Below are 111,182 nucleotides of genomic sequence, written 5' to 3'. Positions count from 1 at the left end.
GGACGGCACCGCGGACGGCAAGCCGATCACCCGTGACGCCGGCGACAAGCCCGCGTTGACCGGTGTCTCCGGCGCGTACAAGAAGCTGGTCTTCCCGCTCGACGCCTACGCGGGCAAGAAGATCGACATCCGCTTCCGCTACTCCACGGACGGCGGCGCGGGCGGCAAGGGCTTCGCGGCCGACGCGCTCGCGATCACCGCGGACGGCGCCAAGCTGTTCGAGGACGGCGCCGAGGGCGACGACAACGGCTGGACGGCGAAGGGCTTCTCGCGCATCGGCGAGTCCTTCACCAAGAAGTACGACCAGTACTACCTCGCCGAGAACCGCCAGTACGTCTCGTACGACCAGACCCTGAAGGTCGGCCCGTACAACTTCGGCTTCTCGCGGACGCGGCCCGACTGGGTCGAGCACTACGCGTACCAGACCGGCCTCATGGTCTGGCAGTGGGACACCTCGCAGAAGGACAACAACACCAGCGCCCACCCGGGCGAGGGCCTGATCCTTCCGGTGGACGCGCACGCGAAGCCGCTGAAGTGGAAGGACGGCACGGTTCTGCGGAACAAGATCCAGCCGTTCGACGCGCCGTTCAGCAAGTTCGCGACGGACAAGTTCACGCTCCACAACGCGGACGTCGCACTGAAGATCAAGTCCCAGAAGGGCGTCCCGGTCTTCGACGACCACAAGGGCACCTACTGGTACAAGGAGAACCCCACCGGAAGTGTGAAGGTCACTGACACGAACACTCAGATCAAGATCATCAAGCAGCCGAAGGACGGCTCGACGATCACGGTCCAGGTGGGTCCCTCGAAGAAGTAACTAGCATTTTCGCAGGTCAAACCATGATCGGCCGTCGCCCCCTAGCGGGCGGCGGCCGATCGTGTTTAGGTGCGTTCTGAGGATTTCTTATTGACGCGGGGTCCGGACAGACCGGTCCAGGGCTCCGTGCGATGTCTCACGGGGGTGTGACGAAGCATGTCCGCAGGAGGTTTCTGCAAGCTGCCGAACGGCAGCGTGGTGGTGGCGCTGACCCTGCCGAGCCCGCAGCCGGCCGGCGGCACGGTCAGGATGATCGTGCACGCCGTGAACCGGGCGCGGGCCCTGACGCGGCTGCGGAATCTGGGCATGCGGGCGGTGTACCTGCGGGGCAACGCGGAACCGCCGACGCCGGACGAGGTGACGGCGGTGCTGCACCATCCGGACGGCCTCATATGGCGTACGGCGCGGGACGATGCGTCCGAGCTGTGGCACCCGATCCGAGCCCTGCGAAGACTCCCGCTCTGAGACTCTGCTGGTTGTCGTGCGTCTGCGGGCCCGCTGTGGCCGGTCGCGCAGTTCCCCGCGCCCCTGAACGGCACCTTCGGTCGGGCGGCACGCAGGACCACCCAGGGGCGCGGGGAACTGCGCGACAAGCCCCCACCGGGCCCGCAGGTCACACGACGGGCTTGCCCGTGAGCTCCACTCCGGCCGAGCGGAGCTCGGCCATCGCCGTCTCGGTGGTCGCCGCCGAGACCGCGGCCGTGAGGTCGAGAAGCACCGTCGTCCGGAACCCCTCCCGCGCCGCATCCACAGCGGTAGCGCGAACGCAGTGGTCCGTGGCGATGCCCACCACGTCGACCTCGGTGATCTCCCGCTCCCGCAGCCACGCCGCCAGGGAGAGCCCGTTCTCGTCGACGCCCTCGAAACCGCTGTACGCCGCCGAGTGCGCGCCCTTGGAGAAGACCGCGTCGATCGCGCCGGAGGCGACCGCGGGGGCGAAGTTCGGGTGGAAGCCGATGCCCTCGGTGCCGGCCACGCAGTGCGGCGGCCAGGAGTCGGCGTAGTCGGGGTGGTCGGAGAAGTGGCCGCCCGGGTCGATGTGGTGGTCGCGGGTGGCGACGACGTGCCGGTAGCCCGGCTGTCCCTGGCCGATCAGCTCGGTGATGGCGGCGGCCACGTCCGCCCCACCGGCGACCGCGAGGCTGCCGCCTTCGCAGAAGTCGTTCTGCACGTCTACGACGATCAGTGCGCGGCGCATGGCGGGTGTCCTTCGTTTCGGCAGGGCGGGAATCGGTGGGGGACTCGGCCGGATGAACCGAGCGTAGAGACTTCACACACGTTCCGGGAGGGGGCCGGCCCACCATCCGGCGAGGGGCCGCGTGGGCCCCCTCAGACGTACTCCGTGGGAATGACCGCCTCGCCCCGCGAGAGCTGGGTCGCCGAGAGGGGCAGGTGGGCGCGGGCCGCCGCGTGGCGGTCGCGGACCGTGTCCAGGGGCTCGCGGGCGACGACCTCGCCGCCCTTGACCAGCTCGACCAGGAGCTGACGGTCGGCGAGGTCGGTGGGGACCGGGCCGGTGCCGACCACCTCCGCCTCGGCGACCCCGTACGCGTCGCTGCGGCGCGCCGCCCACTTGCGGCCGCCGAGGGAGGACTTGGCGCCGAGCGACTTCTTCGCCACCGGCTCCAGCGGCGCCTTCGGGTCCGCCGAGTGCGCGCGGGCCACCAGTTTGTAGACCATCGAGCAGGTGGGGTGCCCGGATCCGGTGACGAGCTGCGTGCCCACCCCGTACGCGTCCACGGGCGCCGCCGCGAGCGAGGCGATGGCGTACTCGTCGAGGTCGGAGGTGACGACGATCTTCGTCCTGGTCGCGCCGAGCTCGTCCAGCTGCTGCCGCACCCGGTGCGCGACGAGCAGCAGGTCGCCGGAGTCGATGCGGACGGCGCCGAGCTCGGGCCCGGCGACCTCGACGGCGGTACGGACCGCCTCGGTCACGTCGTACGTGTCCACCAGCAGGGTCGTGCCGGGGCCGAGGGAGTCCACCTGGGCCTGGAAGGCGTCGCGTTCGTTGTCGTGCAGCAGGGTGAACGCGTGGGCGCTGGTGCCGACGGTCGGGATGTCGTAGCGGAACCCGGCCGCCAGGTCCGACGTGGTCGCGAAGCCGCCGACGTACGCCGCGCGGGACGCCGCCACGGCGGCCAGCTCGTGGGTGCGGCGGGCGCCCATCTCGATCAGCGGCCGGTCGCCCGCGGCCGAGGACATCCGGGAGGCGGCGGCCGCGATGGCCGAGTCGTGGTTGAGGATGGAGAGGATCACCGTCTCCAGGAGCACGCACTCCGCGAAGGAGCCCTCCACCCGCAGGATCGGCGAGCCGGGGAAGTAGACCTCGCCCTCGGGGTAGCCCCAGATGTCGCCGCCGAAGCGGTAACCGGCCAGCCACTCCAGGGTCGCCTCGTCGACGATGCCGCGCTCGCGCAGGAAGCCGAGGACGTCGGCGTCGAAGCGGAAGTTCTCCACGGCGTCCAGGACCCGCCCCGTTCCGGCCACCACGCCGTAGCGCCGGCCCTCGGGAAGTCTGCGGGTGAAGACCTCGAAGACCGAACGCCGGTCGCCGGTCCCCGCCTTCAGCGCGGCCTGCAGCATCGTCAGCTCGTACTGGTCCGTGAAGAGCGCTGTCGACGGAACATCCACCGGCAGGCCAAGGTCCGCTGTGTTCATACGAAGGATGCTACCCCCAATCTCGTCACTCTGACGATTTCAAAGGGCGCGCGGGAGGCCATTTGTGCGAGGCGCTCCGCAGGGTGGCAGCATGGGGCAGGTGAGTACGGCTCCCGCAGAAATCACGCGCCCGGATTCGGCCGAAGAGGCGCTCGTCGTCCCCGAACCGGACGTCCCCTGGATCACGCTCGTGCACAACGACCCGGTCAACCTGATGAGTTACGTGACGTACGTGTTCCAGACGTACTTCGGTTACTCGAAGGAGAAGGCCACGAAGCTGATGATGGACGTGCACCAGAAGGGCCGCGCGGTCGTCTCCAGCGGCACCCGCGAGGAGATGGAGCGCGACGTGCAGGCCATGCACGGCTACGGCCTCTGGGCCACCCTTCAGCAGGACCGCAAGTAGGGACCGCAAGGAGCGGGCCGCGAGGAGCGGACCGCCCGCCGCGTACGGACCGGAAGCAGCGACGCATCTGATGCCAGGACAATTCGAACCGATGCCGGGGGGCGGCGCAGCCGTCGCGCTCGACGAGGTCGAGATCTCGATCATCCGTTCCCTCGCCGTGCAGCTCCTGGAGCTGATCGGTCCGGGGCCGGGCGGCGAGGTCTCCGACGACCCCCTCGCCGAGCTCTTCGCCGAGGGGCCGAGCGAGCCGCCCGCCGACCCGGTGATGCGGCGGCTGCTGCCCGACGCGTACGGCGGCCCCGGGGGCGAGGACGGTTCGGCGGGCGACCCCGACGAAACGCGCGCGTACTCCGCGGAGTTCCGCCGTTTCACCGAGAACGATCTGCGGGCCAAGAAGCGCGACGACGCCCTCGTGGTGATCCGCTGCCTGGACGCGACGACCGCCTCCGGCGACGGCGGAGCTGTCCTGAAACTGTCGGTCGAGGAGTCGCGGCACTGGCTCGGCGCCCTCAACGACCTCCGGCTCGCGATCGGCACGCGCCTGGAGGTCACCGACGAGGAGGACGCCGATCTGCTCTACCGGCTCCCCGACACCGACCCCCGCAAGCCCATGGTGATGGCCTACCTCTGGCTGGGCGGACTGCAGGAAACGCTGGTCGGGACGTTGCTGGACTGATCCGCGGGGCCCGCGCGCGGCCCGCGCCGAAATCGGTGCAGAGGGCAGCGAAATTTGTTGTAGTAGACAGGTTCTGTTCATCGGGCGGGCCGTTCGCTCAGCGGATCCTCAAATCCGGATAACGATCGCGTCACGGCATTGCCCTGCTTTGTCATGTCAAGTGCACTTTGTCCGCTTCTCCCTGTGTTCTGCGCCACAGGTGGCTCATTTCCTCGCCTCGTTCACCGTGATACATCTTCACGACCGCTCGGCGACGCCACCCATGTCGCCGGGGGCGCTCGAGCCGGCAGACCGCCGGTAGCACTCCATCCATATCCGGGGGGATCAGGACCTGATCCGCAGCCACAACGCAGATGTGCGGGCGCGGATCAGCATGGAGAAAGGCGTCACCATGACCTCAGTGCAGGTCGAAGAGCACCACGGCGAGCCTGGCGGCAATGGTGTCGTGCAGGGCGGCCCGTCCGGCGAGGGCGAGGGCTACCAGCGCGGGCTCGGGGCCCGGCAGATCCAGATGATCGCGATCGGCGGTGCCATCGGCACCGGCCTGTTCCTCGGCGCGGGCAAAGCCATCCACAAGGCAGGGCCCAGCCTCATCCTGGCGTACGCCATCGCGGGCCTCGTCATCTTCTTCATCATGCGGGCGCTCGGCGAGCTCCTCATGTACCGGCCCGTGTCCGGCTCCTTCTCGGAGTACGCACGCGAGTTCATGGGCCCGTTCTTCGGATTCGTGACCGGCTGGACGTACTGGCTCTTCTGGGTCGTCACCGGCATCACCGAAGTCACCGCGGCCGCCCAGTACATGCAGTACTGGACCCATGACTCATTCCCGCAATGGGCCTACGCGCTGGTCTTCACCGTCATCCTGTACGGCGCGAACCTCATCTCCGTGAAGCTCTTCGGTGAGCTGGAGTTCTGGTTCTCGATGGTCAAGGTCACCGCCATCATCGGCATGATCCTGATCTGCGTCGGCATCCTCACCATCGGCTTCTCCGACGCCGGGGACACCGCCTCCGTGACCCACCTCTGGGACGACGGCGGCTTCTTCCCCAACGGCATCGGCTCCACGCTGATGACCCTGCAGATCGTGATGTTCGCCTTCCTCGCCGTCGAGCTGGTCGGCGTCACCGCGGGCGAGTCCAAGGACCCCAAGACCGTCCTGCCCAAGGCCATCAACACCGTGCCGTGGCGCATCGCCGTCTTCTACGTCGGCGCGCTCATCATGATCCTGTCGGTTGTCCCGTGGACCTCGTTCAAGCCGGGCGTCTCGCCGTTCGTGAAGGCCTTCGAGGAGATGGGTCTCGGCGTCGGCGCCGCGATCGTGAACTTCGTGGTCCTCACCGCCGCGCTCTCCTCCTGCAACTCCGGCATGTACTCCACCGGCCGCATGCTGCGCGACCTCGCGCTCAACGGCCAGGGCCCGAAGTTCTTCACCAAGCTCACGAAGAACGGCCTGCCGCTGACCGGCACCACGGTCTCCGCCGCCTTCATGCTCGTCGGCGTCTGGATCAACTACCAGTGGCCGGGCGAGGCGTTCAACTACGTCGTCTCCTTCGCGACCATCTCCGGCATGTGGGCCTGGATCATGATCCTCGCCTGCCAGATCCGCTACCGCCGCAAGGCCGACCGCGGCGAGCTGCCGCAATCCACGTTCCGCGCCCCGGGCGCGCCGTACACCAGCTGGTTCGCGCTCGCCTTCATCGGCATGGTCATCGTGATGATGGGCGTCGACAAGGACGCGCGCATCTCGCTGTACGCCGCGCCGGTGTGGGCCCTGATCCTGACGGTCTCCTACCTCGTGCTCAAGAGCCGCAACCCGCAGGCTGCCGCCTTCACCAAGCAGAAGGTCGGCGCCCAGGGCGGCACGGACGGCCCGTCCGACGGCGACCCGCTCAGCAAGGACTGACCGGCCCCCCAAGGCCGATGTCCAGCATTCGGGCCCGCCCGTACCACACTTCGGTACGGTGCGGGCCCTCTGCTTATCCTGGCTCCCATGCTGACCATCACCCAGGCCCTCCACGACCAGATCGTCGCGCACGCGCGCAAGGACCACCCCGACGAGGCCTGCGGCGTGGTCGCGGGGCCGGAGGGCACCGACCGGCCCGAGCGGTTCATCCCGATGCTGAACGCCGCGCGCTCGCCCACGTTCTACGAGTTCGACTCGGGTGACCTGCTCAAGCTCTACCGCGACCTCGACGACCGCGACGAGGAGCCGGTGATCGTCTACCACTCGCACACGGCGACCGAGGCCTACCCCTCGCGCACCGACATCACGTACGCCAACGAGCCCGGCGCGCACTACGTCCTGGTCTCCACCGCCGACACCGACGGCGCGGGCCCCTTCCAGTTCCGCTCGTACCGGATCGTGGACGGCGAGGTCACCGAGGAAGAGGTAAAGGTCGTCGAGGCATACTGAGCTTCACTCATGAGGGCGGCAGGACCCAGGAAGCCGGTGCGAACCCGGCACGGTCCCGCCACTGTGACCCCGGCCCCGCGCAGGGCCGGGGGAGTCAGGAACTGACCTGCCGCCTTTCTCCACGCAACGCAGGGGACGCGGAAATCCCCTGGAGGAGGCAGCTCAGCCATGTCCCGCCGCCACACCGGCATACGCGCGCTCGCCGCGGCCACCCTGCTCGTCCCGCTCGCCGCGTGCTCGTCGGCGGACACCGACGGCGACACGAAGCCCGCCGCGCGGGCGGCCGGATTCCCGTACACCGTCACCAACTGCGGCGTGCGGACGACGTACGACGCGCCCCCGAAGCGCGCCGTCACCATGAACCAGCACACCACCGAAGTGATGCTGGAACTCGGCCTGCAGGACCACATCGCCGGCACCGCCTATCTCGACGACAAGGTGCTGCCGAAGTACGAGAAGGCGTACAGGTCGCGCCCCGTGCTCGCCGAGGAATACCCCTCGTACGAGAAGCTGCTCGCCGCCAATCCCGACTTCGTGTACGGCGGTTACCCGAGCGCCTTCCTCGCGGGCGACGGCCGCAGCCGCTCCGCGCTCGCGAAGTCGGGCATCAAGACCCGCCTGAACGTCGAGGGCTGCGCGAACAAGCCCGTCTCCATGGACGACGTCTACCGCGAGGTCCGCGAGGTCGGCGCCACCTTCGGGGTGCGCGACCGTGCCGAGAAGTGGGTCGCGGGCGCCCGCCGCGAACTCACCGCCACCGCGAAGAAGTCCCGGGGCGAGAAGGCGCGGTCCGTCTTCGTCTACGACAGCGGCGACAAGACCGCGTTCACCGCCGGCGGCCGCGGCATCGGCAACGACATCATCGAGCGGGCCGGCGGCCGCAACGTCTTCGCCGACGTCGACAAGTCCTTCACCGACGCCTCCTGGGAGAAGGTCGTCGAGCGCGGGCCCGAGACCATCCTGATCCTCGACTACGGCGCCACGACCGTCGCCCAGAAGAAGAAGCGCCTCCTGGAGGATCCGGTCCTGCGGGACGTCCCGGCCGTCAGGAACAAGCGCTTCGCGGTGCTGCGACTGTCGGACGTGGTCACCGGCGTACGAGCACCGGAGGCGGTGAGGAAGCTGGCGGCGCAGCTGTGAGGCGCACCCGGGCATTCCAGCCCGTCCGGCGTTCGAGGACGAGCCCGAAGGGCGATCGACGGGACGCACGGGGTCGGCGCCTGGTCGTTCTGACGGTACTCACAGTCACCCTCGCGGCAGCGATACTCGCCGGGCTGGCCCTGGGCTCGGTCCGGATCCCGCCGGGCCAGGTCCTGGACATCCTCACGGGGCGGGCCGGACCCTCCCCCTTCCGCACCATCGTGCTGGACGTCCGCCTCCCCAGGGTCCTGCTCGGCGCAGCCGTCGGCGCGGGCCTCGCCGTCATCGGCACCGTCCTGCAGGCCCTCGTCCGCAACCCGCTCGCCGACCCGTTCCTGCTCGGTGTCTCCTCCGGCGCCTCCGTCGGCGCGGTCTCCGCCATCGTGCTCGGCGGCGTCTTCGGCCTCGGCACCGCCCTGTCGACCACCGTCACCATCCCGGCCGCGTCCTTCGCGGGCGCGCTGGTCTCCCTGGTCCTCGTCCACGGCCTGGCCCGAAGCGGGGGCGGCGGCCTCGCCACCGGCCGGCTGATCCTCGCGGGCGTCGCCGTCTCCTACATCCTCACCGCGCTCACCAGCCTCATCCTGGTCACCGCCGACAGCGCGGACCACCTCAAGGAGGTCCTGTACTGGACGCTCGGCGGCCTCGGCAGCGCCCGCTGGGACATGCTCGCCCTGCCCTGCACCGTCCTGCTCCTCGGCACGGCCCTCCTGACGGCCCTGGCCCGCCCCCTCGACCTGCTCCTCGCCGGTGAGGAGGGCGCCACCGTCCTCGGCCTGGACGCGACCCGCTTCCGCGTCACCGTCTTCGTCCTCGCCTCCCTGCTCACCGGCGTCCTGGTCGCCTACAGCGGGGCCATCGGCTTCATCGGCCTGATGGTGCCGCACGCCGCCCGCATGCTGGTCGGCGCCGCGCACCGCGCGCTGCTCCCCGTCGTGGCGCTGATGGGCGCGGTCTTCCTGGTCGCCGCCGACCTCGCCGCGCGCACCGTCGCCGCCCCGCAGGACATCCCCGTCGGCGTGCTCACCGCGCTGACCGGCGGCCCGTTCTTCCTGTACCTGCTGCGGCGGCGCACCGAAGGAGTACCGGCATGACGCCGAACCCGTTGCCCGGCGAGTTGCGCACCGAAGGACTCTCCTACGAGGTCGACGGCCGGCTCCTCGTCGACTCCGTCGACCTCACCGCCGCCCCCGGCGAGACCGTCGGCGTCGTCGGCCCCAACGGCAGCGGCAAGACCACGCTGCTGCGCTGCGTGTACGGCACGCTGCGCCCCACCGCGGGCCGCGCCCTCCTCGACGGCGACGACCTGCACGCGCTGTCCGCGAAGGCGCGCGCCCGGCGCCTGGCCACCGTCCCGCAGGACGGGCAGGCCGCCTTCGAGCTGACCGTACGGCAGGTCGTCGCGATGGGCCGCTCCCCGCACAAGCGGTTCTGGGAGGCCGACACGGCGGCCGACGACGCGCTCGTCGCGGCGGCGCTGGCCCGGGTCGGCGTCGCGGAGCTCGCCGACCGTACCTTCCCCTCGCTCTCCGGCGGCGAGCGGCAGCGCGCGCTGGTGGCCCGCGCCCTGGTCCAGGAGCCGACCCTGGTCGTCCTCGACGAACCCACCAACCACCTGGACATCCGCTACCAGCTGGAGATCCTCTCCTTCGTCCGCGGCCTGGGCACCACCAACCTGCTCGCCCTGCACGACCTGAACCTCGCCGCGTACTACTGCGACCGCCTGCACGTCCTCGACGGCGGCCGCCTCGTCGCCTCCGGGGCGCCGAAGGAGGTCCTCACCACCGAGCTGCTCGCCACCGTGTACGGGGTGACCGCCGAGGTCAGCACCCATCCGCTGACCGGCGCCCCGACGGTCGTCTATCTGCCGCCGCCCGCATCCTGAACGGATTCCGTCCACGAGCTGAGATCACATTCCGGGATCCGGACCGGGAATCGATACGATGACCGCATGGTTCCCCACGACGTGAGCGAAAAGACGCCGGGCGCACTGCTCGTTGCGCGGCTGCACGTCGACCTGTGCCGCCTCGCCAGCGCGATCTGTTCCCGCTGAACCGCGCCGCCGCACGGCCGTGGGCCGCGGCAACGGCGCCTCCGTACGCGCGCCACCAGCAGCGCGGCACCGCCGCGCGCCCACACCCCGCACTTCCACGACGCACTTCCACGACGCACTTCTCGACTCCCGACAGGAGCCCAGCATGGCCATCGAGGTCCGCATCCCGACCATCCTCCGCACCTACACCGACGGCGAGAAGGCCGTGCAGGGCAGCGGGAACACCCTCGCCGAGCTCTTCACCGACCTCGACTCGCGCCACAACGGCATCGCCGAGCGCATCGTGGACGGCGACAAGCTGCGCCGCTTCGTGAACGTGTACCTGAACGACGAGGACGTCCGCTTCCTCGACGGCATCTCCACGAAGCTCGCCGACGGCGACAGCGTCACGATCCTGCCGGCCGTCGCCGGCGGCATGGTCTAGGCCCGATCCCGGATGCCTCGCTACGACTCCCCGCTCGCCGCGGTCGGCAACACGCCGCTCGTCCGCCTGCCGCGGCTCTCGCCCTCGGACGAGGTCCGCATCTGGGCCAAGCTGGAGGACCGCAACCCGACCGGCTCCATCAAGGACCGGCCCGCCCTCCACATGGTCGAACAGGCCGAGAAGGACGGCCGGTTGACGCCCGGCTGCACGATCCTGGAGCCGACCTCCGGCAACACCGGCATCTCGCTCGCCATGGCGGCCAAGCTCAAGGGCTACCGCATCGTGTGCGTGATGCCGGAGAACACCTCCCAGGAGCGGCGCGACCTGCTCGCCATGTGGGGCGCCGAGATCATCTCCTCGCCGGCCGCGGGCGGCTCCAACACCGCGGTCCGCGTCGCCAAGGAGCTCGCCGCCGAGCACCCGGACTGGGTGATGCTCTACCAGTACGGCAACCCGGACAACGCGGGCGCCCACTACGCCACGACGGGCCCGGAGATCCTCACCGACCTCCCCTCCATCACCCACTTCGTGGCGGGCCTCGGCACCACGGGCACGCTCATGGGCGTCGGCCGCTACCTGCGCGAACAGAAGCCGGACATCAAGATCGTCGCGGCCGAGCCCCGCTACGACGACCTCGTGTACGGCCTGCGCAACCTCGACGAGGGGTTCGTCCCCGAGCTGTACGACGCGTCGGTCCTGACCACCCGCTTCTCGGTCGGCTCGGCCGACGCGGTCACCCGTACCCGCGAACTCCTCCAGCAGGAGGGGATCTTCGCGGGCGTCTCCACGGGGGCGGCGCTGCACGCGGCGATCGGGGTGGGCAGGAAGGCGGTCAAGGCCGGCGAGCCGGCCGACATCGTCTTCGTCGTGGCCGACGGCGGCTGGAAGTACCTGTCGACGGGCGTCTACACCGCGGCGACGACGGAGGCGGCGATCGAAACGCTGCAGGGCCAACTCTGGGCGTAGGGCTTGCCGCCGCCCCGGGTGACGGTCCATCGCCGGCTGCGCCTGGCTCGTCCTCATACGCCGGACGGGCTTGAGGTGACGGGGCTCGGTCGATCGCCGGCTGCCGCCGAGCTCGTCCTCAAACGCCGGACAGGCTGATACTCCGCCGCGCCGGACGGCTGGAAGTCCGTCGCGGAGAACGGGCTGCAACTCTGCCACGTCCCGGACACCGCAGCCCTGCCCGAGAAGTCGTCCCCGGCGGCGGGATCTTCAGCCTGTCCGGCGTTTGAGGACGAGCCCGGCGGAGCCGGTGATTGACGGTGCTGGGGTTCCGGTCCGGGCGTCGGTGGTTTCAGCCTGTCCGGCGTTTGAGGACGAACTCGGCGGAGCCGGTGATTGACGGTGCTGGGGTTCCGGTTCAGGCGTCGGGGATTCCAGCCTGTCCGGCGTTTGAGGACGAGCCAGGCGCAGCCGGCGACAGAACCCGCTCAGCCCGCCAGGAACCGCACCTGATCCCACACCACCGGATCCACCACCCCCGCCCGCCGCCGGAAGTCGCCCAGCGGGACCTCCCGCAGCTCGTCCGTCTCCAGGAAGCTGGGGCGGCCCTGCGCGTCGCCCACCGCGCCCGGCGGCAGCGTGATCACGCCCGACCGCTCGTCGTGGTACTTGCTCGTGATCTTCGCGACCCGGGCGCTCCGCCCGTGCACCGAGAGGACCAGACACGGCCGGTCCTTGCCGCCCGGGCCGTCCTCGTACGGCACCCGCGCCCACCAGATCTCCGCGGGCCGCGGCGCGGGCAGCCGCCGCCGCGGCCCGCGCGGCGGCCGGGTCCGGCCCGGCGGCCGTGAGCTGGGCACACGCGGGCCGCGCCCCCAGCCGTCCACCAGCGTGACGACGAGCGCGAGCACCACCACGGCGGCCAGCGCGAGCCACCAGGACGTGTCCATGAGGACGACGGTACCGGCGCACGCCCCGTGCCGCCCACCGCGCCCCGGGCGCCCCAAGAGACCCCCGAACCGGTGACAGCGCAGGTGAGTTCCCCCACAACGGCCCGCGACGGAGGAGCGACCAGGCCTTTTGCGCCTTACGCTCGACGGACCGCACACCACCCCTCAGCTCTCCTGTCAGCGCGGAGGTTCCAGCTACATGAAGCTCACCGTCGTCGGCTGCTCGGGGTCGTTTCCGTCCGCGGACTCGGCCTGCTCGAGCTACCTCGTCGAGGCCGACGGCTTCCGGTTGCTGCTCGACATGGGCAACGGCGCCCTCGGCGAGCTGCAGCGCCACATCGGCCTGTACGACCTGGACGCGGTCTTCCTCAGCCATCTGCACGCCGATCACTGCATCGACATGTGCGCGTACTTCGTCGCCCGCTACTACCGGCACGAGGGCGGCCGCTGCGCCCCCATCCCGGTCTACGGTCCCGAGGGCACCGAGCAGCGGCTCACCACCGCGTACGCCGACACGCCCTCCGCCTCCTCGATGAGCGAGGTCTTCGACTTCCACACGGTCAAGCCCGCCTCGTTCGACATCGGCCCGTTCGCCGTGCGCACCGAGAAGATGTGCCACCCGGTCGAGGCGTACGCCATCCGCGTCGAGCACGGCGGGAAGTCCCTCACGTACTCCGGGGACACCGGGCCCACCGCGGCCCTGGACGAACTCGCCGGGGGCACCGACCTCTTCCTCTGCGAGGCGGCCTTCACGCACGGCAAGGAGAACATCCCCGACCTGCACCTGAACGGCCGCGAGGCGGGCGAATCCGCCCGGCGCGCCGGTGCGGGAAGGATGCTGCTCACCCACATCCCGCCGTGGACCGACCCCCAGGTGAACCTCGCCGACGCCCGCGCCGTGTACGACGGCCCGACCGAGCTCGCCGCGTCCGGCGCCACGTACGAGGTCTGACCGGCCGGACGGTCCCGGCGCCGCCGGCAGCGGTCTCAGTCCCGCCGGAAGCCGCGGCCGCCCAGCGCCATCCGGTTCCACGTGTGGCGGCGGCCGCGGATCGCCACCGAGTAGTCGTACATCACCTCCGGGTCGCACATCCCCGGCAGGAACGAGTCCCCGAAGTGGTGGGCGTCGACGCCCACCTCCTTGGCGGTCAGGGCGAGTTGGGGCACCACGTCGCCGTGGCTGCCCTCCTGGCTGGTGCCGATCGCGCCCATCACCACCGCGCCCGCGTCCTGCACCGCCGCCACCGCCTCGGCCGCCAGCTCCCGGGTGACGCCCGGCAGCGTGCCGGGCAGGGGGAGGACCACCCCGTCCGCGCCCGCGTCCACCAGTGACGTCAGCCGCTCCACCGTGACCCGCTCCGGGTGCCCCGCGTGGTGCATCTTGCCGCTCCACAGCGCCACGTCGTCGCCGAGCCCGGCGCGCAGCTCCTCGGTGACCCGCGCGAGCCCCTCGTACGACCCGCCCGTGCCGGGGTTGGCGGTGAGGCAGAGCATCGCCGCGCCCATGTCGATCAGGCGTTTGGCGTACTCCGGCCTGGCCCGGCGGATCTCGGGGACGTCGCCGGGCTCCAGGTTGATGCCCACCGGGCGGCCGATGTACGCGGCGAGGTCGGCGATGGAGGCGAAGGTGCCGAGGCCCGGCAGGTGGAGCCGCTCGCCGTCCCAGGCGCGCTCGATGAGGTTCAGTACGACGATGTCGGCGCCGAAGGCCGCGACGAGCTCGGCGTTGTGCACACCCGGCATGCCCGGCATCGGGATGAGGGCGGCGCGGTCGGCGAAGACCTCGGCGACCATGGTGCGGCCCTCGGCGGCGGCCACCGAGGCGGTCAGGGCGCGGCCGCGCAGGGCGGCGAGGCGCTCGCGGTCGAGGTCGAGGATGCGGGGGGTGGCCCTGTGGCCGTGCGGGTCGCTCATGTCTCGACCGTATGCGGCCGGGCACGACGAAGCCCCTCGCCGTTGGTACCGATGGCGAGGGGCTTACGTCACTCAGCTGCGGGCGGAGGCTACTTGGCCTCGGCCTTCTGGAGCTCGGCGAGCTCCTCGTCGGACTCGCGGCCCGGCGTCGGCAGGTTGAACTTGGTGATCGCGAAGCGGAAGACCACGTAGTAGACCGCCGCGAAGCAGAGGCCGACCAGGGCCAGGCCCAGCGGGTTCTTCGCGATGCCGAAGTTGATGGCGTAGTCGACGAAGCCGGCCGAGAAGCCGAAGCCGTCCTTCATGCCGAGCGCCCAGGTCAGCGCCATGGAGACACCGGTGAGCACCGCGTGGATCGCGTACAGGACCGGCGCGATGAACATGAAGGTGAACTCGATCGGCTCGGTCACACCGGTCACGAACGCGGTGGCGGCGAGCGAGAACATCATGCCGCCGACGACCTTGCGGCGCTCGGGACGGGCGCAGTGCGTGATCGCGAGGCAGGCGGCGGGCAGCGCGAACATCATGATCGGGAAGAAGCCGGTCATGAACTGGCCCGCGGTCGGGTCGCCCTCGAGGAAGCGGGCGATGTCGCCGTGCTTGCCCTCGTAGTCACCGGCCTGGAACCAGGGGAAGGAGTTCAGCAGGTGGTGCATGCCGACCGGGATCAGCGCGCGGTTGGCGACACCGAAGATGCCGGCGCCCACGGCGCCCGAACCGACCAGCCACTCACCGAAGTTGTGCAGGCCGGTGCCGAGGACGGGCCAGATGTAGCCGAAGACGATGCCGATGAACAGGCCCGCGAAGGCCGACAGGATCGGGACCAGGCGGCGGCCGCCGAAGAAGCCGGCCCAGTCGGGCAGCTTCGTGCGGTAGAAGCGCTGGTAGATCAGGGCGACGACGATGCCCATGACGACACCGCCGAGCACGCCCGCGTCGACGGCCTTCTCGGCCATGACTATCTTGCCGTCGACGACCGTCTCGACCTTCGGCAAGTTCTTGTCCGTGAAGGTGCCGAGGACGTTCTTGAAGACCAGGTAGCCGGTGACGGCCGCGAGGGCAGTCGAGCCGTCCGACTTCTTGGCGAAGCCGATCGCGATGCCGACGGCGAACAGCAGCGCCATGTTGTCCATGATCGCGCCACCACCGGCGGCCATGAACTCGGCGATCTTGTTGATGAAGCCCGGCATGGACGGCTTGCCGAGCATGTCGTCGTGGCCCAGGCGGACCAGGAGCGCTCCGGCGGGCAGCACGGCGACCGGCAGCATGAGGCTGCGGCCGATGCGCTGCATGACAGCCATCACGCCGGCGCCCTTTTTCTTCTCGGCCGCGGGGGCGGCATTGGCCGTGGGCACAACTTCCTCCAGTGGGCAAGGCGCCGCCTGGGGACAGGGAAGTGGAAGACGGCGGCGTCTTTGGGGGACGCGGCGAGAAGGCCGCGTGGTCTACACCAATAAGTGGTGTAGACCTGTTGTAGCACGGTGAAGGTGACGTAAGGAACCCGCGATTCCTGTGGGGTCTGCCATATCCCGACATGACAGACCAAAGACCCCCGGACAAAGGTCCGAGGGCCTGGAAGCGGACGGCGCGGAACCCGCCGCGAGCGGAAGTTACGCCTTCGTCTGCTCCCTGTCCAACGCCTCCGATTCTTCCTCCGGTTCACGTCCCGGCGTATGCAGATCGAACTTCGTGATGACGAAGCGGAACAGCGCGTAGTACACGACGCCGAAGCACAGCCCGATCGGGATGATCAGCCATGGCTTGGTCGCCAGGCTCCAGTTGATGACGTAGTCGATCAGCCCCGCGGAGAAGCTGAACCCGTCCTTCACGCCCAGCGCCCACGTCACCGCCATCGACACACCGGTCAGCACCGCGTGGATCGCGTACAGCGCCGGGGCGATGAAGAGGAACGAGTACTCGATCGGCTCGGTGATGCCCGTGACGAACGACGTCAGACCGACCGAGAGCATCAGGCCGCCGACCACCTTGCGCCGCTCCGGGCGCGCGCAGTGCGTGATCGCCAGCGCCGCCGCGGGCAGCGCGAACATCATGATCGGGAAGAAGCCGGAGGTGAACTGGCCCGCCGTCGGGTCGCCCGCCAGGAACCGGTTGATGTCACCGTGCACCATCGTGCCGTCGGGCTTGGTGTAGTCGCCGAACTGGAACCACACGAAGGTGTTCAGGAACTGGTGCAGGCCGACCGTGAGCAGCGCGCGGTTGGCGACGCCGAAGATGCCCGAGCCCAGCCAGCCGAGGTCGACCAGCCACTTGGAGAAGCTGGTCAGCGCGTCGCCGATGGGCGGCCAGATCCACACGCAGAGCCCCGCGAAGACCAGACCCACGAAGGCCATGATGATCGGCACGAGCCGGCGCCCGTTGAAGAAGCCGAGCCAGTCGACCAGCTTCACGCGGTGGTAGCGCTGCCAGAACCAGGCCGCGAGCAGCCCCATCACGATGCCGCCGAACACCCCCGGATTCTGGTACGGCGCCTGCGCGACCGTCCCGTCCTCCGCCACGCAGACGCCGCCCCACATCCCCGCGCCGCCGAACGTGGTGTCCTGCGGGCAGCCGTCGGGAAAGGCGCGCAGCACCGCGTAGTAGACGAGGAACCCCGCGACCGCCGCCAGCGCCGTGGAGCCGTCCGACTTCTTCGCCATGCCGATCGCGACGCCGATGCAGAACAGCAGCGGCAGGCCGAGCGTGGAGTCGAGCAGCGAACCGCCCGCGGCCGCGAAGACCTTCGCCACGTTCGTCCACCCGAGACCGTCGTCGCCGAACACGTCGGGCTGTCCGAGACGGTTCAGGATGCCCGCCGCGGGAAGCACGGCGATGGGCAGCTGCAGGCTGCGTCCCATCTTCTGCAGGCCCTGGAAAAGACCGTTCCACCACTTCTTCTGCGGCACCGCGGCGGCTGCGGAACTCATCGGCGTCCCTCCCGGAACAAGCCAGGTTTGGCGGTCGTTGAAAACTGGTGTAGACCAGTTGCGGTACGTGTGGGAGCGGCGCCCGGCCGGGGCCGGCACCTTGACCGTCATCATTGGGCACGACTGCCGTAACCGCCCGCGAAGATGGTCCAACCGTGCGTTACCGTGGCAAAGCGGTCCCCCGGCCGCGAGAAACACAGGGAGAAACACATGGCCAGCAAGGCTGAGAAGATCGTTGCCGGGCTCGGCGGCATCGACAACATCGAAGAGGTCGAGGGCTGCATCACCCGCCTCCGTACCGAGGTCAAGGACCCCGCCCTGGTCGACGACGCCGCGCTGAAGGCCGCCGGCGCGCACGGCGTCGTCAAGATGGGCACGGCCGTCCAGGTCGTCATCGGCACGGACGCCGACCCGATCGCGGCGGACATCGAAGACATGATGTGAGACCGGTTCCCCGGACTCACCCCTGAGGGGCCCTCCCGCACGCCGGGGCGGCCCCTTCGGCCGTGCGGGCCCCCCTTCTGACGCGCGGGCCTCCCGAAGCGCGGGCCTCGCCGGCCTCTGCCGCCGCACGCGACCGCGGGACGCGCCCACCCCGCCTCCCGCTAGGCTCGACGCATGTCCTCAACTCCCGGCATCGACACCCCCCGCATCGACGGCCGCACCCCCGAACAGCTCCGCCCGGTCACCATCGAACGCGGCTGGAGCAAGCACGCGGAGGGCTCCGTCCTCATCTCCTTCGGCGACACCAAGGTCTTCTGCACCGCCTCCGTCACCGAGGGCGTGCCGCGCTGGCGCAAGGGCAGCGGCGAAGGCTGGGTCACCGCCGAGTACTCGATGCTGCCCCGCTCCACCAACACCCGCGGCGACCGCGAATCCGTACGCGGCAAGATCGGCGGCCGCACCCACGAGATCTCCCGCCTCATCGGCCGCTCCCTGCGCGCCGTCATCGACTACAAGGCGCTCGGCGAGAACACCGTCGTCCTCGACTGCGACGTCCTCCAGGCCGACGGCGGCACCCGCACCGCCGCCATCACCGGCGCCTACGTCGCCCTCGCCGACGCCGTCGCCTGGGCCCAGGGCAAGAAGCTCGTCAAGCACGGCCGCAAGCCCCTCACCGGCACCGTCAGCGCCGTCTCCGTCGGCATCGTCGACGGCGTCCCGCTCCTCGACCTCTGCTACGAGGAGGACGTACGCGCCGACACCGACATGAACGTCGTCTGCACCGGCGACGGCCGCTTCGTCGAGGTCCAGGGCACCGCCGAGGCCGAGCCGTTCGCCCGCAAGGAGCTCAACGCGCTCCTCGACCTCGCGGTCGGCGGCTGCGAGGAGCTCGCCGCGTTCCAGCGCGCGGCGCTCGAAGCGACGCGCTGACACCCTCCGCGCGCCCCTCGCGCGCGACGGCGGCCCCCGGCGACGTACGTCACGCCGCACCGGAGGCAACCACCCACCCCCCACCGGACGTTATTACGAGTACGGGCGCACGGGCAGAACCGCGCGTCCGTACGTACCCGGGGAGGGACCGAACCATGGCCGCGCGACACCGTCGTATCGCCACCGCCGTCGCCACGGCACTGATCGTCATTCCGGCCGGCGTGGGCCTCGTCGGCTGCGACGCCGTCTCCAAGGCCCTGGACTGCGTCCAGACCGCGGACACCATCGCCGACAGCGTCACCGACCTCCAGCAGGCCGTGGAGAACGCCGGCGACAACCCCGCCGCGGCGGACCGGGCGCTCGACGACATCGGCAAGAACCTCGACAAGATCGACGCGAAGACCGACGACACGGACGTGAGCAAGGCCGTCGACCACCTCGACCAGGCCGTCGACAACGTCCGCACCGCCATCAGGAACGGCGACAGCACGCCGGACGTCGGCCCCGTCACGGACGCGGCGGGCGAACTGACGAAGGTCTGCACGCCGTAAGGGGGCCCGCCGGGACGGCGATACTGGGGGCATGACCCGCCTCATCCTCGCCACCCGTAACGCCGGCAAGATCACGGAACTCCGGGCGATCCTCGCCGACGCAGGCCTCGACCACGACCTCGTCGGCGCGGACGCCTTCCCCGACGTACCCGACGTCAGGGAAACGGGCGTCACCTTCGCCGAGAACGCCCTCCTCAAGGCCCACGCCCTCGCCCGGGCCACCGGCCTGCCCGCCGTCGCCGACGACTCCGGCCTCTGCGTCGACGTCCTCGGCGGCGCGCCCGGCATCTTCTCCGCCCGCTGGGCCGGCCGCCACGGCGACGACCGGGCCAACCTGGACCTGCTCCTGGCTCAGCTCGGCGACATCGACGCACCGGAACACCGCGGCGCCCACTTCGCCTGCGCGGCGGCGCTGGCCCTGCCGGACGGCACGGAACGGGTGGTGGAGGGCCGCCTGCGCGGAGTCCTGCGGCACGCCCCCGCGGGCACGGGTGGCTTCGGCTACGACCCGATCCTCCAGCCGCAGGGCGAGTCCCGCACGTGCGCGGAGCTGACGGCGGCGGAAAAGAACGCGATCAGCCACCGCGGGGAGGCGTTCCGGGGGCTGGTGCCGGTGGTGCGGGAGCTGCTGGGCTGAGAGGAGCATGCAAATGGCCTGCGCTCACATCTTGGATTCGCAGGCCATTTTTGTGCGGCGGAAGGGATTCGAACCCTCAAGCCCGGTCAAGGGCCACAGATCCTAAGTCTGCTGCGTCGCCACTGCGCCACCGCCGCCAGCCGCCAGCCATCGTACCGGGCGGACGGCCGGGGACGGCCGGGGGATGCCGCGCGATGTCCGGATGCGGCAGCGGCCCGTCCCACGTGGGGAACGGGCCGCTGCGACAGGGGACGGTGAAGGTCAGAACCGCGGCGACGGGGCCTGGGCCTCGACCAGTTCTGCCGCTTCCTCCTTCGTCTCCACCGACGGCGGGGAGCCCGTCAGCGGCTGCTGTGCCGTCTCCTTCATGCACGCCACCGCGATGACACCGACGACCGCCGCCGCCATCGAGTAGTACGCGGGGATCATGTCCGTCCCCGTCACGCTGATCAGCGACGTGATGACCAGCGGAGCGGTGCCGCCGAAGAGGGAGGCGGAGATGTTGTAGCCGACGGAGAGGGAGCCGTAGCGGACCGACGTGGGGAACAGGGCCGGGAGCGTCGCCGACATCGTGCCGAGCAGGCAGACCAGCGAGAGGCCGAGCAGCAGCATGCCGGCCGAGACCCCGAGCAGGCTGCCCTGCTTGATGAGCAGGAACGCCGGGATGGAGAGGACGAGGAAGCTCACCATGCCCGTCATCAGGAGCGGCTTGCGGCCGAAGCGGTCGGAGAGCTTGCCGACCTGGGTGATGATCAGCATCAGGACGATCATCGTGCCGATGAGGATGAGCAGGCCGTGCGAGTCGTCGTAGCCGAGCTCGTCGGAGAGGTACGTCGGCATGTACGACAGGAGCATGTAGTCGGTGATGTTGTACGCGCCGACCAGCGCGATGCACAGGACCAGCGTCGGCCAGTGGTCGCGGAAGATCTTCGCGAGGTCGCCCTTGGCGGTGGTCTCCACGGCGGAGGCGCCCTCGCTCGCCGAGTGGTAGGTCGCGTCCTCCATCTTCTGGAACGCGGGGGTCTCGTCGAGCTTGAGCCGCAGGTAGAGGCCGACCAGGCCGAGCGGGCCCGCCACGAGGAACGGGATGCGCCAGCCCCAGGAGTCCATGGAGTCGGAGCCGAGGGCGGAGTTGAGGATGAGGACCAGGCCCGCCGCGCCGGTGTAGCCGGCGAGGGTGCCCATCTCCAGGAAGCTGCCGAAGAAGCCGCGGCGCTTGTCGGGGGCGTACTCGGCGATGAAGGTCGAGGCGCCGCCGTACTCGCCGCCGGTGGAGAAGCCCTGCACCAGGCGGAAGAAGATCAGCAGGACCGGCGCCCAGAAACCGATGGTGGCGTAGGACGGGATCAGACCGATGGCGAGCGTGCCGATCGCCATCATGATCATCGTCAGCGCGAGGACCTTCTTGCGGCCGATCTTGTCGCCCATCGGGCCGAAGACCATGCCGCCGATGGGGCGCACGAGGAACGACACCGCGAAGGTGGCGAAGGACGAGATCAGCTGGACCGTGTCGTTCCCGGACGGGAAGAAGACGTGGCCGATGGTGACGGCCAGGTAGCTGTAGATGCCGAAGTCGAACCATTCCATGGCGTTGCCGAGCGAGGCGGCTTTGACCGCCCGCTTGACGGCGGCCTCGTCGGTGACCGTGATGTCGGTCCGGCGCAGGGGCGGGTTCTTGCGGCGTCTGACGGCCCGGAAGAGGTTCCGGTGCCGCTTCACCGCCTCGGCGTCGGCCGCGATCTCTTCGTTGGCCGCCATGGAGTGGTTCCTTTCATTCTTCGTACAAGTTCCCCGGGGGATCACTTGCTCGAAGATGGCCGATGCAAACGAGAGCCCCCCGGGAGGGGGGCTTCGTCACAGTGCGGCGGGAAGGGGCGAGCCGGTTCTCAGACGCCGAGGTCCCTGATGATCTTCGCTACGTGGCCCGTCGCCTTCACGTTGTAGAACGCGTGCTCGACCTTGCCCTGCTCGTCGACCACGACGGTCGAGCGGATCACGCCGGTCACCGTCTTGCCGTAGAGCTTCTTCTCGCCGAAGGCGCCGTACGCCGCGAGGGTCTCCTTGGAGGGGTCGCCGACCAGCGTGACCTTGAGGTTCTCCTGCTCGCGGAACTTCGCGAGCTTCTCCGGCTTGTCCGGCGAGACGCCGATGACGTCGTAGCCGGCGGCGGCCAGCGCGTCGAGGTTGTCGGTGAAGTCGCAGGCCTGCTTGGTGCAGCCGGGGGTGAGGGCGGCCGGGTAGAAGTAGACGATGACCTTGCGGCCCTTGTGGTCGGCCAGCGAGACGTCCTTGCCGTCGGCGTCGGGCAGGGTGAAGGCGGGGGCGGTGTCGCCGGGCTGCAGTCGCTCGCTCATGCGCGGTCTCCTCGTACGGGGCTTGCATCGGGGGTGTGATGACGGAGTCGAGCGTAATAGGGGTGCCGTGGGGTGCGGTGCGCGCGAAGCTGACAGACTGTGGGGTAAGGATTCACGGATTGACCGGTTCAGATTCTCAGCTACGACGACGGAGGCAGCGCGGTGTCGGATGCCAGGACCCCTGCGCAGATCGAGGCGGACATCAAGCGCCGGCGCGACCAGTTGGCCGAGACCCTCGACGAGATCGGGGTGCGTGTCCACCCCAAGACGATCGTCGGCGACGCGAAGGCGAAGGTCGCCTCCAGCGTGGACCACACACTCGGGCGGGCGTACGTCGGGGCGAACCGCTTCGTCTCGGACCTGCGGGGACAGCTGGTCAGGGAGGACGGCGCGCCGCGCATCGAGCGGATCGTGCCGGTCGCCCTGGTGGCGGTGGGCCTCGTAGGGCTCCTCGTGGTGAGCTCGCGGCGGCGCGCCGACTGAAGGCCGGCGGATGAGCGCCGACCCGGGAGACCACGGCGGCGGCCGGGACAGGTAGGTTCTGGGGCGTGAGCGAGAAGAACCCCCACGACGACAAGCTGCCCATCCGCATGCTGCACGACCGCGTGCTCGTGCGGCAGGACACCAGCGAGGGCGAGCGGCGCTCCGGCGGCGGCATCCTGATCCCCGCGACCGCGGCGGTGGGCCGCAGGCTCGCCTGGGCCGAGGTGGTCGCGGTCGGGCAGAACGTCCGCACGGTCGAGCCCGGTGACCGGGTCCTGTACGACCCGGAGGACCGCGCCGAGGTCGAGGTGCGGGGCGTGGCCTACGTGCTGATGCGCGAGCGCGATCTGCACGCGGTGGCCGCCGACCGCTTCGAGGGCTCGGAGGACTCGACGGGGCTCTACCTGTAGACCTGTGGCGGTGCGCCCGTGAGCTGGGTGGAGGGGCCGGTGACCAGCGTCACCGGCCCCTCACGCATGGGTTTTGCTACGGTGGAACGACCCCGACGAGACGCGCCGTACCGGGTTTTCCGCAAAGACGACGCACCCCATCAGGTAACGCGTTCACGCGTATCACTCGTCGGAGGTGCCGTCATGGCCTGGGTTCTGCTGATCGTCGCCGGTCTGCTCGAAGTGGGCTGGTCGATCGGGATGAAGTACACGGACGGTTTCACGCGGCTGTGGCCCAGCGTGCTCACCGGCATGGGCATCGTCGCCAGCATGATGCTGCTGTCGCAGGCCGCCAAGACGCTGCCCATCGGTACGGCCTACGGGGTGTGGGTCGGCATCGGCGCGGCCGGCGCCGCGGTGCTGGGCATGGTGATCCTGGGTGAGCCGGTCACCGCCGCGCGGATCTTCTTCGTCTGTCTGCTGCTGGTCGCCGTGGTCGGCCTGAAGGCGACGTCCGGCCACTAGGGCCGAGGGCCGCGGGCGCGGGGAGGAGCGGGGGCCCGGCCGCGACCGGGGCCCCCGGCCCACCTATCCGTCCGTGATGCCGCCCAGCGCGCCCCCGTCGTCCGTGCCGCCGTCGGGTGACCCCCCGGTGTCGGTGCCGCCGTCCGTGGGGCCGCCCTGGACGCCGCCGTCGGTCGGCCCGCCGTCGACGGTGCCGCCGTCCGTGGTGGGGCCGCCGTCGTTCGTGCCGCCGTCGGGGCCACCCGTCTGGCCGCCCGTCCTGCCGCCGTTCTGGCCGCCGTTCCGCTGGCCGCCGTCGGTGGTGCCGCCGGTGTCCGGGCCGCCGGTCGTGGTGGTGCCGCCGGTGTCCTGCTCGCCGCCGGTGTCGGTGCCGCCGTCCGTGGTCCCGCCGGTCTCCGGGTCGCCGGTGTCACCCGTGCCCGGGTCGGTCGGCGGCAGCGGCTCGTCGGAGCCCTGCTCCAGCTCCAGGTCGAAGTCCTTGACCGGCTTGCCCTCCAGGGCGGCCTTGGTGAACTGCGCCCAGACGCGTGCCGGGTAGGCGCCGCCGTTGATGCGCTGCTCGCCGAGCGCCCCGTACAGCGGGGTGTGGGCGCCGGTCTCCGGGTTCTGGCCCATCACCGAGACCACCGTCGCGAGCTCGGGGGTGTAGCCGGCGAACCAGGCCGCCGTGTCGTTCTCGGCGGTGCCGGTCTTGCCCGCGGCGGGGCGGCCCGCGCCCTGCGCGGCCGTTCCGGTGCCGCCCTGGACGACGCTCTGCAGGATCGAGGTGGTGGTGTCCGCGGCCTCGCGGGTCACCGCCTGCTCGGTCTTCTGCTCCGGCAGCTCGATCTCCCTGCCGTCCCGGGTGATCTTCTCCACGAGGGTGTACGTGCCGTGCTTGCCGTGGTTGGCCAGCGTCGCGTACGCCTCGGTCATGTCGAGGACGCTCGCGGTGGACGGGCCGAGCGCGATCGAGGGGGAGGCGTTGAGGTCGGGGGTGCTCTCCGGGACGCCGAGGTCGATCGCGGTGTCCTTGACCTTGTCGGAGCCGACATCGACGGCCATCTGCGCGTACACCGAGTTCACGGACTTGTCGGTGGCGGTGCGGACGCTGATGTCGCCGTAGTCGACGTTGTCCTCGTTCTCGGGGGCGTACGAGCCGCCGCTCCAGCCCTGCACGGGGCGCTTGTTGGTGCCGTCGTAAATGGTGTTCGGGGTGATCGGGCGGCCGTCCTGGGTGACCGAGCCGTTCTGCACGGCGGAGGTGAAGACGAACGGCTTGAAGGTGGAGCCGACCTGGTAGTCGCGGCGCGTGGCGTTGTTGACGTACTGCTTGGTGTAGTCGATGCCGCCGTACATCGCGACGACCTTGCCGGTCGCCGGGACGATGGAGGCGCCGCCCGCGCGGACGTTGCGGTCGGCCTTGCGGGCGTCCTTGTCGACCTTGTCCATCACCTGCTCGTCGACGGCCTTCTTGAAGGCGTCCTGGCGGTCCTTCTGCAGGGTCGTGGTGATGCGGTAGCCGCCCTTGGCGAGGGTGTCCTCGTCGATGATGTCGTTGCCGGTGAGGTAGTCCTCGACGGCCTTGACGACATAGCCGCGCTGGCCGGAGAGGCCCGCCGCGCCCTTGGCCGCTTCGGGCTTGGGGAACTTCGCCTTCGCCCGCTCGCCCCGGGAGAGCCAGCCCTCCTTGACCATGCCGTCCAGGACGTAGTTCCAGCGGCCCGCCGCACGCGGCTTGTTCTCCGGGTGGGTGGCGACGTCGTAGGCGTTGGGGGAGTTGAGGAGGGTCGCGAGGTAGGCGCCCTGGGCGGTGGAGAGCTCCTGGACGTTCTTGCCGAAGTAGGCCTGCGCGGCGGCCTGGATGCCGTAGGCGTTGCGGCCGAAGTAACTGGTGTTGAGGTAGCCCTCCAGGATGTCGTCCTTGCTCACCTCGCGGTCCAGCTTGATGGAGATGAAGAACTCCTTCACCTTGCGGCTGACCGTCTGCTCCTGGCCCAGGTAGTAGTTCTTCACGTACTGCTGGGTGATGGTGGAGCCGGACTGCTTGCCCTTGCCGGTGACGGTGTTCCAGGCCGCGCGGATCATCGCCTTCGGGTCGACCGCGGACTCGCCGTAGAAGTCGCGGTCCTCGGCGGCCAGCACGGCGTGCTGCACGGTGAGCGGGACCTGCTTGAGCGGCACCTTCTCGCGGTTGACCTCGCCGTCGCGGGCGATCTGGGTGCCGTCGGAGTAGAGGTAGACGTTGCTCTGCTTCGTGGCCGCCTTGTTGGCCGGCGGGATGTCGACCAGCATGTAGCCCGCCATGAAGGCGCCCACGACCAGCAGGATCAGCAGGATGAAGCCGCCGAGCACCATGCGCCAGGTGGGGAAGATCCGCCGCCAGCCCTTGCGCTTGGGCCGCTTCGGCTTCTTGCCCTTGCCCTTGCCGGGCTCGGCGCCCTCGGCGCCCTGACCGGACCCGCCGTCACCGCCGTCGCCCGCGCCCCCGTCACCGGCCTTGCCGCCCCTGCCGCCGGCACCGCCGTCCGCGGCCGCCGTGCCCCCGGGTGCGTCCGGCGGCGCCCCGGCGGGCGTGTCCTGCGGCTCCCTGGGCGCCCAGCCCTGGCGCCCGGCAGGACTCTGCTGCTGCGGCTCGTCGCTCATGTCTTGCGGAACTCCCGGTCTGCTTCGTACGTCCAGTACGCCTCGTCCACCCCATGGCGCCCCATGGCCCCCCCCGTGCCCACCCATTGCACACCCAGTCACAGACGTTCGTGACCAGGCACGCGCCCCCGTGCCGAAAATGCGTGGCACGGGCGCCCCCGATCGCACTAGGCTCCAGCGCTTTGGCCCGGTTCGGGACGAAGCCCACGGTGAAAGGGATGCACGTGCGCGCAGGACGGTTCCGTTTGTACGCGGCCGTCGCCGGGGGCAGCTTCCGTCGCTACTCCACGTATCGGGTCGCGACGGCCGCCGGGGTGTTCACCAACTCCGTCTTCGGACTCATTCTCGCCTACACCTATGTGGCCCTGTGGGACGAGCGTCCGGGCCTCGGCGGCTACGACCAGTCGCAGGCGCTCACCTACGTCTGGCTGGGCCAGGGCCTGCTCACGGCGATGGCGCTGATGGGCGGCGGCTTCGAGGGCGAGCTGATCGAGCGGATCCGCACCGGCGACGTCGCCGTCGACCTGTACCGGCCCGCCGACCTCCAGCTGTGGTGGCTGGCGGCGGACCTGGGCCGCGGCGGCTTCCAGCTGCTCGGGCGCGGCGCGGTGCCGATGGTCTTCGGCGCCCTCGTCTTCGACCTGACCGTGCCGTCGGACGTGCTGCGCTGGCCGGCGTTCCTGCTGGCCGTCCTGCTCGGCGGCCTGGTCTCCTTCGCGCTCCGCTATCTGGTGGCGCTCTCCGCGTTCTGGCTCATGGACGGGGCGGGCACCCTTCAGGTGTCGATGCTCGCGGGCACCTTCTTCTCCGGAATGCTGCTCCCGCTGAACGTCTTCCCCGGCGTGCTCGGCGAGTTCGCCCGCGCGCTGCCGTGGTCGGCGCTGCTGCAGCGGCCGGCCGACGTCTTCCTCGGCAGCACCACCGGCACGGGGCTGCTGCGCACCTACGCCTTCCAGCTCGGCTGGGCCGCGGCGCTGCTCGCGGCCGGTCGTCTGGTGCAGGCCGCGGCCACCCGCCGGGTGGTGGTGCAGGGTGGCTGACCTGCGACAGCTGCGCGAGGGGCTGCGGGCCTACCGGCTGATCTCGGCCATGTGGATCCGCTCCCTCATGGCCTACCGGGTCTCCTTCGCGCTGACCGCGTTCGGCAACTTCGCGGTGACCGCGTTCGACTTCGTGGCGATCCTGCTGATGTTCTCCCGGGTCGACCGGCTCGGCGGCTACGGGCTCCCCGAGATCGCCTTCCTGTACGGCGTCTCGTGCACCGCGTTCGGGCTCGCCGACCTCTCCATGGGGTCGATGGACCGGCTGGGCCGACGGGTGCGCGACGGCACCCTCGACACGCTCCTGGTGCGCCCCGCCCCGGTCATCGCCCAGGTCGCCGCCGACCGGTTCGGACTGCACCGGATCGGCCGCCTCACCCAGGGCGCGGCGGTCCTCACGTACGCGCTGGTGGTCCTGGACGTCGACTGGACCGTGCTGAAGGTCCTGATGGTGCCGATGATGCTGCTGTGCGGCACCGCGATCTTCGCCGCCGTGTTCGTGATGGGCGGCGCCTTCCAGTTCCTGGCGCAGGACGCGGCGGAGGTGCAGAACGCCTTCACGTACGGCGGCACCACCCTGTTGCAGTATCCGCCGACCGTCTTCGCCAAGGACCTGGTGCGCGGCGTCACCTTCGTGCTGCCGCTCGCCTTCGTCAACTGGCTGCCCGCGCTGTACGTGCTGGGCCGGCCCTACCCGCTCGACCTGCCGGTCTGGGTGGCGTTCGCGCCGCCGCCGGTGGCCGCCGGATGTCTCGCCCTCGCCGGACTCGCCTGGCGCGCCGGTCTCCGCTCGTACCGCAGCACCGGGAGCTGAACTGCCGTGGACACCCCCCACATCGACGCCCCTCTCATCGAACTCGACGGCGTGGAGAAGGTTTTCGACGTACGCAGGAAGACCGGCTTCCTGCGGCGCGAACGGCACCAGGTCCGGGCCGTCGACGGGATCTCCTTCACCGTCCCGCGCGGGGAGATGGTCGGCTACATCGGACCCAACGGCGCGGGCAAGTCGACGACGATCAAGATGCTGACGGGCATCCTCACCCCGAGCGGCGGCCGGCTGCGGGTCGCCGGCATCGACCCCTCCCGCGAGCGCGGCCGCCTCGCCCGGCGCATCGGCGTCGTCTTCGGCCAGCGCACCACGCTCTGGTGGGACCTGCCGCTGATCGACTCGTACCGCCTGATGCACCGGATGTACCGGATCCCCGACGCCCGGTACGCCGAGAACCTCGACCGGTGTGTCGAACTCCTCGAACTCGGCGCCCTGTTGGACGTGCCGGTGCGCCAGCTCTCGCTCGGCCAGCGGATGCGCGGCGACATCGCGGCGGCGCTCCTGCACGACCCCGAGGTGCTCTACCTGGACGAGCCGACGATCGGCCTCGACGTGATCAGCAAGGCGAAGGTGCGCGGTTTCCTGCGCGACCTGAACGCGGAGTCCGGCACGACGGTCCTGCTCACCACGCACGACCTGACCGACATCGAGCAGCTCTGCGAGCGGGTGATGGTCATCGACCACGGGCGGCTGATGTACGACGGTCCACTGGCGGGCCTGCACGAGGTGGGCGAGAGCGAGCGCACCCTCGTCGTCGACCTGGAACGTGAACTCCCGCCGATCGAGATCGAGTCGGCGCGGGTGGTGAAGGTGGAGGGGCCGCGCCAGTGGCTCGCCTTCCCCGCCGCGGACTCGGCGGCTCCGCTCGTCGCGCGGGTCGCGGCCCGCTATCCCCTGGCCGACCTCTCGGTCAGGGAGCCCGACATCGAGGCGGTCATCGCGAAGATGTACGCGGAGAAGCCGACCTCGTAGGCTGCCGGTATGAGTGACGAACTCCCCGACCTGCGGGCCTCGGACGCCGACCGCGAGCGGGTCGCCGAACAACTGCGTGACGCGCTGGCCGAGGGCCGCCTCGACATGACGGAGTTCGAGGAGCGCCTCGACGCGACGTACAAGGCCCGCACCTACGGGGAGCTGGCCCCGCTCACCCGTGACCTGCCCGGTCACGGCGCCAGGATCTCGATGGTGAAGGGGCCGGTCGATCACGACGACCCGGCCGCGATCGACTGGAGCGAGCGGATGGTGGCCGGCGAGGCGACCTCCACCCTCGGCTTCGCCTTCTGGAGCGGGTTCAGCCGCAAGGGCGGCTGGGTGGTGGGCCGGCAGTTCAACGGCTTCGCCATGTGGGGCGGCGGCGAGATCGACCTGCGCGAGGCGCGGTTCACGGAGCGGGACGTCGAGATCCGCTGCTTCACGATCATGGGCGGGATGCAGGTCGTCGTGCCGCCGGACATGACCGTGGTGGTCAGGGGCTTCGGCATCATGGGCGGCTTCGACGACAAGGCCACGGGCGAGGGCACCCCCGGCTCCCCCCGGGTGGTGGTCAAGGGCTTCGCCCTGATGGGCGGCGTAGGCGTGGACCGCAAGATCCGCAGAACGGAACGCCTCCGCCAGAAGGAGGCCCGCCGCCAGGACCGCCTGAACCGCCGCAAGGAACTGGACTGACCCGAAGCGAATGTATTCGGGGGGTGGGGAAGGTCTTGGAGGGGCGCGGGGAACGCTTTTAGGGGCGCGGGGAACGGCGCAGGACCGAGCCACGGGGTGGCGGCGCGGCGAACGGGGGGGGGCGGGCCGGAGTCCGACCTGAAAGGGGCGCGGGGAACGGCGCGACCAGCCCCCACCCACCCCGCAGACGAACGAACGAACCCGGCCCCGCAAGGCCCCCCCCAGCCCCCCGAAGGGTCAAAGCTCGGCCGCAGCCGACCCCTTGAGCTGAGAAAGATTGAACGCCTCAGCCATCCGCCGGAACCCCGCATCGGACGGATGCAGATGATCCCCCGAGTCGAACTGCCCCCGAAGCCGGCGCAGATCGTACGGATCCCGCAACGCCCGGTCGAAGTCCACGAACTCGTCGAAGACCTGCCCGGAGCGGATCCGCTCGTTCACGGCCTGCCGCACGCCCTCCAGGACGGGCTCGTACCCCCGGTGCCCGCCGAACGGCATGAGCGTCGCCCCGACGACCCGCAGCCCGCGCGTGTGCGCCTGCCGCGTCAGCTCCCGCAGACCCTCGACGATGCGGTCGGGATCATTCTGGTGCGGGTTGCGCAGGATGTCGTTGACGCCGAGCGCGATCACGACGGCCTTGACGCCCGAGCGGTTCAGCACGTCACGGTCGAAGCGGGAGAGCCCGCTGGGGTTGACCGCGGGCTGCCCGCGCCCGTCGGAGAGGATGCGGTTGCCGCTGATGCCCTGGTTCACGACGCCGTAGCGCGGCGCGCCCGGCTCGTCGCGCAGCCGGTCGGCGAGGACGTCGGTCCAGCGGCGGTTGGCGCCCATCGTCGAGGAGATGCCGTCGGTGATGGAGTCGCCGAAGACGACGACCGTGCCGTTGGTCTCGTTGCTGAGCACGTCCACCGCGGACAGGTAGCGCCAGTACGGGCTCTGCTCGGTGTACGCGTCACCCAGCTGGTCCTCGGTGCGGTCACCGTCGGCGACGTAGCTGATCTGGCGCGCGTGCGGGTGGTAGGTGACCGGGCCCGACGGGGTCGGCGAGTACGTCGTGACGAGCAGGTCCTGGTCGTGCGGGACGTGCAGCCGGGCCGCGTCGCTCAGCACCTGCTGCCCCGGCGGGATCACCACCGAGGTGTTGCCGTCGAAGGTCAGCCGGCGCAGCGTGCCCGCCGCGGCGGCCGGGTTGTTCGACGCGGAGGCGAGCGCGATCGAGGCGTGCGTGATGCTGAGCGGCGTCCTGCCGTACAGGTTCGACAGGGTGATGCGGGCGCTGGTGCCGCCGACGCTGGTGTGCACGACGTTGCGGATCGAGCGGCCGGCGAACCCCTTCTGCTCCGTGCCCGGTTCGGACCCGGCGGGGGACGCGGACCAGGAGCCGACCCAGGTGCCGGACGAGGCGGGTGCGGCGGAGTTGCGGGGGGAGCGCCCACCGGCGCTGATGGAGTCCTGCGAGCCGTCGTCGGTACCGGCCACGCCGACGTATATGGCGGCGGAAATCACCACTATGACCGCGATGACCGCGGCGAGAAGGGCATAACCGTGTCGCTTGGTCATGCGGGCTCTTTCTCCTCGGGCAGGGGGAGCCCCGAGGCTCCGGTGTGATCACCCCATGATGCGGCATGGGCCGTGAGGCGGCCGACACTGCCCCCCTCCGTCCTGTGAGACGCCGGGAACTCGTCGTTCGTTCCAGGAGTCGGTCAGGAAGGGGCGTAGAACACATGGCGTGGGGACAATCGGGACACGAGAGGTGGCACGGCGAGGAAACCACGCGGACGAGTACGACGCGAACGGGCCAGGTGGAGTGAGTGAGACGTACAGACGCGGAGCAGCCTGCTGAACCGGACGGGGAGGAATCGGGCGTACCAGGTCGGAGGGCGGCGGGGGCCGCCGGGAGGGGTCGGGCGGCGGGGCCCGGGGGAGAGCATGCCCGCGCGCCCGGCCGCCCAAGCGATGACCCGTTCGGAGCAACGGGAGCCACAGTCGGCGGCCCGGCCGCGCCGGCCCCCGCTTCCGCCCCCGCACCCGCCCCCGGTGGCCTCACCTACAGCCCCGCCGACGAGGAGAAGCGCCGCGGCGTCCGCCGTATGAAGGCCACGGCGACGGGACTGCTCGTTCTGGTCGCCGTCGTCTACGTCCTGGCGAAATGGGCGCAGCACTCCGGCGCGGGTGCCTGGGCGGGGTACGTGGCGGCGGCCGCCGAGGCGGGCATGGTCGGCGCGCTCGCCGACTGGTTCGCGGTGACGGCGCTCTTCCGCCACCCGCTCGGCCTGCCCATCCCGCACACCGCGATCATCCCGCACAAGAAGGACCAACTGGGTGCGTCGCTCGGTGACTTCGTGGGGGAGAACTTCCTCTCCGCCGACGTCGTACGGGGCCGCCTGCACGCCGTCGGCATCGGCGGGCGCCTCGGCACCTGGCTTGCCGACCCCGCGCACGCCGACCGCGTCACCGCCGAGCTCGCCACGGCACTGCGCGGCGCCCTCACCGTGCTGCGCGACTCCGACGTGCAGGCCGTCGTCGGCGAGGCCATCACGCGCCGCGCCGACGCCCAGGAGATCGCCCCCGGCATGGGCAAGATGCTGGAGAAGGTCGTCGCGGACGGCGGCCACAAGCGGGTCGTCGACCTGGTCTGCGTCCGCGCCCACGACTGGCTGGTCGAGCACGCCGACTCGGTGATGGACGCGGTGCAGGGCGGCGCACCCGGCTGGACCCCGCGGTTCGTCGACAAGCGGGTCGGCGAGCGCGTCTACAAGGAACTGCTCCGCTTCGTCACCGAGATGCGGGACATGCCGGGCCACCCGGCGCGCGGCGCCGTCGACCGCTTCCTCGCGGACTTCGCCGCCGACCTGCAGTCCGACTCGGACACCCGTGCGCGCGTGGAGCGCCTCAAGCGGGACATCCTGGCGCGCGGCGAGGTGCAGGACCTGATCGCCTCCGCGTGGTCGTCGGTGCGCGCGATGATCGTGGCCGCCGCCGAGGACGAGCGCAGCGAACTGCGGCTGCGCGTGCGGGCCTCGCTCCTGTCGCTGGGCGCGCGGATGGCGACGAACGGCCGGCTCCAGCGCAAGGTCGACGGCTGGGTGGAAGGCGCGGCGGTGTACGTGGTCACGACGTACCGCGCCGAGATCACCTCGCTCATCACGGACACGGTGGCGGGCTGGGACGCGGAGCACACCTCGAAGAAGATCGAGGCGCACATCGGCCGTGACCTGCAGTTCATCCGCATCAACGGCACGGTGGTCGGCTCCCTGGCGGGGCTCGCGATCTATACGGTGTCGCGGCTGCTGGGGGCGTAGGGGGCCGGACGGCGGCTACGGGGGGCGCGCGACCCCCGTACGACCGCTGTACGGCCCTCCCGGCGCGCGTGAGACCGCGATTGCCGGGCACTCTGGAGGAGCCCCTGGGAAGCGCCACGGGGCTCCCGGGAGGTGTGATGACCGCAGCCCACGACACGTCGACCGTCACCACGGCCGTGCCCGCCCGCCTCGACCGGCTGCCGTGGTCCCGCTGGCACTGGATGATCGTGATCGGCCTCGGCACCGTCTGGATCCTGGACGGCCTGGAGGTCACCACCGTCGGCAACATCGCGAGCCGCCTCTCCGAGGACGGCAGCGGCCTGGCGATCAGCTCCGCCCAGGTCACCGGCGTCGCGGCGGCCCTCTATGTGACGGGGGCCTGCGCCGGCGCGCTGTTCTTCGGCTGGCTCACCGACAAGTTCGGCCGCAAGAAGCTCTTCATGGTCACCCTCGCGGTCTACCTGTGCGCGACCGCCATGACCGCGCTCTCCTTCGACGCGTGGTGGTTCTTCCTCTTCCGGTTCCTGACCGGCTTCGGCATCGGCGGCGAGTACGCGGCCATCAACTCGGCCATCGACGAGCTCATCCCGTCCACGTACCGTGGCCGCGTCGACCTGATCATCAACGGCAGCTACTGGCTGGGCGCGATCGGCGGCTCGCTGCTCTCCGTCCTCATGCTCAACACGGACATCTTCCCCAAGGACCTCGGCTGGCGGCTCACCTTCGCCCTGGGCGTCGTCCTCGGCCTGGTGATCCTGCTCGTACGCCGGCACGTGCCGGAGAGCCCGCGGTGGCAGTTCATCCACGGGCGGGGCGAGGAGGCGGAGGGCCTGGTCTCGTCGGTGGAACGGGAGATCGAGGAGGAGAAGGGCGAGCGGCTGCCGCCGCCGGAGCACGAGATCACCATCCACCAGCGCAAGAGCATCGGCTTCGGCCTGATCGCCAGGACCGTCTTCCGGGACTACCCCAAGCGGGCGGTCCTCGGCCTCTCGCTCTTCATCGGCCAGGCGTTCCTCTACAACGCGATCACGTTCGGCTTCGGCGCGATCCTCACCAAGTTCTTCGACGTCCCGTCGGGCAGGACGGGGTACTACTTCGCGGTGATCGCGGCCGGCAACTTCCTGGGCCCGCTCTTCCTCGGCAAGCTCTTCGACACGGTGGGCCGCCGGATCATGATCTCCTCGACGTACCTCCTCTCCGGCATCCTGCTCTTCGGCACGGCCTGGCTCTTCGACCGCGGTTCGCTGACCGCGACGACGATGACGGCCTGCTGGTGCGTGGTGCTGTTCTTCGCGTCGGCGGGCGCGAGCAGCGCGTATCTGACCGTCTCCGAGATCTTCCCGATGGAGACCCGCGCCATGGCCATCGCCTTCTTCTACGCGATCGGCACGGCGGCGGGCGGCATCAGCGGCCCGCTGATCTTCGCCGACCTGACCGAGTCGGGCGTGGTCGGGGACACGGTCCTCGCCTTCCAGACCGGCGCGGGCCTGATGTGCGCGGCGGGGCTGGTGGCGGCGGTGTTCGCGGTGAAGGCGGAGCGCCGGTCGCTGGAGGACATCGCGGCGCCGCTGTCGACGGCGGCGCAGCCGTCGTCGCGTACGACGTGAGACATCGGTGAGCCGTACGACGAGCGGGGACCGCGGTGTCCGCGGTGGCCATGGCGGTCATGGTGGCCACCGGGTGGCGGTCCTGGTGCGGGACGGCGTGCTGCCGATGGAACTGGGCCTGGTGCACCAGCTGTTCGGCGGGGCGCGCGGCCCGTCGGGGGAGCGGCTGTACGAGGTGCGGACGTGCGCGGTGGACGGTCCGCGCGAGATCCGTACGGACGCGGACTTCCCGATCGGCGCCCCGCACGGGTCGGAGGCGCTGCGGTGGGCGCGGACGGTGATCGTCCCGGCGTCGCACGAGGAGGACGAGTTCCTGGCCCCGGGCACCCTGCCGGCACCGCTGGCGCGGGCGCTGGACGCCGCGGCCGGCGGCGGGGCGCGGCTGGCGTCGATCTGCACGGGCGCGTTCGTGCTGGCGGCCGCGGGCCTGCTCGACGGCCGCAGGGCGACGACGCACTGGCTGTCGACGGACCGGTTCGCCCGCGCGTTCCCCGCGGTGACGGTGGACCCCGACGTCCTGTACGTGGACGAGGGCCGGATCCTCACCTCGGCCGGGGAGGCGGCGGGCGTGGACCTCTGTCTGCACATGATCCGCGAGGACCACGGCGCGGCGGTGGCGGCGGACGTGGCACGCCGCACGGTGGTACCGCCGCACCGGGAGGGCGGCCAGGCGCAGTACATCCGACGCCCGGTGACGGAGGAGAAGTCGACGTCGACGGCCGACGCCCGTACGTGGGCCGCGGAGCACCTGCACGAGCCGCTGACGCTGGGGGAGCTGGCGGCCCGCGCCGCGATGAGCGTACGGACGTTCAACCGCCGCTTCCGCGAGGAGACGGGCCTGACGCCGATGCGCTGGCTGACGCAGCGCCGGGTGGACCGGGCCCGCGAACTCCTGGAAACGACGGACCACACGGTGGACCGGGTGGCGACGGAGACGGGCTTCGGCACGGCGGCGTCGCTGCGACAGCACTTCGTGGCGGGGGTGGGGGTACCGCCGGCGACGTATCGGGCGACGTTCAGGGGCGGGGGCAAGGGCGGGGGCAAGGGCGGGGCCTGACGGAGCCGGGCCACTCCGGGGACGGCCCCCGTCGACGGCTCCGCTCGCCGGGGGCCCGCCCCCTCCCCTCAGGCCCCCTCAGGTCCCCTCAGGTCCGGTCAGGCGCGGCGGTCGGCCAGCGCCCAGGAGGCGGCGGCGACACCGGCGGCGACCCCGAAGACGGCGGGCCAGGCGCCGACCTTCTTGGCGAGCGGGTGGGACCCGGCGAACCCGGCGACGTAGGCGGCGGAGAGCGCGGCGGCGGTCTTCGGGCCGGCGGCCTCGCGCCACTGCCGGGCGGCCACGGTCCCGGCCGCGGCGAGCACGGCCCCGCCGAGGGGCCGCTTCTTGGTGATACGGGCGGTGGTGTACCCCCCGATGAGCCCGCCCGCGGCCACCGCTGCCGCCGGAATCTTCGCCATGATTAGTCCGCCTCTCGGTGATACGTCCATGTTGTCTACTTGCCTATGGGGTGAGGTTAACGCGCAGCGAGGAGCCGCCGGCAGGCGGGCTCAGAGCTTCGGCTCGCTCGCCCCGGGCCGGGCGTCGGCCCACGCGGCGAGCACGTCGACGGCGTCCGAGCGGGGCGCCCCCTGGACGGCCACCTCGCCCAACAGCCGCCGCTCCCCGTTGGGCAGGGCGAGCTCCCGGTAGAACCGCAGGTCGGGGTGGCCGTTGCGGGCGGCGTCGTGCCGGTCGGCGGCATAGACGAGCCGGGAGATCCCCGCCCAGTAGCAGGCGGTGAGACACATGGGGCAGGGCTCACAGCTGGAGTAGAGCGTGGCCCCCTCCATGACGTACGCCCCGAGCCGCCGCCCCGCGTCCCGCAGCGCCACGACTTCGGCGTGCGCGGTGGGATCACAGTCCTCGACGACGGAGTTGCTCCCGAACCCGACGACCTCCCCACCGAGGACTACGAGGGCGCCGAAGGGTTTCTTGGTGCTTCCGTCTTCGAGGGAGTGCCGAGAGGCGGCGATGGCTTGGGCGAGGAACGGGCGGTCCTGGGCGGATTCGGGGGCGTACGGCATGGTGTCTCCCTGTCCATCGACCACATTTGAGCGAGAGCACCGTAACCGTGTCAGGAGGGGGATATCTCGGTACTTCGCTGTGGAGTCGAGCGACACAGGGTCATCAGCGGCGCCGTGAGTCAGATGTGGCCCCGGTCCAGCAGATCGGGCGGCACCTTGGCGACGATATCGGGCTCCCGATGGTTGTGGTGGACGAAGTACAGCGACTTGCGCGCACGCGTGCACAGGACGTGGAAGCGCCTGCGTGCGGAGGCACCTGTCGGGTCTTCCGAGTAGGCATCCAGATCGGGGACGAAGACTGTGTCGAACTCCATGCCCTTCATGCTCGCTGCGTGGATGATGTGCACGCGGCGCGAGGAGAAGTCGACCACGGAACGATTGATGTCGGACGAGACATAGGACTCCACCGAGGCGGCGTGATCGCCTACTGCCAGTCGGCGATGGATCTCGCGTTGCAGCTCCGTGTTTCTGCAGATGATTCCGATGCTGTGGTCGGGGTGAGCCGCTATGAACTGCGAAAGCTGTGCCAGAAAGGCATCAGGGTGCCCGCAACGGAGGAGCACCGGCTTGTCGCCGGTGCGCTGCGGAAGAGGTTCGGGCATCACCGGAGGGCGTACGCGGAAACTATCGGCGAGGTGGACGATCTCTCGAGTGGAGCGCAGGTTCCCCGACAGCGGAGGTGGGCCGTCCGCGGCCTTGAGAGTGCGACGGATGACTTCCAGGCTTGTCTGGTCCTCGCCGATACCCAGGTCTTCGTCCGCGAAGACCGTGATCCGGCCGGCGAGGAAGCGCCAGAGCCGATAGAAGCCGAGTGGAAGCTCCTGGCCTTCGTCGACGACCAGGCCGTCCACTCTGCTCGGAAGCCTGTCGATGCAGCTGTCGAGCATCGCAGCCCAGTCGTAGTTCCACTCCCCGGTGTCGTCACTCGGCGGGGCGCAGGCGAAGTTGTCGTTCCAGAAGGTTCGCAGCCAGCGGTGGAAGGTGGTGACGCGGATACCTTCGCTGACGCGCGCCGAAATGTGAGCCGTGCGTTGGCTCAGCAGGTTGCTGTGCGTGATGAGGGCAGTGGGTCTACCCACGGTCGCCAACGCCCAGGCGCGATAGACGGCGGTGACCGTCTTGCCGGACCCGGGGTGCCCGGTCACAAGGTGGCGGCCGTCGAAAGGCAGGGTGACCACCGCTTCCTGGTCGGGGGTCAGGTCGAGGAGCGATGGCAGGGTCACGGCGCCTCGACCGCGGCCGCCGACTCCTCGAAGGCGGCTTCGATCACCGGCCGGAAGAATCCCTCCACTTGGCCGTCGCCGATCAGCAGGGTTCGATCCAGCAAGACGTTCCCGACCTCGCACGATGTCTCGGGCAGCAGGGTGCAGGCATGACAGGCGGCTCTGTTGAGGTTGGCCAAGGAGCGGCCGGTGGAGTCGGAGCAGAGCGGGTCCTGCGAGCACCACTGCGCCGATTCCAGCAGGCGCACCAGGGTGTCGGTCAGGTACGGGGGCTGCCCTTGTCGGACCAAGCCGCCGAGGGTCCCCTCGGAGTCCCCGGCCGCCGTATAGACGAATACTCCCGACTGGGCCGGGTGCCGGCTGCCCGGTGTGTGACTCCGCGCGTACACACGCTCTCTGAGCGACGCGGCGTTGTACCCGCTGTCGTAGGACAACTGCCGGATGAGTTGGTGGGCCAAGGTGTGCAGCATGACGTACCTGGGCAGGAGCCGCGGGCCGGTCCGCTCGCGGCAGCGATCCTGCTGGAAGGACGAGCCGAGATTGGTCTCCAACTGGCCGACCCACTCCCGCACGCCCGGGGAGTCCTCCCAGGTGCTCAGTGCGTCGTCGTCGAGAGCGATGAAGATGCCCTCACCGTACGATTCCACGGCAGGGAGCCACTTCGCCCTGGCCACAGGATTGACCGAGACCAGCCGATCACGATCGTCCGCCTCGATGCGGGTGAACCCTTCGAGCGCCCTCACCTCTCGGATGCGAGTGGCCGCGACCACCCGATCGAGTCGCTGGTGGAGCCGGGAGACCGACGGCGGATCGTCCTGCCTCGAGCCAAGACCCACCTGTGCGATGCGGAACTCGCGCGAGGACACGCCCTTCGGGTCGGGACTGGTGAAAGCCGCCCATTCGCCGATGCTCAGATCGTCCGCGGTGTCGTTGCCCGCGGGGGCGGCCGACCTGTCGGCAGCATCCCTCTGCAGAAGCTCCCGGACGAACTCTTCGCCTACTTCGCATTCCTCCGCGATGATTTCGATGAGCGTGCCCGCAGCGGGCCCGTCGGGTGCGCCTGCGACTCTCCACCAGTGAGCGTGTGTCGTCACCTCCAGTGCCTTGGTGTCGTCACTGTCGCCGTCGGGCAGCGGGATCTCGATGGCGGAGTGAACGACGGGGAAGTAGACGTTGGAGGCGCCGCGTTGGATGACGCGGGGCGTCTCCTCGCAGTCCACCCGCTCGTCGCCCTCGTCCTGCCATGGGTGGGTCCCCGAGCAGAACACCCCGCGTCGCTGCAGGGCGTTCTTGTCCGTGACACCTTCGAGAGATCGACTGGCACCGCAAACACCACAATTGACGCGGAGCGCGTCGAGGCCGGAGGAATCCGGAGAGGTCACGAAGGTGAGCTGATTCACCCGGCACTGCCGACGGTCGTGGCCTTCGGCCTGCCAGTGCGCCCAGCGGCGCCAGTCGATGTCGGCCATATGCCCGTCGCGGCACACCTGGACGAAACGCATGGGCGCGAGTTGGGGGGAGTCGGAGCAGCGTCCGCACCTCGGTGCCTTGTCCTTCTCCTCGCGCTCCGCGACCCAGTAGGTCATTCTCCGACACTTGGGGCAGAACAACCACCGGGGGAAGCGTACATACCCCGGGCCCACCCGAGAGACGTACTGCGCTTTGCCCGCTGGGACCGCAGGGGCCGCGCGGAAGCCCGTGACGTCGAGTTTGCGGGCCAGCCGCGGAGACTCGACGGCGTCCCCCCGGCTCCAACTACGGGTGTCCGCAGCGACGAACGACTCTCCTCGAAGGTCGATGATGCCGCCGACCCCGAAGGGTGACACCGTCTGGGTCCGCCGGATCTTCCGCCTGTTGTCCTTCGTGTTGTCCTTCACGGCGCTAGGCCCCTCTCACGGCGACCAGGCAGTCCCGGTCGACGTTACGCATGGATTGAGCCGTCTCCCACAGGCCCTCGGCAGGCTTCCCGAAGTCGGTCAGCAGAGCGTCGTCGCCCCGCCCGTGCGGCTTGTAGTAGAGGCGTCCGCCGTTTCCTCGTGCCGACTCGGCTGCCTGGAGCCATTCGTCGATCCGCTCGTTGAGGTCGATCTCGGCTGCGTCGGCCTCATCGGGATCGGAGCTGCGAATGTGGCGCAGGATGCGATCCCGGATCATTTCCAGGTCGTCGCGACGGCCCGACACATCCCCCGCAGTGTCCTCGGCAGTGAGACCGAGACCGTGGCGCACGAGGATGGTGAGCACGGCGTGCAGTGCGCGCTGCCTGGACGGTGGTGACCAAGGAGTGACGCTTGTCGGCTCGACATGTCGGTAGAGAGAAGCGTGGTAGGGCCCGAAGGACTCGTAGTGGGACCGGTCGCGAGGTTTGGAGGACCGGAAGAGCGTCACGATCAGGCCGGGAACCAATCGTCGCCCCACGCGGCTGGTCGCCTGGATGTACTCGGACGTCGTCTTGGGTTGCCCATTCATGATCATGAGTCCGAGCCGAGGTACGTCGACACCCACGGACAGCATGTTGGTGGTGGCGAGGAAGGAGATGCTCTCCTTGTCGGTGAGTGGTCTACCGAGTCGGTCGAGCAGCTTGGGCTGGTTGGTTCGAGAGATATTGCTGGTCAGCTCGACGACCGCGTTGTCGGGAAGCTCGCGACGGGCCGCCTCGTGACGCGTCAGGTGCGCGAGCCGCGCCGGGATGTCGTCACGGGCGATCGTGATCGTACGGCCCAGCTCACGAAGGCTGTTGTGGTAGGCGACCACGGTCCAGTACGCGTCGCGCAGGTCGTCCCGGTCGGTGACGGATTTCGGGGCCTGGAGCGTGGCGGCCCCGGTGTGGACTGTCGCCGTCGCCGGTGTGTGTCCCTGGGCCATCACGCCGACGTACAGCCGGCCCGGCCGAGTGTCGTCGGTGGACGCGAAGAAGGAATTGCGTGCGTCGAGACCGGCCGGCGGGAAGAGCTGGGTCCGGCGTCCGTAGAGGTTCTGGATCTGTTCCTGCGACCTCCGGATGGTGGCCGTCGACGCGATGACCTTCGGTTTGTCTCCCTCCCAACCGCACAGTTCGAGGACGGCTGACTCGTACAGTCCGACGGTGGTCCCCAGCGGGCCCGCAAGGAGATGCAGCTCGTCCTGGATGACGAGTGAGGGCCTCATCCGGCCGCGACCGCCGAAGATCCTTCCTGCCTTCGGCTCCCAGGCCAGCCGGGCGAACTTGTCCACCGTGCCGAGCAGGAAGGTCGGCGGGGACTCGTAGATGTGCTGGTCCACGACCGCGACCGGGAGTTCGTCGTGGAAGACACAGGTCTCGCGCGGGCAGTTGAAGGAGAAGGAGGAGTGGTCCGCGGAGACGCCGTAGTCGCTGTCCCGCGTGTTGCGCCTCGGAACGATCTCGGTGCCGCACCAGGGGCAACGCTCCAGCAGGAAACGGTCGTCGGGCTCGGTGAGCTGCTTCAGCTCGCCGAGTTCGACCGCGGCTCGGGCGTAGGAGTTCGGTGTGGTCTCCTGCCCCACCCAGAGGCCGACCGTGATCGGTTCGCTCCCCAGCCGCCGGCCTTCGTCCCCGTCATGGCCACGCCTCATGTACTCGAGGGCGCAGATCGCGGTGGCCGTCCGTTGGAACTGTTGAGTGGTGAGAAGACTGAGTGTGTAGCGGCTGATGACCGCGGTGCCGCCCCCGATGGTTCCGTGGTGCAGCCTTCGCCAGGCGATCTCGAAGCAGGCCGTCAGTAGGTACGCCTCGGTCTTGCCGCCGCCGGTGGGGAACCAGATCAAGTCGACGGTGTCACGGTCCGCGCTGTTCGGATGCATCAACCCGTCGACCACGAGCAGGAAGAACGCGAGTTGGAACGGGTGCCATGCCGCGCTGCCGTCGGGCTCGGTGACTTGGACGACGTCTTCGTTCCGACGACGACGAGTGCCGGCCAGGTCACGGTGCGAATGGAGCATCTGCAGGGCCATGGCGCGGTTTGCCAGCCGGAATGCCTCGCGCGCGTCCTCTCCGGCAGAGGTGTCCGAGGTGAGCGCTCGTACCCCGGATTCCATCCGGTCGACCGCGGTACGGATTCGCTCCAGGATGCGTGCCGCCGGGGGCTTCGCCCAGTTCTGAAGCTCGGACCGCTCGGTCTCCAGGCTCTCGTACCAGGCACGGTAATCAGCCACGAATGAGGCCAGCCCGTCGCGCAATTGCTCGACCGACAGGCCGGGGTCCGACAACGCGGTGAGCTTCAGGATGGGCAGGTCGGCCGGACCGTCCGGCCGGATGTGCGGGACGGCCTTCTGCGGCAGGACATCGACGCTCAGCGAGGTGATGGGCTTGCGGGTGTCGTCCCATTCGACGGCGCACCCATGGCCGATGGCCCGGGTCACGACGTGTCGGTACTGGATCCGCAGCTCCTGCTCTTCGGGGTCGCGGCTGTTGAGTCTGGTGCTCGGGTATTCGAGGATCTCGCCGCCAATGGTCCTCGCCGTCAATTCGGCTTGGAAGAGCATGAGGCTCCAGGAATCCCGCGGGTCTTCCTCCTCGCGGTGCGAGTTGGCCAGGACGCAGGTCACCAAGTGCCCGTTCCGGTGACGACGCCATCGGGTGTACAACATCGCGTGGCCGTCCAGCACGGAGGTGCCACTGGTGGATCCAGGGGTGACCGAGACGGACTCAGTCTGACGGGGGAGACGTTTCCATACCCTGCGCCGGCCCTCACGGGAGGTCTCGTAACGAGCGGCGGAGCACACCAGGTCGATCCTCGGGGCGTCGGTGAAGAAGGAGAACCCCATCGACGACGGCAGCCAGGCGTTGGCCTCGGCCACCGGGTCGTCCGCGAATCCGTCCTCCTCGCCGAGACCGATCGCTCCCTCCGGGTCCTCCTGCTCGCCGGCAGCCGAGGAGTGGACATGCAGGTCGGTGCCGCGTGGATAGAGCGTGCCCATGAGATAGCGGCGATCCGGCGGGTCGACCAACGTCTCGTCCTCGCCGTCCGCGGGGCCGACCAACTGCTGTCGCAGGTATGCGACGAAGGCCTCGCGGTGCTCCGCCAGTTCGATTTCGGTAGCGGTCACTTCGCGGCACCGGTCCTTTTCAGCGAGGAGAGGCCCATGTCTTTGAGCAGAGGCTTGACGTCCGGACGGATCGCGATCCACAACTGGGCGCGAGCCCGTGTCCAAGCGACATAGACCGGATCCAGCCGTCCCGCCAGGACCTCGGCGTCCATGTCGACGACACAAACGGCTTGGTTCTCGAGCCCCTTGAAGTCGGTCACCGATGACCACGTGATTCTCTTGCGCGGTACGCCGGTGCCCACTGTGTCGGAGTAGCGCTCGATCCTTCCGGAGCGGCGCGACAAACGAGCCGACGACCTCTCCCAGTCGCCTGTCGACGACAGGATGGTGATGTCTCCGGGGGAGAGCCCTTCGGCGGCCAACCGGTCCAGATAGGAGTCCAGGGCCTCGGCTTCGTCCTCACGGGAACGGACATCGGCGAACACGACGTGCTCGCCCTGGCCTGCCTTGGCGACGCCGATGTCAGCACCTGTATACATCTGTACCTGAGTCACGATCTGTTCGGTGTTCCGACAGTTCCGACCGAGCGCGAGACTCGTGACTCCCAGGCCTCGGAGGTATTCCCACGCCTCGTTGTCGTAGTGCTCCGGTGACAGCACCTGGTTGTTCTGGTCGAGCATGAAGATCCAATGCCCTTGGTCCAGGCCACCGTCGACCAATCCGTCGAGCTCTCCCAGCGACTCGAAGTTCATCAGGTCCTGCGCCTCGTCCACGATCAGATGGTCGAAGGTTCGTCCGCGCACCTCGTGGAGACGTTCGTAGGGAAGGACTGTGACTGCTTCATCGGCCAGGACGTGAGACACATGTCGAGCCAGCGGGTTGCTGACGCAGGTGAACAGGACGCTGCCGCGGACCGACTTGCGCCGCGCGGCCTCCGCGGCCAGGAATGTCTTGCCCGTACCCGCGCCACCCCTCCAGACATGACGGGGGTTTTCGGCCAATGCGTCAATCTTCTCGTACTGTTCGGCCGTCAGGCGTTCGAACTCGGCCTCGAGATCCGTGATGCGTGAACGGAGGTTGGGAACGAGGTCGAAATTCGGCCGCATCGCTCGCACGATGTCCTTGCGCAGAGCGGAGGGGAGCGGCGAGATGGCCGATCGGTTTTTTCCCTTGTTCCGCCAGTACTTGCCTGCTCGCTCGATTGCGGCTTCGAGCCCTCGACCCCCGTCATAGGCCCGCTGGCCCAGATACTGCTCCGGGTCGTACGTCGTCATGGGCGGGAGGTCGACGTTCGGCGTGACGACCAGATAACCTCCCACGGCATCCCGTGCCCGGAGCCCGTCGACCGCCTGCCGCAGCTCGCGCTCCATCTCGTGCATACCGGAACTGGCCTGCTCGAAGGGGCCTTCCCGGCGCGCTTCCGTCCTGCCGCCCCGCTCGAACCACCACTCCCCGTCGTGATGGGAGACCCGACCACCCTTCACCTCGACGAACAGGATGAGTTGTGGAGTGACCACGACGAAGTCGATCTCGCCAACGCGCTTGTAGTGATGCGCCGGCAGGTGGACCGAGTGCAGCGCCACGCTCTCACTGTCGGGAATGGCTTGGAGCGCGGCGAACACGTCGCGCTCGGCGCGGCTTCGCGTCCTCGGCGAGATCTCACTCGGAATGGTCTTCATCAACTCTCCACGTAGCGGCGGCAACAAGGTCACGATAGCGATATGAATTGAGTACGGACACGGAGGTTGGCGCGGAGGAGCGGGATGGGCGCGATAGGTCGGCCCCTGGACAACAGCGAGGGCCGGGCCGCCGGGTGGGGGCAGCTCCTGCGACTGTTGCGGCGTTTTCGGGCGGAGGGTGTGGAACTGGACATTGCCCTCTCGAGGGTGTCTGTCGCGGCCGGGCTCGACCAGGGCGCCGCGCGTGCACTCGCGGCCGCGATGGGGGCCGAAGGTTGGGTGCCGAGTCGACCGCAGCGACCCGGTCCGGGAGCGGGGAGCGACAGTGGGCCAACCTGTCAACCGTTGTGGTCAGCACACGAAGGTGATCCGGAGCCCGATTCGGACGCGCCGATTGCCGATGCCTCGGGGCCCGGCCATGTCCGGGCGCCGCGTGTGGTGGTCGATCACGACAGCGCACGCGCTGCCGCTCGACGGATACTGGACGAAGATCGTTGGAACAGAAGCCCGGACGGGCGGATCCTCACCGCTGAGGAAGAGGTGGGGCTCTTCCTGCTGATTCGTGGAGAGTTGCCGTGCGCGGAGGACATTCCCCGGGGCTATCTGCGTGATCTGCCGAGGGGCGGTGAAGCGCGCCGTGCCTACGAGGCGTTGGTGGCCCACAACATGCGGCTCGTCTACTCGGTAGTGCGAGGCATGGCCCACGGCAACGACCTCGATATCGACGACTTGGCGCAGTACGGGGTCATCGGTCTGACTCGTGCAGTGGAGAAGTTCGATATTGCGCTCGGGTACAAGTTCTCGACCTATGCGACGAGTTGGATCAGGCAGTCGGCGGACAGGGCGGTCGCTGACTTCGGGGCCGTCATCAGGTTGCCCGTGCATGTGCGTGATGCGGTGAGGAAGACGGTTCGGGTCCAGCGGGAGTTGCGAGCCGTTGGGATCGAGCCCGATGTGGTCGACCTTCAGAAGGCGACGGGCTTCTCCCTCGAGAAGGTCACCTCGTACTTGCAGTTGGCGCGACGCGCGAGCTCTCTCGATGCTCTCGTCGAAATCGGCTTCCCCGAGTCCGCGATCTCCGACCACCGAAAGGCGTTTGATGCCCCGTACCGTTCGCTGCGTCGGTATCTCGCCCTGGATGAACTGCAGCCCCTGCTGGGGGTTTTGAACAAGCGCACACTGTCTGTGATCATGTATCGCTACGGGTTGGTGGACGGGGAGAAGTGGACGCTGGAGGAGGTCGGCCGCCTTTTCGGTGTCACGCGTGAGCGGGCGCGGCAATTGGAGGTTCGGGGCCTGTCGGACATGCGGATCTCCCTGGGCCTCGAACCGGACCAGGCGCGGGCCGCCGGGCGGAGGGAGAGGGCCCAGCGGGAGTGGGAAGCGGTGGGTAACGCGCTCGCATCGCGTGTGCGGAGAGCCCACCGCAGGGCTCGTGCGGGAGCGGAGCGCAGGGTTTCCGCGCGAGCCGGGGACGCGAAGAGAGCGGACAACGGAATGGCTGTGGAAGAAGGATCGTTCGCCCATTGGCTCACGGAGCGCATGGGCGGCCACGGGACGGGGGAGGCAGAGCTTGCGCAACGGCTCGATGTGCCTCAATTCCTCATTTCCTCATGGCGGGAGGGCCGGTCGGTACCGAACGATGACATGCGGGCGGCGATCGAAGCGTTCTTCGATGCTCCCGAGGAGGTTGAGGAGGAAGCGGTAGGGCCGCCGGAGACGGACGACCTCGGGAGTGTGGGTTGGTACCACAGGCCGGCGCATCTGGACGGAGGCCGAGAATTCGGAAACGCCGCGGCTTTCGCTTTCGATGCCGACGTCGAGGTGTTGGCACGAGAGGCCACCCAGAACAGCCTCGACGAACGCCTTCCCAACTCCCGCCCGGTCCGAGTCCACTACACATTGCATGAACTGACCGGGGAGTGGCTGACGCGCTTTTGCGAGGCGCTCCATTGGGAAGACCTCCTGCCGCACTACCGGGTGGCGGCCGCGCAGGACCAGAAGGTCGGACGCGCGATCGCCGCAGGACTGCGCGAGGTGGAGCAGCGGGGCCGGCTCGTGTTGTTGAGGGTCGACGACTACAACGCTTCCGGCCTGACCGGCGACGACTACGAGACCGGGCGTTTCGCAGCCGTCGTGCGTCGCCAACTGGACAGTCACAAGTCCACGGACGGTGCGGGGGGTTCGTACGGTCTCGGAAAGGCGACGCTCTGGGCAACCAGTCAACTCGGTCTCGTACTCATGAACTCCACCTTGTCCGAACCGCATGAAGGGCGCACGGAGCGACGGCTCGTCGGGCGCCTCGACCTGCCGTGGCGTGAGGTCGGTGGTATGCCCTGCGCCGGGCCTGCTTGGTTCGGGCAGCTCGATCCCGACCGGGGTGATGCGGACGTGGCACGTTCGTGGTGGGCCGATCAGGAGACGGTCGAGCGGCTGCATCTCACACGGGAGAACGAGGAGCCGGGCACATCGTTCCTGATCGTCGGTGCACACGACGTGGCGAGCCTGGCCGAGGCCGGTCCGCCTGCCGAGGAGGAAGCGAGCGAGGACGCGGACAGCGTGCACCTGATGCACAAGAGGCTCGTCCAGGCCCTCGGACGCAACTTCTGGGCCGCTATGACTTGTGGAGACGGCGGAGAACCACAACTGGAGGCATTCGTCCGAACGCTGCGCAACGGTGAAGAGATCATCGGGGAGGAGCGAGTCGATCCGAGTGTTGCCCAACCCTCGCGTACTCGTGCGCTCCAGGCTTTTCTGGACGGGACGACCGTGGGTCGTCTGACCGAGGCAGGGCAGGTGGCGATGACGACCGTGCCACTGAAGGTGCCCGACCTGGTGGAGGGGCAGAGCGGGGGTGAGCACCGGGCGGTGCTTCTGGTGACAGACGCCGCCGACGCCGACGGCAGGCCGAATACGGTGGTGGCCATGCGCGGCAACCGTATGACGGTCAAGACCAGCAGGGTCCCTGATCTGCCCTTGGGGACCAACCCGTTTCAAGCGGTTCTGCTCGTGGGGCAGGCCGCGGGTGACGTCCGCCTCGCCGACGAGGCCGAGGCTTTCCTGCGCGCCTCCGAGCCTCCCGAACACAACAAGTGGGGGCAGACGGAAGAGCTACGGATGCGGTACTCGCCTTCCGCCTACCGTCGCATCGCGGCCTTGACCCGTGACACGAACAAGGCCGTGCGTGAGCTCGTCGCTCTTCCCAAGGAGAAGCGGCGCAGCGGTAGCGACCGGTTGCGCAAGCGCCTCACCGTGGGCGGCACGAAGACGGTCCGCGCCAATGACGCGGCGGGTCTGCCGACGCTGGACGACTTGGACGCCCGGATCGACGAGACCGGTGCGTGGTGCGTCATGGCCGAGGTGAAGGTTCCGGCCGGAGGCGACTCGTGGCAGGTCGCACCCGTGGCCAAGTTGGAGGTGCGATCGGGTTCGAGGCCCGTCGTGTCGTGGGCCGAGCTCACCGCCGTGAGCAGTTGCGAAGTCGTCGAGGGGATGCTGCGTTTCTCGCCCGGCGCGCGAAGGGCCACCTTCCGAGGGGTGACGGACGTCTCGACTCACCCGGTACGGGCATCCCTCACCGGGCTCGTGGTCGAACTCAACACCGGGAAGGGGAACAAGGCATGAGGGCTTATCCGTACAAGCGGCTCTCCGGTGTGGTGTCTCTACGCGTGACCGCGGTCAGTCTCAGGGGGCCGAGTGAGCACCGGGAGGAACTCGACACCAAGGCGTTCTCGGTTGTCGAGCAAGTAGTGGCCCTGGGGCAGGCCGAACGGAGCAACTGGGAGAAGGCCCGTCTGAAGCTGTCGGCCACTGTTCCGGCCAAGGCGACGGAGTCCAACGGCTATTGGTCGGATGTGTCGGTCATCGCTGTGCTGACGGACAAGGCGACCAATACGCGGGTGTCAGCCCGACTGGACTCCAGAACCGAGGGTGGTCGGGAATGGGTCGGCGCCCTGGAACTGTGCCGCCTCGACCATGTGGACCGAGTCGCCCTGTCCGTCCACGTGGTGGCAACCGCCGATGGTGTGCCGGGGCGGGTCATCGCCTCGTCGGAACCGGACAAGGAGTGGGTCGTCGACCTGAAGGCCGAGGCGCCTCAGCGAGAGCGTGAACTCGACGTCGTCGAGGTCGGATTCCGAGAGGGACCCGAGTGGTTGCGTCCCTTCAGGGACGTCCCTTGGATCGTCGATACATCCGGTGAGCTGCCCGCGGTCCACGTCAATACCGACTTCGAAGGCATTACCGATCTCGTCGGCGGCGAAGGCTCACAGGTCGAGGGGCTCGTGCGTGACCTGCTCCTCGCGCAGATGTGCACGGATGTGTGGACCGCGGTGTTCCACACCGCGATCGGGGACCTGGAGACCGAGGGCGACGGCACGCCCCTCTTTCCGCACGACTGGCGGGGCGAGGTGCTCCGGGAGATGCTTCCGGACGTCGTCCCGGGCCGCTCGGGCGAGGAGGCGCTGCGCGAGGTGCACCGGCACCGCACCGGAACCTCGGGATGGATTGACCTTCAGCCTCGTATCCATTTCGCCGCCACCCGTAGAGCCGACGTGCCGAAGGCTCTGTCCACCACCATTCGTGGCCTGGACCGACTCCAGCAGGGAAGCGACTCATGACCGACCGGCCGGCTTACCTGCCGGAACGCCTGGCGATGCTCTCGGATCTCAACGCCGCCCAGTATCTGACCGAAGGAGTGCTCACGGGCAAGGAGAATGTCCCCGCCCTGGCACTCAACAAGAGGGCCGAGCCGCTGCGGAGTGCCGATGCCCGGTCGCAGTTGGCCCCGGTGCGTGACCTCTTCGACGAGGCCATGCGCATGTGGGGCGACGGCAGACCGACGAGAGCGGACGCATGGCTTGCTCCACGCCTCCATGCGACGCTCCGGCTTGCCCGTGGCGAAGCCGCTGACCGAAGGTTCTGGAATTTCCTGGCCCTGGGCGTCGCCCCCGACTACGTCGTCTGGCGCCACATGTCGGAGCCCAAGGAGGTAGGCAAGTTGCCGAGTGTCGCGGCCAGCCGCTTTCGCGGCCCTCACCACACCCAGGCGTTCGCTCGGTTGTGGTGGGCCGCGGAACTGTTCCGCAACGGCCCCGACTACGTTCCGGCAGTGACTGCCTGTACCCATCAGGACATGCTCAACACCGCGTTGCGGCTCGATGTGATCGACCATCGGCCCACTGCTCAAGCGATGGTGCGCCTCATGGACCGCGGCATTGTGCGCAACGGCCGTGAGATCAACGCTCTGGCCGGCGCAGTCAACACATCGGCCGCCACTCTGATGTACGACGTCGTCTCCCCGGACGTGGAGCGGGACGGAGAGCCGTTGCAGCGGTGGATCGAAGCCGCGGAATGGGCAGGCCCGGTACCTCACAAGGCACTTCCCGAGGGGCCGGACGAAGAACGGGCCCCGGACTCCTCGGTGGAGACGCTGGCCGACTACTTCGCGGAACTCTTCGAGGACGTACCGGTACGAGGGCGGGAGCCTGGCGGCGACGAGGAGTGACGCAATCGGGTGGGCCGATCTCAGGCACTGTCGGCGGGGGCTGCGGCCCCTGCGGGCTGCCACTTCTCCAGCCGGGTGAGCAGTTCCTCGTCCGGCCCCTCGAAGCCGAGGGCACAGCACAGGATGTGGAGGGAGAGCCGCGGCGGAATGGCGTTGCCGATCTGTTGAGCGACATCGGTCGACCGCCACGGATAGGCAGCCGGGAATGATTGCAGAAGGCCCGCCTCCCTGAGGGACAGCCGCTCCAGTTCCTCGCCGATCTGCTTGGTACCGGCGCTTGTCCTCTTCAGACTGAAGACGCGGTTACGTCGAATCTTGCCGGTGACTGTCGCCGCTGGTTCCTCGGACGTACGGCGACCCCGCTTCTTGGGATCGCCGCCCGAGCCGTAGTTCGAGACCACTTCGAAGTCGGCAGGTCTGTCGCGGAGGACATCCTGCATAGCTGTCCACCGCACGATGGGCCTGTCCGTGGAAGCGCTGGTGAACAGAGCCTCCTGGCGAGCCTCCTCAGGCTGGTCCTCCGCGGGCTTCTGTACTTTGGGGAGCCTTTCGACTCCGGGCCGATATCGCTGATGGGTCCGCAGAGGGAAGGCGACCGTCTTTTCCTCGTCCTCCGGGGCATAACGGGCGATCAGTACCGCTCGACGACGTGTCTGGGGGACACCGAACTCCTCGGCGTTCAGGACGTGGGCGTCGGCGGCGTAGCCCGTGGCTCTGAGAATGTCGACGTAGTGCTTCCACACCGGCAGCACGGTCGGTACTTGTTCCAGCACGACAACGTCGTAGGGTTTCTCACGCTTGAGCTTGGCTTCCATGATCCAACGCAGCGGTTGGAGCACGAGCCCGGTGCGGTCGTCCGACATGGCGTCGGTCTCCGCCTTGACCTCTTTCCAGGCGGCCTCGAACGCGGCTGCGTCCTCGTGTCCGGCCAAACGTGTGGCCAGACGCTTCACATCCTCCAGCGCTTGGTGCCCCTCACGGTTACCGGCGACGGAGAACGACTGGCACGGTGGTCCGCCGGTGAGCACGTTGGCGTCCGCGACCTCAGGATCGCAGGGTCCCAGTTCGGCGACGTCCTTCTCATGGGTGGTCCGCAGACCGGCCGCCGCGCGTGTGGCGCGCGTCGGGTCGTCCCACTCGACCCCGATGCTCTCCACTCCCATGATCGAGGCGGCGATATCGAGGCCACCTGGCCCGGCGAACAGGTCCACGATGTGGAAATTCGCAGGCTGAAGTGGTCGACGTGGTGCGGGGGTCATGGGATTGAAGTGTAGCCGGCGGTGGGTGGTGGTTGTGGCCGTCCTGCTGAGCCGCGTGAGATAGGTGCGGGTGTGGGCATCAGGTCCGCAGGGCTCGGGCGACAGCCAGCCCCAGCGCCCTGCCGACGGGCGGTGGCGAGGCGTGGCCGATCTGGCGGTATCTGGCTGTTTTTCCCCCCGCGAAAATCCAGTCGGCGGGAAACGCCTGGAGCACTGCCGCTTGGTCCACCGTGAGCTTCTTGAGCGGGGAACCGGATGTGTCCGACTCCTGAATACCGTCCGGATCGGGCACCTCGTCGGCAAGTGCGCCACCATTGATCCCCATGCGCGCCCACGCCTTCTTGGTGCCGGTCAGACCGAGATCGGCGCCTCCGCGATTTTCCGACCCTCCCACCAGCGTCGGTGCGACCTGGTTCGCCTGGGTTGCCCACGCATCGGCGCCTGCCCAACCTCGTGCCGACATGGATGCGTGTAGCGCTCGACCTGCCGATATGTGCTGGGTCACGGTGGGAGCGGGCTGCCGGAAGCTGTCGAAGAACTCCTGCTTCAAAGCGATGAGCACACCTTGCTTGCGGTCCTGCGGTACGCCGAAATCCGCGGCGTTGAGGATGAACCAGTGAAATCCGTAGCCGAGGTGCTCGAGCTCCCGCTGAATGAAGGTACGTACTTCCTCGAACGCGACGTCGTCGACGAGCCCCGGCACATTCTCGATGAGCAAGGAACGTGGTTGTATGGCATGAGCCAGGTAGACCGCCGCTTTGAGGAGTCGCAATTCGATTCCGGTCTCCACGCGCTTCGCGGTCGCCGAGGACTTCACTCGAGGGAGGCCGGCGGACAGCAAGTCCACGTCGTAGGTCTCTCGAGCCTCAGTGGGGTCGAAGTCGTGGAGATCCGTCTGCAGAACATTCCATGCAGGCCTGTTCATCCGGAGTGTTTCGCACGCGGCCGGCTTGTTGTCCAGGAGGAGGACCGGTTCAAAACCGGCCTGCTCCAACCCGAGGGCCAGCCCTCCACCACCGGAACAGACATCCACGAATCTCAAGCCGCTCACTGCGTTCCCCCGTCGTTGCGCTCTTGGCTCTCCCGGCGCTGTCGCGCGACGGCCGCTGCCACCCGTGTCGCCACCCGGTCAGGCTTCTCATGCTCCCAGAACCGTAGAACGATCCATCCGGATTCGGTCAGATGTCTGTTCGTTTCCAGGTCCCGGGCGATGTTGCGGTCGAGCTTTTCCCGCCACCACTCCGCATTCGCCTTGGGCTGGGTCGCGTGCTCCGGGCACCCGTGCCAGAAGCAACCATCGAGGAAGACGGCCACTTTGGCTCGGGTGAAGGCAATGTCGATGGTCCGCCTGGGCATGTCAGGGACACGAACGTTGAGACGGTAGCGATGGCCGGAGGCGTGGAGCAGGCGCCGTACCGCAACTTCAGGTGCGGTGTCCCGACTCAGTTGCCGGCGCATCCTCGCAGAGACGCCCGGCGAGGACGGTTTCGCTGTACTCAAGGAATTCTCGTCTCCTACGGCGGGAAATCCTGTCGATCGGAAATCGAGAGCTGATCCCTGCCTGATCCCGGCCGAAAATGTTGTGAGTTCCGTTTCGTGCTCGCCACCGGCGCGCCCTCAGATGCCATCGCCGCCGTGGCACTCCCCATACCCCCGCCCCGACCCGCACCAGCACACCCCGCCCCCCTCCGGCGGCCACGGCACCGCCCGCCCCCGGGCCGCCAGGGTCGTCGCGTACTGGGGGAGCAGGGACGGGTCCTCCGGGGACGTGCCCTCCGAGGCCGCGAAGGCCTCGTAGGAGGGGACCGTGCCGGTCACGATGCCGAGGTTCGGGGTGCCGGACGCCGCGAGTTCGTGGAGTGAGGACTCTATGGTCGACAGGTGCTCCTCGTGGGAGGGGTACTCCGACGTCAAGGCCGGGTACGCCGTCAGGAGTTCCGTCAGTTCCGGCGCCGGCCAGTGCAGGACCGCCACCGGGAAGGGGCGGGACAGCGCCTCCCGGTACGAGCCCAACTCCGCCTGGATGCGGGCGATTTCCGCGCGCAGTTCCGCCGGGTTCTCCGAGCCAAGGGACCACACCCGCTTGGGATCGTGCAGCTCGTCCAGGGAGACCGGCGCCGTCGAGACGCGGTCGGCCAGCGTGTCCCACTCGTCGTGCTCGGCGCCGAGCAGGCGGCGTACGCGGTGGCGGCCGAAGAGGAGCGGGTGCGTGGCGTAGGGAGGTTCCGCGGCGGCGGACGGGACGACGCGCGCCACCGCCTCCGTGAACGTCTCGTGCGCCTGTTCCAGCTCGTCGTGCGATTCGAGGGACTCCGCCACGATGACCCACGGTGCGGGGTCCCGCGGGGCCGCCGCGCGGACGCCGTCGATGATCGCCCGGGCCTCCGCCTCGTGGTCGTACTCCCAGAGGTTCGAGGCCTTCAGCGCGCGGATGAGGAGCGGGGAGCCCGCGGGGTGCGGTGCGTCCGCGGACAGCAGGCGGTCGTAGAGCGTCGTCGCGCGATCGCGCGCGCCGGCCAGTTCGAGGTGGGCCGCGGCCTGGAGGAGGAGCTGTTCGGCGTCCTCCGGGTACAGGCCGGCCGTGCGTTCCAGGCGCGCGGCTTCGGCGATGTGGTCGACGTCGACGTGGTCGGCAGCAGCAGGCTTCTCGGGGCGCATACGGGACACGGTACTGCCGGGACGGGTCCCAGCAGGAGGGTGAGGGTTGGTTCGGCTGACGGGCCGGGCCGTCATGAGCTTCGCCGCTTGCCGCTTGCCGCTTGCCGCTTGCCGCTCGCCGCTTGCCGCTCGCCGCTCGTCGCCCGGTGCTCGCCGCTCGTCGCCCGGTGCTCGCCGCTCGTCGCACCATGGATTGTTCTGGGCGCAGCGCCTATTCTCCCGGCGGCCGGACCGGTTCCCGGCCCGAGGAGGCCCCGTGCGCGAGCGCGTTCCCGTCGTTCCGGTGGTGGTGCAAGGGCGCCGGCCTGCCCACCGGGCCCCCCGGCGCCCGCCCGCCGTCCGCGTCCTCTGGAGCGCCGCCGAGGTCGCCGTCACCCTCGGCCTCGTCCTCCTCCTGCTCGTCGCGCACCAGCTCTGGTGGACCAACCGGCAGGCCCGTGCCGCCGCCGAGCGGAAGGTCCACGCCCTGGAGGAGGAGTGGGGCAGGGACGGCGGCGGGGGAGGGAGCCCGGGCGCGGGGAGCCCGGCCCGCCCGGAGGCGGACCCACGGCACGGCTCCCGGACCGAGGCGGGCGGCGGGGAGGCGCGAGGCGGTGGGTCCTCCGCCCGGTCCGGGGCCTCCCGTGCAGCCGGTTCAGGTTCCAGCCCCCGCTGGGACCAGGCGTACGCCATCCTCCGCATCCCCCGCATCGGCATCCGCGTCCCCGTCGCCGAGGGAGTCGACAAGGCCGCCGTGCTCAATCGCGGGTACGCCGGGCACTACCCCGGCACCGCCCAGCCCGGCCGGGCCGGGAACTTCGCCCTCGCCGGGCACCGCAACACCCACGGCGAGCCGTTCCGTCACATCGACCGGCTGCGGCGCGGGGACGAGGTCACCGTCGAGACCGCGCGGGCCACCTACACGTACGTCGTCGACAAGACCCTCGCGCAGACCTCCGCCCGCGACGGGGGTGTCATCCGTACCGTGCCGCGCAGTGACGTCCGCGCGGGGTACGGGTACCGGCAGCCCGGCTACTACCTGACCCTCACCACCTGCACCCCGGAATACACCTCCACGTACCGCCTCGTGGTGTGGGGCAAGCTGCGCGCCATGCGACCCCGCTAGCCCCTCCCACGCGGCCGCGGGCCGCCCCGGCCGGTCACCGGCCCGCCCCCGGATGAGGTGGCCCGCCCCCGGATAAGGTCAGGCCTCGTGATCGCTCGCCGTCCCCATCTCCTCTGGCTGCTCGGCCCCTTCGTGCTGTACCTCGGGGTCCTGCCGTTCGCCGACCGTGTGCGGCCCGTCGTCCTCGGGCTGCCGTTCCTCTTCTTCTGGCTGCTCTGCGCGACCCTCCTCACACCGGTCTGCGTATGGCTCACCCACCGGGGCGACCGCAAGCGCGGTGACCGGAAGCGGAAGGAGCGCCGCGCATGAGCGACGGAGCCGTCGCCACCGCCGTCTTCGGCGTCTTCATGGCCGCCACCGTCGTCCTCGGCCTCGCCGCCGTCCGCGGGCGCGGCCGGCAGGGCGGGATCGCCGAGTGGTCCGTGGGCGGGCGCAGCCTCGGCGCCGTGTTCATCTGGGTGCTGATGGCGGGCGAGGGCTACACCAGCTTCAGCTATCTGGGCGCCGCGGGCTGGGGCTACAACTACGGCGCCCCCGTGCTGTACGTCGTCGCCTACATGTCCTGCGGGTACGCCGTCGGTTACGTGGTCGGTCCCATGCTCTGGGCCTACGCGCGGCGCCACGGGCTCGTCGGCATCTCGGACATGGTCGCCCACCGGTTCGGCCGGCCCTGGCTCGGCGCGGGCGTCGCCGTTCTCGCCACCGTCTTCCTGCTGCCCTACATCCAGTTGCAGATCACCGGCATGGGCGTCGTCGTCTCGACCATCTCGTACGGCGCCATCAGCCTCAACTGGGCCTACTTCATCGGCTTCGCCGTCACCACCGGGTTCGTGGTGGTGAGCGGGCTGCGCGGCAGCGCCTGGGTCTCGGTCCTGAAGGACGTCCTCGTCATCGGGACGCTCGCCTTCCTCGCCGTCTACGTACCCCTGCACTATTTCGACGGATACGGGGACTTCCTCCACCGGATCGTGCGCGAGAAGAGCGACTGGCTCACACTGCCGGGCAGCGGCGGCAGCGTGTACGGGCAGGCGTGGTTCGCCACGACCTCGCTCCTCAACGCGCTGACCGTCGTCATCTTCCCGACCACCGTCGCCGGCTACCTCGGCGCCCGCAGCGCGGACGCGCTGCGCCGCAACGCCATCTGGCTGCCCGCCTACAACGTCCTCCTCTTCGTGCCCATGCTCCTCGGCATGGCCGCGCTCTTCGTGGTGCCGGGGCTCGTCGGCGCCGAGTCCAACCTCGCGCTGTTCGAGCTGGTGGTGGATTCGCTGCCCGCGTGGGCCGTCGGCGTCATCGGGGTGGCCGCCGCGCTCTCCTCGATCGTCCCGATGGCCGTGTTCATGCTGGTCATCGGGACGATGTGGGGCAGCAGCGTGCTGTCCCTGCTGCCCCGGTGGCGGACTCCGCAGCGGCAGAAGCTCGCCTCGCAGGGCGTGGTCGTCATCGCGGGCGCCCTCGCGCTCGCCCTCACCTACGGGGCGCCCAACACCCTCGTACGGCTCTCCCTCATCTCGTACGAGGGGATGGCGCAGCTCGTACCGATGCTGCTGCTGGGGCTCGTGTGGCGGAAGCTGACGCTCGCCGGGGCGCTGAGCGGGCTGGTCGTGGGCGTCGCGGCCGTGTGCGCGCTCGTCTTCAGCGACCACGATCCCGTCCTCGGGGTCAACGCCGGGATCCTCGCGCTCGCGCTCAACCTCGTCGTCGCGCTCGCCGTGACGTACGCGGGTCCCGCCGACCGCGCGGACGGGCGGCCGGACGACGAGGTCCTCGCCAGCGATCCCCTCGACGACGAGCACGACGAGCACGACGAGCGTGACGAGCACGACGAGCACGGGCCGGACGGCGCCGGCGTCGGCTCCGCGGCCGATCCTGTATAACGGCAGGTACGAGTACGGCCGTATGTACGAGTGCGGCCGTCCGGACGCGTACCGCCGATACACGAGCCGTCGGACCGGGGAGAGGAGGCAGCCGTGCACGACATGATCCGTGCGACGAGGGCTGCCGCGCGCCCCGCCCTGCTGCTCCTGTTCCTGCTCGTCGAGGTCGTCCTCGTCGACACCGGCAGCCTCACCGCCGCCGTCGCGCTCGCCGCGACCGCCGCGGCGTCCTCCGCGCTCGCCGTCTGCTCCCTGCTCGCCGCGCGCTGCGCGCCCGCCGTGCCCCGCACCCGCGTGCGCACCGCCATCCGCGACCGCGAGCGGCGCACCGCCTTCCTGCCGCAACGCGACCCCGACGCCAGGGGCCGCACCCGGCCCCGAGCACCCGGCCGTCTCCTCCTGACGGCCGCGTAGGGACCCGGGCGCGCAGCCCGCACCCGTCTCACCGATCCCTCCCCGCGCCCCGTCACGCCGCCGCGACCTCACCCGTCGCTTCCTCTCCCGGCACGACGAGACCCTCGGAGGGCTCCTCCATGTCCGCATTCATGTCCGTGTTCGCCAGCCTGGTCGAGCACCTCGCCGATCTGCTCGACCCGCTCTTCCACGCCTCGGCGACCGCCGCCGCGATCGTGCTGTTCACCGCCTGCGTACGGCTCCTCGTCCACCCCCTGTCGCGGGCGTCGGCCCGGGGCCAGCGGGCCCGCGCCAAGCTGTCGCCGCGGATCGCGGAGCTGCGCCGGAAGCACGCCAAGAACCCGGAGAAGCTGCAGAAGGCCGTCCTGGAGCTGCACCGCGAGGAGCAGGTGTCGCCGCTCTCCGGCTGCCTGCCCAGCCTCTTCCAGCTGCCGGCTTTCTTCCTGCTCTACCACCTCTTCTCCAACTCCAGCATCGGCGGCGAGGCCAACGCGCTGCTCGGCCACACGCTCTTCGCCGCGCCGCTCGGCGGCAGGTGGGCGGACGCGCTGGGCCACGGCGGGGTCTTCGGCGCGCAGGGCCTCGTCTATCTGGCGCTGTTCGCCCTCGTCGCCGTGGTCGCCACCTTCAACTACCGGCGCACCAAGCGGCAGATGGCGGCCAACCCGCTGCCGCAGGCCGGTGCCGGCGACCAGCAGGTGCCCGGGATGGGGGCGATCACGAAGTTCATGCCGCTGATGTCGTTCATGACGCTGTTCACCGTGGCCGTGGTGCCGCTGGCCGCCGCGCTGTACGTGGTGACCAGCACGACGTGGAGCGCGGTCGAGCGCGCGGTGCTGTACCGGGACATGCCGGGCAGCGCGGGGGCCCTGGCCGCCGCCGCGTGAGGACGGCGGCGGTGGACCGGTGACGGCGGCTACCGCCCGGTAAGGGTCCAGTACGTGAACGGGGTATTGCGGACCGGACGGGGACCTTGGACGATCGACCAAACCTCCGATGGCCGCAACCCATCGGCCGGGCCCCCGAAGGAATGGAGTCTGACCATGAAGCTGCTGCGAGTCGGTACCGCAGGATCGGAGCGCCCCGCGCTCCTCGACGCCGAAGGCACCCTCCGTGACCTGTCGGGCATCGTCGCCGACATCGACGGCGAGGTCCTCGCCGACGCCGCCGCGATCGGCCGGATCAGGGCCGCCGCCGACGCCGGTGACCTGCCCGTTCTCGCGGCCGACGGGCTGCGCGTCGGGCCACCGCTCGCACGGATCGGCAAGGTCGTCTGCATCGGGCTGAACTACTTCGACCACGCCCGCGAGACGGGCGCCGAGCCGCCCGCCGAGCCCGTCGTCTTCTTCAAGGCGGCGGACACGGTGGTCGGTCCCGATGACACCGTCCTGGTGCCGCGCCGCTCGGTGAAGACCGACTGGGAGGTCGAGCTCGCCGTGGTCATCGGACGTACGGCGCGCTACCTGGAGTCCCCCGAGGAGGCCCTGGCGCACGTCGCCGGGTACGCGGTTTCCCACGACGTCTCGGAGCGCGAGTTCCAGATAGAGCGGGGCGGCACCTGGGACAAGGGCAAGAACTGCGAGACGTTCAACCCGCTGGGCCCGTGGCTGGTCACCGCCGACGAGGTCGCCGACCCGCAGGCGCTCTCCCTGAAGCTCTGGGTCAACGGCGAGCTGAAGCAGGACGGCACGACCGCCGAGCAGATCTTCCCGGTCGCCGAAGTGGTGCGCTACGTCAGCCAGTTCATGACGCTCTACCCCGGTGACGTGATCAACACGGGGACGCCGGCGGGCGTGGCGATGGGCCGGCCGGAGCCGAAGCCGTATCTGCGGGCGGGCGACGTGGTGGAGCTGGAGGTCGAGGGGCTCGGCCGGCAGCGGCAGGAGCTCAAGGACGCATAGCGCCCGCCCCCCCCCCCGCAGAGGTGCCCCCAGCGTTCCCGGTCCGCCGGGGGCGCCGGCGCGTCATGATGGCGTTCATGGGACTGAATCCGGCCGTGGCCGCCCTCGGCGGCACGGCGCTGGGCGCTCTCGCCACGTTCTCCAGCGCCTGGCTGATCCAGCGGGCCACGACCCGGCGCGAGCGGGAGAACCGGGTCTGGGACCGGCGGATGGCCGTCTACGACGAGGTGATGATCGTCGTCCGGCGGATGGCGGACCTCCGGGAGACCGTGCTGCGGACCGGCGGCTTTCCCGAGCGCCGGGCGGGTGAGACGGGCCCCGCCGACGACATGTCCCCCCTCCTCGCCCGCCTGGAGATCTACGGCAGCGACGCGCTGCTCGCCGCCTGCAAACGTGCCTTCGCCGCGTGGCGGCGGTGGAACCTGGCCTGGGCGAAATGGCACACACAGCTGGAGAACAATCCCCGGATCAGCGACAACGACGCATTCTGGGTCGAGTTCCGGGAAACCGTGCGGAAATCACGGAAGGCCGACCGCCGGGTCCTGGCGCTGCTGCGGCGCGAGGTCCATCCCGAAAAGGTGTCATGGGGGCGGAAGTTGCTCGCGGGAGTCAAGCGGCTGAAGGGGTACGGACGGTCCGGAAACGACACCTGAGTACGCACGGGAGAAAAAGACAAAAGCGTGTCGACGCATTCCGGCCTTCCTTCCGGCATATTCCACGAGAAGGCGCACGGGGCGCTTTCCCGGCAACCATTTCTGGCTACCATGGCGTCTCCCCTGCGAAAGCCGGGGTTCGCTCAGGGTCCGGACGGGGGGCTGGCCCGTGGTGTACGACGAGCATTTCATCGAGATCTTCCGCGGCGGCTGCCGGATGGGCGCCGAGTGCCGCCGGGGCGACGACTGCCGCCGGGCCGAGGGGCTCGGGGACGGTGAGAGCTGCCGGCGCGGTGCGGGCGTCCGGCTCACCCGGGAGTTCGCCCTCGCCGCCGCGCACAGTCTGCGGGCCCGTGAGCTCAAGGGCCTGGACACGGTCACGCTCCGGCTGTCCGACGGCAGGCAGGTCATGGCCGCGGTCCTGGACCACGACCGCCGCTCCGACCTGGCGCTGCTGAACCTCACGTTCCCCGACGGGGAGGACGTCCGGCTCCCGGGCGTGTGCTTCGACGACGCCCGGCAGGGCGAGCCGTGGAAGGCGACCCATCAGCCGCCGGACACCGACGACGTGCTGACCGGCTGCGTGGCCGAGGTCGCGTACGGGTACGGGGAGCCGCAGAAGGGCGTGCGGGTCTGCGCCCTCCGGCTCAACTGCCGTGTCACTCTCGATGATTACTCGGTCTACGCGGGCAGCCCGGTGGAGCGGGGCGACCCCAACGGGCCGACGGCGGTCCTGGGCCTCATCGTCCAGCGGCGCGCCGAGGCGCGCACGCCGGGGGACACCGTCTTCGCCGGCACGATCCGTGAGGCGGTGCGGCAGTTCGACCGTTTCCGGTTCCGCATCGAGGACCTGTCCCGGGACCAACTGCCCCTGGCCGTACGGCCGTACGCGGTGGACGCGGCCGAGACCGAACAGAAGCTCCGGATCGATGCCGCGGTCGAGGAGGCCCTGAAGCGGGCGGGCCACGACTCCGTGGTGGCCGTGCACTGGATACGCCGCTGACCCAGCACACCGGCGCATGGGCCGGCGACATCCCGGGAGGGACCATGACCACCACGCGGTACCTGGACGAGGCCATCGCGGTGGCGGAGGAGATGCTCCTCGCGCCCGACACCCCGCACCCGCGGGACAGGAACCGGCTGGCGGCCTGCGTGAAGCACGTCCGCGGGCCCGACCGCGCCGACCGCTCCCAGCAGTTGCGCGCCGGGCAGCTCACCCACTTGGCCAAGCTCCTGTCCGCCCTCGGCATGAAGACGCTCTCCCTGTCGGTGGCCGACATGACCCTGCGGCACATGGAGACCGTGGAGGCGGACCACGAGGTCTACGCGGCGTCCGTCTGGAATGAACTCGGCGCGCTGTTCGCCGAGCACGGCGACCTGGAACGGTCGAGGCTGGTCCTGTGCCGGGCGCTCACCCGGGCCCAGGTGGGCGACGGCGTCCCCGAACGGGGCCGGATCCTCGCCAACCTGAGCGCCGTGAGCCTGCGCAGGAAGGATCTGGCGGACGCGGGGTTCTGGGCGGACAAGGCGCTGGAGGAGATGGACGCGCGCCCCGGGGACGACCCGGACGCGCGGCTGACGGCGGACTGGGTGCGCTGGGAGGTCGCCAGGGCGGATGCGGACGGCGGGGCGACCGCCGGGACCTCCGACACGCTCCAGAAGTTCGACCGCTCGGCGGAGCACTCCATCGCCCTCAAGGGCGGCGACCACCCCGCCGCGATCGCCGCGCGGCGGGCGCTCGCCGTGGCCAAGTTCGAGGCGGCGTGGGACGGCCCCGATCCGGAGGCGGTCGAACGGCAGTTGAGCGAGCTGGAGATCGTCCGGCTGAACGCGGCGGCGTTTCTCGGGGCGACCCACCGCGAGACCATCGTCGCCCAAGCGGCGCTGGCGGTCGCCGAGTTCGAGGCGGCGGGCGCCCCGGGCAGTGTGCTGCGCCGGCAGCGGGCGGTCTCGCTCCTGGAGGACGCCGAGGACATGGCGGTGGAGGCGCTCGGCCGCGAACACGACCAGACCCTCGCGATCCGCGAGGCGCTCGCGCACTTACGGGCGGCCACGGTGCAGGCGGACGACCTGCCGTACCGGATCGACCGCACGTACACGCCGCAGGAGAACGACCTCCGCAACGCCGAGAAGCGGCGGGCCATCGACGCGGAGCGCAACGTCATCCGGCTCACCGCGCACGCGGGCGCCTCGTACTTCCTCCCCGAACTGGACATCTTCTACTGGCAGATCCACCGTGCCCTGGAGCGCGGCACCTACTTCCACATCATCCTGAGCAGCCCCTGGAACAATCTGGCGATCTTCATGCAGCACGGTGCGGAGGACATCGTGGACCGGGTGTGGGGGAGCACGTACTACCAGCAGACGTTCCGGCCGGTCATCGACTCCTATCTGGCGCTGCGCGACCGGTTCCCCGGCCGCATCGAACTGAAGCTGACCCCGACCGACATCTCGGGGTCGACGCTGCTCACCTCGGACGCGGGTTTCTTCGAGCCGTACATCACGATGAATCCGCTGCAGCGCACGCGCAGGGGCCTCAGCGTCTTCGAGCACCGGTTCCTCAGGGACAGCAAGTACTACGAGGACAGCCTGGCCGCGTTCCGTACGCAGTGGGAACTCACCAGCACCTGGGAGCAGTTCGGCAGGCACGAGGAGAAGCACAAGGCGCGGCTGCGGGCGCTGATGCTGACGCAGTCGGACGACCGGTGGAGCAAGACCGAGGGGCGCACCGCTAGGGGCAGTGCACCGCGCCGTCCCTGACGCTCCGCAGCACGCCCGCCGAGCCGACGAAGAGGGCGTCGGGGAGTGCGTCCAGGGGCCAGAACTGCCAGCGCTCGCAGCGGTCGGGTTCGCGCAGCCGGACGTCCCCGGTGTAGTCGACGACCTCGACGCCGACCTGCATGTGGTGGTTGGCCGCCGGGTCCGGATCGGTCACGCAGGCGACGCGCAGGTCCAGGGCCAGGATGCCGGTCTCCTCCGCCAACTCCCGTCGCGCGGCGGCCTGGAGGGACTCGCCCAGCTCCAGGTGGCCGCCGGGCAGACCCCAGGTGCCGGCGCCGAAACAGTTGGCCCGCAGGCCGAGCAGGACATCGCCGCCGTCGCGCACGATCGCCTGGACTCCCACGCGTACGTGTGCCGTCATCAAGAGCTCCTCACGGGGCCGGTCGGCCCGGGTCCGGGTAGGTGCCGGCGAAGTTCTCGACGTTCCTGGCAGGGGTGATCAGTTCGGCGGGCCGGAGCGTTTCGTCCGCCAGCTTTTCGAAGAGGTTCCCGATTCTTCTCTCCTCACCCGCGTCGACGACGACGATCTCGCAGTCCGGGTCGATGAAGAAGTAACTGCCGGTGCGGGTGCGGTTGCGGTAGACCCGCAAGGTCACCTCGTGCTCGCGCGCGGCCCGTTCGCACTCCTTCACCACCGCCTCGAACTCCTCGTCGCCCAGGGAGAGCCAATCCCGGTTGTCCGCGCCGTAGTTGGTCTCCGACATCTGGTAGACCTTCCACACATGGGGCCTGGCCCCCTCCTCGACCAGGTCGAGGACGCGCGGGGCGCCCTTGGCGTTGAGCCGGGTGACGACGGTGCCGAGCTTCACGCGGACGTGCCGGTGGTTCTTGCGCACCTCCTTGAGCAGGCCGAGCACGCGGTCGCGGTGCGGTGCCTTGCTGCCGGTGCGCATGAGGTCGTGTTCCGCCGCGTCCCGGGACTCCAGCGGCAGGGCGATCCAGGAGAGGTGCGGGAGGATGCGGTGCATCGTCTTCAGCGGGGCGAGGCCGTTGGTGCTGAGGACGACGCGCGGCGGGGGGCGGCCGTCGTCGAAGGGTTTGCCCAACTCCCCGACCAGGTCGGCGAGATAGGGGAGAAGAGTCGGTTCTCCGCCCGAGATCACCACCCCCTGCACGCCCCCGTCCCGCAGGGCGGCGACCACCTTCTGGGCGGTTTCCCAGGTCATGGACGGCATGTCGTGGCGCGGACCGAAACAAAAGGGGCATTCAAGATTGCACCGCCCGAGAAGGCGCAAATCTACGAAGGCGGGCAGTTGCATGGCTGGACCCTATGAGCCCCCGAGACGCGATACGCCACTTCTGCGATATCCGCAGGGGATGGTTCACCCAAAGCGGTGAAAATGGTCCGATTACCCGGCGAGGAATCCTTCCAGCGCTTCCACGACCAGTGCGTGATCCTCGACCTGGGGCAGCCCCGACACCACCACCGTGCCGACCACCCCCGCCCCCTCGACCGCGAGCGGGAACGCGCCGCCGTGGGTCGCGTACACGTCGGGGTCGAGGCGCGAGGAGTCCTCGAAGGTCGTGCCCTTGGCGCGGAAGCGGGTGCCGACCTGGAGGGACGAGCACTGGTAGCGCTCCACGACGCGGCGCTTGCGGTCGATCCAGGCGTCGTTGTCGGGCGTCGAGCCGGGCAGCGCCGCGTGGAAGAGCTGCTGGCCGCCGCGCCGGATGTCGACGGCCACCGGGGCGCCGCGGTCGCGGGCCAGCTCCACCAGGAGCGTGCCGAGCGCCCACGCGTCGTCGTAGGTGAAGTGGGGGAGGACCAGCCGGCGCTCCTGGTCCCGCAGTTCGTCGAGGGAGGGCGCGTCGCTCACAGCGTCACCGCCACACCGTCGCGGGCCGAGCGGCGGGCCGCCTCGAGGACGTCCAGGGCCGCGGCGGCCTGGTGCGCGGTGACGGGGTTCTCGCCGGTGCCGCGCAGCGCGTCGGCCACCGCCGCGTAGTACGCGGGATAGTCGCCCGGCAGGGTGGGCAACGGGCGGCCGCCGCCCGTCAGCGGGGACTCGCCGGAGCCGACCCGGCCCCACATCGACTCGGGCTCCACGCCCCACGGCTCCCGCGCCGTCGGGCGCCTGCCGTCGCGCAGCGCCGCCTCCTGCGGGTCGAGGCCGTACTTCACGTAGCCCGCCTGCGAACCGAGCACGCGCAAGCGCGGGCCGAGCTGGGCGGTGGTGGCCGATACGTAGAGGTGCGAGCGGACGCCGCTCGCGTGCGTGATCGCGATGAACGTGTCGTCGTCCGCCTCCGCGCCCGGCCGCCGCACGTCCGACTCCGCGTACACGCGGACCGCCGGGCCGAACAGCACCAGGGCCTGGTCGACGACGTGGCTGCCCAAGTCGTACAGGAGGCCGCCGATCTCCTCGGGGTCGCCGGACTCGCGCCAGCCGCCCTTCGGCTGCGGACGCCACCGTTCGAAGCGTGACTCGAAGCGCCATACGTCGCCGAGCTCGCCGTCGGCCAGGAGCTGTCGCAGCGTGCGGAAGTCGTTGTCCCAGCGGCGGTTCTGGAAGACGGACAGCAGGAGCCCGCGGTCGTCGGCGAGGGCGGCGAGCTCGCGCGCCTCGGCCGCGGTGCCCGCGATCGGCTTGTCCACGACGACCGGCAGGCCCGCCTCGAGGGCGGCGGTGGCGAGCGCGACGTGCGTCTTGTTCGGGGACGCGACGACGATCAGGTCGAGCTCGTCGGCCCGCTCCCACAGCTCGTCGGCGGAGGCCGCGCACCGCAGGTCGTCGCCGAACTCGGCGCGGGCCTGCGCCTGCCGCTCGGGGTTCGACGTGACGACCGTGTCGAGGACGAGGCCCTCGGTGGCGGCGATCAGCGGGGCGTGGAAGACGGAGCCCGCGAGGCCGTACCCGACGAGGCCGACGCGGAGCGCGGAGCGTGAGGTGCCGGTGCCGGTGCCCGTGTCCGTGCCGAAGTCAGTGCCAGTACCTGTGCCAGTCATGCACTCCACTTAAGCAACGGTGTTGCCAAAGTGCAAGCGGGCGGGACAATGGCGGGGTGATGTCGTACGTGAACAGGGTGAATCCCGGAGTGAACCTGTCGGCGCTGCGCGGGCACAACGCCGCGCTCGTGCTCGACCTGCTGCGCGCGGCGGGTGAGGCGGGCATCAGCCGGCTGGAGCTCGCCGAGCGCACGGGGCTCACCCCGCAGGCGGTCAGCAAGATCACCGCGAGGCTGCGGGCGGAGGGATTCGCGGCGGAGGCGGGCCGCCGCGCCTCGACGGGCGGCAAGCCGCGGACGGTGCTGCGGCTCGTGCCCGGCGCGGGGCACGCGGTGGGACTCCACCTCGACCGCGACGAGCTGACGGCGGTCCTGGTCGACCTCACCGGGGCGGTGGTCGCCGAACGCCGCGCGCCGCTGGCCTTCGGCGCGGGCGCGGAGGCGGTGGTCGAGGCGGCCGCGGGCGAGGTGGAGCGGCTGCTGGCCGCCGGTGGAGGGGAGAGGGCCGCTGAGGGGGGTGGTCCGGGGACCGGGTGGCGGGTGTCCGGGGTCGGGGTCGCGCTGCCCGGACCCCTCGACCACGCCGAGGGGGTGCTGCGCCGGGTCACGGGCTTCCCCGAGCTGGACGGGTTCGGGCTGCGGGACGCGCTCGGGGCGCGGCTCGGGCTGCCCGTCGTCGTGGACAAGGACACGAATGCCGCGGCGCTCGGCCTGGCGCTCGCGGGGGACGCGGACACCTTCGCGTATCTGCACCTCGGGACCGGGCTCGGGGCGGGGCTGGTGCTGGACGGGACGCTGTATCGCGGTGCGCGTACCGGGGCGGGCGAATTCGGCCACCAGGTCCTGCAGTTGGACGGGCCGCGATGCGAGTGCGGGGACCGGGGGTGCGTGGAGGCGCTCTGCCTGGCGGCGGTCGCGCGGGGCGACGTGGAGGAGGCGGCGCGGGTACTGGGCACGGCGGCCGGCAACCTGATCGGACTCCTCGACGTCGACCGCGTGCTGCTCGGGGGGCGGACGGTTTTCGCGGACGGGGACGTGTTCGTACGGGGGGTGGGGGCGGTCGTCGCCGAGCGGGCCCGGCGCGGGGGCCGGGGCCGGGGCCCGGGGGCGGGTGAGGGTGCGGGCCCGGGTGCGGGCGAGGGTGCGGGTCCGGGTGCGGGCCCGGGCCCGGGCTCGGGGGCGCGGGTGACGGTTGGGCTGGCGCCCGGTGGGGAGCGGGGGGTCGCGGAGGGGGCGGCTCAGCTGGTCTTGGCGCCGGTGTTCGGGCGGGCGGTTGTGGGGGTGGTCGGCGGGTGAGGGGGGTGGGGGTGTGTGTTGTTTTTATGGGGGTGCGGGTGGGTGGGGGTTGCTCGCGCAGTTCCCCGCGCCCCTGATGTGCTTGAGCTCGGTTGTGTGGTGCGAGGGGTGGGGGTTTGTCGCGCAGTTCCCCGCGCCCCTGAGGGGGGTTGGGCTTGTTCGTGGTGGTGCGGGTCGGGGGTGGTTGCTCGCGCAGTTCCCCGCGCCCCTCATGTGCTTGAGCTCGGTTGTGTGGTGCGGGTGGGTGGGGGTTTGTTGCGCAGTTCCTCGCGTCCCTGAGGGGGTTGGGCTCGGTTGTGTGGTGCGCGTGGGTGGGCCGGGCTTGCCCCTCGCGTCGCTGATGTCTCTGAGCCGGGTGGGGCGGTGCTTACTGGGTGAGGGCCGGGGGTCCTCCTCAGGGGCGCGGGGAACTGCGCGACAAGCCACCGGCGTCCCGCAGGCGACATGCGGCAGGAGGCCCCCCAGGGGCGCGAGGAACTGCGCGCTCAGCCGACGCCGGCCCGCACGGCGACACGCGACCTGAGGACCCCTGGGGGCGCGGGGAACTGCGCGACAAACCCTCACCCACCCGCACCGCACCGCGCCACGCCGCACGCGGCACCAGGCCCCCAGGGGCGCGGGGAACTGCGCAAGTACCCCCACCCCACCTACAACTAGGCCCCCGTGGGCCGCAGCAAGCCGTCCACCAGCGCGTCCACCATCCCGCGAGGAACCCCCGCCCCCGTAAGGGCGCGGTAGACCAGCGGCCCCGTCAGCGCGTCGACCGTCGCGTCGGGGGAGAGGCGGGGCGCGATCTCCCCCGCCTCCGTCGCCCGCGCGAGCATCTCGCTCTCCCGCGCCCGCCGCGGCCCGAGATACCGCTCGTTGAAGCTCTTGGCCGTCTCCGGATGATGCTGCGCCTCGGCGACGAGCGCGAGCAGCACCTTGCCGGCGGGGTCGCGCGTGAGGAACCGCGCGAACCGGCGCAGGTAGCCGCGGATGCTCTCCGCCGTGGGCCGCTCCGTCGGGACCGGCAGCCGCTTGGCGCTGTCCTCGATCAGCGTGTCGAGGAGGATCTCCACCTTCGAGGGCCACCAGCGGTAGATCGTCTGCTTCGCGACGCCCGCGCGGCGCGCGATCGCCTCGATGGTCAGGGCGCCGAAACCGTGCTCGACGAGCAGGTCGTCCGCGGCGTGCAGGACGGCCAGACGCGCGGCCTCGTCGCGCCGGCTGCCGGAGTGGGGCCGGCGGGGGCCGGAGGTCGGGGCGGGCATGCGGACACGATACCCGGCGGCCGATGCGAGGCCATTGTATGGACGCGACGTTGCGTCTAGCCTGGACGTCGCGTCCAGGCAAGGCGCATTCCGGCGCGCCCGACGCCCCCGCCCACACCAAGGAGTACCCGTGTCCACCGCCCCTGTTCCTGTTCCTGTTACCGCTACCGCTACCGCTGCCCCAGTCACAGTCCCAGTCACAGCCCCAGCCACAACCTCCGCTCCCGCCCCCGCCGAGGCCGGCTCGTCCGGGCGGCGGGCCCTCGTCGTCGGGGCCTCCCGGGGGTTAGGGCTCGTCCTCGTCGACGAGCTCACCCGGCGCGGCTGGCACGTCGTGGCCACGGCCCGCGAGACCCGCGGCGAGCTGCGCGAACTCGCCGAGACCCGGGAGGGGCGGCTCACCCTGGAGACCCTGGAGATGACCAGCCCCGACGAACTCGCCGCGCTGCGCGAGCGGTTGGCCGGCACCCGGCTCGACCTGCTCTTCGTCAACGCCGCGATCGACCGGGGTGACCTGCCGATCAGCGAGGTGCCGACGGAGATGTTCACCGAGGTGATGGTGACCAACGCGCTGAGCCCGCTGCGCACCCTGGAGGCCCTGCGCGAGATGGTCGTCCCCGGCGGGACCGTCGCGGTCATGTCCTCCGACCAGGGCAGCATCTCCCGCAACACGGAAGGCGGTTACGAGCTGTACAAGGCCAGCAAGGCCGCGCTCAACCAGCTGATGCGCAGTTACGCGACCCGTTACGCCGACGACGGGCTGACCAAGCTGCTCGTCGACCCCGGGCACAACCGCACCCGGCTCGGCGGGCCCGGCGCGCCGCTCGACCCGCGGGAGAGCGTGCCGGCGGTCGTCGACGTACTGGAGAAGGCGGCGGAGGCGGGGTCGGAGGCGGGCGCGGCCGGGCTGCGGTTCCTGGACCGGCACGGCGAGCCCGTGCCGTGGTAGCGCTCCGCGCGGGGTGACCCGGTGAACCCGTCGGCGCGGAATCTCCCCTGAACGGGGGGACCGGGACGGGCCGATCGGGCCTATCGGGTGGTGGCGGGGAGGCGGGACGGCGCGTGCGTGGAAGGCTCTCGGGGGTCCCGGCGTTCCGTCGGCGTCCGGCTCAGCAAAGGTTCTGGTCCTCCATGCGCTTCCGCAGCTCGCTCGTCCTCGGTGTCGCCGCCGCGGCCGTCGCCCTCGTACCCGTGGCGGCCGGGGTGTCCGGCGCGGCCGAGGGGGGTGGCGTACGGGGCGGTCACGTCTGCGCGGTCGCGCGTACGGCGGGCTCGGCGGCCGTGAAGGGCTCGCCCTGCGGCGCCGGGGGCCTTGGCGTCGCGGCCCCGCGGGAAGCCGATCCCGCCGCCCGGGAGGACTCCGCCGTCCGGCCCGGTGCCGTCCGGCCCGGTGGCGTTCGGTCCGGTGCCGTCCGCCGTGACTCCGCCGTCCGCCGTGACTCCGCCGTCCGGCCCGACGCCGCGAACCGGCCCACCTGCTCGTCCGCCGACGGCACCGACTTCCCCATCGACACCCGCATCCACCGGGGGCCCGGCACGTACCGGCCGGGGGAGGGGTACCGGGACTGGACGATCGACCTCACCAACACCACCGACGAGTCCTGCGGCAACATCCACCCGATCCTCGTCCTCGTCGACCGGGCGCGGACGCTGGAGCCGGAGCAGGTGCAGCTGGAGTTCCACGACGGGACGCGCAGGCGACCCGTGCGCTTCGAGAAGACCGGACCGGGCGAGAACATCGGCGTCTTCGACGACGGCTTCCCCGGGTTCACGGTCGCACCGGGCCGGACCGTCGGCGTCAAGGTACGGCTCTCCTTCACCTCCGACACGGAGGCCGACCACGTCGCGGCCACGGCGGCGCTGGTGCAGCGCAGGGAGGACGACGGCGACTGGGTCGGCGAGTCCAACGAGTACGCGTTCGACGTCGAGCCCGACGGCCCCGCGACCCCGACCGCCGAACAGCTCGCGCAGACGGGCCCGGGCACACCGCTCGCCCTGGGCATCGCCGCGGGCGCGGTCCTGCTGGGCGTGGGCGCGATCGTCATGACGACCCGCCGCATGCGCACGAAACGCAACTGACCCTCCCCGGCGCCCCCCCCGGCCCCCGAGTTCAGCCCCCTGGGCTCCGGTCCCCCGCCACCCCGCATTCACCCCCACGTTCACGTACGTCTGCGAACATCCCGGGGTGGACAACCCGAACCCTGCCCCCACGCCCGCCCCGCGGGCGCCGCGTGTTCCCGCCCATCTGCTCGACCAGGCGCCGGGTGCGCCCATTCGGTCCGGGATTCCCGAGCACGGGCGGATCCCCAAGTACTACGCCGTGAAGGCGCGGATCGCCGCGCTCGTCGAGGAGTTGGGCGACGGGCAGACCCTGCCCACCGAGCGGGATCTCGCCGAGCGGTACGAGGTGGCGCGGGAGACCGTGCGGCAGGCGTTGCGGGAGCTCCTTCTCGAAGGGCGGCTGCGCCGGCAGGGGCGCGGCACCGTCGTCGCCGGGCCCAAGCTGGAGCAGCCGCTGTCGCTGGCGAGTTACACGGAAGGCGTGCGGCGCCAGGGCCGTACCCCCGGCCGCAACCTCATCTCCCTGGACCGCTTCCCGTGCCCCGCCGCGCTCGCCGCCGAGATCGGGGCCGTCGTGGGCGAGGACGTCTGGCACATGGAGCGCGTCCTGCTCGCCGACGACGAGCGGGTCGGCCTGGAGAGCACGTACGTCCGCGTCGGCCGTGTGCCGCGGCTCGACACCGACTTCGAGCCCGACTCCTCCTTCTACTCCTACCTCCGCGACCGTCTCGGCATCGCCTTCGGGGACGCCGACGAGCGGATCGAGACGGTCCTCGCCACCCCGCGCGAGGCCCTGCTCGTCGGGACGCCGCCCGCACTGCCCATGCTGCTCATCCACCGGCTCTCGCGGGACACCGCCGGACGGCCGCTGGAGCGGGTGCGCACCCTCTACCGCGGCGACCGGTTCTCGTTCACCACGCGGCTCGACGGACACGCCTGACCCTTGCGGGTGCCCCGGCCGACGCGGTCACATCACGGAAACGTAACGGGTCTGGTCCAAGCTTGGGGGCCCGTTCACCGTCCCGTCGTCCGCCGGTCCCGCGCGGGTCATCCGTCGCCCGCAGCGTTGCCGTCGTGAGAGTCATCGTCGTAGGAGCCGGCGTGGTGGGAACCATGCACGCCTGGCACGCAGTGGAACGCGGCCACGAGGTCGTACAGATCGAGCGCGAGAGCGAGGCCCGCGGGGCGTCGCTGCGCAACTTCGGACAGATATGGGTGAGCGGCCGGGCGGGCGGCGAGGAGCTCGACACCGCCCTGCGCGCCCGCGAACTGTGGGAGGACATCGGCGCGCGGGTCCCCGGCCTCGGCTTCCGGGCCAACGGCTCCCTGACCCTCGTACGCGACGCACGCGAGCGCGCCGTCGCCGAGGCCGCGCTGGCCAGGCCCGACGCCGCCGCCCGCGGCTACAAGCTGCTCGGCGCCGACGAGGCCCGCGCCCTCAACCCGGCCCTGCGCGGCGACTTCGTCGCGGGCCTGTGGTGCGAGCGGGACGCGGCGGTGGAACCCCGTACCGCCCAACTCAGGCTGCGCGAGGCGCTGCTGGCCTCCCCGCGCTACACGTTCCTGCCGGGGCGCGAGGTCCGCGAGGTCGTCGGGGAGCGCGGTGTCCGCGACGACCACGGCGACGTGCACACCGGCGACGCCGTCGTCCTCGCCACCGGCGCCTGGCTCGGCGGCCTCGTCCGCGAACTGGCCGGGCCCGGCCTGCCGGTGCGCCGCGTCCGGCTCCAGATGATGCAGACCGAACCGCTCGGCGAGCCGCTCACCACCTCCGTCGCCGACGCCGACAGCTTCCGCTACTACCCCGCCTACCGCTCGCCCGCGCTCGACGAGCTCACCGCGCACCAGCCGCAGACCCCCACCGCCGCCGCGCACAAGATGCAGCTGCTCATGGTGCAGCGCGCGGACGGCGGCCTGACCATCGGCGACACCCACGAGTACGAGCACCCCTTCGCCTTCGACACCGACGAGGCCCCCTACGACCACCTCACCGAGGTCGTCGAGGGCTTCCTCGGCCGCCCGCTGCCGAGGATCCGGCGCCGCTGGGCCGGGGTGTACGCGCAGTGCGCCGACACGAGCCGGGTCGTGCACCGGCAGCAGGTGCGCGAGGGCGTGTGGCTGGTGACCGGGCCCGGGGGGCGCGGCATGACCTGCTCGCCCGCCATCGCCGAGAAGACCGCGAACGAGCTGGGATGGTGAACGGGTTGACCACGAAGCACACCGGCCGTATCCGCCTTGTCGTCCTCGACATGGCCGGGACCACCGTCGCCGACGGCGGCCTCGTCGAGCAGGCCTTCGCCGCCGCCGCGCGCGAGCTCGGCGTCGAGCCGGACTCCGCGGACCACGCCGCGAAGCTGGAGTACGTGCGCGCCACCATGGGCGAGTCCAAGATCTCCGTCTTCCGGCACCTGTTCGGCGACGAGGCGCGCGCCCAGCAGGCCAACACGGCCTTCGAGAAGGCGTACGGGACGCTCGTCGACGGCGGCCGCATCGCGCCCGTGCCCGGAGCGCGCGAGGCCGTGGAGGAGCTCACGCAGGACGGGCGGACCGTCGTCCTGACCACCGGCTTCGCCCGCGTCACCCAGGACGCCATCCTCGACGCGCTGGGCTGGCGGGACCTGGTCGGACTGACCCTGTGCCCCGCCGACGCCGGCGGCCGCGGCCGGCCCTACCCGGACATGGTGCTCAGCGCGTTCCTGCGCACCGGCGCCGCGGACGGCGTCCAGGACGTCGCGGTCGCGGGCGACACGGCGTACGACATGCGCAGCGGCGTACGGGCGGGTGCCTCGGTGGTCGCCGGGGTGCTGACCGGCGCGCACGGCGCCACCGCGCTCCGCGAGGCCGGCGCCACCCATGTGCTCGGTTCGGTCGCCGAACTCCCCGCCGTCCTGCGCGGAGTCGGCTGATGGGCAGCGGCATCCGCTTCGACCGGGTCAGTGTCGCCTACGGCGGCACCACCGTCCTCGACTCCCTCGACCTGACCGTGGAGCCGGGCGAGGTGATGGCCCTGCTCGGGCCCTCCGGGTCCGGCAAGACCACCGCGCTGCGGACCGTCGCCGGGTTCGTGCGGCCCGCCTCGGGGCGGGTGTTCATCGGGGACCGCGACGTCACCGCGCTGCCGCCGCACCGGCGCGGCATCGGCATGGTCGTCCAGAGTTACGCGCTCTTCCCGCACATGCGGGTCGCGGACAACGTCGCCTTCGGCATGAAGGCGCGCAAGACCGCCAGGTCCGAGATTCCCGGGCGGGTCGCGGAGGCGCTGGAGATGACCGGGATGGCGGCGTACGCGAAGCGGTATCCGCGCGAGCTGTCCGGCGGGCAGCAGCAGCGGGTCGCCATCGCGCGGGCGCTCGCCGTCCGGCCCGGCGTGCTGCTGCTCGACGAGCCGCTGTCCGCGCTCGACGCGCAGCTGCGGTCGGGGATGCTGGCGGAACTGGCCCGGCTGCACCGGGAGTTGCCGGACGTCTCCATCCTGTACGTCACCCATGACCAGGTGGAGGCGCTCACCCTGGCCGACCGGATCGCCGTGATGGACCGGGCGCGGCTGCGGGACTGCGGGACGCCCCAGGAGTTGTACCGGGCGCCCCGGACGGAGTTCACGGCGTCCTTCGTGGGCAACGCGAACCTCCTGCCGGTGACGGTGGGTTCGGGGGGTGTGTCCTTCGGCGGGGCCGAGCTCGAGGTCGACACGGGGGGCGTGGCCGCCGGGGTGACGGCCACGTTGTGCGTGCGGCCGCACCTCGTGGGGCTCGGGGAGGGCCCGAACCCCCTGCGGGGAGAGGTGGTCGAGGTGCAGTGGCGGGGGGCCACGCACCGGCTGTACGTCGAGGTCGGCGGAGAGCGGATCAAGGCGGACGTCCGGGAGCTGCGGACCCCGCCGGCTCTCGGTGCGACGGTGACCCTGCACTTCGCGCCCGAGGACGCGGTGCTGCTCTCCGCAGGGGTGACCGATGCGTAGTCCCGCCGAGCGCCTCGCGAAAAGCGCCCCGGCACCGGGGACCGTGCCCGCCCCGGCAAAGGCCCCACCGGCCGCCGGCGGAACCGGGGGACGCGTCCGCAAGGTGCCCGCCTTCCTCTGGGCCCTTCCCCCCGCCGCCCTGCTCGGGCTCTTCTTCCTCTACCCGCTCGCGCTCGTCGTGCGGCAGTCCGTGCGGCCCGACACCGGGGGCACCTCGTTCGAGCCCTACGCCGACGTCTTCGGCTCCGAGGCGTTCCGGGAGGCGCTCGGGACGACGGTGTGGCTGGCCGTCGGGGCGACCGCGGGATGCCTCGTGCTCGGCTTCGCGCTCGCGCTGATCATCGCCTTCGTGCCGTTTCCCGGCGCCAAGGCCGTCTCCCGGTTCATCGACGTCTTCCTCTCCTTTCCGTCCTTCCTGATCACCCTCGCCCTGCTGTTCCTCTACGGGACGAAGGGCATGGCCAACGGGGTGTGGACGGACGCCACCGGCGCCACCGAGGGGCCGTTCCAGTTCCTGACCACCCCGTGGGGCGTGTTGCTCGCCGAGATCACGTACTTCACGCCCTTCGTGATGCGCCCCCTGCTCGCCGCGTTCTCGCAGATCGACACGGCCCAGCTGGAGGTGGCGTCCGGTCTCGGGGCGCGGCCCGCCCGGATCGTGCGCCGGGTGATCCTGCCCGAGGCGCTGCCCGCGCTCGCCGCCGGCGGCAGTCTCGTCCTCGTCATGTGCCTGAACGAGTTCGGCATCGTCCTCTTCACCGGCGCCAAGGGCGTCACGACGCTGCCGATGCTCGTGTACGGCAAGGCCATCCTGGAGTCCGACTACCCGGCGGCCTGTGTGGTGGCCGTCGTCAACATCCTGATCTCCGTGGGCCTTTACGGCCTCTACCGGGTGGTGAGCCGTCGTGCTGGTGCATAGCCGCAAGGCGAGGTGGGCCACCTGGGCGCTCTTCGCCGTCCTCTTCCTGCCGCTCTTCGCGCTGCCGCTGCTCGTGATCCTCACGGCGTCGCTCGCGGAGCACTGGTCGGGGGCGTTCCCCTCCGGCTTCACCGGAGAGCACTACGCCTCGGCCACCCGCGGGGAGTCCCTGGAGGCCCTCACCACCAGCCTGGTGACCGCGGTGAGCAGCAGCCTGCTCGCGCTGGCCGTCGGCACCTGGGCCGCGCTCGCCGCCGCCTCCCTGAAGAAGGGCGGCAAGAGGTTCCTCGACGCACTGTTCATGCTGCCCGTCGCCGTGCCGTCGGTGGTCGTCGGCCTCGCGGTCCTCGTCGCGTTCTCCGAGCCGCCCATCATCCTCAACGGCACCCGGTGGATCGTCGTCCTCGCGCACACCCTGCTCGTCACGGCCTTCGCCCACCAGTCCGTCTCGGCCGCCCTCGTGCGGCTCGACCCGGTGTACGAGCAGGCCGCCGCGTCACTGGGCGCCCGGCCCTCGTACGTCCTGTGGAAGGTGAAGCTGCCGCTGCTCCTGCCGTCCCTGACCGCGGCCGCCGGGCTCTGCTTCGCGCTCTCCATGGGCGAGTTGAGCGCCACGATGATGCTCTACCCACCGGACTGGGTGCCGCTGCCCGTGCGGATCTACGCGGCCACCGACCGCGGCTCCACCTTCACCGGCGCCGCCGTCGCGGTGGTCCTCATGGCCGCCACCCTGCTCGTGCTCCTCGCCGTCTCCCGCATCCGCACCCGCGCCTCCTACCGCTGAACCGCCCGCCCCCGCACGGACCTTCACGTCATCAAGGAGTACGAAACGTCATGTCCCGCCTCACCCGCGTCCACCCCGCCCGCACGATCGCCGCCGTCACCGGCGCCCTCGTCCTCGCCGGCTCCCTCACCGCGTGCGGCGGCAGCTCCGCCGCCTCCGACGACAAGGTCGTCACCGTCTACAGCGCCGACGGCCTCAAGGGTGAGAAGGGTGACGGCTGGTACGACCGCGTCTTCGAGGACTTCCGCAAGCAGACCGGCATCAAGGTCAACTACGTCGAGGGCGGCTCCGGCGAGATGGTGCAGCGCGCCGTCCGCGAGAAGTCCCACACCCAGGCCGACGTCCTGATCACCCTGCCGCCCTTCATCCAACAGGCGGGTGAAAAGGGACTGTTGAAGAAGTACGAGCCCGAGGGGGCACAGGAGGTCGGCGCCGCCGACAAGGCCGCAGACGGCACCTGGACCTCCGTGGTGAAGAACTACTTCGGCTTCATCTACAACAAGAAGGAGCTCCCCGGCGGCAAGGCGCCGAAGACCTGGGAGGACCTCACCGAGGGCACGTACAAGGACAAGGTGCAGTACTCCACGCCCGGCGTCGCGGGCGACGGCACCGCCGTGCTCATCAAGGCCATGCACGACTTCGGCGGCAAGAAGCCGGCGATGGAGTACCTGGCGAAGCTGCAGACCAACAACGTCGGCCCGTCCGCCTCCACCGGCAAGCTCGCGCCCAAGGTCGACAAGGGCGAACTCCTCGCCGCCAACGGTGACGTCCAGATGAACCACGCGCAGTCCAAGGACATGCCGAACCTCGGCATCTGGTTCCCCGCCACCGCGAAGAACCCCGACCAGCCCACCACCTTCGCGCTGCCCTACGCGGCCGGGCTCGTCTCCAAGGCCCCGCACGAGGCCAACGCCAGGAAGTTCCTCGACTTCCTGCTCGGGAGGCAGGCGCAGCGACAGGTCAGCGAGATCGGCGGCGGCTTCCCGGCCCGCGAGGACGTCAAGCCCACCGACGCCAACGCCATCGCCCTCGACAAGATCGTCGACGGCGTGGAGATCTTCCGGCCGGACTGGCGGGACGTCGCCGAGAACCTGCCGTCGTACGTGGCGGACTGGAAGTCGGCGACCGGTAGCTGAGAGTTCACCGCCGTGACCCTGGCCCCAGCGGTTCGGTAGCGAAAGGATAACGGGTATGGACCCAACGCCCCTGGTTCTCCGGGGGTGTTGGCGTGCGCCGCCCTCCCCACCCCCGATTCCGGAGGATCACGTGTCGTCAGGTATCTCCCGCCGCTCGCTGCTCGTCTCCGCCGCCGCCCTCGCGGCCTCGGCGGGCCCCCTGGCCGCCGTCGCACAGGCTGCGGCCAAGACCCCGAAGGTCCTGGTCATAGGGCTCGACGGCGCCCTGCTCAACAGAATCAAGGACGCGCGGACCCCCACCCTGAAGGGCCTGATGAGCGCGGGCCTCACGGCCCCGAGCGCCCTGTACTCGGCCCCCCTCGCGCCCACCTCGTCGGGCCCCGGCTGGTCCACGCTCATCACCGGCGTCTGGCCCGACAAGCACCGGGTCGTGAACAACGACTTCACCGGCCACCAGCTGGCGAGGTACCCGGACTTCATGACCCGGATCGAGGCGGTCAGGCCCGGCCTGCGGACCTACGCCGTCGCCTCCTGGAACCCCATCACCGACATCGTCTTCTCCGCGAAGGTCGACGCCCGCGTCTCCACACCGGCCGCCGAGTACGACACCGGCACCACCGCCCGCGCCGTCGCCGAGCTCGAGAACGGCGACCCTGCCGCGGTCTTCGTCCAGCTCGACAACGTCGACCACGCGGGCCACAGCAGCGGCGCCGCGAGCCAGGCCTACCTCGACGCGCTGCACGGCGTCGACACCCAGACCGGCCGGATCCTCGCGGCTGTCACCTCCCGTGCCACGTACGACGACGAGGACTGGCTCGTCATGATCACCGCCGACCACGGGCACACCGACGCGGGCGGCCACGGCGGCTCCAGCTGGCCCGAACGGCAGACCTTCCTGATCGCCACCGGCCCCACGATCACCGCGGGCTCGGTCCGCCACGACATCCGGATGCCCGACGTCGCCGCCTCCGCCCTCGCCCACCTCGGCATCGCCATCGCCCCCGCCTGGCAGCTGGACGGCCGCCCTCTCCAGCAGCCGCGCCCCGACGCCTTCGACGCCCTGCGCGCCCGGCTGACCGGACCGGTCGACGAGAGCGGCGTCGGCCCCGGCGTCCTCGGCTTCACGCACACCCCGCCGGACGGCTGGAGCGTCGACAACAGCAGGATGGGTGGCGGCGGCGTCACCGAGTGGCGCGGCTGGTCCTTCACGACGGACGAGTTCTGGACGAAGGCCGCCCGCGACCAGCAGCGCGAGAACAACATCCGCGCCCGCGGCGTCTTCGCGGTCGCCGACGGCGACGAGTGGGCCGACAAGACGTTCACCGGCACCTTCGACTCGACCCTCGTCAGCCCGCCCTACGACGTGACGGGCGGCACGGACGCGACGCTCGCCTACACCACGTACTACCGCCAAGAGGCCCCGCAGAAGGGCGAGGTGCTCGTCTCCTACGACGGCGGCGCCCCGGTCACGGTCAGGACCTACACGGTGGACACCCCGTCCGTCGTCGAGCACATCACCCTGCGCGTCCCGGCCGGCGCCCGCACGGCCCGGGTCCGCTTCCGTTACACCGGCGGCAACAACTGGTACTGGGCCGTCGACGGCGTACAGATCACGCCCTCCTGACCCGGTCCAAGATCGCGGCTTCCTGATTAGGCTGAGGGGCGTCGGCACAGCGCTGTCCCGGCGCCCCTCAGTTACCCCGCATCGACGCAGAACGCAGGAGTGCACCCCATGGCAGAGCGCAAGCCCATCGAATCGTGGCTCACCGACATGGACGGCGTGCTCATCCACGAGGGGGTGCCGATCCCCGGCGCCGACGCCTTCGTCAAGAAGCTCCGCGACTCCGGCAAGCCCTTCCTCGTGCTGACGAACAACTCCATCTACACCGCGCGCGACCTCCAGGCCCGCCTCGCCCGCATGGGCCTGGACGTGCCCGTGGAGAACATCTGGACCTCCGCGCTCGCCACCGCCAAGTTCCTCGACGACCAGCGCCCCGGCGGCACCGCGTACGTCATCGGCGAGGCCGGCCTCACCACCGCCCTGCACGACATCGGATACGTCCTCACCGACCACGCCCCGGACTACGTGGTGCTCGGTGAGACCCGCACGTACTCCTTCGAGGCCATGACCAAGGCCGTCCGGCTCATCAACGGCGGCGCCCGCTTCATCTGCACCAACCCCGACGAGACCGGCCCCTCCACCGAGGGCCCGCTGCCCGCGACCGGCGCCGTCGCCGCGCTGATCACCAAGGCGACCGGCAAGACCCCCTACTTCGCCGGCAAGCCCAACCCGCTGATGATGCGGACCGGCCTGAACGCCATCGGGGCGCACTCGGAGACCAGCGCGATGATCGGCGACCGCATGGACACCGATGTCCTGGCCGGTCTGGAGGCCGGGATGGAGACGTTCCTGGTGCTCACCGGGCTCACCACCCGGGCCGACATCGACAAGTACCCCTTCCGCCCGTCCACCGTCGTGAACTCCATCGCGGACCTCGTGGACCGCATCTGACCTGCGGCTGAGCCTCCGGAGCCGCCCCCGGCGGCCGGTTTCGAGATGCGAAGGCGCGCCCCGCGCGTGAACCTCGTATCAGGAGGTTCACGATGCGTATATGTTCCCTTGCTGTCCGTGCGGCCGGGGTGGCCGTCGCCCTGGCGGCCGCCCTGCCCGCCACCGCGGCGCTGGCCCACGACGAGGGCTCCGTGAGGGCCACCGTCATACCGTCCAGCAGCGCGCCCGGCGCCACCGTGGAGGTGAGCGTCACGGGCTGTGACGGCACGACCGGGTCGGCCGGGTCGGGGGCCTTCGAGGGGGACGCCAGGCTCACCGGCCGCGACGGCGGCAGGTACGCGCTCAATGGCACCGCCACCATCCGGCACGGCGTCTCCGGCACGTACGACGTCACCGTCACCTGTGACGGCCACCCGCACCAGGGCGCCGGCAGGGTCCAGGTGACCGGGGGCCACCACCAGGAGGGGGGCCACCACCAAGAGGGGGGCCACCACCAGGACGGGGGTCACCACCAGGAACCCGTCTCGCCGGTGCGCGCCGGGGGCGGCGGCGCCGCGGAGCGGGTCCACACCGCCACGTCCGCCGACGCCCAGGAGGCGGGGCCGGGCACCCGGCACGCCGTGGTCGGCCTGGTCCTCGCCGGGGTCGCGGCCGTGGCCGTCGCGATCCGCAGCGTCCGCAAGCGCCGCTCCGAGTGACGGGCCGGGTGCTGTGGTGTCCAGCGGTGAACACAACGCAGGCTCGGGACGGCTGCTGACCGGTGTGGCGTGGGCCGTCCTCCTGGTCGGTCTTTCGCTCTGGGGGAGCGGCATCACCGATCTGCCCGGCGGGCTCTCCGGACCCGCCACCGGCGACGTGGCCGCGGTCGGCCGCCCGCTCGGCGTCGAACTCCCCTCCGCGCACCGGCCGTTGCCGCCCGCGCGCCCGCTGCGCGTCGACGTCCCGTCGCTGAAGGTGCGGGCCCCGGTGTCGGCCCGCGGCCTGGACGCGGAAGGAGCGATCGACCCGCCCCCCTTCTCCGAGGCCGACTCGGTCGGCTGGTACGGCGGCGGCACCCGTCCCGGCGCCCCGGGCGTGGCCCTCGTCGTCGGCCACGTCGACACCGAGACCGAGCCCGCCGTCTTCTACGACCTCAGCGCGCTGCGTCCCGGTGAGAAGGTCGAGGTGACCCGCGACGACGGCACCGTCGCCGAGTTCACCGTGGACGACGTACGGGTCGTCACCCGCGCCCGCTTCGACGCGAAGAAGGCGTACGGGCACCACGAGGCGGGCCGCGCGGAGCTGCGCCTGATCACCTGCGGCGGCACCTTCGACAAGGCGGCCCGCACCTACACGGCGAACGTGATCGTCTCGGCGTACCTCACGGGCGTACGGCAGTGACGTACGGACAGGGGCCGGGCCTGCTCGGCGGCACCCGGTCCGGTCGGCGGCCCGCTCCCCCCGGAGTCGCCGACCGGACCGGTCCTCGACCGCGCGCGCACGAGCTGCGGGAGTAACCCGGCGTCGGCGCGGGAGGTCCTGGACCATTCCGGCACACGGAATGGCGTCGGCAGGCCGGGGGCTCGGGCCTGTGACCGACTGTAGAACGAACCGGCGGCTGGGCCTAGGGGGCGATCGAGTCACCACAGGAGTCGCGACCGCCTCCGCAGCACCGTGCGACGCACCGCGCCGACACCGCCGTAACAGCTCTCCTACAGGTCTTCGTGCAGTCCGGACGGCCCTCGTGGGCAGGGGATACGTATGTCAGGATTGACAAACGGACTGTGCACCGAGGGGGAGTGGATGTACCGCAAGGACACCGGCCGCGGACAGAATTTCGCGGTCAGGGGGATGCGGGCGGGAGCGGCACTCGCCGGGGCGGCGCTGCTCATGGCGGGCTGTTCCTCCGGTGACGCGGACGACGGTGCGTCGAGCCCTCCGGTGAGGCAACAGCCCAAGGACAAGGACCCGTTCTGGGTCAACCCGGACGGCAGGGCGGCGAAGCAGGCCGCCTCGTACGCCGAGGACGGCAAGAAGGACGAGGCCGGCCGGATCCGGAAGATCGCCGAACAGCCCGTCGCCGAATGGCTGCTCCCGGAGAACGCCGAGGAGCAGGCGCGCGGCTTCACCGAGGCCGCCGACCAGGCCGACCGGGACGCCCTGTTGGTCCTCTACAACATCCCGCACCGCGACTGCGGCCAGTACTCGGGCGGCGGCGCCGCCGACGGCAACGCCTACCGCGCCTTCGTCGACCAGGTGGCCAAGGGCATCGGCGATCGCCACGCCACGGTGATCCTGGAGCCCGACGCGGTGCTCCACATGGTCGACAAGTGCACGCCGGAGCAGTTCCACGAGGAGCGCTACGACCTCCTCAACGGCGCCATCGGCAAACTCAAGTCCCTGAAGAACACCAAGGTGTACCTGGACGCGGGCAACGCGGGCTGGAAGAACCCCGACTCGCTCTGGGAGCCCCTGAAGCGGTCCGGCGTCGAGCAGGCCGACGGCTTCTCGGTGAACGTGTCCAACTTCCAGACCACCGAGGCCAGCACGGAGTTCGGGAAGAGGCTCTCCGCGAAGATCGGCAACAAGCCGTTCGTCGTCGACACGGGCCGCAACGGCAACGGCCCCTACACCAAGGGCAAGGACCCCTGGTGCAACCCGCCGGGCCGGGCGCTCGGCGAGACGCCGACGACGAAGACGTCCGACCCGCTCGTCGACGCGTATCTGTGGGTCAAGCGGCCCGGCGAGTCCGACGGCACGTGCCGGGGCGGCCCGAAGGCGGGCGAGTGGTGGCCGGAGTACGCGCTGGGCCTGGCGAAGGCGTCCCGCTAGGGGCGCCCGGAGGGCGCTTCAGGGGCGCGGGGAACTGCGCGCTCAGCACACGAAAAGCCGCAGACGCATCTGCCGGGACCCGGCAAACGCGTCTGCGGCTTTCTGGTTGGTTGCTCGCGCAGTTCCCCGCGCCCCTGAACGCCCCTCCGGGGCGACCTAGGGCACCCGCACCCACTGCGCCTTGCTGGGCGTGCCCTTGTCGTTTGTCACAAAGAGCATGTACCAACCGGACTCCACCAGGCTGCGGTTGGTCGGAACCGTCACAGAGACATCGTCCCCGCTCTTCTTCAGGTCGAGCGCGATCGACGTCTGGTCGATGTCCGTGACGTGTGTGGACGCGCTCGGCCTGATCAGCCGGGCCGACTTGACGGACGAGGCGTGCTCGACGGGGAACGTCCCCGTGCCGCCCCGCCGGATCGTCTCCGGGCCCTTGCCGAGCTCCGGCCGCGAGCCGTGGTAGAGGTAGGGCGGCGTGTAGATCTCGATGCGCTGCTCGAAGACGCCCGGCTTGGTGTCGGCGGCGTCGGCGTAGAGCGAGTCCGAGCCGAAGAACATCACGCGGCCGTCGGGCAGCAGGATCGAACCGGAGTGGTAGTTGCGGCCCACCTCCGGGTCGGCGACCCGCTTCATCTCACCGGTCTTCGCGTCGTAGATGCGCGCCTGGTGGATGTTGGAGGCGCCGCGGCCGCGGTAGTCCTCGGAACCGCCGGAGATCAGCACGGTGTCGTCGGGCAGCGTGGATATCTGCGGGTAGCGCGTGCCCTTCTCCAGCTCGGGGCCGTCCGCGAACATCGGCTTCTCGGCCTTGAGGTCGACGATGCGGGTCTTGTCGCTGGACTCCTTGGACTCGCCGACGCCGCCGCCGCCGACCACCATGTACTTCTGGTCCTGGGCGGGCGGCAGTTCGACCGTGCCGGAGGTCTCCATGAGCGCGCTGTCGCTCAGGCCCGGAATGCCCTGCCACTTGTTGGTCCTCAGGTTCCAGATGCCGGGCTTGCGGCCGACGTCGGCGGGGCCGTACCCCGCGTTGGAACCGGAGTAGAAGAGCCGGCCGTCGGCCATCTGGAAGATCGCCGGATAGGTCGGGAACTGCCGGATGCCCTTGGTGTACGTCCACTTCCTGGTCTTCGGGTCGTACACCTCGTTCTTGCCCGGCACCAGCTGGCCGATCTCGTCGAGGCCGGAGGTGGAGAGGATCTTGCCGTCGGTGAGCGTGGTCAGCGTGGGGTACCAGCGCGCCTCGTTCATCGGGTCGACCTTGATGTACCGCTCGGCGACCGGATCGAACTCGAAGGCGTCCTTGATCCCCTGGAAGTCCTTCTTGTCCAGGGCGAGTTTCTGCGCCATGCCGTAGACGTTGCGGGTGTCGGCGCCCTTCAGGCCCTGGATGCGGTAGTTGTCCTGGGTGCCCGTCTCGTGCTTCGCGCCGCTCTCGGACGCCTCCACGTAGACCCGGCCGAGGCCCGGCTCGGTGCGCTGGAACGCACCGGTCCGCGGGTCGAAGACCTTCTTCGCCTTCTCGACGAGGATGTTGTCCTTGGAGACGAACGTCTTGCCGTTCTTCTTGCCGGTGAACTTGGTGCCCGCCGGGATCGTCTTCGGCTCGTCCGGGTCCTCGTTGTGCACGATCATCAGGCCGCCGGCCTTGGTGATGTCGCCCTTCAGCTTCTCGTAGCGCTGCGTGCCGCCCGCGATCAGCAGATTGCCGTTGCCCAGCTGGGTGTGGCCGGTGCAGAACAGGTCGGTGGGCGTCGGGATCTTCTTGATGGTGTTCTTGACCGGGTCCCACAGCCGGGTGTCGAACTTCTTCTTGTCGAAGTTCTTCTGGTTGTTGCCCGACCCGGCGACCAGCAGCACCTTGCCGGTGTGCAGCAGGGCCGCGTGGATGGTGTTCTGGCGGTACTCCTCAGGGAAGTCGATGACGTCCCAGTGGCCGTTGTCCGCCTTGTACTCCGGCTTGTTGATCTTGTAGTCGTGGTACTTCTCGGAGCCCACGCGCCACAGCCACGGTCCGTTCATCCCCGCCAGCGCGAGGACGACCGCCGCGCCTATCGCGATGCGGCGGGCGCGGCGGCGGCTGGAACGGTCTTTCATTTCTTACGTCCCCCAAGGGAAATCTGCATGGTCTGGTCGGGCGCTCCGGCCCAGTCGGGCTTCTGGTCGGGGGTGTGCGGCGCGGCGTGCCGCGGGGCGTACTGCGGCGGGCCGGAACTCCCTGCGGCCCCGGGCGGCTTCGGCTTCTTCTCCTGCCGCATGCCGTACCGCCAGGCGAAGATCGGCGCCGCCGTGACCAGCAGGGCGAAGGTGGCCCAGGTGATCATCGCGGGGTGGGAGTGCCCGTACACGAAGGAGGCGGCCATCGAGGCGGCGAAGACCAGGATGAAGAAGAGGTGGATGCGGAAGGTCCCGAACAGCGTGTCCGGACTCGCCGAGTCGCCCTTGGGGGTCACCACGAACTTGCTCTTGCGGCGCAGCGCGGCGTCCAGGAGCGAGCGGGCGTAGATCGGCGCCGAGAGGGCCGACATCACCATGCCCGCCACACCGCCGGAGCCCTCCGGCTCGTGCGGCGAGACGTTGTGCCTGCGGTTCCAGATGTACAGGCCGATCTGCAGCGCCGAGGCGTTGCCGTACAGCATCAGCCAGATGGTCGGGTCGATGTTCACGCCGGACGCGCCGAGACCCAGGAACAACGCGCAGCTCAGCGCCGCGAGGATCCAGTTCATGGCGGACATCGGGTAGAAGATGACCATCATCGTGTAGTTGAAGAGACGGCCCGGGGGCAGCGAGAACGGTGCCTTCCAGAACTGCTTGAGGATCGTCTCGTACGTACCGCGGGACCAGCGCAGCTGCTGGGTGAAGAAGTCCGTCCAGGCGTTGGGGCCCTCGCCGACCGCGAGCACGTCCGGGGTGTAGACCGACTTCCACTTCTTGCCGGTCACCGGGTTGGTGGCGCGGTGGATCTCGAAGCCGGTCGCCATGTCCTCGGTGATCGAGTCGTACAGGCCGCCGATCTGCTTCAGGGCCTTGATGCGCACCGCGTTGGAGGTGCCGACGAACATGGGGGCGCCGTAGGCGTTGCCGGCCCGCTGGATCAGAGCGTGGAAGAGGAACTGCTGGGACTCGGCGGCCTTGGTGACGAAGTTGTCGTAGTTGCCGTAGACCTGCGGGCCGATGACGAAGCCGACGTTCTCGTCGCGGAAGAAGCCGAGCATCCGCTCCAGGTAGTTCGGCATCGGGACGTGGTCGGTGTCGACGGAGGCGAAGTAGTCGTAGTCGTCGCCGTGCGCGTCCAGCCAGGCGTTGTAGTTGCCGTGCTTGGTCTTGGCGCGGTGCGGGCCCTTGGCCATGTTCCACTTCGCCACGCCCTTGCGGGAGAAGTGGTGGACGCCGAGCCGCCGGCAGACCTCCTTGACCTCGGGGTCGTCACCCTCGTCGAGGAGCCAGACGTGCATCAGGCCGCGGTGCCGGATCCTGACCGCGGCCTCCAGCGTCTTCGTCACCATCTCGATCGGCTCCTTGCCGGGCACGAACGAGGTGAGGAAGGCGACCCTGGTACCGGTCTCGGGGACCACGGGTATCGGATCGCGGGCGACGAGCGTGGCGTGCGCGTTGGAGAGCACGTTCATGCAGCGGAAGAACTCGATCAGGCCGATGGATATGAGCATGACGACGTCGAGGGCCGGCAGCCAGTCGTGGGCGACGTAGTCCCGCTTCGTCCAGTGCTCGGGCTGCAGCAGCCAGCCGAGCAGCACCAGCGAGAGCAGCGGCGCCGCGCCCAGCATCAGCGCGGCCCGGACCTTGTGCGGTTCCTGGGAGAGCAGCGAGCGGTAGCGCACGGTGTACGGCTTGGCCGGGTCGGGCTGCGTCAGCGGTCCCGCGAGTCTGCTGTAGTGCTCGTAGTCGTACCGCGGCAGGCTCTTCCTGATTCTGCGGAAGCCGCCCGTCCGGTGCGACGGCACCCGGAGCTGGGTCGTCTCTGACGGGTCGTTCTGCCGCGCGCCCGCCGGCGTCGACGTCATGGGTCATCCCCCCGCACGCGGTCCCCCGCGTGTTCGTAGGTCGTTCCGTCCGCTCGGGTGGGTCCCCTCGGCCGCGCGGACGTATTCAGTGGCGGACCACCGTCTCCTTAGACATGGAACGGTGTCCTTCCGGTTGCATGATGCCCCCCTCGGCATCGCGTCGTGAACAGGACCCCCGCCGCCTGCCGCGCCGTGGTCCCGGGAGGCCCCAACTGCCCCGTATCGTCCGCCTCGTGAGGCCCGACGGCTCCGGACAGGGTTCTATGCCCCCCTGCATGATCGCAAGGTGGGCACAAGGGGTTTACCGGTCAGGTGAGGGATGGGCGGGATCTACCGGGACGGGAGAGCTCAGACGGGTGCGAATGTTGCCGAAGTGCTCGCGTATGGCCCGCTCCGCCCGCAGCGCGTCCCCCGAACGGACCGCCTCCAGGATCTCGCGGTGCTGGCGGCAGGTGATCTTCGGGTCCTGCGGAACGTCCACCAAATCGGTACGGACCCGGTGAAAGGCGTCCCAGAAGGCCTCCAGGACCTCGCCGAGGAGCAGATTGCCGAGGCCTCGGTAGAGGGTGGCGTGAAACGCGCGGTCGGTCTCGGCGCGCACGGTGGCCTCGGCGGAGGCCGCCTCGCCCTCCATCCGCTCGACCAAGGCGTCCAGTTCGGCCAGATCCGCCTCCGGCACCCGGCCCGCGAGGCGCGCGATGAGCCCGGTCTCCACGGCCTCCCGCAGCTCCAGGAGCTGGAGCAGGCTGTCCTCGCCGCGGTAGTGGCCCGCGACCGTGCGGAAGGCGAGGCCCTCGATCATCGGGGCCACCGACATCGGGCCGACGTACGTCCCGAAACCGTGCCGGATCTCGACGATGCCCATCGCCTGGAGCGCCTTGAGGGCCTCCCGGACGGAGTTCCTGCTGACGCCCAGGCGCTCCATCAGCTCGGGCTCGGTCGGCAGGGAGGCCCCGGAGGGCAGCCTGGAGTCGATGATGAGCTTCTTGATCCGCTCCTGGATGTCGCGCGCCATGGCGCAACGTTAGCGGTACGGATACGGGGGCGAGGCCCCGTCCGGACACGACGAAGGCCCCCCGCGTGAACGGAGGGCCTTCGCTGTCTGTGCGCCGCCAGGGACTCGAACCCCGGACCCGCTGATTAAGAGTCAGCTGCTCTAACCAACTGAGCTAGCGGCGCCTGCTGACCTGGATAACTCTACCGGATGTCCGGGGGTGCTCCCGACCACCCGGCGGCCCCGCGGCGGGGCCGGGGGCGGGCCCGGGGAGGCGCCGGGCGGCGGCCGATCCATCATTCGGACCGTCAACATGCGGTATCCCGGGACAGTTGCGAAACTGACGGACGTGCAGATGCGCGGAGATTCTTTTACGGGGTGTGAGGGGAATCGCATGGAGGCCCCTCCGGTATTCGAGGAATTCACGCCGGAGAGCGATTGCGGCTGTCCCGGCTGTATTGACCGGCGCCGCACGGCGGCGCACAATCCACCGCCCCGGTTCGGCGGCCACCCGGCGGCGCACGGCGCCCGCCGGGCCCTGGTCCTCGCCGCGGCGGCCGGCACGGTGCTCGGCGGCCAGGCACTGCCCGCGGTGGCGTCGGCCGAGGTGGGCGGCGTGCCCGCGGCCCCGGGGGCGGTCCCGGCGGACGACGGCCCGGACAGCCCGCAGGGCACCATGGGCCCGCTGCACGGCGGCGCGGGCGACCCGACGCAGGGCCCGTCGAAGGCGCCGGTGCCCCGGAAGACCACCCGGGCGGAGATCATCGCCAGGGCCGAGAAGTGGATCGCGGCGAAGGTGCCGTACGACATGGGGAAGTTCTGGTCGGACGGCTATCGGCAGGACTGCTCGGGCTTTGTCTCGATGGCCTGGAATCTCGCGGGCAACGAATGGACGGGCAGCCTCCCCACCCATGCGGTGCGTATCGCGAAGGAACAGCTGCAGCCCGGCGACATTCTTCTCTTCCACAATCCGGCGGACCCCACCAAGGGCTCGCACGTGACGATTTTCGGCGGCTGGACGGACGCCGCGCACGCGCATTACACGGCGTACGAACAGACCCGCCCGCACGCCAGGAAACAGGCCACCCCTTATGGCTACTGGACCAACGCCGGCCGCTATCTGGCCTATCGCTACAAGGGCGTCACCGAGGTCACCCCGGGCGCCCCGGTCTCCACGATGTCGCCGTATCCCGGCGCGCGCTCCTTCGGGCCCGGCGCGAACAACACGTACGTGACCCAGCTCGGCAGGGCGCTGGTCGCCCGGGGCGGCAAACGCTTCTACCGCTCGGGTCCCGGCCCGCGCTGGACCGAGGCGGACCGCAGGGCGACGCAGGCGTTCCAGCAGGCGCAGGGGTGGCGGGGCAAGGACGCGGACGGGCTGCCGGGGCCGACGACGTGGTCGTACCTGATGAAGGGGAAGGGCCGGAACATCCCCGCGGCGGGCGGTGCGGGGCCGCAGGGACGGCCCGGCGGCGGTGCGGGGACGGCCGTGGGCGCGAGCACGAGCGCGGGTGTGGGTGTGGGCGCGGGTGTGCCGGCCTACCCCGGCCGGGACGTCTTCCGGCCGGGCCGGACCCATCCGGCGATCGAGCGGCTCGGCAGAGCGCTGGTGAGGAAGGGCTTCGGCAGGTACTACACGCGGGGTCCGGGGCCGCGCTGGGGCGAGGGCGACCGGCGCAACGTGGCGGCGTTCCAGCGGGCCCAGGGCTGGCGGGGCGCGGCGGCCGACGGCCTGCCGGGGCCGGAGACGTGGCGGCGGTTGTTCCGGTGAGGGGGACGCGGGCCGGTCCGGACGGCCCCTCGCCCGCCCCGCGGCACGTCCGCGGTCCCGGGCCCCGGCGCGCAGGTCCGGGCACGAACGAGAACGGCACGATCGAGTCGGAGGCACGAATGAGTCGGAGGCACGGATGAGTGCGACGGCGGCTTCCCAGCCACAGTCCCCTCGGACCTCTCAGTCACCGAAGTCGCCCCAGCCACCGCAGTCCCCACCGCCCTGCCCGCCACCGCAGTCACACCAGACCCCACAGCCCCCGCAACCCTCGCAGTCCCATGACTCTCCGTCGTCCCCGAGGCTGTCGCCGTCCGACGGGGCGGCGGGACCGTCCGACGGAGCGGTGGGGCCCGTCCTCGCGCGGGCGCCACGGCTGATCCAGGGTGAGGCCACCACCGAGATCCCCGTGCACCTGCTCTTCCGCGACGACCCGGACGACACGGCGGGCGTCCGGCTCCCGCCCGCCGTGGTGCGGCGCCGGCAGGGCACCGGCGAGCAGCCCCGCACGCCGCGGCGGCCCGCGCCGCCCGCGTTCCAGCCCCCGCCGCGGCCCGTGCCCGACGTCGACCTCGCGCTCGCGGAGCGCCGGGCGCGCGTCCTGCCGGGCCTCGCCGGGGTGCTCGGCGGCTGTGCGGGCGTCGCCGGGTGCGCGCTCTCGCTCTGGTGGGCCGGCGTCCTCCCGGATCCCGCGCTGCGGGTGACGGGCCTGCCCGGCTACGGGGGCGGCGGCCTCGGCGCCGCGCAGTGGGCGTCGCTCGCCGGGTCCGGGACGCTCGGCCTCTTCGGGTTCGGCGGTCTGGCCCGCGGGCGGGTCGGCAGGGCCTGGGTGCTCAGCCTCTTCGGCCGCTACCGGGGCACGGTCCGGCGTACGGGCCTGGTGTGGGTGAACCCGCTGCTGCTGCGCCGCCGGGTCGACGTACGGCTGCGGCACTGGCGGAGCGAACCGATGCCGGCGGTGGACCGCTGCGGGGTCGCCCTGCGCGTGGTGCTGCTCGTGGTGTGGCGGGTCAAGGACCCGGCGCGGGCCACCCTCGCGGTCGAGGACCACCAGGAGTACCTCCGCGAGTGCGTGGAGGCGACCACGGCGCGGGTGCTCTCCCGGCTGCCCGCGGACGCCTTCCACGACGAGGCCCCGACCCTGCGCGACGCCGATGCGGTGGGCGCCGCGCTGACCCGGGCGCTCGCCGCGGACGCGGAGGCGGTCGGCGTGCAGATCTTCTCGGCCCAGCCGACCCGTATCGAGTACGCCCCGGAGGTCGCCGCCGTCATGCAGCGCCGCCGGGTGGCCGCGCTGGACGCCAGGCACCGCGACACCGTGCTGACCTCGGTGGTCGACTCGGTCGAGGACACGGTGACCCGGCTGACCACCCGGGGCCTGGTGGCGCTGGACGACTACGAGCGCAAGGCCTTGGTGAAGGACCTGACGGTGGCGTTCTATACGGGCCATGGAGAACCCCGCTGATCACCCCGCGCCTGCCCCCACCCCTGCCCCCGCCCCTCCCCGGACCCACGGCTCCCCGGGCCCCGTCGGCTCCCTGGACCGCCTCGCCGCCGACGCCCGGCGGCTGACCGAGGGCGTGCCGCGCGCCGTCCTCGGGATCGCGGGCCCGCCCGGCACCGGCAAGTCGACCCTCGCGCGGGCCCTGGCCGAGCGGATCGGCGCGGACGCGGCCTACCTTCCGCTGGACGGCTTCCACCTCTCCAACGACCAGTTGGCGCGGCTCGGCCTCACCGGCCGCAAGGGCTCGGAGCCGAGTTTCGACGTGTCCGGTTACGTCGCGCTGCTGCGCCGCGTGCTCGACGAGCCGGGGCACGACATCTACGTACCCGACTACGACCGCACGCTCCACGAGCCGATCGCGGCCCGTCACCTCGTCCCGCCGGCCGCCCGCCTGGTGATCACCGAGGGCAACTACCTCGCCTGCGATCTGCCCGGCTGGCGCGCGGCGCGCGGCCTGATGAGGGAGTGCTGGTACGTGGACGCACCCGCGGAGGTACGCCAACAGCGCTTGATCGAAAGGCAGTTGGCGGGCGGGCGTGCCGCGCGGGAGGCGGCGGAGTGGGTCGCCGTGAACGACATGCCCAACGGTGAACTGGTGGAGTCCTCGCGCGGCCGATGCGGACGGATCCTCTCCACGATTGGTATGGACATGTTCAACTACCGGCAATAATCTGAGGCTTGGTCTAGACCGCAGTGCACGCACGTCCCACGGAACTCCCCATGTTCGGCAGGAGCGGCACATGCGAAACAAGAAGATGTACGCGGCCCTGGTCGGTCTCGGTACGGTCGGCGCGTTCGCGCTCTCCTCCGGTGGCGCCAGCGGTCACGGCTACACGGATCTGCCGGCCAGCCGGCAGATCAACTGCGCCAAGGGCGTGGTGAGCAACTGCGGTTCCATCCAGTACGAGCCGCAGAGCGTCGAGGGCCCCAAGGGCTTCCCCGCGGGCGGCCCGGCCGACGGCAAGATCTGTTCGGCGGGCATCGCCGGTTTCGACCAGCTCAACTCGCCCAAGACGCCGGGAGGCGGGGCCTGGCCGACGACGAAGGTCAGCGGCGGCCAGAACTACACCTTCCGCTGGCAGTTCACCGCGCGTCACCGCACCACCGACTTCAAGTACTACATCACCAAACAGGGCTGGGACGACAGCAAGGCGGTGACCAGGGGAGCCCTGGACACCACGCCGTTCCTCAGCGTCCCGTACAACAGCCAGCAGCCGCCCGCGACGCTGTCGCACAGCGGCACCATCCCCGGCGGGCGCAGCGGACACCATGTGATCGTCGCCGTCTGGACGATCGCGGACACGGCGAACGCGTTCTACGCCTGCTCCGACGTCCAGTTCTGAGGAACGCTTGAGGAACTTCCCCCTTCCTCACGGGTAGGTTCTGCGCACGCCGTGCCGACCACACGGTGTGCGCAGAGCCGTGCACGGCGCCGTGCGACGGCCCGTTCGTCCGTATCGGGGGATGCTCATGCAGTTCTTCTTCTACGCCGTGCCCACGGTCATCGCCTGCGGCGTGATCCTCATGGCGGCCCGGGTGGTCCGGCGCTCGGCGCAGGTGAGCCGGGCCTGGAACAGCGGCCTGACGGCCGAGGCCCGCTGCCTGCGGACCTACACGACGACCAGCGGCCACCGTGGCCACGACCACATCTCCACCACCCTGCACCACGTCTACGAGTTCACCACCCGTGAGGGCCGCACGGTCCGCTTCGAGGAGGAGGACGGTCCGGCGACGACCGTGCAGGGGGACGTCGTCACCGTGCGCTACACGGCCGAGCGCCCCGACGCGGCGACCGCGTACGCGCCGCGTCCGTTCGCGATGGCGGCCGGCACGGTGGGGACGCTCTGCTTCCTCGCCCTGATGCTGGCGTTCTGCGTCTTCTTCGTCGTGCAGGTGCACGACGGCTTCGCCTCCGACGGCTTCGGCGACGACATGCCGTAAGGGAAAGAGACCACCAGGACTGCCAATCTGACGGTACGTCAATTACCGTGCACCGCCATGAAGTCCACCGGAACGACGGTCGCGGAACTCGTGCGGGCGCGGTGGGGCGACCACCGCACCGGGCTGCGTCACACGGGCGGGGAGCTGAGCCACCACCAGGTGACGGCGGGCGCGGCGGCGAGGGCCGCGCTCCTCGGCGACCTGCTGCCGCGCCGCGGCGCGCCGCACATCGGCGTCCTGCTCGACAACACCCCGGAATTCCCCCTCTGGCTGAGCGCGGCGGCCCTCGCCGGGGTGGCGGTGGCGGGCATCAACCCCACCCGGCGCGGCCCGGAACTGGCCCGCGACATCCTGCACACCGAATGCAAGATCCTGGTGACGGACGAGCACCACCTCCCCCTCCTCGCCCACCTCGAACTCCCCGGCGTCCGCGTCCTGTCGACCGGCACACCCGCCTACGAGGAACTGCTCGCGCCCTACGCCGACGCGAAGCCGGAGATCGCGCGGACCGTGCACCCCGGCAGCCGCATGCTGCTCTACTTCACGTCCGGCTCGACCGGCGCGCCCAAGGCGGCGATCTGCAGCCAGGGCCGGCTCGCGGCGGCCGGCGCGTCGCTGGTGACGCACTTCGGGGTCCGGCCCACGGACACCCACTACATCTGCATGCCGCTCTTCCACGGCAACGCGGTGATCGCCGACTGGTCGCCGGCGCTCGCCGCGGGGGCGGCGATCGCGCTGCGGGCCCGCTTCTCCGCGACCCGGTTCCTCACCGACGTACGGGAGTTCGGGGCGACGTACTTCACGTACGTGGGCCGCGCGGTCCAGTACGTCCTGGCCACGCCCGAGCGCCCGGACGACCGGGAGAACCCGCTGCGGGTCGGGTTCGGGACCGAGGCGGGGGCGGTGGACGCGGCGCGTTTCGAGGAGCGGTTCGGGGTGCGGCTCGTGGAGGGGTACGGATCCTCCGAGGGCGGCGCGGCGATCCAGCGCACCCCGGGCACGCCGGCCGGGGCGATCGGCCGGGCCGCACCCGGGGACGACCTGGCGGTGCTGGACCCCGACACGCTCCGGGAGTGCGAGGCGGCGAGCTTCACCGCCGACGGCCGCCTCCTGAACGGCCGCACCGCGATAGGGGAGTTGGTGAACCGCGGCCCGAACCCCTTCGAGGGGTACTGGCGCAACGAGGAGGCCCGGGCGGAACGGCAGCGGGGCGGTTGGTACTGGACGGGCGACCTCTTCTACCGCGACGCCGAGGGCTATCTCTACTTCGCGGGGCGCACGGACGACCGGCTCCGCGTCGACAGCGAGAACCTCGCGGCGGCGATGATCGAGAACATCCTCGCCCGGTACGCGGGGGCGGCGGCGGTCGCGGTGTACGCGGTCCCGGACCCCGTGGCGGGGGACCAGGTCATGGCGGCCCTCGCGCCCCCCGCCGGCACCTCCTTCGACCCGCTCGCCTTCGCCGAGTTCCTGCTCGCCCAGCCGGACCTGGGCACGAAGATGGCGCCGCGCTTCGTACGGGTGCTGGAGCGGATGCCGGTGACGGCGACGAACAAGGTGGCGCGGTCGACACTGCGGGGCGAGGGCTTCCGCTGCGGGGACCCCGTGTGGTGGCGCCCACCCGGCGCCACCACGTACCGCCTCCTCACGCCCTCCGACGTGCGGGACCTGGTGGCCCAGTACGGGGAGCGGGGCCGGGGGGCGCTGCTGGACGGCTGAGGGGCCCTCGTCCGCGGCCGGGGGGACGGGGGGCTGGGTTCTCCCACCCCTACCTGCGGGTGCAAACAGCCCCGCCGCTCCGCGGCGGATGTTCCCACCCACCCACCCGTTTACCCCGCACCGTCTTGCGGGAGTAGGGGCGGGCGGGTGGGCCACCCTGCGACGGGCGCCTGGCGCCTGGCGCCGGGCGGCCTGCGGTTGGCGTGGGGTCGTCCCACCGGGCCGCACGCGCGTACGAGACGGGAGGGGACGTGGGGGTATGTGCGCACGGAGCACCGAGCACGCTGTAGCAATGTTGTCCGCGAGGCGCGACGCAGGGATAGCGAGTACGTACATACCCCCGCGGCCCCGCACCCAACGACGGGTACTAGGCGCAGACCCCAGCCCAGTCGCAGACGCCACGCCCCCGCATACCGTAGGCCCATGATCCGGGGGAACCACACGCGGCCGTGGCGCAGCGCCGCCTATCTGTTGACCGGTGCCGTCCTGGGCGTCACCGTTCTCGCCCTCACCCTGACCCTCACCCTCGCAGGCCTCGCCCTCACCCTCGTCCTCATCGGCCTCCCCCTCCTCGCCGCCGTCCCCCTCACCGGCCTCCCCGTAGCCGCCCTGGAACGCCGCCGCGCCCGCATCCTCGGCCCGGACCTCGCGTCCGCCACACCCCACCGCACCCCCACCACCCCCGGCTTCCCCGCCTGGCTCCGCCTCCGACTCACCGAGCAGGCGACCTGGCGCGAACTCGCGTACACCGCCCTGCTCGCCCTCGTCCTGTGGCCCCTGGACCTCCTCGTCCTGGCCTGCACCGTGGCCCTCCCCGCCCTCCTCCTCGCCGCCCCCGCCCACCTCGCCCTGTCCACCGGCGACGGCGGCGTCCGCCCCGCCAAGCTGTGGGTCGTCGACAGTTACCCCGAGGCCGCCGGCACCGCGCTGCTGGGCCTCGTCCTGCTGCTCGCCCTCGCGCACCCGCTCCGCGCCTACGCCGCCACCCGCGCCGCCCTCACCCGCTTCCTCCTCGCCCCGCGCGAGACGGAACTCGCCGGCATCCTCGCCGAGGTCACCCGCTCCCGGGCCCGCCTCGTCGACGCCTTCGAGGCCGAACGGCGCCGTATCGAGAGGGACTTGCACGACGGCGCGCAACAGCGCCTCGTCGCGCTGACCATGACCCTGGGCCTCGCCCGCCTCGACGCACCCACGGAAGGACCCCTCGCCGACCGCCTCGCCACCGCGCACGACGAGGCGGGCCACGTCCTCGCCGAACTGCGCGAGCTCATCCACGGCATTCACCCCCAGGTCCTCGCCGACCACGGCCTCACCGCGGCCATCGAGGACATCGCCGACCGCTCCGCGATCCCCGTCCGAACGGACACCAGCGCCACCAACGACACCAGCGCCACCAACGACACCAGCGCGACCAACGACGCCAGCGCCACCAGCGAGGAAGCACCCCGCCCCCTACCCCGCTTCCCCCGAGCCGTGGAGTCCGCCGCCTACTTCGCGGTCCGCGAGCTCCTGGCCAACGTCGGCAAACACAGCGCCGCCACCCAAGCCCGCGTCACCGTCATCCACACCACCGCCACCCACACCACCGCCACCCACACCACCGCCACCCACACCACCGCCACCCACACCACCGCCACCCACACCACCGCCACCCACACCACCGCCCAGGCCACCACCCACACCGCCGCCGACGGAGTCCTCCGCATCGAGGTCCACGACGACGGCCGCGGCGGCGCCGACCCCGTGCGCGGCACGGGTCTGACGGGCCTCGCCGACCGCCTCGCCGTCCTCGATGGCACACTGACGCTCGCCAGCCCGCAGGGCGGCCCGACCACCGTGTCGGTGGAGATCCCCGTGGAGTCCCCTTGCCCGGCGCCAAGTTGAGAGTCGTCCTCGCCGAGGACAGCGTGCTGTTGCGCGAGGGACTCGTCGCGGTGCTCGGCAGGTTCGGACACGAGACGGTCGCGGCGGTGGGCGACGCGGACGCGCTGCGGCACGCCGTGTCCGCGTACGAGCCGGACATCGTGGTGACCGACGTACGGATGCCTCCGAGCTTCCACGACGAGGGTCTGCGCGCGGCGGTGGAGCTCAGGGAGCAACGGCCCGCGCTGCCCGTCCTCGTGCTGAGCCAGTACGTCCAACGGTCCTACGCCGCCGAGCTGTTGGACTCCGGCGACGGCACCGGCGTGGGGTATCTGCTCAAGGACCGCGTCGGCCAGGTCGAGCAGTTCATCGCGGGCCTCACGCAGGTCGCGGAGGGCGGAACGGTCGTCGACCCGGAGGTCGTACGGCAGTTGCTGCGCCGTCGCCGCGACCCGCTGGAGCGGCTGACCCCGCGGGAGCGCGAGGTGCTCGGCCTCGTCGCCGAGGGGAAGTCGAACGCGGCGATCGCCGCCGAACTCGTCGTCTCCGAGGCGGCCGTGGGCAAGCACATCGGCAACATCCTCGGGAAACTGGGTCTGCCGCAGAAGGACGGGACACACCGCAGGGTCCTCGCGGTCCTCGCGTATCTCCGGGCGTGAGGCCGGCCACGCCACCGGACCCACGCGCGTGAGGAACCCGTGCGGAAGGAACACAAGTCGGTAAAACCGCTCGCCTGACCTATTACGATCCAGACCCATGAGCGCGCCCGAACACCCCGGAACACCCGCCGCCCCGGACGAGACCCCGGCCCCCACCCTCACCGATGAGCCCGCCGCCCCGGCCGGCACCGACGAGGCCCCCGCCCCCACCCCGGCCGCCCGCGCCCGCAGGGCCCGCATCGCCGCGGCCTCGCTCCTGATGGCCGCGGCGGCCGTCGTGCTCGCGCTGCGCCTGGCCAGCCGCTCCTCCGTCCTCGTCGTCGGCGTCTACGGCCTGCTGCTCATCCTCTGCGGCGTGGTGATCGAGCTGAGCCGCCGCGGCCGTACCCGGCTCGGCAGCTATCTGCTGGCCGCGGGCCTGGCCGCCGCACTCGTCATGGACGGCTTCGTCCTTTCCTGACCCACCTCGGGCACCCCGCCATGACCCACCGCCATAACCCCACCGCCATAACCCACCTCAGGCACCCCGCGCTCACGACTCCAGATACCGCAGCACCGCCAGCATCCGCCGGCTGTAGCCCGTGGTCCGGGAGAGTCCGAGCTTGTCGAAGATCGCGTTGAGGTTCTTCTCGACCGCGCTCAGCGAGATGTGCAGCTTCTCCCCGATGGCCGCGTTGGTGTGCCCCTCCGCCAGCGCTTCCAGGACCGTCCGCTCCCGCGGCGTGAGCCGGGTCAGCGGGTCGGCGTGCGTGGTGCGGATGAGCAACTGCCGTACGACCTCGGGGTCGATGGCCGCACCGCCCGCGTGCACCCGCTCCAGCGCGTCGAGGAACTCCTCGACCTGCGCCACCCGGTCCTTGAGGAGGTAGCCGACCCGCTCGGCGCTCGAAGTGAGCAGCTGCGCCGCGTAGTTGCGCTCCACGTACTGGGAGAGGACGACCACGCCGATCTCCGGGCGCAGCGCGCGGATCCGCACCGCGGCCCGCAGGCCGTCGTCCGTGTGGTCCGGCGGCATGCGGATGTCGGTGACGACGACGTCGACGCCGGGGGCGTGCGCCTCGACCGCGCGCAGCAGGGCGTCGCCGTCGCCCACGGCGGCGAGGACCTCGTGGCCCTCCTCGGCGAGCAGCCGGACGAGGCCCTCCCGCAGCAGGGTCGAGTCCTCGGCGAGGATTACGCGCACGGCAGCTCCGCGGTGATCGTGGTGGGTCCCCCGAGGGGGCTGTCGACGCGCAGGGTGCCGTCGAGCGCGGCGACCCGGCTGCGCAGTCCGGTCAGTCCGCTGCCCGCCGGGTCCGCGCCGCCGGTGCCGCTGTCGCGGACGAGGACGGTGAGCGTGGTGCCGGTCCCGCGCACCCGGACGAAGACCTCGTCGGCCGCCGCGTGCTTGGCGGCGTTGGTCACGGCCTCCGAGACCACGAAGTACGCGGCGGTCTCGACCGGCGAGGGCAGCGGCCCGGTGTCCGGCACGTCGTACTCCATGCGCACGGGGAGCGCGCACCGCTCCGACACCCCGCCGAGCGCCTCGCGCAGGCCCAGGCTGTCGAGGGCGCTGGGGTAGACCCGCCAGGCCACCTCGCGCAGTTCGGTGAGGACCTCCTGGGCCTCCTTGTGGGCCTGTTCGAGGAGCGCGTCCGCCCGCTCCGGGGTGCGGCCGCGGCGAGCCCGGCCGAGCAGCATGGCGAGGGCGACGAGCCGCTGCTGGACGCCGTCGTGCAGATCGCGCTCGACCCGGCGCCGCTCCACGTCGACCGCGCGCACCACCGCGGCCCGGCTGGTGGCCAGTTCGTCGATGCGCCGCCGCAGCAGCTCCTGCTCGGAGGGGCCGAAGCACGCGCGGGCGAGGCGGGCGTCCTGGTCGGTCAGTGCGCGCAGCCCCTGGACGGCGAGGAAGAGCAGGGTGCCGCCGAGGACGACCTGGCCGGCCAGGTCGGCCCAGGTCATCGAGGTGTGCGGGAGTGACACGGCGAAGATCCCGGCGAGGACCGCGCCGAAGTCGACCAGGGCGACCACGACGGCGCAGAGCAGCCCGGAGTACGTACGGGCCGCGAGGTAGCGCAGGATCCGGGCGTCGTCGGCCCGGTGCTCGGGGAAGGTGTCGCGGAAGAAGAGGGAGCGGCGGCGCCGTTCGAGGGCGGTCAGCCCGCGGGCGCCCGCGGCGAGCAGCGCGTGGGCGCGGCGGCGGGTGCGCGGCCAGAGCAGGAAGGCGCCGAGGGTCGCGCCGGCCGCGGCGAAGTACACCAGGCCGAGCAGGGCGGTGAGGCAGCCGACGAGTACGCCGGAGACCCTGAGCAGAAACGGGGCGGCCACGGGCTCCTTCACGCCGTCCGACACTAGCCGAGCCCTATTCGGCACGACGGTGCCGGGCTCCCGCCCCGGCCCCGTCCCGGGATGTCTTCCGGGAGCGCACCCGTACCGCCACGTACACCGCGATCGCCCCGGCGGCGAGGACGAGGACGGCCTTGGAGAGGAGCCCCACGTATGTCTCGACCGCACCCCACTGATCGCCCAGCCAGTAGCCCGCAAGGACGAGGACGGAGTTCCAGACCAGGCTGCCCGCGGTGGTCAGGGCGAGGAAGAGCGGCAGCCGCATGCGCTCCACGCCGGCCGGTACGGAGATCAGGCTGCGGAAGACCGGCACCATCCGGCCCAGGAGCACCGCCTTGGTGCCGTGCCGCGCGAACCACGCCTCGGTCCGTTCCAGGTCGGCCGCCTTGACCAGCGGCAGCCTCGCCCACAGGGCGTGCATGCGCTCGCGCCCGAAGAGGACGCCGATCCCGTAGAGGACGGCGGCGCCGGCCACCGAGCCGAGCGTCGTCCAGAACAGCGCGGAGAACAGACTGATCACGCCCTGACCGGCGGCGAAGCCGGTGAGCGGCAGGATCACCTCGCTGGGCAGCGGCGGGAAGAGGTTCTCCAGGGCGATGGCGAGCCCGGCGCCCGGGCCGCCCAGCACGTCGACGAGGCCGGCGGCCCAGCCCGCGATGCCGCCCGCGGGTTCCTGGGGGAGGGCGAGAGTCGTGAGGTCCATGCATCTCACGGTAGAAAGCGCAGGTCAGCGGCGGTATGCGGGTTGCCGTCGAGAAGGGGTGCGGTTTACCGCAGCTCGGCGGGGGCCGGTCGGCGGCTGGTCAGGAGCACCCCTCGGGGCCAGGTAGTATTAACGAGTCAGCAGGCGCCGCTAGCTCAGTTGGTTAGAGCAGCTGACTCTTAATCAGCGGGTCCGGGGTTCGAGTCCCTGGCGGCGCACTTGCGAATGCCGAAAGGGCGTTCCCGGTCTCCGGGGGCGCCCTTTCGGCGTACCGGCGCCCCCGCCTCAGATCGCGAGCGACAGCAGCACCGGCGCCGCCCCGCGGTTCAGGGTGTCCGCGGCCTCCCGCAGCCGGTGCGCGTGCTCCACCGGCAGGGACAGGGCGAGGCACCCCACCGCGGACCCCGCGGTGATCGGCACCGCCGCGCACACCGTGCCGACCGCGTACTCCTGGAGGTCGAGGACCGGCACCGTCGCGGGCTGCGCGGCGAGCCGGTTCAGGAGGACCCGTTCGTTCGTGATCGTCCGGGAGGTGAGCCGCGCCATCTTGTGCCGGGAGAGGTGGTCCCTGCGGCCGTCGACGTCGAGCTGGGTGAGCAGGCTCTTGCCGACCGCGCTGGCGTGGGCGGAGGAGCGGAAGTCCACCCACTCGTTGACCGCCGGGGTGCCGGGTCCGGCCGCGAAGTCGGTGACGCGGACCTCGCCGTCCACGTACCGGCTGATGTAGACCGCGGCGCCGATGGAGTCGCGCAGCCCGTCCAGGGTGCGCTGGAGCTGCTCGCGCAGCGCCTCGGCGTGCTGGTGGGCCGAGCCGAGGCGGCCGAGGGTCTCGCCGGTCACGTACGCCCCGGAGGGGTCGTCGGCGAGCTGCTCGACGTATCCCTCCTCGCGCAGCATGTGCAGGAGCGGGGTGAGCCGGTCGGCGGGCAGTCCGGTGTCGCGGGAGATCCGGGCGGCGGTCACTCCGGTGCCGTGCCGGGCGACCGTCTCCAGCACCCGCAGGGCGCTCTGGACGGAGCGGTGCGGGGTGGTCGCCTCGTGCTGCAACGCCACGGCATCCCCCTGCGTGGAACGGTTCCGGACAGCTGGACTCCGTTCCACGATAGCGGCCAAGTGGCGCATTTGGAGCGTGGGTTGACGATATTGGCGGCCCGCACCCGCCGCACCGGCGGGAACGCCTCGCGCTGGCATATGCCCAGGTCATTGCCCGTCAGGATCCGGGCCGTGCCCCGGGCGGTTCGCCCGGGGCACGGCCCGGAGCGCGGTCAGAGCACCGCGCTCAGGAACTCCCGGGTCCGCTCGTGCTCGGGCTCCGTGAAGATCTTCTCCGGGGACCCGGACTCGATGACGCGGCCCGAGTCGAACATGAGCACCTGGTCCGAGATGTCCCGGGCGAAGTTCATCTCGTGGGTCACGCACAGCATGGTGATGTCGGTGGTGTGCGCGATGTCGCGGAGCACGTCGAGGACGCCCGCCACCAGCTCCGGGTCGAGCGCCGACGTCACCTCGTCGAGCAGCAGCACCTGCGGGCGCATCGCCAGGGCGCGGGCGATGGCGACGCGCTGCTGCTGGCCGCCGGAGAGCTGGGTCGGGTACGCGTCGCAGCGGTCGCCGAGCCCGACCAGGTCGAGCAGCTCGCGGGCGCGCACGTCGGCCTCGTCCTTGGACATGCCGAGGACGGAGACGGGGGCCTCGGTGATGTTTCTGAGCACCTTCATGTTCGGGAAGAGGTTGAACTGCTGGAACACCATCCCGATGTTCTTGCGGACCTCGCGGACGTGCTTCTCGCCGGCCGGGACGAGCTTGCCGTTCTTCTCCTCGTGGGTGAGGTATCTGCCGCCCACCTTGATCGTGCCCTGCTCCGGCTTCACCAGCGTCATGAGCAGGCGCAGGATCGTCGTCTTGCCGGAGCCGGAGGGGCCGATCAGCGTCACGTGCTTGCCGGAGGCGACCGAGAAGTCCAGCTCGTCGAGGACCGTGTTCGAGCCGTAGCGCTTGACGACCTTGTCGAAGCGGATCAGCTCGCTGCCGTCGACGGCGGGGTTGGTGGTTTCCTGGGAAGTGCTGCTGTCAGCGGACAAGGCGACGCTCCAAAACTCGCAGAAGAAGAGAGGCCGGGTAGGCGATGACGATGAAGGCGACACCGACCACGCTGATCGCCTCGTAGGTGAAGGTCGTCTGGCTGTAGCCCTGGGCCTGGCCCAGCATGTCGAGCGCGCCGATGGCCGCCATCTGCGGCGACTCCTTCAGCATGACGATCACGTAGTTGCCGAGGGCGGGGATCACCCGGCGCACCGCCTGCGGCAGGATCACGGACGTCCAGGTGCGGCGCTTGGAGAGGCTGAGCGCGGTCGCCGCCTCCCACTGGCCGGCCGGCACGCCGTCGATCCCGGCGCGGTAGACCTCCGAGGTGTACGTCGAGTAGTGCAGCCCGAGTCCGACGATGCCCGTGGTGAGCGGGGACATCGAGGGGCCCCACTCCGGCACCACGTAAAACAGGAAGAACAGCTGCACCAGGAGCGGGGTGTTGCGGATGAACTCGGTGACCACCGTGACCGGCCAGCGGATCCACTTCTTCTCGGAGCGCTGGGCGACCGCCCAGACCAGGCCGAGCGAGAAGGCGATCAGGGTGCCGAAGAGCAGCGCCTTGAGAGTGAGCTCCAGGCCGTCCCAGAAGAGCGGCATGAAGTCGTCGACGTGCGACCAGTTCCAGTTCACTTGGCGGCCCCCGCACCCGTGATGACGTCGATCGAGGACTTGGAGCGCAACCCGCCGAACAGGCCCGTCTTCTCCGGCGCCTGCCCGACCCGCTTCTTGGCGTGCCGCTCCAGGATCCGCATGGCGCGGGTGAGGACGAACGCGAAGACGAAGTACAGGGCGAGCAGCAGGGTGTAGATCGGCGCGCTCTCGTTCTTCACGAGGCGCAGCAGGTCACCGGCGAAGGTCATGTCGGCCACCGCGATGAGCGAGACCAGCGAGGTGCCCTTGAGCAGTTCGATGAGCAGGTTGTTGAACGGCGGGATCATCTCCGGCCAGGCCTGCGGGAGTTCGATGCGGCGCAGCCGCTGCGCCGGGGTGAAGTTCAGGGCGATGCCCGCCTCGCGCTGCGCGACCGGCACCGCGGCGAGCGCGCCGCGCACGATCTCGGAGGCGTACGCGCCGTAGGTGATGCCGAGCGCGAGGATGCCCGCGAACATCGGCTGGAAGCTGATGTTGAAGACCGGCGGCACCGTGAACGCGATCCAGAACATGAAGACCAGCGACGAGGTGCTGCGGAAGATCTCGAAGTAGGCGCCGGCGAGGAAGCGCACGATCCACAGCCGGCTGGTGCGCAGCACGCCGATCGGGAAGGCGATCACGAAGGCGAGGGCGGCGCTGAGGAAGGTGACCTGGACGGTGATCCAGACACCGGGCAGGAACCAGTTCGTGAGGAACTCCGACGACATCATGAGGAGGACCCCTTCGCCGGTGGGCACAGCTTCCGCACGGTCAGGTCGGTCATCTCCGCCTCCGTGAAGCCGAACGGCTTGACGATGCGCAGGAGTTCGCCGCTCTCCTTGAGCTTGTGCAGCTCCTTGTTGAAGGCGTCCCTGAGGTTCTTCTCGGAGAGCCGGAAGGCGAAACCGCCCGCGCCGTAGGCCGGTTCGCCGTCGACGACCGGCTGGAAGGGCTCGGTCGCCTCGACCCGCGGGTTCTTCTTGATCACCGTGCGTACGGTGACGTTGGTGCCGGCGAAGGCGTCGACGCGGCCCTGGGCCACGGCGTCGAGCCCGGCCACCTGGTCGGGCAGGACGAGGACGGACTTCACGCCGGCCGCCTTGGCGTAGTCGATCTCCGCGTAGGCGGTGCCGCTCGCCAGCTTCAGGCCCTTCTTGGCGATGTCCTCGTATCTCTTGATCCCGTGCGGATTGCCCTTCCTCACGATGAAGGAGTCGAGCATGAGGTAGTCGGGGTCGGAGAAGAGCACCTGCGCGCAGCGGGTCGGGTTGATGTACATGCCCGCGGAGACCACGTCGAACTGCCGGGCCTGCGTGAGGCCGGGGATCAGCGCGCCGAACTTGGTGGGCACCGCCTTGACCTCGGGTACGCCGAGGCGGGGGAAGATGACCTTGGCGATCGCCGGTGCCTCGCCGGTGACCTCGCCGTTCTCGTCGATGTATCCGAACGGGACCTCGCCCGCGACACCGATCCTGACCGTGCCGCTGTCGCGCAGCCGGTCCAGCAGATCGCCCCCCTCGACCTTCCCCTCGTCGGGGACCCGGCTGCATGCCGAGACCCCGAGAGCGCCCAGTGCCGCCCCGCCCGCTCCGGTGAGCAGGCTGCGGCGGCGGACCGCTCTGCCTATGAATCCCTCGTCGTTCCCAAGTGGTGGAGCCATGGGCGCGCGGCTACCCGACTCGAAGCAACATATGCCGATGAATTCCGGCCCCTGATGCAATCGTTGTGGTCTTGACCCAGGGAGGAGCATGGGACGCATGGCAGACCGATTCATCGAAGTCTCCCTCGCCAAGCGGGGAGTTCAGTGCACGGCAAAGCTGCTCGACGACCGGGCGCCGGTGACCTGCGCGGCGGTGTGGGAGGCGCTGCCGCTCGGCTCGGACGTCTATCACGCGAAGTACGCGCGCAACGAGATCTATGCCCTTTTCCCGGCCTTCGCGGACCGGGAGCCACCCCTGGAGAACCCCACCGTCACTCCCATTCCGGGCGACCTCTGCTATTTCTCCTTCTCCGGTACGGAACTGGGCACCCAGGCGTACGGATACGAGGCGGAGGCCGACGTGAAGGCGGGCACCACGGTCGTGGACCTCGCCCTCTTCTACGAACGGAACAATCTGCTCCTCAACGGCGACGTGGGCTGGGTCCCCGGCATCGTCTGGGGCCAGATCGTCGAAGGCCTCGACCGGATGGCCGAGGCCTGCAACGACCTGTGGCGCGCGGGCGCACAGGGGGAGACGCTGACGTTCCGGCGGAAGTGAAGCCGTCCGGCGATCGAGGACCGGGGGTCCGGGGGTGAAGCCCCCGGGTGCCTAAGCCACGGAGGGCGGCGCGACGCCTCCGGCCCCCGCCTCGTACAACGCGTGCGCCGCACGCAGCACCACCGTGTCCGCGTGGCGCGCGCCCACGATCTGCACCCCGATCGGCAGGCCGTCGCCGTCGGTCCCGCAGGGAACCGTCGCGGCGGGCTGCTGGGTGAGGTTGAAGGGGTACGTGAACGGGGTCCACCCCGTCCACCGCCGGTGCCCCGAGCCGCGCGGCACCTCGGCGCCCGCCGCGAACGCGGTGATCGGCAGCGTCGGCGTGACCAGCAGGTCGTACGTCGAGTGGAAGTGGCCCATGCGGCGCCCGAGGTCCGTCCGGACGTCGACGGCCGCCAGGTAGTCCAGCGCGCTGTACCGCGCGCCCTGCCCGCAGACCTCGCGCAGCCCCGGGTCGAGCAACGCCCGCTGCGCGGCGGACAGATGCTGCACCACCCGCGCCGCCCCGCTGAACCACAGGGTGTGGAAGGCCTCCACAGGGTCGGAGAAGTCGGGGTCGGCCTCCTCCACGTACGCGCCCTGCTCCGCCAGTGACTCCACCGCCCGCCGCACCGCCGCCGCGACCGCGGGACGCACCGCGACCTGGCCGCCCAGCGAGGGCGAGTAGGCGATGCGCAGCCCGCGCACCCCGCCGTCCAGGCCGGCCCGGAAACTCCCTGCCACCGCGCCCAGTTGGGACCAGTCGCGCGGATCGGGCCCGGTGATCACCTCCATCATCAGCGCCGCGTCCGCCGCGTCCCGCGTCATCGGGCCCACATGGGAGAGCGTCCCGAACGGGCTTGCCGGATACAGCGGCACGCGCCCGTACGTCGGCTTCATCCCGAAGATCCCGCAGAACGACGCCGGGATCCGCACCGAGCCGCCGCCGTCCGTGCCGAGCGAGAGCGGGCCGGCGCCGACCGCCACGGCCACCGCGCTGCCGCCGCTGGAGCCGCCCGACGTGCGTGCCGTGTCGTACGGATTGCGGGTGATCCCGCTCTGCGGACCGTCCGTGACGCCCTTCCACCCGAACTCCGGCGTCGTGGTGCGGCCGATGAACACCGCGCCGTGCTCGCGCAGCCGGGCGACCGACGGCGCGTCCTCGTTCCACTTCCCCTCGGGGCGCACGGTCCGCGACCCGCGCAGGGTGGGCCCGCCGCGCAGCAGGAGGAGATCCTTCACCGTGGTCGGAACGCCGTCCACGAGCCCCTGCGGCGCACCCCGCCGCCACCGCTCCGCACTGGCCTCGGCCTGTGCCAGAGCGCTCTCCGGCTCGATCCGCACGAACGCGTTCACCGCCGGCTGGGTCTCCTCGGCCCGGCGCAGCGCGGCACCGACCGCGTCGACCGGGCTGAATTCACCCTTGCGGTAACCGTCGACGAGTTGTACTGCGGTGAGATCCGTGAGCTCGGTCATGCACGCTCCTCAGTGTCCGGGTCAGTGTCCGGGGACGTATCCGCGTTCCTTGTCGACCACGTTCGCCAGCGGCCGTCCGGCCTCCCACGCCGCGTACAACTCGACGAACTGGCGGCCCAGTTCGTCACGCCAGCCGATCGTGTCACCGCTCATGTGCGGGGAGACCAGCAGGCCGGGAGCGGTCCACAGCGGGCTGTCCGCGGGCAGCGGCTCCCGCTCGAAGACGTCGAGCGCGGCGCCCGCGATCGACCGCTCGGACAGGGCGTCCAGCAGGTCGTCCTCGACCACGAGCGGGCCGCGCCCGATGTTGATGAACCGCGCCGACGGCTGCATGAGGCCGAAGCGCCGGGCGTCGAACATGCCGCGGGTGTCGTCCGTGAGCGGCGCCGCGCACACCACCCAGTCGGCGCGGGCGAGCAGCGGATCGAGGTCGCCGGGTCCGTGCAGACCGGGGCGCTCGGTGCGTCCCACCAGCGCGGTGGTGATGCCGAGCGCCTCCAGCGTGCGCGCGATCGCCCGGCCGATCGGACCCGAACCCACCACGCACGCGCGCGTGCCGGCGATCCGCTGCGACTCTCGGTGGCGCCAGGTGTGCTCGCGCTGCAGCTCCAGGGTGCGCGGCAGGTCCTTGCCGAGGGCGAGCACCAGGGCCGCCACGTACTCCGCGATGGGCTGGTCGAAGACGCCGCGCGCGTTGGTCACCACCGTGTCGGACGCGGCGAGTTCGGGACACATCAGATGGTCCACGCCGGCGCTCGCGGTGTGCACCCAGCGGGGTCTCGCCCCCGCGCCCGGCCAGGCGCGGCGCACCGCGTCCGACTGGAAGTCCCACACCAGCAACACGTCGGCGAGCGGCAGCCGCTCCGCCAGGCTGGCCTCGTCCGCGTGCAGGATCCGGGCCCGGCCGGTCAGTCCACCGAGGCGCGGGGGAGGCGCCGGTGACGGGGCGTCAAGGACGAGGACGGTCGTATCGGACATCGAGGGGAAACCGTTTCGCAATGAGGTTCCGCTTCCCTGTCGGAGGTACGGCTCCGGCGTGACACAGACACGACTTCAGCCGTCTGAGATGTGCGGATTGACCACGCTCGCACCCGAACCTACCTTCGTCAACAGAGGCACTGCTGTACCGGCAGCGCACCGAACCAGTACTCTCCGTGCAGCCGCTCCCACTCTCTGTGCGGTACGCCGCGCAGCATCCCCGTCCCGCCGTCCCGGCGCGTCGCCGGCTTCGCTCGTCCCGGCCCCCGGCCGGTCCCTGAATGCACGCACGAACTTGGGGACTGTTCATGGACGTCTCTTTCCTCGGCGGACCGCACCCTCAACGAGGTGTAGGTGTCGTTGCCCCTTTCGACTTCGTCCTCGACCGTGAACTGTGGCGGTGGATCCCGGACGAGATCTCCCTCCATCTGACCCGCACCCCCTATGTGCCCGTCGAGGTCAGCCTCGACCTGGCCCGCCTGGTCAGCGAGCACGAGACCCTCGCGGAGGCGGTCCGCGCACTGACCGCCGCGGAGCCCGAAGTCCTCGCGTACGCCTGCACATCGGGCAGTTTCGTCGGCGGCATCGCGGGGGAGCGCGCGATGTGCGAGGCGATGACACGCGAGGGCGCGGTCGCCTCGGTGACCACCTCGGGCGCGCTCCTGGAAGCCCTCGACGAGCTGGGCGCACGCCGCATCGCGCTCGTCACGCCCTACACCTGGTCGGTGACCCAGTCCCTGGAGGAGTACCTCGCCGAGGCGCACGTCCGCGTCTCGGCCCGCGCCTATCTGGGGCTCACCCGGCACATCTGGAAGGTGCCCTACCGGGACGTGGCGGACATGGCGCGCCGCGCCCTCCAGGGCAGTGCCGGCGGCTGCGACGCCCTCTTCATCAGCTGTACGAACCTCCCGACGTACGACGTCATCCCGCAACTGGAGGCGGAGCTGCGGATGCCGGTGATCTCCGCGAACCAGGTGACGATGTGGTCCGCACTGCGTCGGCTGGGTACGCGTGCGGTAGGGCCCTATCAGGCACTGATCGATCCGACGGCGCGGCCGGGCGCGAGCCCGCTCGCCCCGCCGGCCCCACCCCAGGGGCAGGGCCTGCCCGAAGTACCACCCGCAGAAGGAGGAGGCTGGACGTGACGGCACTCGGATTTCTCTACCCGGGGCACTCGGCCGAGGACGACTACCCCCGCATGGAGCAGATGCTCGGCAGCGATGTCCGGCTGCAGGTCGTCCACACGGACATCGGCGAGGACGCGCACCGGGTCGACGCGCTCCTGGAGATGGGATCGGACGCCCGGCTCACCGCGGGCGTCGAGGAGCTGCGGCTCTCCGGCGCGGAGGCGGTGGTGTGGGCGTGCACCAGCGCCAGCTTCGTCTTCGGCTGGGACGGCGCGCACGACCAGGTGCGCAAGCTGGCGATGGCGGCGGGTCTGCCCGCCTCCTCGACGTCGTTCGCCTTCGCCCACGCGGTGCGCGAGGTGGGCGCGGCCCGGGTCGCGGTCGCGGCGACGTATCCGGAGGACGTGGCCGGGCTCTTCGCGTCCTTCCTGAAGGACTCCGGCGCGGAGGTCGTCCAGGCGCGCGGCAGCGGTGTCATCACGGCGGCGGAGGTCGGCACGTGGGGCCGCGACGAGGTCTTCGCGCTGGCCCGCGACGGCGACCACCCGGACGCCCAGGCGCTGCTCCTGCCGGACACCGCGCTGCACACGGCGGCGTACGTCACGGAGCTGGAGGCGGAGCTCGGCAAGCCGGTCCTGACGGCCAATCAGGTCTCGGTGTGGGAGGCGCTGCGGCTGGCCCGGCGCAGGGTGAACGCGCCGGAGCTCGGACACCTCTTCACGAAGGAGCCGCTGGTCCAGGTCAAGGGCTGAGGATCAGCCTCACCACCGTTAACGTCTGCACCGACCCGGAGACGTAGTAGAGGACGATGGCGCCCTCGACCGTCGCCTCCCTGCGGTCGGGGTCGTCCCGTACGGGTGTGGAGCCGTGGCCGTAGGGATCCCGGCCGAGGGTGCGGGCGAGCGTGGCGCGGAAGGCGTCGGCGTCGCCCATCTTGGCGAGGGTGTCGTCGGCGGGCGGCGCGTAGGTGACACGGTGGGCCCGGCGGTGGCGGGGGCTCACGCGGTGCCCCGCCTCTCGGCCTCGTCGGAGGCCAGCCGGACGAGCCGGGCCTCCGCGGCGGGGTCGGGCACGGCCTCCAGCATCCAGTGCCGCATCACGGCGTGGATCTCGTCGACCCCGGCCGCGTTGATGGCCCGGTCGAACTCGGCGCGCCGCTCCTCGGGCAGGGCGGCGCGGATGTCCGGGAGGGTGTTGGGCACCTCGACCTCGACTCCGTCGACGAGGGTCTTCAGCGGATCAGCCATGGTCGGCACGGTATCCGGGCGGGGGCGCCCCGGTGGGGGGAATGGGCGCGGACGCCCGCGCCGACGTGCGGGGAATAAAACGGAGTGACCCTCCTGTTGTGCCGTCCAGACCTACGTGACGTACGTACGCAGTGCAGGAGGCACCCCCAGTGACAGTGGACCCGACCGGCGACGGCATCCGTGACGACCGCGGGGCGCGGCCGGACGACGACGGCATCCGCGGCGAGCGGCACGGCAGCGCGCCGGTGCCGCTGTCCGTGCTCGACCTGGTGACCGTCGGCGCGGGGCGCACCGCCACCGACGCCCTGCGCACCAGCGTCGACATCGCCAAGCTGGCCGAGGCCCGCGGTTACCACCGCTACTGGGTCGCCGAGCACCACTCCATGCCCGGTGTCGCCTCCTCCTCGCCGGCCGTGATCCTCGCCCACCTCGCCGCGCACACCGGCCGCATCCGGCTCGGCTCGGGCGGGGTCATGCTGCCCAACCACGCGCCGCTCGTCATCGCCGAGCAGTTCGGCACGCTGGAGGCGATGGCGCCGGGCCGCGTCGACCTGGGCCTCGGCCGCGCGCCGGGCACGGACGGCGCGACGGCCGCCGCGCTGCGGCGCACGGACCGCCTGAACGAGGGCGCCGACGACTTCCCGCAGCAACTCGCCGAGCTCACCCGCTTCCTGGACGACGACTTCCCCGACGGACACCCCTACCGCCGCATCCATGCCGTCCCCGGCCCCGTCCAGTCGACTTCCCCCGGCGGCGTGCAGTCCCCGCACCGCCCGCCGCTCTGGCTGCTCGGCTCCTCCGGCTTCAGCGCGCGGCTCGCCGGGACGCTCGGGCTGCCGTTCGCCTTCGCGCACCACTTCTCCGCGCAGAACACGATCCCGGCGCTCGACCTCTACCGCGAGTCGTTCCGGCCCTCCGCGGTCCTCGACGCCCCCTACGCGCTCATCGGCGTCTCGGCGCTGGCGACCGAGGACGAGAACGAGGCCCGCCGCCAGGTCATGGCCGCGGCCCTGAACATGGTCCGCCTGCGCACGGGCCGCCCCGGCCTGGTCCCCACACCCGAGGAGGCGGCGGCCCACGAATTCTCGGAGATGGAACGGGAGTTCATCACGAGCTGGAACTCCAACGTCATCCACGGCACCCCCGACCAGGTCCGCACGGGCCTCGACGACCTGGCCAAGCGCACGGGCGCGGACGAACTGATGCTCACGGCCAACGCCCACGGGGGCGAGGTCCGCCTGCGCTCGTACGAACTCATCGCGAACGAGTACGGGTTGCCTTCGGCCTGACGCGGGCCCCTGCGCGGGGCGGCACCCTCTGCCCGCGCAGTTCCTCGCGCCCCTTGACGTCAACGGTGCCGGGTGCGCCCCGTAAGGGGCGCGGGGAACTGCGCGAGCGGCCCAGGTGGACCGGCGGCCGCG

Annotated in this window: 106 protein-coding genes, 3 tRNA genes, 2 pseudogenes and 2 riboswitches (1 of these 113 only partly in view); of the genes and pseudogenes, 69 read left to right on the top strand and 42 right to left on the bottom strand. The window is 70.8% G+C overall.

Annotated elements, in window-relative coordinates:
- Together ACZ6B8_RS03815 and ACZ6B8_RS03810 are read left to right on the top strand one after the other, a co-directional pair.
- Positions 1-817: the 3' portion of an immune inhibitor A domain-containing protein gene (locus ACZ6B8_RS03815; RefSeq protein ID WP_471606460.1), read on the top strand. It extends 1,550 nt beyond the left edge of the window; 817 of the gene's 2,367 nt are visible here — the last part of the coding sequence; the start codon falls outside the window, past its left edge; the stop codon is at positions 815-817.
- A gap of 156 nt (positions 818-973) precedes the next feature.
- Complete coding sequence (locus ACZ6B8_RS03810; protein ID WP_355816910.1) at positions 974-1,282, top strand: hypothetical protein; 309 nt, start codon at positions 974-976, stop codon at positions 1,280-1,282.
- A 148-nt stretch (positions 1,283-1,430) separates the two neighbouring features.
- Here the strand turns inward: ACZ6B8_RS03810 and ACZ6B8_RS03805 are convergent, their stop codons facing one another.
- Together ACZ6B8_RS03805 and ACZ6B8_RS03800 are read right to left on the bottom strand one after the other, a co-directional pair.
- The gene (locus ACZ6B8_RS03805; RefSeq protein WP_471606182.1) at positions 1,431-2,015 is read right to left on the bottom strand and encodes an isochorismatase family protein; all 585 of its coding nucleotides are present in this window, start codon (positions 2,013-2,015) and stop codon (positions 1,431-1,433) included.
- 131 nt (positions 2,016-2,146) lie between these two features.
- A complete protein-coding gene (locus ACZ6B8_RS03800; protein ID WP_471088956.1) occupies positions 2,147-3,475 on the bottom strand; it encodes a nicotinate phosphoribosyltransferase in 1,329 nt (442 codons plus the stop codon).
- Positions 3,476-3,566: 91 nt separating this feature from the next.
- Here ACZ6B8_RS03800 and clpS point away from each other — a divergent pair, with 91 nt between their 5' ends.
- The 10 genes from clpS to ACZ6B8_RS03750 all read left to right on the top strand — a co-directional run bounded on the left by clpS (position 3,567) and on the right by ACZ6B8_RS03750 (position 11,553).
- Positions 3,567-3,881: an ATP-dependent Clp protease adapter ClpS gene (gene clpS / locus ACZ6B8_RS03795; RefSeq protein ID WP_471088958.1), complete on the top strand. Its 315-nt coding sequence runs from the start codon at positions 3,567-3,569 to the stop codon at positions 3,879-3,881.
- Positions 3,882-3,951: 70 nt separating this feature from the next.
- Positions 3,952-4,557, top strand: coding sequence for a DUF2017 domain-containing protein (locus ACZ6B8_RS03790; protein ID WP_471088960.1), 606 nt, complete (start codon positions 3,952-3,954; stop codon positions 4,555-4,557).
- Positions 4,558-4,948: 391 nt separating this feature from the next.
- Positions 4,949-6,460 (top strand): amino acid permease, encoded by a 1,512-nt coding sequence (locus ACZ6B8_RS03785; protein WP_471088962.1) that lies wholly within the window; start codon positions 4,949-4,951, stop codon positions 6,458-6,460.
- Positions 6,461-6,547: 87 nt separating this feature from the next.
- On the top strand, positions 6,548-6,970 hold the full coding sequence (locus tag ACZ6B8_RS03780) for a M67 family metallopeptidase (protein WP_355816925.1): 423 nt from the start codon (positions 6,548-6,550) through the stop codon (positions 6,968-6,970).
- A gap of 3 nt (positions 6,971-6,973) precedes the next feature.
- A riboswitch (cobalamin riboswitch) is annotated at positions 6,974-7,094 on the top strand.
- Between the two features lie 44 nt (positions 7,095-7,138).
- A complete protein-coding gene (locus ACZ6B8_RS03775; protein ID WP_471606181.1) occupies positions 7,139-8,110 on the top strand; it encodes an ABC transporter substrate-binding protein in 972 nt (323 codons plus the stop codon).
- 80 nt (positions 8,111-8,190) lie between these two features.
- A complete protein-coding gene (locus ACZ6B8_RS03770; protein ID WP_471606459.1) occupies positions 8,191-9,204 on the top strand; it encodes a FecCD family ABC transporter permease in 1,014 nt (337 codons plus the stop codon).
- Positions 9,201-9,995, top strand: a complete 795-nt coding sequence (locus tag ACZ6B8_RS03765) for an ABC transporter ATP-binding protein (protein ID WP_471088966.1) — start codon at positions 9,201-9,203, stop codon at positions 9,993-9,995. Before ACZ6B8_RS03770 ends, ACZ6B8_RS03765 begins: the two co-directional genes overlap by 4 nt.
- A gap of 66 nt (positions 9,996-10,061) precedes the next feature.
- A complete protein-coding gene (locus ACZ6B8_RS03760) occupies positions 10,062-10,163 on the top strand; it encodes a putative leader peptide (RefSeq protein ID WP_355816933.1) in 102 nt (33 codons plus the stop codon).
- Positions 10,164-10,308: 145 nt separating this feature from the next.
- Positions 10,309-10,587, top strand: a complete 279-nt coding sequence (locus ACZ6B8_RS03755) for a MoaD/ThiS family protein (RefSeq protein WP_471088969.1) — start codon at positions 10,309-10,311, stop codon at positions 10,585-10,587.
- A gap of 12 nt (positions 10,588-10,599) precedes the next feature.
- Positions 10,600-11,553, top strand: coding sequence for a PLP-dependent cysteine synthase family protein (locus ACZ6B8_RS03750; protein ID WP_471606180.1), 954 nt, complete (start codon positions 10,600-10,602; stop codon positions 11,551-11,553).
- 467 nt (positions 11,554-12,020) lie between these two features.
- Here the strand turns inward: ACZ6B8_RS03750 and ACZ6B8_RS03745 are convergent, their stop codons facing one another.
- A complete protein-coding gene (locus ACZ6B8_RS03745; protein ID WP_471606179.1) occupies positions 12,021-12,482 on the bottom strand; it encodes a type II toxin-antitoxin system PemK/MazF family toxin in 462 nt (153 codons plus the stop codon).
- Between the two features lie 199 nt (positions 12,483-12,681).
- Between ACZ6B8_RS03745 and ACZ6B8_RS03740 the strand changes: the two genes are divergently transcribed.
- Positions 12,682-13,434, top strand: coding sequence for an MBL fold metallo-hydrolase (locus ACZ6B8_RS03740; protein ID WP_471088974.1), 753 nt, complete (start codon positions 12,682-12,684; stop codon positions 13,432-13,434).
- A 35-nt stretch (positions 13,435-13,469) separates the two neighbouring features.
- On the opposite strand, the gene ACZ6B8_RS03735 is transcribed toward ACZ6B8_RS03740, so the two are convergent.
- The 3 genes from ACZ6B8_RS03735 to ACZ6B8_RS03725 form a co-directional block, all read right to left on the bottom strand.
- The gene (locus ACZ6B8_RS03735; RefSeq protein WP_471606178.1) at positions 13,470-14,396 is read right to left on the bottom strand and encodes a DUF7916 family protein; all 927 of its coding nucleotides are present in this window, start codon (positions 14,394-14,396) and stop codon (positions 13,470-13,472) included.
- A gap of 89 nt (positions 14,397-14,485) precedes the next feature.
- Positions 14,486-15,751: a PTS transporter subunit EIIC gene (locus ACZ6B8_RS03730; protein ID WP_471606177.1), complete on the bottom strand. Its 1,266-nt coding sequence runs from the start codon at positions 15,749-15,751 to the stop codon at positions 14,486-14,488.
- A 255-nt stretch (positions 15,752-16,006) separates the two neighbouring features.
- Positions 16,007-17,320 carry a PTS transporter subunit EIIC gene (locus ACZ6B8_RS03725; protein WP_471088980.1) on the bottom strand — a complete coding sequence of 438 codons (1,314 nt, stop codon included), beginning with the start codon at positions 17,318-17,320 and terminating at the stop codon, positions 16,007-16,009.
- 144 nt (positions 17,321-17,464) lie between these two features.
- Between ACZ6B8_RS03725 and ACZ6B8_RS03720 the strand changes: the two genes are divergently transcribed.
- The 4 genes from ACZ6B8_RS03720 to rdgB all read left to right on the top strand — a co-directional run bounded on the left by ACZ6B8_RS03720 (position 17,465) and on the right by rdgB (position 19,882).
- Positions 17,465-17,764 (top strand): PTS sugar transporter subunit IIB, encoded by a 300-nt coding sequence (locus ACZ6B8_RS03720; RefSeq protein ID WP_362368633.1) that lies wholly within the window; start codon positions 17,465-17,467, stop codon positions 17,762-17,764.
- Between the two features lie 174 nt (positions 17,765-17,938).
- The gene (gene rph, locus ACZ6B8_RS03715; protein ID WP_471088982.1) at positions 17,939-18,694 is read left to right on the top strand and encodes a ribonuclease PH; all 756 of its coding nucleotides are present in this window, start codon (positions 17,939-17,941) and stop codon (positions 18,692-18,694) included.
- Positions 18,695-18,849: 155 nt separating this feature from the next.
- On the top strand, positions 18,850-19,245 hold the full coding sequence (locus tag ACZ6B8_RS03710; protein ID WP_471088984.1) for a hypothetical protein: 396 nt from the start codon (positions 18,850-18,852) through the stop codon (positions 19,243-19,245).
- Positions 19,246-19,276: 31 nt separating this feature from the next.
- Positions 19,277-19,882, top strand: a complete 606-nt coding sequence (rdgB, locus tag ACZ6B8_RS03705; RefSeq protein WP_471606176.1) for an RdgB/HAM1 family non-canonical purine NTP pyrophosphatase — start codon at positions 19,277-19,279, stop codon at positions 19,880-19,882.
- A gap of 53 nt (positions 19,883-19,935) precedes the next feature.
- Here the strand turns inward: rdgB and ACZ6B8_RS03700 are convergent.
- From ACZ6B8_RS03700 to bcp, 3 genes are all read right to left on the bottom strand, one after another.
- Positions 19,936-20,019, bottom strand: a tRNA-Leu gene (locus tag ACZ6B8_RS03700).
- Between the two features lie 124 nt (positions 20,020-20,143).
- A complete protein-coding gene (gene proP, locus ACZ6B8_RS03695; protein ID WP_471088990.1) occupies positions 20,144-21,640 on the bottom strand; it encodes a glycine betaine/L-proline transporter ProP in 1,497 nt (498 codons plus the stop codon).
- Positions 21,641-21,768: 128 nt separating this feature from the next.
- Entirely contained in the window at positions 21,769-22,236 is a 468-nt protein-coding gene (gene bcp / locus ACZ6B8_RS03690; RefSeq protein ID WP_384253751.1) for a thioredoxin-dependent thiol peroxidase, read from the bottom strand.
- 162 nt (positions 22,237-22,398) lie between these two features.
- Between bcp and ACZ6B8_RS03685 the strand changes: the two genes are divergently transcribed.
- The 3 genes from ACZ6B8_RS03685 (at position 22,399) to ACZ6B8_RS03675 (ending at position 23,633) form a co-directional block, all read left to right on the top strand.
- Positions 22,399-22,719: a DUF3618 domain-containing protein gene (locus ACZ6B8_RS03685; protein WP_471088992.1), complete on the top strand. Its 321-nt coding sequence runs from the start codon at positions 22,399-22,401 to the stop codon at positions 22,717-22,719.
- Positions 22,720-22,784: 65 nt separating this feature from the next.
- A complete protein-coding gene (locus tag ACZ6B8_RS03680; protein ID WP_389713242.1) occupies positions 22,785-23,129 on the top strand; it encodes a GroES family chaperonin in 345 nt (114 codons plus the stop codon).
- 65 nt (positions 23,130-23,194) lie between these two features.
- Positions 23,195-23,266: riboswitch (guanidine-III (ykkC-III) riboswitch) on the top strand.
- A 46-nt stretch (positions 23,267-23,312) separates the two neighbouring features.
- Entirely contained in the window at positions 23,313-23,633 is a 321-nt protein-coding gene (locus tag ACZ6B8_RS03675; RefSeq protein ID WP_471088995.1) for a DMT family transporter, read from the top strand.
- 63 nt (positions 23,634-23,696) lie between these two features.
- Here the strand turns inward: ACZ6B8_RS03675 and ACZ6B8_RS03670 are convergent, their stop codons facing one another.
- Positions 23,697-26,258: a transglycosylase domain-containing protein gene (locus ACZ6B8_RS03670; protein ID WP_471606175.1), complete on the bottom strand. Its 2,562-nt coding sequence runs from the start codon at positions 26,256-26,258 to the stop codon at positions 23,697-23,699.
- Between the two features lie 218 nt (positions 26,259-26,476).
- Here ACZ6B8_RS03670 and ACZ6B8_RS03665 point away from each other — a divergent pair, with 218 nt between their 5' ends.
- Genes ACZ6B8_RS03665 through ACZ6B8_RS03650 form a run of 4 tightly spaced genes read left to right on the top strand, consistent with a single transcriptional unit; the run spans position 26,477 to position 29,792 of the window.
- Positions 26,477-27,298, top strand: coding sequence for an ABC transporter permease (locus ACZ6B8_RS03665; RefSeq protein ID WP_471606174.1), 822 nt, complete (start codon positions 26,477-26,479; stop codon positions 27,296-27,298).
- Positions 27,291-28,112 carry an ABC transporter permease gene (locus tag ACZ6B8_RS03660; protein ID WP_471089000.1) on the top strand — a complete coding sequence of 274 codons (822 nt, stop codon included), beginning with the start codon at positions 27,291-27,293 and terminating at the stop codon, positions 28,110-28,112. Before ACZ6B8_RS03665 ends, ACZ6B8_RS03660 begins: the two co-directional genes overlap by 8 nt.
- Positions 28,113-28,118: 6 nt before the next feature.
- On the top strand, positions 28,119-29,099 hold the full coding sequence (locus tag ACZ6B8_RS03655; protein ID WP_471089002.1) for an ABC transporter ATP-binding protein: 981 nt from the start codon (positions 28,119-28,121) through the stop codon (positions 29,097-29,099).
- Positions 29,100-29,108: 9 nt separating this feature from the next.
- The gene (locus ACZ6B8_RS03650; protein WP_471089004.1) at positions 29,109-29,792 is read left to right on the top strand and encodes a DUF1707 SHOCT-like domain-containing protein; all 684 of its coding nucleotides are present in this window, start codon (positions 29,109-29,111) and stop codon (positions 29,790-29,792) included.
- 237 nt (positions 29,793-30,029) lie between these two features.
- Here ACZ6B8_RS03650 and ACZ6B8_RS03645 read toward each other — a convergent pair whose 3' ends face one another.
- Positions 30,030-31,352 carry an SGNH/GDSL hydrolase family protein gene (locus tag ACZ6B8_RS03645; RefSeq protein ID WP_471606173.1) on the bottom strand — a complete coding sequence of 441 codons (1,323 nt, stop codon included), beginning with the start codon at positions 31,350-31,352 and terminating at the stop codon, positions 30,030-30,032.
- Positions 31,353-31,603: 251 nt separating this feature from the next.
- Between ACZ6B8_RS03645 and ACZ6B8_RS03640 the strand changes: the two genes are divergently transcribed.
- The 3 genes from ACZ6B8_RS03640 to ACZ6B8_RS03630 all read left to right on the top strand — a co-directional run bounded on the left by ACZ6B8_RS03640 (position 31,604) and on the right by ACZ6B8_RS03630 (position 35,758).
- Positions 31,604-33,094, top strand: coding sequence for a DUF445 domain-containing protein (locus tag ACZ6B8_RS03640; RefSeq protein WP_471606172.1), 1,491 nt, complete (start codon positions 31,604-31,606; stop codon positions 33,092-33,094).
- 137 nt (positions 33,095-33,231) lie between these two features.
- On the top strand, positions 33,232-34,701 hold the full coding sequence (locus ACZ6B8_RS03635) for an MFS transporter (RefSeq protein ID WP_471606171.1): 1,470 nt from the start codon (positions 33,232-33,234) through the stop codon (positions 34,699-34,701).
- 106 nt (positions 34,702-34,807) lie between these two features.
- A complete protein-coding gene (locus ACZ6B8_RS03630) occupies positions 34,808-35,758 on the top strand; it encodes a GlxA family transcriptional regulator (RefSeq protein ID WP_471606458.1) in 951 nt (316 codons plus the stop codon).
- Positions 35,759-35,856: 98 nt separating this feature from the next.
- Here the strand turns inward: ACZ6B8_RS03630 and ACZ6B8_RS03625 are convergent, their stop codons facing one another.
- The 6 genes from ACZ6B8_RS03625 to ACZ6B8_RS03600 all read right to left on the bottom strand — a co-directional run bounded on the left by ACZ6B8_RS03625 (position 35,857) and on the right by ACZ6B8_RS03600 (position 44,650).
- Positions 35,857-36,159, bottom strand: coding sequence for a hypothetical protein (locus tag ACZ6B8_RS03625; RefSeq protein WP_471606170.1), 303 nt, complete (start codon positions 36,157-36,159; stop codon positions 35,857-35,859).
- A gap of 90 nt (positions 36,160-36,249) precedes the next feature.
- Positions 36,250-36,765 (bottom strand): nucleoside deaminase, encoded by a 516-nt coding sequence (locus ACZ6B8_RS03620; protein ID WP_471606169.1) that lies wholly within the window; start codon positions 36,763-36,765, stop codon positions 36,250-36,252.
- Positions 36,766-36,884: 119 nt separating this feature from the next.
- Complete coding sequence (locus tag ACZ6B8_RS03615; RefSeq protein WP_471606168.1) at positions 36,885-37,988, bottom strand: ATP-binding domain-containing protein; 1,104 nt, start codon at positions 37,986-37,988, stop codon at positions 36,885-36,887.
- Positions 37,985-39,865 carry a DrmB family protein gene (drmB, locus tag ACZ6B8_RS03610; protein WP_471606167.1) on the bottom strand — a complete coding sequence of 627 codons (1,881 nt, stop codon included), beginning with the start codon at positions 39,863-39,865 and terminating at the stop codon, positions 37,985-37,987. Before drmB ends, ACZ6B8_RS03615 begins: the two co-directional genes overlap by 4 nt.
- A 4-nt stretch (positions 39,866-39,869) precedes the next feature.
- The gene (locus ACZ6B8_RS03605) at positions 39,870-43,031 is read right to left on the bottom strand and encodes a helicase-related protein (RefSeq protein ID WP_471606166.1); all 3,162 of its coding nucleotides are present in this window, start codon (positions 43,029-43,031) and stop codon (positions 39,870-39,872) included.
- Positions 43,028-44,650 (bottom strand): NERD domain-containing protein, encoded by a 1,623-nt coding sequence (locus tag ACZ6B8_RS03600; RefSeq protein ID WP_471606165.1) that lies wholly within the window; start codon positions 44,648-44,650, stop codon positions 43,028-43,030. Before ACZ6B8_RS03600 ends, ACZ6B8_RS03605 begins: the two co-directional genes overlap by 4 nt.
- Positions 44,651-44,734: 84 nt before the next feature.
- Between ACZ6B8_RS03600 and ACZ6B8_RS03595 the strand changes: the two are divergent.
- The 4 genes and pseudogenes from ACZ6B8_RS03595 to ACZ6B8_RS03580 form a co-directional block, all read left to right on the top strand.
- Positions 44,735-45,949: pseudogene (locus tag ACZ6B8_RS03595) on the top strand (sigma-70 family RNA polymerase sigma factor); the annotation flags it as partial.
- Between the two features lie 198 nt (positions 45,950-46,147).
- Positions 46,148-48,274 carry a helix-turn-helix domain-containing protein gene (locus ACZ6B8_RS03590; RefSeq protein ID WP_471606457.1) on the top strand — a complete coding sequence of 709 codons (2,127 nt, stop codon included), beginning with the start codon at positions 46,148-46,150 and terminating at the stop codon, positions 48,272-48,274.
- Complete coding sequence (locus ACZ6B8_RS03585; protein ID WP_471606164.1) at positions 48,271-49,269, top strand: hypothetical protein; 999 nt, start codon at positions 48,271-48,273, stop codon at positions 49,267-49,269. The genes ACZ6B8_RS03590 and ACZ6B8_RS03585 overlap by 4 nt, the downstream gene beginning before the upstream one ends.
- Positions 49,266-50,156, top strand: coding sequence for a DUF6339 family protein (locus tag ACZ6B8_RS03580; protein ID WP_471606163.1), 891 nt, complete (start codon positions 49,266-49,268; stop codon positions 50,154-50,156). Before ACZ6B8_RS03585 ends, ACZ6B8_RS03580 begins: the two co-directional genes overlap by 4 nt.
- A gap of 20 nt (positions 50,157-50,176) precedes the next feature.
- On the opposite strand, the gene ACZ6B8_RS03575 is transcribed toward ACZ6B8_RS03580, so the two are convergent.
- The 4 genes from ACZ6B8_RS03575 to ACZ6B8_RS03560 form a co-directional block, all read right to left on the bottom strand.
- Entirely contained in the window at positions 50,177-51,415 is a 1,239-nt protein-coding gene (locus ACZ6B8_RS03575; protein WP_471606162.1) for a DNA cytosine methyltransferase, read from the bottom strand.
- A 79-nt stretch (positions 51,416-51,494) separates the two neighbouring features.
- The gene (locus ACZ6B8_RS03570) at positions 51,495-52,466 is read right to left on the bottom strand and encodes a DNA cytosine methyltransferase (RefSeq protein WP_471606161.1); all 972 of its coding nucleotides are present in this window, start codon (positions 52,464-52,466) and stop codon (positions 51,495-51,497) included.
- A complete protein-coding gene (locus ACZ6B8_RS03565) occupies positions 52,463-52,873 on the bottom strand; it encodes a very short patch repair endonuclease (protein ID WP_471606160.1) in 411 nt (136 codons plus the stop codon). Before ACZ6B8_RS03565 ends, ACZ6B8_RS03570 begins: the two co-directional genes overlap by 4 nt.
- Positions 52,874-53,032: 159 nt before the next feature.
- A complete protein-coding gene (locus ACZ6B8_RS03560) occupies positions 53,033-54,073 on the bottom strand; it encodes an SEC-C metal-binding domain-containing protein (RefSeq protein ID WP_471606159.1) in 1,041 nt (346 codons plus the stop codon).
- A gap of 256 nt (positions 54,074-54,329) precedes the next feature.
- On the opposite strand from ACZ6B8_RS03560, the gene ACZ6B8_RS03555 reads away from it, so the two are divergent.
- From ACZ6B8_RS03555 to ACZ6B8_RS03515, 9 genes are all read left to right on the top strand, one after another.
- Positions 54,330-55,178 (top strand): class E sortase, encoded by an 849-nt coding sequence (locus ACZ6B8_RS03555; RefSeq protein WP_471606158.1) that lies wholly within the window; start codon positions 54,330-54,332, stop codon positions 55,176-55,178.
- A gap of 87 nt (positions 55,179-55,265) precedes the next feature.
- The gene (locus tag ACZ6B8_RS03550; protein ID WP_471606157.1) at positions 55,266-55,487 is read left to right on the top strand and encodes a DUF3311 domain-containing protein; all 222 of its coding nucleotides are present in this window, start codon (positions 55,266-55,268) and stop codon (positions 55,485-55,487) included.
- Positions 55,484-57,055 carry a sodium:solute symporter family protein gene (locus tag ACZ6B8_RS03545; protein WP_471606156.1) on the top strand — a complete coding sequence of 524 codons (1,572 nt, stop codon included), beginning with the start codon at positions 55,484-55,486 and terminating at the stop codon, positions 57,053-57,055. The genes ACZ6B8_RS03550 and ACZ6B8_RS03545 overlap by 4 nt, the downstream gene beginning before the upstream one ends.
- Positions 57,056-57,157: 102 nt before the next feature.
- On the top strand, positions 57,158-57,469 hold the full coding sequence (locus tag ACZ6B8_RS03540; RefSeq protein WP_471606456.1) for a DUF6412 domain-containing protein: 312 nt from the start codon (positions 57,158-57,160) through the stop codon (positions 57,467-57,469).
- A gap of 119 nt (positions 57,470-57,588) precedes the next feature.
- Positions 57,589-58,356 (top strand): YidC/Oxa1 family membrane protein insertase, encoded by a 768-nt coding sequence (locus tag ACZ6B8_RS03535; protein WP_471606155.1) that lies wholly within the window; start codon positions 57,589-57,591, stop codon positions 58,354-58,356.
- A gap of 156 nt (positions 58,357-58,512) precedes the next feature.
- Positions 58,513-59,370: a fumarylacetoacetate hydrolase family protein gene (locus ACZ6B8_RS03530; RefSeq protein WP_471606154.1), complete on the top strand. Its 858-nt coding sequence runs from the start codon at positions 58,513-58,515 to the stop codon at positions 59,368-59,370.
- Between the two features lie 77 nt (positions 59,371-59,447).
- Positions 59,448-60,023 carry a hypothetical protein gene (locus tag ACZ6B8_RS03525; protein ID WP_471089036.1) on the top strand — a complete coding sequence of 192 codons (576 nt, stop codon included), beginning with the start codon at positions 59,448-59,450 and terminating at the stop codon, positions 60,021-60,023.
- A gap of 169 nt (positions 60,024-60,192) precedes the next feature.
- Positions 60,193-61,026 (top strand): hypothetical protein, encoded by an 834-nt coding sequence (locus tag ACZ6B8_RS03520; protein WP_471606153.1) that lies wholly within the window; start codon positions 60,193-60,195, stop codon positions 61,024-61,026.
- A gap of 44 nt (positions 61,027-61,070) precedes the next feature.
- Positions 61,071-62,783 (top strand): hypothetical protein, encoded by a 1,713-nt coding sequence (locus tag ACZ6B8_RS03515; RefSeq protein WP_471606152.1) that lies wholly within the window; start codon positions 61,071-61,073, stop codon positions 62,781-62,783.
- Here the strand turns inward: ACZ6B8_RS03515 and ACZ6B8_RS03510 are convergent.
- From ACZ6B8_RS03510 to ACZ6B8_RS03495, 4 genes are all read right to left on the bottom strand, one after another.
- Positions 62,755-63,165 (bottom strand): nucleotide triphosphate diphosphatase NUDT15, encoded by a 411-nt coding sequence (locus tag ACZ6B8_RS03510; RefSeq protein ID WP_471606151.1) that lies wholly within the window; start codon positions 63,163-63,165, stop codon positions 62,755-62,757. The two genes, ACZ6B8_RS03515 and ACZ6B8_RS03510, sit on opposite strands and share 29 nt — an antisense overlap.
- A 10-nt stretch (positions 63,166-63,175) precedes the next feature.
- The gene (locus ACZ6B8_RS03505) at positions 63,176-64,063 is read right to left on the bottom strand and encodes a radical SAM protein (RefSeq protein ID WP_471606150.1); all 888 of its coding nucleotides are present in this window, start codon (positions 64,061-64,063) and stop codon (positions 63,176-63,178) included.
- A gap of 90 nt (positions 64,064-64,153) precedes the next feature.
- Positions 64,154-64,621: a heme-degrading domain-containing protein gene (locus tag ACZ6B8_RS03500; protein WP_471606149.1), complete on the bottom strand. Its 468-nt coding sequence runs from the start codon at positions 64,619-64,621 to the stop codon at positions 64,154-64,156.
- Positions 64,618-65,751: a Gfo/Idh/MocA family oxidoreductase gene (locus ACZ6B8_RS03495; protein WP_471606148.1), complete on the bottom strand. Its 1,134-nt coding sequence runs from the start codon at positions 65,749-65,751 to the stop codon at positions 64,618-64,620. The genes ACZ6B8_RS03500 and ACZ6B8_RS03495 overlap by 4 nt, the downstream gene beginning before the upstream one ends.
- A gap of 59 nt (positions 65,752-65,810) precedes the next feature.
- On the opposite strand from ACZ6B8_RS03495, the gene ACZ6B8_RS03490 reads away from it, so the two are divergent.
- On the top strand, positions 65,811-67,046 hold the full coding sequence (locus ACZ6B8_RS03490) for an ROK family transcriptional regulator (RefSeq protein ID WP_471606147.1): 1,236 nt from the start codon (positions 65,811-65,813) through the stop codon (positions 67,044-67,046).
- Positions 67,047-67,699: 653 nt separating this feature from the next.
- On the opposite strand, the gene ACZ6B8_RS03485 is transcribed toward ACZ6B8_RS03490, so the two are convergent.
- Positions 67,700-68,299 (bottom strand): TetR/AcrR family transcriptional regulator, encoded by a 600-nt coding sequence (locus tag ACZ6B8_RS03485; RefSeq protein ID WP_471089049.1) that lies wholly within the window; start codon positions 68,297-68,299, stop codon positions 67,700-67,702.
- A gap of 247 nt (positions 68,300-68,546) precedes the next feature.
- Here ACZ6B8_RS03485 and ACZ6B8_RS03480 point away from each other — a divergent pair.
- From ACZ6B8_RS03480 to ACZ6B8_RS03415, 14 genes and pseudogenes are all read left to right on the top strand, one after another.
- Positions 68,547-69,248, top strand: a pseudogene (locus tag ACZ6B8_RS03480) (SDR family NAD(P)-dependent oxidoreductase); the annotation flags it as partial.
- Between the two features lie 182 nt (positions 69,249-69,430).
- Positions 69,431-70,378, top strand: coding sequence for a hypothetical protein (locus ACZ6B8_RS03475; protein WP_471606146.1), 948 nt, complete (start codon positions 69,431-69,433; stop codon positions 70,376-70,378).
- A 166-nt stretch (positions 70,379-70,544) separates the two neighbouring features.
- Positions 70,545-71,300 carry a GntR family transcriptional regulator gene (locus ACZ6B8_RS03470; RefSeq protein ID WP_471606455.1) on the top strand — a complete coding sequence of 252 codons (756 nt, stop codon included), beginning with the start codon at positions 70,545-70,547 and terminating at the stop codon, positions 71,298-71,300.
- 134 nt (positions 71,301-71,434) lie between these two features.
- The gene (locus ACZ6B8_RS03465) at positions 71,435-72,559 is read left to right on the top strand and encodes a TIGR03364 family FAD-dependent oxidoreductase (protein WP_471606145.1); all 1,125 of its coding nucleotides are present in this window, start codon (positions 71,435-71,437) and stop codon (positions 72,557-72,559) included.
- A 5-nt stretch (positions 72,560-72,564) separates the two neighbouring features.
- Complete coding sequence (locus ACZ6B8_RS03460) at positions 72,565-73,266, top strand: phosphonatase-like hydrolase (RefSeq protein ID WP_471089054.1); 702 nt, start codon at positions 72,565-72,567, stop codon at positions 73,264-73,266.
- Positions 73,266-74,318 carry an ABC transporter ATP-binding protein gene (locus tag ACZ6B8_RS03455; protein WP_471606144.1) on the top strand — a complete coding sequence of 351 codons (1,053 nt, stop codon included), beginning with the start codon at positions 73,266-73,268 and terminating at the stop codon, positions 74,316-74,318. Before ACZ6B8_RS03460 ends, ACZ6B8_RS03455 begins: the two co-directional genes overlap by 1 nt.
- Positions 74,311-75,237, top strand: coding sequence for a 2-aminoethylphosphonate ABC transporter permease subunit (locus ACZ6B8_RS03450; RefSeq protein WP_471606143.1), 927 nt, complete (start codon positions 74,311-74,313; stop codon positions 75,235-75,237). Before ACZ6B8_RS03455 ends, ACZ6B8_RS03450 begins: the two co-directional genes overlap by 8 nt.
- On the top strand, positions 75,224-76,021 hold the full coding sequence (locus ACZ6B8_RS03445) for an ABC transporter permease (RefSeq protein WP_471089060.1): 798 nt from the start codon (positions 75,224-75,226) through the stop codon (positions 76,019-76,021). The genes ACZ6B8_RS03450 and ACZ6B8_RS03445 overlap by 14 nt, the downstream gene beginning before the upstream one ends.
- A gap of 50 nt (positions 76,022-76,071) precedes the next feature.
- Positions 76,072-77,157 (top strand): 2-aminoethylphosphonate ABC transporter substrate-binding protein, encoded by a 1,086-nt coding sequence (locus ACZ6B8_RS03440; protein WP_471606142.1) that lies wholly within the window; start codon positions 76,072-76,074, stop codon positions 77,155-77,157.
- Positions 77,158-77,287: 130 nt separating this feature from the next.
- Positions 77,288-78,781, top strand: coding sequence for an alkaline phosphatase family protein (locus ACZ6B8_RS03435; RefSeq protein WP_471606141.1), 1,494 nt, complete (start codon positions 77,288-77,290; stop codon positions 78,779-78,781).
- 108 nt (positions 78,782-78,889) lie between these two features.
- On the top strand, positions 78,890-79,669 hold the full coding sequence (locus ACZ6B8_RS03430) for an HAD-IIA family hydrolase (RefSeq protein WP_471606140.1): 780 nt from the start codon (positions 78,890-78,892) through the stop codon (positions 79,667-79,669).
- A 92-nt stretch (positions 79,670-79,761) separates the two neighbouring features.
- A complete protein-coding gene (locus ACZ6B8_RS03425; protein ID WP_471606139.1) occupies positions 79,762-80,367 on the top strand; it encodes a hypothetical protein in 606 nt (201 codons plus the stop codon).
- 16 nt (positions 80,368-80,383) lie between these two features.
- Positions 80,384-81,049 carry a class F sortase gene (locus tag ACZ6B8_RS03420; RefSeq protein WP_471606138.1) on the top strand — a complete coding sequence of 222 codons (666 nt, stop codon included), beginning with the start codon at positions 80,384-80,386 and terminating at the stop codon, positions 81,047-81,049.
- A gap of 402 nt (positions 81,050-81,451) precedes the next feature.
- Complete coding sequence (locus ACZ6B8_RS03415) at positions 81,452-82,480, top strand: glycoside hydrolase family 6 protein (protein WP_471089206.1); 1,029 nt, start codon at positions 81,452-81,454, stop codon at positions 82,478-82,480.
- A gap of 156 nt (positions 82,481-82,636) precedes the next feature.
- Here ACZ6B8_RS03415 and glxA read toward each other — a convergent pair whose 3' ends face one another.
- From glxA to ACZ6B8_RS03395, 4 genes are all read right to left on the bottom strand, one after another.
- Positions 82,637-84,574, bottom strand: a complete 1,938-nt coding sequence (gene glxA / locus ACZ6B8_RS03410) for a radical copper oxidase GlxA (RefSeq protein WP_471606137.1) — start codon at positions 84,572-84,574, stop codon at positions 82,637-82,639.
- Positions 84,571-86,499 (bottom strand): glycosyltransferase family 2 protein, encoded by a 1,929-nt coding sequence (locus tag ACZ6B8_RS03405; protein WP_471606136.1) that lies wholly within the window; start codon positions 86,497-86,499, stop codon positions 84,571-84,573. Before ACZ6B8_RS03405 ends, glxA begins: the two co-directional genes overlap by 4 nt.
- Before the next feature lie 301 nt (positions 86,500-86,800).
- Complete coding sequence (locus tag ACZ6B8_RS03400) at positions 86,801-87,514, bottom strand: FadR/GntR family transcriptional regulator (protein ID WP_471089074.1); 714 nt, start codon at positions 87,512-87,514, stop codon at positions 86,801-86,803.
- A 90-nt stretch (positions 87,515-87,604) separates the two neighbouring features.
- A tRNA-Lys gene (locus ACZ6B8_RS03395) sits at positions 87,605-87,678 on the bottom strand.
- A gap of 209 nt (positions 87,679-87,887) precedes the next feature.
- Between ACZ6B8_RS03395 and ACZ6B8_RS03390 the strand changes: the two genes are divergently transcribed.
- From ACZ6B8_RS03390 to ACZ6B8_RS03350, 9 genes are all read left to right on the top strand, one after another.
- On the top strand, positions 87,888-89,264 hold the full coding sequence (locus ACZ6B8_RS03390) for a peptidoglycan-binding protein (protein ID WP_471606135.1): 1,377 nt from the start codon (positions 87,888-87,890) through the stop codon (positions 89,262-89,264).
- A 343-nt stretch (positions 89,265-89,607) separates the two neighbouring features.
- Positions 89,608-90,726 (top strand): SPFH domain-containing protein, encoded by a 1,119-nt coding sequence (locus ACZ6B8_RS03385; protein ID WP_471606134.1) that lies wholly within the window; start codon positions 89,608-89,610, stop codon positions 90,724-90,726.
- Positions 90,710-91,435: a nucleoside/nucleotide kinase family protein gene (locus ACZ6B8_RS03380; protein WP_471606133.1), complete on the top strand. Its 726-nt coding sequence runs from the start codon at positions 90,710-90,712 to the stop codon at positions 91,433-91,435. The genes ACZ6B8_RS03385 and ACZ6B8_RS03380 overlap by 17 nt, the downstream gene beginning before the upstream one ends.
- Before the next feature lie 70 nt (positions 91,436-91,505).
- Positions 91,506-92,108 (top strand): lytic polysaccharide monooxygenase auxiliary activity family 9 protein, encoded by a 603-nt coding sequence (locus ACZ6B8_RS03375; protein ID WP_471089082.1) that lies wholly within the window; start codon positions 91,506-91,508, stop codon positions 92,106-92,108.
- A 127-nt stretch (positions 92,109-92,235) separates the two neighbouring features.
- Positions 92,236-92,706 (top strand): DUF3592 domain-containing protein, encoded by a 471-nt coding sequence (locus ACZ6B8_RS03370; protein ID WP_471089084.1) that lies wholly within the window; start codon positions 92,236-92,238, stop codon positions 92,704-92,706.
- 57 nt (positions 92,707-92,763) lie between these two features.
- Positions 92,764-94,425: an AMP-binding protein gene (locus tag ACZ6B8_RS03365; RefSeq protein WP_471606132.1), complete on the top strand. Its 1,662-nt coding sequence runs from the start codon at positions 92,764-92,766 to the stop codon at positions 94,423-94,425.
- 423 nt (positions 94,426-94,848) lie between these two features.
- Positions 94,849-96,309 (top strand): sensor histidine kinase, encoded by a 1,461-nt coding sequence (locus ACZ6B8_RS03360; RefSeq protein ID WP_471606131.1) that lies wholly within the window; start codon positions 94,849-94,851, stop codon positions 96,307-96,309.
- Positions 96,291-96,947 (top strand): LuxR C-terminal-related transcriptional regulator, encoded by a 657-nt coding sequence (locus ACZ6B8_RS03355; RefSeq protein WP_471089090.1) that lies wholly within the window; start codon positions 96,291-96,293, stop codon positions 96,945-96,947. Before ACZ6B8_RS03360 ends, ACZ6B8_RS03355 begins: the two co-directional genes overlap by 19 nt.
- A gap of 97 nt (positions 96,948-97,044) precedes the next feature.
- Positions 97,045-97,407 carry a hypothetical protein gene (locus tag ACZ6B8_RS03350; protein WP_471089092.1) on the top strand — a complete coding sequence of 121 codons (363 nt, stop codon included), beginning with the start codon at positions 97,045-97,047 and terminating at the stop codon, positions 97,405-97,407.
- A 72-nt stretch (positions 97,408-97,479) separates the two neighbouring features.
- Here the strand turns inward: ACZ6B8_RS03350 and ACZ6B8_RS03345 are convergent, their stop codons facing one another.
- Genes ACZ6B8_RS03345 through ACZ6B8_RS03335 form a run of 3 tightly spaced genes read right to left on the bottom strand, consistent with a single transcriptional unit; the run spans position 97,480 to position 99,978 of the window.
- Positions 97,480-98,130 carry a response regulator transcription factor gene (locus ACZ6B8_RS03345; protein WP_471089094.1) on the bottom strand — a complete coding sequence of 217 codons (651 nt, stop codon included), beginning with the start codon at positions 98,128-98,130 and terminating at the stop codon, positions 97,480-97,482.
- Positions 98,121-99,257, bottom strand: a complete 1,137-nt coding sequence (locus tag ACZ6B8_RS03340; protein WP_471089096.1) for a sensor histidine kinase — start codon at positions 99,255-99,257, stop codon at positions 98,121-98,123. The genes ACZ6B8_RS03345 and ACZ6B8_RS03340 overlap by 10 nt, the downstream gene beginning before the upstream one ends.
- 34 nt (positions 99,258-99,291) lie before the next feature.
- On the bottom strand, positions 99,292-99,978 hold the full coding sequence (locus tag ACZ6B8_RS03335) for a DedA family protein (RefSeq protein WP_471606130.1): 687 nt from the start codon (positions 99,976-99,978) through the stop codon (positions 99,292-99,294).
- A gap of 144 nt (positions 99,979-100,122) precedes the next feature.
- Between ACZ6B8_RS03335 and ACZ6B8_RS03330 the strand changes: the two genes are divergently transcribed.
- Positions 100,123-100,196 (top strand) — tRNA-Lys (locus ACZ6B8_RS03330).
- Between the two features lie 67 nt (positions 100,197-100,263).
- Here the strand turns inward: ACZ6B8_RS03330 and ACZ6B8_RS03325 are convergent.
- The 5 genes from ACZ6B8_RS03325 to ehuB form a co-directional block, all read right to left on the bottom strand.
- Positions 100,264-101,031, bottom strand: a complete 768-nt coding sequence (locus ACZ6B8_RS03325) for an IclR family transcriptional regulator (protein WP_471606129.1) — start codon at positions 101,029-101,031, stop codon at positions 100,264-100,266.
- Between the two features lie 212 nt (positions 101,032-101,243).
- Entirely contained in the window at positions 101,244-102,059 is an 816-nt protein-coding gene (gene ehuA / locus ACZ6B8_RS03320) for an ectoine/hydroxyectoine ABC transporter ATP-binding protein EhuA (protein ID WP_471089101.1), read from the bottom strand.
- Positions 102,049-102,696 (bottom strand): ectoine/hydroxyectoine ABC transporter permease subunit EhuD, encoded by a 648-nt coding sequence (gene ehuD / locus ACZ6B8_RS03315; protein ID WP_471089103.1) that lies wholly within the window; start codon positions 102,694-102,696, stop codon positions 102,049-102,051. Before ehuD ends, ehuA begins: the two co-directional genes overlap by 11 nt.
- Positions 102,693-103,427 carry an ectoine/hydroxyectoine ABC transporter permease subunit EhuC gene (gene ehuC, locus ACZ6B8_RS03310; protein ID WP_471606128.1) on the bottom strand — a complete coding sequence of 245 codons (735 nt, stop codon included), beginning with the start codon at positions 103,425-103,427 and terminating at the stop codon, positions 102,693-102,695. The genes ehuD and ehuC overlap by 4 nt, the downstream gene beginning before the upstream one ends.
- The gene (gene ehuB, locus ACZ6B8_RS03305) at positions 103,424-104,356 is read right to left on the bottom strand and encodes an ectoine/hydroxyectoine ABC transporter substrate-binding protein EhuB (protein WP_471089107.1); all 933 of its coding nucleotides are present in this window, start codon (positions 104,354-104,356) and stop codon (positions 103,424-103,426) included. Before ehuB ends, ehuC begins: the two co-directional genes overlap by 4 nt.
- Positions 104,357-104,453: 97 nt before the next feature.
- Between ehuB and ACZ6B8_RS03300 the strand changes: the two genes are divergently transcribed.
- Entirely contained in the window at positions 104,454-104,954 is a 501-nt protein-coding gene (locus tag ACZ6B8_RS03300; RefSeq protein WP_471089109.1) for a DUF3830 family protein, read from the top strand.
- A gap of 51 nt (positions 104,955-105,005) precedes the next feature.
- Here ACZ6B8_RS03300 and ACZ6B8_RS03295 read toward each other — a convergent pair whose 3' ends face one another.
- Positions 105,006-106,409: an amidase gene (locus ACZ6B8_RS03295; RefSeq protein WP_471606127.1), complete on the bottom strand. Its 1,404-nt coding sequence runs from the start codon at positions 106,407-106,409 to the stop codon at positions 105,006-105,008.
- Positions 106,410-106,430: 21 nt separating this feature from the next.
- Positions 106,431-107,387, bottom strand: a complete 957-nt coding sequence (locus tag ACZ6B8_RS03290; RefSeq protein ID WP_471606126.1) for a D-2-hydroxyacid dehydrogenase — start codon at positions 107,385-107,387, stop codon at positions 106,431-106,433.
- Positions 107,388-107,695: 308 nt separating this feature from the next.
- On the opposite strand from ACZ6B8_RS03290, the gene ACZ6B8_RS03285 reads away from it, so the two are divergent.
- Both ACZ6B8_RS03285 and ACZ6B8_RS03280 read left to right on the top strand, forming a co-directional pair.
- Positions 107,696-108,532 carry a maleate cis-trans isomerase family protein gene (locus tag ACZ6B8_RS03285; protein ID WP_471089115.1) on the top strand — a complete coding sequence of 279 codons (837 nt, stop codon included), beginning with the start codon at positions 107,696-107,698 and terminating at the stop codon, positions 108,530-108,532.
- Positions 108,529-109,266, top strand: a complete 738-nt coding sequence (locus ACZ6B8_RS03280) for a maleate cis-trans isomerase family protein (protein WP_471089117.1) — start codon at positions 108,529-108,531, stop codon at positions 109,264-109,266. Before ACZ6B8_RS03285 ends, ACZ6B8_RS03280 begins: the two co-directional genes overlap by 4 nt.
- On the opposite strand, the gene ACZ6B8_RS03275 is transcribed toward ACZ6B8_RS03280, so the two are convergent.
- Positions 109,256-109,447: a hypothetical protein gene (locus tag ACZ6B8_RS03275; protein WP_471606454.1), complete on the bottom strand. Its 192-nt coding sequence runs from the start codon at positions 109,445-109,447 to the stop codon at positions 109,256-109,258. The two genes, ACZ6B8_RS03280 and ACZ6B8_RS03275, sit on opposite strands and share 11 nt — an antisense overlap.
- 65 nt (positions 109,448-109,512) lie before the next feature.
- The gene (locus ACZ6B8_RS03270) at positions 109,513-109,761 is read right to left on the bottom strand and encodes a hypothetical protein (RefSeq protein WP_471089119.1); all 249 of its coding nucleotides are present in this window, start codon (positions 109,759-109,761) and stop codon (positions 109,513-109,515) included.
- Positions 109,762-109,916: 155 nt separating this feature from the next.
- Here ACZ6B8_RS03270 and ACZ6B8_RS03265 point away from each other — a divergent pair, with 155 nt between their 5' ends.
- Positions 109,917-111,050 carry an LLM class flavin-dependent oxidoreductase gene (locus tag ACZ6B8_RS03265; protein WP_471606453.1) on the top strand — a complete coding sequence of 378 codons (1,134 nt, stop codon included), beginning with the start codon at positions 109,917-109,919 and terminating at the stop codon, positions 111,048-111,050.
- The last annotated feature ends 132 nt before the right edge of the window (positions 111,051-111,182 follow it).

It is taken from the genome of Streptomyces sp. NPDC041122 (genome assembly GCF_055592445.1).
Note: the sequence above shows the minus strand (reverse complement) of the source record. Positions and strands in the feature narration are given on the sequence as shown.

What these genes read in the sequence shown, in the direction of transcription:
- ACZ6B8_RS03745 (WP_471606179.1), bottom strand. Translation starts at nt 12,482, where the DNA reads ATGGACACGTCCTGGTGGCTCGCGCTGGCCGCCGTGGTGGTGCTCGCG.
- ACZ6B8_RS03625 (WP_471606170.1), bottom strand. Translation starts at nt 36,159, where the DNA reads ATGGCGAAGATTCCGGCGGCAGCGGTGGCCGCGGGCGGGCTCATCGGG.
- ACZ6B8_RS03785 (WP_471088962.1), top strand. Translation starts at nt 4,949, where the DNA reads ATGACCTCAGTGCAGGTCGAAGAGCACCACGGCGAGCCTGGCGGCAAT.
- ACZ6B8_RS03645 (WP_471606173.1), bottom strand. Translation starts at nt 31,352, where the DNA reads ATGACCAAGCGACACGGTTATGCCCTTCTCGCCGCGGTCATCGCGGTC.
- ACZ6B8_RS03430 (WP_471606140.1), top strand. Translation starts at nt 78,890, where the DNA reads ATGGCAGAGCGCAAGCCCATCGAATCGTGGCTCACCGACATGGACGGC.
- ACZ6B8_RS03750 (WP_471606180.1), top strand. Translation starts at nt 10,600, where the DNA reads ATGCCTCGCTACGACTCCCCGCTCGCCGCGGTCGGCAACACGCCGCTC.
- ACZ6B8_RS03425 (WP_471606139.1), top strand. Translation starts at nt 79,762, where the DNA reads ATGCGTATATGTTCCCTTGCTGTCCGTGCGGCCGGGGTGGCCGTCGCC.
- ACZ6B8_RS03565 (WP_471606160.1), bottom strand. Translation starts at nt 52,873, where the DNA reads ATGCGCCGGCAACTGAGTCGGGACACCGCACCTGAAGTTGCGGTACGG.
- ACZ6B8_RS03415 (WP_471089206.1), top strand. Translation starts at nt 81,452, where the DNA reads ATGTACCGCAAGGACACCGGCCGCGGACAGAATTTCGCGGTCAGGGGG.
- ACZ6B8_RS03575 (WP_471606162.1), bottom strand. Translation starts at nt 51,415, where the DNA reads ATGACCCCCGCACCACGTCGACCACTTCAGCCTGCGAATTTCCACATC.
- ACZ6B8_RS03335 (WP_471606130.1), bottom strand. Translation starts at nt 99,978, where the DNA reads ATGGACCTCACGACTCTCGCCCTCCCCCAGGAACCCGCGGGCGGCATC.
- ACZ6B8_RS03390 (WP_471606135.1), top strand. Translation starts at nt 87,888, where the DNA reads ATGGAGGCCCCTCCGGTATTCGAGGAATTCACGCCGGAGAGCGATTGC.
- ACZ6B8_RS03370 (WP_471089084.1), top strand. Translation starts at nt 92,236, where the DNA reads ATGCAGTTCTTCTTCTACGCCGTGCCCACGGTCATCGCCTGCGGCGTG.
- ACZ6B8_RS03440 (WP_471606142.1), top strand. Translation starts at nt 76,072, where the DNA reads ATGTCCCGCCTCACCCGCGTCCACCCCGCCCGCACGATCGCCGCCGTC.
- clpS (WP_471088958.1), top strand. Translation starts at nt 3,567, where the DNA reads ATGGGGCAGGTGAGTACGGCTCCCGCAGAAATCACGCGCCCGGATTCG.
- ACZ6B8_RS03275 (WP_471606454.1), bottom strand. Translation starts at nt 109,447, where the DNA reads ATGGGCGACGCCGACGCCTTCCGCGCCACGCTCGCCCGCACCCTCGGC.
- ACZ6B8_RS03380 (WP_471606133.1), top strand. Translation starts at nt 90,710, where the DNA reads ATGGAGAACCCCGCTGATCACCCCGCGCCTGCCCCCACCCCTGCCCCC.
- proP (WP_471088990.1), bottom strand. Translation starts at nt 21,640, where the DNA reads ATGGCGGCCAACGAAGAGATCGCGGCCGACGCCGAGGCGGTGAAGCGG.
- ACZ6B8_RS03405 (WP_471606136.1), bottom strand. Translation starts at nt 86,499, where the DNA reads ATGACGTCGACGCCGGCGGGCGCGCGGCAGAACGACCCGTCAGAGACG.
- ACZ6B8_RS03515 (WP_471606152.1), top strand. Translation starts at nt 61,071, where the DNA reads ATGACCACCACGCGGTACCTGGACGAGGCCATCGCGGTGGCGGAGGAG.
- ACZ6B8_RS03525 (WP_471089036.1), top strand. Translation starts at nt 59,448, where the DNA reads ATGGGACTGAATCCGGCCGTGGCCGCCCTCGGCGGCACGGCGCTGGGC.
- ACZ6B8_RS03270 (WP_471089119.1), bottom strand. Translation starts at nt 109,761, where the DNA reads ATGGCTGATCCGCTGAAGACCCTCGTCGACGGAGTCGAGGTCGAGGTG.
- ACZ6B8_RS03505 (WP_471606150.1), bottom strand. Translation starts at nt 64,063, where the DNA reads ATGCAACTGCCCGCCTTCGTAGATTTGCGCCTTCTCGGGCGGTGCAAT.
- ACZ6B8_RS03620 (WP_471606169.1), bottom strand. Translation starts at nt 36,765, where the DNA reads ATGCCGTACGCCCCCGAATCCGCCCAGGACCGCCCGTTCCTCGCCCAA.
- ACZ6B8_RS03475 (WP_471606146.1), top strand. Translation starts at nt 69,431, where the DNA reads ATGCGCTTCCGCAGCTCGCTCGTCCTCGGTGTCGCCGCCGCGGCCGTC.
- ACZ6B8_RS03580 (WP_471606163.1), top strand. Translation starts at nt 49,266, where the DNA reads ATGACCGACCGGCCGGCTTACCTGCCGGAACGCCTGGCGATGCTCTCG.
- ACZ6B8_RS03540 (WP_471606456.1), top strand. Translation starts at nt 57,158, where the DNA reads ATGATCCGTGCGACGAGGGCTGCCGCGCGCCCCGCCCTGCTGCTCCTG.
- ACZ6B8_RS03290 (WP_471606126.1), bottom strand. Translation starts at nt 107,387, where the DNA reads ATGTCCGATACGACCGTCCTCGTCCTTGACGCCCCGTCACCGGCGCCT.
- ACZ6B8_RS03790 (WP_471088960.1), top strand. Translation starts at nt 3,952, where the DNA reads ATGCCAGGACAATTCGAACCGATGCCGGGGGGCGGCGCAGCCGTCGCG.
- ACZ6B8_RS03560 (WP_471606159.1), bottom strand. Translation starts at nt 54,073, where the DNA reads ATGCGCCCCGAGAAGCCTGCTGCTGCCGACCACGTCGACGTCGACCAC.
- ACZ6B8_RS03300 (WP_471089109.1), top strand. Translation starts at nt 104,454, where the DNA reads ATGGCAGACCGATTCATCGAAGTCTCCCTCGCCAAGCGGGGAGTTCAG.
- ACZ6B8_RS03735 (WP_471606178.1), bottom strand. Translation starts at nt 14,396, where the DNA reads ATGAGCGACCCGCACGGCCACAGGGCCACCCCCCGCATCCTCGACCTC.
- ACZ6B8_RS03590 (WP_471606457.1), top strand. Translation starts at nt 46,148, where the DNA reads ATGGCTGTGGAAGAAGGATCGTTCGCCCATTGGCTCACGGAGCGCATG.
- ACZ6B8_RS03800 (WP_471088956.1), bottom strand. Translation starts at nt 3,475, where the DNA reads ATGAACACAGCGGACCTTGGCCTGCCGGTGGATGTTCCGTCGACAGCG.
- ACZ6B8_RS03510 (WP_471606151.1), bottom strand. Translation starts at nt 63,165, where the DNA reads ATGACGGCACACGTACGCGTGGGAGTCCAGGCGATCGTGCGCGACGGC.
- ACZ6B8_RS03780 (WP_355816925.1), top strand. Translation starts at nt 6,548, where the DNA reads ATGCTGACCATCACCCAGGCCCTCCACGACCAGATCGTCGCGCACGCG.
- ACZ6B8_RS03585 (WP_471606164.1), top strand. Translation starts at nt 48,271, where the DNA reads ATGAGGGCTTATCCGTACAAGCGGCTCTCCGGTGTGGTGTCTCTACGC.
- ehuB (WP_471089107.1), bottom strand. Translation starts at nt 104,356, where the DNA reads ATGGCTCCACCACTTGGGAACGACGAGGGATTCATAGGCAGAGCGGTC.
- ACZ6B8_RS03670 (WP_471606175.1), bottom strand. Translation starts at nt 26,258, where the DNA reads ATGAGCGACGAGCCGCAGCAGCAGAGTCCTGCCGGGCGCCAGGGCTGG.
- ACZ6B8_RS03495 (WP_471606148.1), bottom strand. Translation starts at nt 65,751, where the DNA reads ATGACTGGCACAGGTACTGGCACTGACTTCGGCACGGACACGGGCACC.
- ACZ6B8_RS03400 (WP_471089074.1), bottom strand. Translation starts at nt 87,514, where the DNA reads ATGGCGCGCGACATCCAGGAGCGGATCAAGAAGCTCATCATCGACTCC.
- ACZ6B8_RS03665 (WP_471606174.1), top strand. Translation starts at nt 26,477, where the DNA reads ATGCACGTGCGCGCAGGACGGTTCCGTTTGTACGCGGCCGTCGCCGGG.
- ACZ6B8_RS03350 (WP_471089092.1), top strand. Translation starts at nt 97,045, where the DNA reads ATGAGCGCGCCCGAACACCCCGGAACACCCGCCGCCCCGGACGAGACC.
- ACZ6B8_RS03775 (WP_471606181.1), top strand. Translation starts at nt 7,139, where the DNA reads ATGTCCCGCCGCCACACCGGCATACGCGCGCTCGCCGCGGCCACCCTG.
- ACZ6B8_RS03740 (WP_471088974.1), top strand. Translation starts at nt 12,682, where the DNA reads ATGAAGCTCACCGTCGTCGGCTGCTCGGGGTCGTTTCCGTCCGCGGAC.
- ACZ6B8_RS03760 (WP_355816933.1), top strand. Translation starts at nt 10,062, where the DNA reads ATGGTTCCCCACGACGTGAGCGAAAAGACGCCGGGCGCACTGCTCGTT.
- ACZ6B8_RS03535 (WP_471606155.1), top strand. Translation starts at nt 57,589, where the DNA reads ATGTCCGCATTCATGTCCGTGTTCGCCAGCCTGGTCGAGCACCTCGCC.
- ACZ6B8_RS03710 (WP_471088984.1), top strand. Translation starts at nt 18,850, where the DNA reads ATGGCCGCGCGACACCGTCGTATCGCCACCGCCGTCGCCACGGCACTG.
- ACZ6B8_RS03360 (WP_471606131.1), top strand. Translation starts at nt 94,849, where the DNA reads ATGATCCGGGGGAACCACACGCGGCCGTGGCGCAGCGCCGCCTATCTG.
- ACZ6B8_RS03810 (WP_355816910.1), top strand. Translation starts at nt 974, where the DNA reads ATGTCCGCAGGAGGTTTCTGCAAGCTGCCGAACGGCAGCGTGGTGGTG.
- ACZ6B8_RS03455 (WP_471606144.1), top strand. Translation starts at nt 73,266, where the DNA reads ATGGGCAGCGGCATCCGCTTCGACCGGGTCAGTGTCGCCTACGGCGGC.
- ACZ6B8_RS03720 (WP_362368633.1), top strand. Translation starts at nt 17,465, where the DNA reads ATGGTCCAACCGTGCGTTACCGTGGCAAAGCGGTCCCCCGGCCGCGAG.
- ACZ6B8_RS03600 (WP_471606165.1), bottom strand. Translation starts at nt 44,650, where the DNA reads ATGAAGACCATTCCGAGTGAGATCTCGCCGAGGACGCGAAGCCGCGCC.
- ACZ6B8_RS03490 (WP_471606147.1), top strand. Translation starts at nt 65,811, where the DNA reads ATGTCGTACGTGAACAGGGTGAATCCCGGAGTGAACCTGTCGGCGCTG.
- ACZ6B8_RS03675 (WP_471088995.1), top strand. Translation starts at nt 23,313, where the DNA reads ATGGCCTGGGTTCTGCTGATCGTCGCCGGTCTGCTCGAAGTGGGCTGG.
- glxA (WP_471606137.1), bottom strand. Translation starts at nt 84,574, where the DNA reads ATGAAAGACCGTTCCAGCCGCCGCCGCGCCCGCCGCATCGCGATAGGC.
- ACZ6B8_RS03650 (WP_471089004.1), top strand. Translation starts at nt 29,109, where the DNA reads ATGAGTGACGAACTCCCCGACCTGCGGGCCTCGGACGCCGACCGCGAG.
- ACZ6B8_RS03630 (WP_471606458.1), top strand. Translation starts at nt 34,808, where the DNA reads ATGGAACTGGGCCTGGTGCACCAGCTGTTCGGCGGGGCGCGCGGCCCG.
- ACZ6B8_RS03755 (WP_471088969.1), top strand. Translation starts at nt 10,309, where the DNA reads ATGGCCATCGAGGTCCGCATCCCGACCATCCTCCGCACCTACACCGAC.
- rph (WP_471088982.1), top strand. Translation starts at nt 17,939, where the DNA reads ATGTCCTCAACTCCCGGCATCGACACCCCCCGCATCGACGGCCGCACC.
- ACZ6B8_RS03365 (WP_471606132.1), top strand. Translation starts at nt 92,764, where the DNA reads ATGAAGTCCACCGGAACGACGGTCGCGGAACTCGTGCGGGCGCGGTGG.
- ACZ6B8_RS03530 (WP_471606154.1), top strand. Translation starts at nt 58,513, where the DNA reads ATGAAGCTGCTGCGAGTCGGTACCGCAGGATCGGAGCGCCCCGCGCTC.
- ACZ6B8_RS03285 (WP_471089115.1), top strand. Translation starts at nt 107,696, where the DNA reads ATGGACGTCTCTTTCCTCGGCGGACCGCACCCTCAACGAGGTGTAGGT.
- ACZ6B8_RS03295 (WP_471606127.1), bottom strand. Translation starts at nt 106,409, where the DNA reads ATGACCGAGCTCACGGATCTCACCGCAGTACAACTCGTCGACGGTTAC.
- ACZ6B8_RS03485 (WP_471089049.1), bottom strand. Translation starts at nt 68,299, where the DNA reads ATGCCCGCCCCGACCTCCGGCCCCCGCCGGCCCCACTCCGGCAGCCGG.
- ACZ6B8_RS03725 (WP_471088980.1), bottom strand. Translation starts at nt 17,320, where the DNA reads ATGAGTTCCGCAGCCGCCGCGGTGCCGCAGAAGAAGTGGTGGAACGGT.
- ACZ6B8_RS03805 (WP_471606182.1), bottom strand. Translation starts at nt 2,015, where the DNA reads ATGCGCCGCGCACTGATCGTCGTAGACGTGCAGAACGACTTCTGCGAA.
- bcp (WP_384253751.1), bottom strand. Translation starts at nt 22,236, where the DNA reads ATGAGCGAGCGACTGCAGCCCGGCGACACCGCCCCCGCCTTCACCCTG.
- ACZ6B8_RS03765 (WP_471088966.1), top strand. Translation starts at nt 9,201, where the DNA reads ATGACGCCGAACCCGTTGCCCGGCGAGTTGCGCACCGAAGGACTCTCC.
- ACZ6B8_RS03635 (WP_471606171.1), top strand. Translation starts at nt 33,232, where the DNA reads ATGACCGCAGCCCACGACACGTCGACCGTCACCACGGCCGTGCCCGCC.
- ACZ6B8_RS03450 (WP_471606143.1), top strand. Translation starts at nt 74,311, where the DNA reads ATGCGTAGTCCCGCCGAGCGCCTCGCGAAAAGCGCCCCGGCACCGGGG.
- ACZ6B8_RS03545 (WP_471606156.1), top strand. Translation starts at nt 55,484, where the DNA reads ATGAGCGACGGAGCCGTCGCCACCGCCGTCTTCGGCGTCTTCATGGCC.
- ACZ6B8_RS03375 (WP_471089082.1), top strand. Translation starts at nt 91,506, where the DNA reads ATGCGAAACAAGAAGATGTACGCGGCCCTGGTCGGTCTCGGTACGGTC.
- rdgB (WP_471606176.1), top strand. Translation starts at nt 19,277, where the DNA reads ATGACCCGCCTCATCCTCGCCACCCGTAACGCCGGCAAGATCACGGAA.
- ehuC (WP_471606128.1), bottom strand. Translation starts at nt 103,427, where the DNA reads ATGATGTCGTCGGAGTTCCTCACGAACTGGTTCCTGCCCGGTGTCTGG.